Annotated in this window: 80 protein-coding genes, 6 tRNA genes and 1 pseudogene; 26 read left to right on the top strand and 61 right to left on the bottom strand. The window is 33.9% G+C overall.

Annotated elements, in window-relative coordinates; all coding sequences use genetic code 11:
• Window positions 1–179 precede the first annotated feature (179 nt).
• A pseudogene (locus DFR66_RS11490) lies at window positions 180–605 on the top strand (pyridoxamine 5'-phosphate oxidase family protein); the annotation flags it as partial.
• 62 nt (window positions 606–667) lie between these two features.
• On the opposite strand, the gene DFR66_RS11485 reads toward DFR66_RS11490, so the two are convergent.
• The 5 genes from DFR66_RS11485 to DFR66_RS11460 form a co-directional block, all read right to left on the bottom strand.
• Window positions 668–2,164: a peptidoglycan endopeptidase gene (locus tag DFR66_RS11485; protein ID WP_114754975.1), complete on the bottom strand. Its 1,497-nt coding sequence runs from the start codon at window positions 2,162–2,164 to the stop codon at window positions 668–670.
• 722 nt (window positions 2,165–2,886) lie between these two features.
• Window positions 2,887–5,154 (bottom strand): aconitate hydratase, encoded by a 2,268-nt coding sequence (locus DFR66_RS11475; protein ID WP_114754973.1) that lies wholly within the window; start codon window positions 5,152–5,154, stop codon window positions 2,887–2,889.
• 122 nt (window positions 5,155–5,276) lie between these two features.
• Window positions 5,277–8,048 carry a bifunctional aconitate hydratase 2/2-methylisocitrate dehydratase gene (locus DFR66_RS11470; protein ID WP_114754972.1) on the bottom strand — a complete coding sequence of 924 codons (2,772 nt, stop codon included), beginning with the start codon at window positions 8,046–8,048 and terminating at the stop codon, window positions 5,277–5,279.
• A gap of 397 nt (window positions 8,049–8,445) precedes the next feature.
• Entirely contained in the window at window positions 8,446–9,399 is a 954-nt protein-coding gene (locus DFR66_RS11465; RefSeq protein ID WP_114754971.1) for an AAA family ATPase, read from the bottom strand.
• Between the two features lie 119 nt (window positions 9,400–9,518).
• Window positions 9,519–10,949 (bottom strand): peptidylprolyl isomerase, encoded by a 1,431-nt coding sequence (locus DFR66_RS11460; RefSeq protein ID WP_114754970.1) that lies wholly within the window; start codon window positions 10,947–10,949, stop codon window positions 9,519–9,521.
• A 755-nt stretch (window positions 10,950–11,704) separates the two neighbouring features.
• Here DFR66_RS11460 and DFR66_RS11455 point away from each other — a divergent pair.
• A complete protein-coding gene (locus DFR66_RS11455; protein ID WP_114754969.1) occupies window positions 11,705–13,147 on the top strand; it encodes an alpha-amylase in 1,443 nt (480 codons plus the stop codon).
• 138 nt (window positions 13,148–13,285) lie between these two features.
• Entirely contained in the window at window positions 13,286–14,875 is a 1,590-nt protein-coding gene (locus DFR66_RS11450) for a peptide chain release factor 3 (protein WP_114754968.1), read from the top strand.
• Window positions 14,876–14,958: 83 nt separating this feature from the next.
• On the opposite strand, the gene DFR66_RS11445 is transcribed toward DFR66_RS11450, so the two are convergent.
• From DFR66_RS11445 to DFR66_RS11350, 20 genes are all read right to left on the bottom strand, one after another.
• Window positions 14,959–15,318: a hypothetical protein gene (locus DFR66_RS11445; RefSeq protein ID WP_114754967.1), complete on the bottom strand. Its 360-nt coding sequence runs from the start codon at window positions 15,316–15,318 to the stop codon at window positions 14,959–14,961.
• Window positions 15,319–15,667: 349 nt separating this feature from the next.
• Window positions 15,668–15,979 carry a DUF3467 domain-containing protein gene (locus DFR66_RS11440; protein WP_114754966.1) on the bottom strand — a complete coding sequence of 104 codons (312 nt, stop codon included), beginning with the start codon at window positions 15,977–15,979 and terminating at the stop codon, window positions 15,668–15,670.
• A gap of 3 nt (window positions 15,980–15,982) precedes the next feature.
• Complete coding sequence (gene rpoC / locus DFR66_RS11435; protein ID WP_114754965.1) at window positions 15,983–20,296, bottom strand: DNA-directed RNA polymerase subunit beta'; 4,314 nt, start codon at window positions 20,294–20,296, stop codon at window positions 15,983–15,985.
• A gap of 305 nt (window positions 20,297–20,601) precedes the next feature.
• Window positions 20,602–24,414, bottom strand: a complete 3,813-nt coding sequence (gene rpoB, locus DFR66_RS11430) for a DNA-directed RNA polymerase subunit beta (protein WP_114754964.1) — start codon at window positions 24,412–24,414, stop codon at window positions 20,602–20,604.
• 276 nt (window positions 24,415–24,690) lie between these two features.
• Entirely contained in the window at window positions 24,691–25,059 is a 369-nt protein-coding gene (gene rplL / locus DFR66_RS11425) for a 50S ribosomal protein L7/L12 (protein WP_114754963.1), read from the bottom strand.
• Window positions 25,060–25,149: 90 nt separating this feature from the next.
• The gene (gene rplJ, locus DFR66_RS11420; protein WP_114754962.1) at window positions 25,150–25,662 is read right to left on the bottom strand and encodes a 50S ribosomal protein L10; all 513 of its coding nucleotides are present in this window, start codon (window positions 25,660–25,662) and stop codon (window positions 25,150–25,152) included.
• A 22-nt stretch (window positions 25,663–25,684) separates the two neighbouring features.
• Window positions 25,685–26,374 carry a 50S ribosomal protein L1 gene (gene rplA, locus DFR66_RS11415; protein ID WP_039111376.1) on the bottom strand — a complete coding sequence of 230 codons (690 nt, stop codon included), beginning with the start codon at window positions 26,372–26,374 and terminating at the stop codon, window positions 25,685–25,687.
• A 13-nt stretch (window positions 26,375–26,387) separates the two neighbouring features.
• Window positions 26,388–26,825, bottom strand: coding sequence for a 50S ribosomal protein L11 (gene rplK, locus DFR66_RS11410; protein ID WP_035639405.1), 438 nt, complete (start codon window positions 26,823–26,825; stop codon window positions 26,388–26,390).
• 68 nt (window positions 26,826–26,893) lie between these two features.
• Complete coding sequence (nusG, locus tag DFR66_RS11405; RefSeq protein WP_114754961.1) at window positions 26,894–27,445, bottom strand: transcription termination/antitermination protein NusG; 552 nt, start codon at window positions 27,443–27,445, stop codon at window positions 26,894–26,896.
• A 10-nt stretch (window positions 27,446–27,455) separates the two neighbouring features.
• Window positions 27,456–27,653 (bottom strand): preprotein translocase subunit SecE, encoded by a 198-nt coding sequence (secE, locus tag DFR66_RS11400; protein WP_114754960.1) that lies wholly within the window; start codon window positions 27,651–27,653, stop codon window positions 27,456–27,458.
• Window positions 27,654–27,670: 17 nt separating this feature from the next.
• Window positions 27,671–27,741: transfer RNA gene (locus DFR66_RS11395), tRNA-Trp, on the bottom strand.
• 59 nt (window positions 27,742–27,800) lie between these two features.
• A complete protein-coding gene (tuf, locus tag DFR66_RS11390) occupies window positions 27,801–28,988 on the bottom strand; it encodes an elongation factor Tu (RefSeq protein WP_099714543.1) in 1,188 nt (395 codons plus the stop codon).
• A gap of 54 nt (window positions 28,989–29,042) precedes the next feature.
• Window positions 29,043–29,114 (bottom strand) — tRNA-Thr (locus DFR66_RS11385).
• Between the two features lie 79 nt (window positions 29,115–29,193).
• Window positions 29,194–29,274: transfer RNA gene (locus tag DFR66_RS11380), tRNA-Tyr, on the bottom strand.
• A 33-nt stretch (window positions 29,275–29,307) separates the two neighbouring features.
• Window positions 29,308–29,381 (bottom strand) — tRNA-Thr (locus DFR66_RS11375).
• Between the two features lie 91 nt (window positions 29,382–29,472).
• Window positions 29,473–29,775, bottom strand: a complete 303-nt coding sequence (gene hpf, locus DFR66_RS11370) for a ribosome hibernation-promoting factor, HPF/YfiA family (RefSeq protein ID WP_114754983.1) — start codon at window positions 29,773–29,775, stop codon at window positions 29,473–29,475.
• A gap of 35 nt (window positions 29,776–29,810) precedes the next feature.
• Window positions 29,811–30,707: a tyrosine-type recombinase/integrase gene (locus tag DFR66_RS11365; RefSeq protein WP_114754959.1), complete on the bottom strand. Its 897-nt coding sequence runs from the start codon at window positions 30,705–30,707 to the stop codon at window positions 29,811–29,813.
• A gap of 70 nt (window positions 30,708–30,777) precedes the next feature.
• Complete coding sequence (gene rpsU, locus DFR66_RS11360; RefSeq protein WP_035670421.1) at window positions 30,778–30,972, bottom strand: 30S ribosomal protein S21; 195 nt, start codon at window positions 30,970–30,972, stop codon at window positions 30,778–30,780.
• 275 nt (window positions 30,973–31,247) lie between these two features.
• Entirely contained in the window at window positions 31,248–32,417 is a 1,170-nt protein-coding gene (locus tag DFR66_RS11355; RefSeq protein WP_114754958.1) for an acyl-CoA dehydrogenase family protein, read from the bottom strand.
• 166 nt (window positions 32,418–32,583) lie between these two features.
• Window positions 32,584–33,471 carry a ComEA family DNA-binding protein gene (locus tag DFR66_RS11350; RefSeq protein WP_114754957.1) on the bottom strand — a complete coding sequence of 296 codons (888 nt, stop codon included), beginning with the start codon at window positions 33,469–33,471 and terminating at the stop codon, window positions 32,584–32,586.
• Window positions 33,472–33,753: 282 nt separating this feature from the next.
• Here DFR66_RS11350 and DFR66_RS11345 point away from each other — a divergent pair, with 282 nt between their 5' ends.
• Complete coding sequence (locus DFR66_RS11345) at window positions 33,754–35,220, top strand: APC family permease (RefSeq protein ID WP_114754956.1); 1,467 nt, start codon at window positions 33,754–33,756, stop codon at window positions 35,218–35,220.
• A gap of 36 nt (window positions 35,221–35,256) precedes the next feature.
• On the opposite strand, the gene DFR66_RS11340 is transcribed toward DFR66_RS11345, so the two are convergent.
• From DFR66_RS11340 to DFR66_RS11305, 8 genes are all read right to left on the bottom strand, one after another.
• On the bottom strand, window positions 35,257–35,484 hold the full coding sequence (locus tag DFR66_RS11340; RefSeq protein WP_086454432.1) for a PspC family transcriptional regulator: 228 nt from the start codon (window positions 35,482–35,484) through the stop codon (window positions 35,257–35,259).
• A gap of 57 nt (window positions 35,485–35,541) precedes the next feature.
• Entirely contained in the window at window positions 35,542–36,813 is a 1,272-nt protein-coding gene (locus DFR66_RS11335) for a DUF2851 family protein (RefSeq protein WP_114754955.1), read from the bottom strand.
• Between the two features lie 87 nt (window positions 36,814–36,900).
• Window positions 36,901–37,383, bottom strand: a complete 483-nt coding sequence (locus DFR66_RS11330) for a 3'-5' exonuclease (RefSeq protein ID WP_114754954.1) — start codon at window positions 37,381–37,383, stop codon at window positions 36,901–36,903.
• 170 nt (window positions 37,384–37,553) lie between these two features.
• Window positions 37,554–38,915, bottom strand: a complete 1,362-nt coding sequence (locus DFR66_RS11325; RefSeq protein ID WP_114754953.1) for a pyridoxal-phosphate dependent enzyme — start codon at window positions 38,913–38,915, stop codon at window positions 37,554–37,556.
• Window positions 38,916–39,121: 206 nt separating this feature from the next.
• On the bottom strand, window positions 39,122–41,077 hold the full coding sequence (locus tag DFR66_RS11320; RefSeq protein ID WP_114754952.1) for a putative porin: 1,956 nt from the start codon (window positions 41,075–41,077) through the stop codon (window positions 39,122–39,124).
• A 127-nt stretch (window positions 41,078–41,204) separates the two neighbouring features.
• Window positions 41,205–43,070, bottom strand: coding sequence for a S8 family serine peptidase (locus DFR66_RS11315; RefSeq protein WP_114754951.1), 1,866 nt, complete (start codon window positions 43,068–43,070; stop codon window positions 41,205–41,207).
• 117 nt (window positions 43,071–43,187) lie between these two features.
• A complete protein-coding gene (locus tag DFR66_RS11310; RefSeq protein ID WP_114754950.1) occupies window positions 43,188–44,621 on the bottom strand; it encodes a RagB/SusD family nutrient uptake outer membrane protein in 1,434 nt (477 codons plus the stop codon).
• An 11-nt stretch (window positions 44,622–44,632) separates the two neighbouring features.
• Complete coding sequence (locus DFR66_RS11305) at window positions 44,633–47,662, bottom strand: SusC/RagA family TonB-linked outer membrane protein (protein WP_114754949.1); 3,030 nt, start codon at window positions 47,660–47,662, stop codon at window positions 44,633–44,635.
• A 194-nt stretch (window positions 47,663–47,856) separates the two neighbouring features.
• Here DFR66_RS11305 and DFR66_RS11300 point away from each other — a divergent pair, with 194 nt between their 5' ends.
• The gene (locus DFR66_RS11300; protein ID WP_114754948.1) at window positions 47,857–48,516 is read left to right on the top strand and encodes a ribonuclease HII; all 660 of its coding nucleotides are present in this window, start codon (window positions 47,857–47,859) and stop codon (window positions 48,514–48,516) included.
• A gap of 40 nt (window positions 48,517–48,556) precedes the next feature.
• Here the strand turns inward: DFR66_RS11300 and lipB are convergent, their stop codons facing one another.
• Both lipB and DFR66_RS11290 read right to left on the bottom strand, forming a co-directional pair.
• Complete coding sequence (gene lipB / locus DFR66_RS11295) at window positions 48,557–49,261, bottom strand: lipoyl(octanoyl) transferase LipB (RefSeq protein ID WP_114754947.1); 705 nt, start codon at window positions 49,259–49,261, stop codon at window positions 48,557–48,559.
• Between the two features lie 81 nt (window positions 49,262–49,342).
• Window positions 49,343–50,125, bottom strand: a complete 783-nt coding sequence (locus tag DFR66_RS11290; protein WP_242008673.1) for a hypothetical protein — start codon at window positions 50,123–50,125, stop codon at window positions 49,343–49,345.
• Between the two features lie 193 nt (window positions 50,126–50,318).
• Between DFR66_RS11290 and lysS the strand changes: the two genes are divergently transcribed.
• A complete protein-coding gene (gene lysS, locus DFR66_RS11285; RefSeq protein ID WP_114754946.1) occupies window positions 50,319–52,028 on the top strand; it encodes a lysine--tRNA ligase in 1,710 nt (569 codons plus the stop codon).
• Window positions 52,029–52,206: 178 nt separating this feature from the next.
• On the opposite strand, the gene DFR66_RS11280 is transcribed toward lysS, so the two are convergent.
• From DFR66_RS11280 to DFR66_RS11255, 6 genes are all read right to left on the bottom strand, one after another.
• Entirely contained in the window at window positions 52,207–53,730 is a 1,524-nt protein-coding gene (locus DFR66_RS11280) for a DUF4394 domain-containing protein (protein ID WP_114754945.1), read from the bottom strand.
• Window positions 53,731–53,929: 199 nt separating this feature from the next.
• Entirely contained in the window at window positions 53,930–54,889 is a 960-nt protein-coding gene (locus tag DFR66_RS11275; protein ID WP_114754944.1) for a transporter family protein, read from the bottom strand.
• A gap of 160 nt (window positions 54,890–55,049) precedes the next feature.
• The gene (locus DFR66_RS11270; protein ID WP_114754981.1) at window positions 55,050–56,090 is read right to left on the bottom strand and encodes a cytochrome-c peroxidase; all 1,041 of its coding nucleotides are present in this window, start codon (window positions 56,088–56,090) and stop codon (window positions 55,050–55,052) included.
• A 60-nt stretch (window positions 56,091–56,150) separates the two neighbouring features.
• Complete coding sequence (locus DFR66_RS11265) at window positions 56,151–56,933, bottom strand: MbnP family protein (RefSeq protein ID WP_114754943.1); 783 nt, start codon at window positions 56,931–56,933, stop codon at window positions 56,151–56,153.
• 135 nt (window positions 56,934–57,068) lie between these two features.
• Window positions 57,069–57,443, bottom strand: coding sequence for a hypothetical protein (locus DFR66_RS11260; protein WP_242008672.1), 375 nt, complete (start codon window positions 57,441–57,443; stop codon window positions 57,069–57,071).
• 97 nt (window positions 57,444–57,540) lie between these two features.
• Complete coding sequence (locus DFR66_RS11255) at window positions 57,541–59,355, bottom strand: hypothetical protein (protein ID WP_114754942.1); 1,815 nt, start codon at window positions 59,353–59,355, stop codon at window positions 57,541–57,543.
• Between the two features lie 451 nt (window positions 59,356–59,806).
• On the opposite strand from DFR66_RS11255, the gene DFR66_RS11250 reads away from it, so the two are divergent.
• Window positions 59,807–60,271: a hypothetical protein gene (locus DFR66_RS11250; RefSeq protein WP_114754941.1), complete on the top strand. Its 465-nt coding sequence runs from the start codon at window positions 59,807–59,809 to the stop codon at window positions 60,269–60,271.
• Window positions 60,272–60,335: 64 nt separating this feature from the next.
• Here the strand turns inward: DFR66_RS11250 and hemL are convergent, their stop codons facing one another.
• The 5 genes from hemL to DFR66_RS11225 all read right to left on the bottom strand — a co-directional run bounded on the left by hemL (window position 60,336) and on the right by DFR66_RS11225 (window position 66,128).
• The gene (gene hemL, locus DFR66_RS11245) at window positions 60,336–61,622 is read right to left on the bottom strand and encodes a glutamate-1-semialdehyde 2,1-aminomutase (protein ID WP_114754940.1); all 1,287 of its coding nucleotides are present in this window, start codon (window positions 61,620–61,622) and stop codon (window positions 60,336–60,338) included.
• Between the two features lie 32 nt (window positions 61,623–61,654).
• The gene (locus tag DFR66_RS11240; RefSeq protein WP_114754939.1) at window positions 61,655–62,566 is read right to left on the bottom strand and encodes a glucosaminidase domain-containing protein; all 912 of its coding nucleotides are present in this window, start codon (window positions 62,564–62,566) and stop codon (window positions 61,655–61,657) included.
• Complete coding sequence (locus DFR66_RS11235; RefSeq protein ID WP_114754938.1) at window positions 62,559–63,455, bottom strand: 1-aminocyclopropane-1-carboxylate deaminase/D-cysteine desulfhydrase; 897 nt, start codon at window positions 63,453–63,455, stop codon at window positions 62,559–62,561. Before DFR66_RS11235 ends, DFR66_RS11240 begins: the two co-directional genes overlap by 8 nt.
• An 87-nt stretch (window positions 63,456–63,542) precedes the next feature.
• Window positions 63,543–65,378 (bottom strand): T9SS type A sorting domain-containing protein, encoded by a 1,836-nt coding sequence (locus DFR66_RS11230; protein ID WP_114754979.1) that lies wholly within the window; start codon window positions 65,376–65,378, stop codon window positions 63,543–63,545.
• A gap of 402 nt (window positions 65,379–65,780) precedes the next feature.
• A complete protein-coding gene (locus DFR66_RS11225; protein WP_114754937.1) occupies window positions 65,781–66,128 on the bottom strand; it encodes a hypothetical protein in 348 nt (115 codons plus the stop codon).
• Window positions 66,129–66,246: 118 nt separating this feature from the next.
• Here DFR66_RS11225 and DFR66_RS13930 point away from each other — a divergent pair, with 118 nt between their 5' ends.
• The 7 genes from DFR66_RS13930 to DFR66_RS11200 all read left to right on the top strand — a co-directional run bounded on the left by DFR66_RS13930 (window position 66,247) and on the right by DFR66_RS11200 (window position 72,910).
• Window positions 66,247–66,423: a DUF5522 domain-containing protein gene (locus tag DFR66_RS13930; protein WP_158634650.1), complete on the top strand. Its 177-nt coding sequence runs from the start codon at window positions 66,247–66,249 to the stop codon at window positions 66,421–66,423.
• 280 nt (window positions 66,424–66,703) lie between these two features.
• The gene (locus tag DFR66_RS11220; RefSeq protein WP_114754936.1) at window positions 66,704–68,686 is read left to right on the top strand and encodes a urocanate hydratase; all 1,983 of its coding nucleotides are present in this window, start codon (window positions 66,704–66,706) and stop codon (window positions 68,684–68,686) included.
• Window positions 68,687–68,734: 48 nt separating this feature from the next.
• Entirely contained in the window at window positions 68,735–69,271 is a 537-nt protein-coding gene (locus tag DFR66_RS11215; protein WP_114754935.1) for a DUF4136 domain-containing protein, read from the top strand.
• Window positions 69,272–69,331: 60 nt separating this feature from the next.
• Window positions 69,332–69,733 (top strand): group III truncated hemoglobin, encoded by a 402-nt coding sequence (locus DFR66_RS11210; RefSeq protein ID WP_114754934.1) that lies wholly within the window; start codon window positions 69,332–69,334, stop codon window positions 69,731–69,733.
• 63 nt (window positions 69,734–69,796) lie between these two features.
• Window positions 69,797–70,930: an esterase-like activity of phytase family protein gene (locus tag DFR66_RS11205; protein WP_114754933.1), complete on the top strand. Its 1,134-nt coding sequence runs from the start codon at window positions 69,797–69,799 to the stop codon at window positions 70,928–70,930.
• A 63-nt stretch (window positions 70,931–70,993) separates the two neighbouring features.
• The gene (locus DFR66_RS13925; protein ID WP_158634649.1) at window positions 70,994–71,134 is read left to right on the top strand and encodes a hypothetical protein; all 141 of its coding nucleotides are present in this window, start codon (window positions 70,994–70,996) and stop codon (window positions 71,132–71,134) included.
• 18 nt (window positions 71,135–71,152) lie between these two features.
• Window positions 71,153–72,910, top strand: coding sequence for an aromatic amino acid hydroxylase (locus tag DFR66_RS11200; RefSeq protein ID WP_114754932.1), 1,758 nt, complete (start codon window positions 71,153–71,155; stop codon window positions 72,908–72,910).
• Window positions 72,911–73,146: 236 nt separating this feature from the next.
• Here the strand turns inward: DFR66_RS11200 and DFR66_RS11195 are convergent, their stop codons facing one another.
• The 4 genes from DFR66_RS11195 to alaS form a co-directional block, all read right to left on the bottom strand.
• A complete protein-coding gene (locus DFR66_RS11195; RefSeq protein ID WP_114754931.1) occupies window positions 73,147–73,767 on the bottom strand; it encodes a DUF4230 domain-containing protein in 621 nt (206 codons plus the stop codon).
• 2 nt (window positions 73,768–73,769) lie between these two features.
• Complete coding sequence (locus tag DFR66_RS11190) at window positions 73,770–74,726, bottom strand: GSCFA domain-containing protein (protein WP_114754930.1); 957 nt, start codon at window positions 74,724–74,726, stop codon at window positions 73,770–73,772.
• 94 nt (window positions 74,727–74,820) lie between these two features.
• Window positions 74,821–75,588: a hypothetical protein gene (locus DFR66_RS11185; protein ID WP_114754929.1), complete on the bottom strand. Its 768-nt coding sequence runs from the start codon at window positions 75,586–75,588 to the stop codon at window positions 74,821–74,823.
• 116 nt (window positions 75,589–75,704) lie between these two features.
• Window positions 75,705–78,338, bottom strand: coding sequence for an alanine--tRNA ligase (gene alaS / locus DFR66_RS11180; protein ID WP_114754928.1), 2,634 nt, complete (start codon window positions 78,336–78,338; stop codon window positions 75,705–75,707).
• Between the two features lie 352 nt (window positions 78,339–78,690).
• On the opposite strand from alaS, the gene DFR66_RS11175 reads away from it, so the two are divergent.
• The 6 genes from DFR66_RS11175 (at window position 78,691) to DFR66_RS11150 (ending at window position 82,887) form a co-directional block, all read left to right on the top strand.
• On the top strand, window positions 78,691–79,668 hold the full coding sequence (locus DFR66_RS11175; RefSeq protein WP_114754927.1) for a M23 family metallopeptidase: 978 nt from the start codon (window positions 78,691–78,693) through the stop codon (window positions 79,666–79,668).
• 83 nt (window positions 79,669–79,751) lie between these two features.
• Window positions 79,752–80,084: a MerR family transcriptional regulator gene (locus DFR66_RS11170; protein WP_091165014.1), complete on the top strand. Its 333-nt coding sequence runs from the start codon at window positions 79,752–79,754 to the stop codon at window positions 80,082–80,084.
• 64 nt (window positions 80,085–80,148) lie between these two features.
• Window positions 80,149–80,730 carry a LemA family protein gene (locus DFR66_RS11165; protein ID WP_114754926.1) on the top strand — a complete coding sequence of 194 codons (582 nt, stop codon included), beginning with the start codon at window positions 80,149–80,151 and terminating at the stop codon, window positions 80,728–80,730.
• Between the two features lie 87 nt (window positions 80,731–80,817).
• A complete protein-coding gene (locus DFR66_RS11160) occupies window positions 80,818–81,255 on the top strand; it encodes a TPM domain-containing protein (protein WP_114754925.1) in 438 nt (145 codons plus the stop codon).
• Window positions 81,255–82,067 carry a TPM domain-containing protein gene (locus DFR66_RS11155; protein ID WP_114754924.1) on the top strand — a complete coding sequence of 271 codons (813 nt, stop codon included), beginning with the start codon at window positions 81,255–81,257 and terminating at the stop codon, window positions 82,065–82,067. Before DFR66_RS11160 ends, DFR66_RS11155 begins: the two co-directional genes overlap by 1 nt.
• A gap of 76 nt (window positions 82,068–82,143) precedes the next feature.
• A complete protein-coding gene (locus tag DFR66_RS11150) occupies window positions 82,144–82,887 on the top strand; it encodes a DUF2490 domain-containing protein (RefSeq protein ID WP_114754923.1) in 744 nt (247 codons plus the stop codon).
• A gap of 108 nt (window positions 82,888–82,995) precedes the next feature.
• Here DFR66_RS11150 and DFR66_RS11145 read toward each other — a convergent pair whose 3' ends face one another.
• The 6 genes from DFR66_RS11145 to era form a co-directional block, all read right to left on the bottom strand.
• Window positions 82,996–83,928, bottom strand: a complete 933-nt coding sequence (locus DFR66_RS11145) for a DUF5677 domain-containing protein (RefSeq protein WP_114754922.1) — start codon at window positions 83,926–83,928, stop codon at window positions 82,996–82,998.
• A gap of 142 nt (window positions 83,929–84,070) precedes the next feature.
• Window positions 84,071–85,081, bottom strand: coding sequence for a hypothetical protein (locus tag DFR66_RS11140; protein ID WP_114754921.1), 1,011 nt, complete (start codon window positions 85,079–85,081; stop codon window positions 84,071–84,073).
• A gap of 271 nt (window positions 85,082–85,352) precedes the next feature.
• A complete protein-coding gene (gene der, locus DFR66_RS11135; RefSeq protein ID WP_114754978.1) occupies window positions 85,353–86,663 on the bottom strand; it encodes a ribosome biogenesis GTPase Der in 1,311 nt (436 codons plus the stop codon).
• A 170-nt stretch (window positions 86,664–86,833) separates the two neighbouring features.
• Window positions 86,834–87,043 (bottom strand): helix-turn-helix domain-containing protein, encoded by a 210-nt coding sequence (locus DFR66_RS11130; RefSeq protein WP_086453359.1) that lies wholly within the window; start codon window positions 87,041–87,043, stop codon window positions 86,834–86,836.
• A 3-nt stretch (window positions 87,044–87,046) separates the two neighbouring features.
• Entirely contained in the window at window positions 87,047–87,595 is a 549-nt protein-coding gene (locus tag DFR66_RS11125) for a DUF2975 domain-containing protein (RefSeq protein ID WP_114754920.1), read from the bottom strand.
• Between the two features lie 368 nt (window positions 87,596–87,963).
• Window positions 87,964–88,845 (bottom strand): GTPase Era, encoded by an 882-nt coding sequence (era, locus tag DFR66_RS11120; RefSeq protein WP_114754919.1) that lies wholly within the window; start codon window positions 88,843–88,845, stop codon window positions 87,964–87,966.
• Window positions 88,846–88,962: 117 nt separating this feature from the next.
• Here era and DFR66_RS11115 point away from each other — a divergent pair.
• Window positions 88,963–89,035: transfer RNA gene (locus DFR66_RS11115), tRNA-Met, on the top strand.
• Window positions 89,036–89,070: 35 nt separating this feature from the next.
• A tRNA-Met gene (locus tag DFR66_RS11110) sits at window positions 89,071–89,143 on the top strand.
• 301 nt (window positions 89,144–89,444) lie between these two features.
• Here DFR66_RS11110 and DFR66_RS11105 read toward each other — a convergent pair.
• A complete protein-coding gene (locus DFR66_RS11105) occupies window positions 89,445–90,299 on the bottom strand; it encodes a leucine-rich repeat domain-containing protein (RefSeq protein ID WP_114754918.1) in 855 nt (284 codons plus the stop codon).
• Between the two features lie 181 nt (window positions 90,300–90,480).
• Here DFR66_RS11105 and DFR66_RS11100 point away from each other — a divergent pair, with 181 nt between their 5' ends.
• The gene (locus DFR66_RS11100) at window positions 90,481–90,963 is read left to right on the top strand and encodes a DUF1761 domain-containing protein (RefSeq protein WP_114754917.1); all 483 of its coding nucleotides are present in this window, start codon (window positions 90,481–90,483) and stop codon (window positions 90,961–90,963) included.
• Window positions 90,964–91,018: 55 nt separating this feature from the next.
• On the opposite strand, the gene DFR66_RS11095 is transcribed toward DFR66_RS11100, so the two are convergent.
• Window positions 91,019–91,297, bottom strand: coding sequence for a 4a-hydroxytetrahydrobiopterin dehydratase (locus tag DFR66_RS11095; protein ID WP_114754916.1), 279 nt, complete (start codon window positions 91,295–91,297; stop codon window positions 91,019–91,021).
• A 99-nt stretch (window positions 91,298–91,396) separates the two neighbouring features.
• Here DFR66_RS11095 and DFR66_RS11090 point away from each other — a divergent pair, with 99 nt between their 5' ends.
• Window positions 91,397–92,545, top strand: coding sequence for an 8-amino-7-oxononanoate synthase (locus tag DFR66_RS11090; protein ID WP_114754915.1), 1,149 nt, complete (start codon window positions 91,397–91,399; stop codon window positions 92,543–92,545).
• Window positions 92,546–92,551: 6 nt separating this feature from the next.
• On the opposite strand, the gene DFR66_RS11085 is transcribed toward DFR66_RS11090, so the two are convergent.
• On the bottom strand, window positions 92,552–93,430 hold the full coding sequence (locus tag DFR66_RS11085) for a diacylglycerol/lipid kinase family protein (RefSeq protein WP_114754977.1): 879 nt from the start codon (window positions 93,428–93,430) through the stop codon (window positions 92,552–92,554).
• Between the two features lie 64 nt (window positions 93,431–93,494).
• On the opposite strand from DFR66_RS11085, the gene DFR66_RS11080 reads away from it, so the two are divergent.
• A complete protein-coding gene (locus DFR66_RS11080) occupies window positions 93,495–94,463 on the top strand; it encodes an App1 family protein (RefSeq protein WP_114754914.1) in 969 nt (322 codons plus the stop codon).
• 34 nt (window positions 94,464–94,497) lie between these two features.
• On the opposite strand, the gene DFR66_RS11075 is transcribed toward DFR66_RS11080, so the two are convergent.
• Window positions 94,498–96,405 (bottom strand): ABC transporter ATP-binding protein, encoded by a 1,908-nt coding sequence (locus tag DFR66_RS11075; protein ID WP_114754913.1) that lies wholly within the window; start codon window positions 96,403–96,405, stop codon window positions 94,498–94,500.
• Window positions 96,406–96,477: 72 nt separating this feature from the next.
• Here DFR66_RS11075 and DFR66_RS11070 point away from each other — a divergent pair, with 72 nt between their 5' ends.
• Window positions 96,478–96,861 carry a DUF983 domain-containing protein gene (locus DFR66_RS11070; RefSeq protein ID WP_114754912.1) on the top strand — a complete coding sequence of 128 codons (384 nt, stop codon included), beginning with the start codon at window positions 96,478–96,480 and terminating at the stop codon, window positions 96,859–96,861.
• A 2-nt stretch (window positions 96,862–96,863) separates the two neighbouring features.
• On the opposite strand, the gene DFR66_RS11065 is transcribed toward DFR66_RS11070, so the two are convergent.
• Entirely contained in the window at window positions 96,864–97,916 is a 1,053-nt protein-coding gene (locus DFR66_RS11065) for an NAD(P)/FAD-dependent oxidoreductase (RefSeq protein WP_114754911.1), read from the bottom strand.
• Window positions 97,917–98,079: the final 163 nt, after the last annotated feature.

Genomic DNA, 98,079 nt, shown 5'->3' with positions numbered 1-98,079 from the left:
ATTAAATCATATAACGAAGAATACGGACTGAACTGAATTTTTTGTTGCTGAACTAACATCTAAAAAGCCTTATGGTTACAGTTAAAAATACGAAAAAAGGAGCAAAAAACTATAGTTTTCTACTCCTTTTTTATTATATAATTAATTCTTAAAAAGACTTTTTCAGTGCCCTCCTTTTTTGTACCAATCTAAAAACGAATGATGGAGCAACCACACGACCAATGGGAGCTGTAAAAGTATGCGACAAAGGTAATATTTGGTTTTTCAGTGAAAAAGATAGTATTAAAAACAAAGAAATAGAACAAGATTCAAGCGTTCAATTGTTTTTTGCACATCCCGGAAAAGGAAGTTATATGGTTGTAAATGGTGACGCAACAATAATTATGGATCGTGAAAAAATCGGAGAGCTTTGGTCTCCTGTTGTAAATATATGGTTCAAAGACGGTAAAAACGACCCCAATATTTCACTTATTAAAGTTGAACCAACAAGTGCTTATTTTTGGGACACGGACGGAAATCAAATGATTAATTTTTTGAAAATGGCTGCTTCTGTTGCAACAGGAACCAACTATATAAGTGGTGTTCAAGGAGAAATAAAAATCTAAAAAATCAGAAACGCTCCTGTAATAGGAGCGTTTTAAAACTAAACTGATATATTTTAGAAAAATTATTGTAGTACTCTGTTGATTTGGGAGAAATTTTTCTGATAATATTTTTCTTTGGTTGAAGAAATTATAACACCATTACTAACAGAGGAATGAATAAATTTAATTTCTCCATCACAAACTTCAACAACCATACCTACATGATTAATTTGGTTTCTACCGTTTGTTTTAAAGAAAATTAAATCTCCTTTTTGAGCTTCTTCTGTGTTAATTCTAGTACCAATACTTGATTGTTCGTGAGATGTTCTTGGCAATTTAATATCGAATGCACCAAAAGTAGTACACATTAAACCAGAACAGTCAAATCCTGATTTTGATGTTCCTCCAGTACGATATCTAGTTCCTATATTTTCAGCAGCACGTTCTATTAATTGATCTAGAAAATCATGACTAAAAGTAGGTTTTAATGAATTATTAAAATCAATTTTAGTGTTTTCAAAAGTTGTATTATTGCTCTCTGTACTAGCTATTACATTATTGTCTATAGGTGCATAATTAGCAAGAATATTCAATTTATCGCCTACACGAAGCCCGTTTTTAACTTCTGGATTTTGTTTTTCTAATTCCTGAACTGTAATTCCGTATTGTTTAGCAATTCCATATTTAGTCTCTTTTGGCAGAACTTCTCGAACAATAATATTTGTATTTTTATTCTCTAATTCAATTGGTTGAGAAATAGCTGTGGCTTCTGAATTTGATAAATCTATGTTTGGCTGAGAAACGACTGTTTCTTCTATTTTAGGCACAACTTTATCGGATACATTATTAACTACGGTGTTTTCAGCTAGCAATTCTTTGTTTTGTTGTGATACAACTGCAACTTCAGTTACTGATATTCCATTTCCTGGAATTATTATTTTTTGACCTACTCTAAGCGCTTTTGCACCTATAGTTGGATTGGCATTATCTAATTCTTTAACTGTAATTCCGTATTTTCTGGCGATAGAATATTTTGATTCTTTTGGAAGGACTTCTATTGTAGTTTGTTCCGTAGTGGATTTTTTAGTTTCGATTACTTGAGGAGTAACTACTAATTCCGGTTTTTGAGAAACCTTTTTGACTTGAGGGGCAACAGCTACTTCCGTTGAAGATGCGTTTGATGGAATTATAATTTTTTGACCTATTTTCAATCCTGTGGATTCTAATGTTGGATTGAGTTCATTTAATTCTTTTAGAGAAATCCCGTATTGTTTTGCAATTCCGTAAAGGGTTTCTTTAGCTAATACCTCATGTTCTTTTGCTGAGTAATTTGCTGCAACTTTGGATTTTGTATTTGTATTTTTTGAGGGTGCTACAGGAATTAATAAAATGGAATTGAGTTTTAGAAGATTTTTTGCGTTTGGATTTAATTTGAAAATAGCGCTTTGTTTTACATCATATTTCTCTGCAATACTAGAAATTGTTTCTCCTTTTACGATGGTGTGTTTTGTGGTTTTCTCTTGAGAAAAAAGAACGATACTATTTAATAAAAACAATGTTACAATTAATCTTAAACTCATATTCATTTATTTCAAATTACTTACCCCATTTTTATTCTACACAGCGATTTCGGGATATAATTATTAAATCTCGCTATGGTTTGCTTTTTTACTTTTTTTATTTAAAAAATTGTAAAAATAATCCTTATCTCTTTTATAAAAAGAGGGTCAGAATGTGTTCGTTTTAAATTATAGTTGATTTTTATTTCAATTGCAAAAGCAGCTGAAATAGTAACGCCGTACAATCCTAATGTATTGTTGCGCTGAAAATAAAAATTCTAAAGAAGGTTGATTTAAAAAACAATCAAAAAAGCTTCTTTAAAAATTTAATTTTTTTAAAAAGCTAATATAAGAGATTTAATCAAAAAACACCTCTTTTTTTTAAATTTTAACGTTCAAAAAATAAAATTTAACCTTGTTTTTTGAATTTTGTCTCTATTTTCGACTTAAGTCTCTTTTCTTTTTTCGAAAAAAATTTATCCCAAATTAATTCATAGTAATTGACATTCTGGTTTTTTGATTTGTAGCCCTGATGAGAGTGGAAAGCCTTTTGAAGCGAAATTGGAAATTTTTCCTGAGAAAAAAGAGCGACTATAAGAAGCTCCTTTTTTATCTTGGAAAAAAGCAATTGTGCGAAAAAGCTTGAAGCGGTCAGCAGGAAATTGCTCCAGAAATAAATTGAAATAGAAACAAAAAAACTCCCAAGCTTCCTTGAGAGTTTTAGAGGTAAAATATTCAAAGGCTTATGCTTTTCCAGCAGCAGCAATCAAGTTTAATGCTGAACCGGCAACGAACCAACCTATTTGTCCTTCGTTATAAGTGTGGTTTGCCAAAATAATATCTTTGGTTCCATCAGCATGAACAAATTCTAATGTTAATGGTTTTCCTGGAGCAAAATCAACTAAATCTGTAAAGTTGATGGTATCATCTTCTTGGATTTTGTCGTAATCTGCCTCAGTAGCAAATGTCAGTCCTAGAAGACCTTGTTTTTTAAGATTTGTTTCATGGATACGAGCAAATGATTTTACCAAAACAGCTTTAACACCTAAGAAACGAGGTTCCATTGCAGCATGCTCACGAGAAGATCCTTCCCCGTAATTGTGATCCCCAACAACAATTGAAGGAACGCCGGCTGCTTTGTAAGCACGCGCTACAGCAGGAACTGCATCGTAAGTACCGGTCAACTGATTTTTCACTGTATTAGGTTTTTGGTTGAATGCATTGATAGCACCAATCAACATATTATTAGAAATATTATCTAAATGTCCACGGAAACGCAACCATGGTCCCGCCATAGAGATGTGATCTGTTGTACATTTTCCGTAAGCTTTGATCAATAATTTAGCGCCTGTAATGTTTTTTCCATCCCAAGGTAAAAACGGAGCTAATAATTGTAATCTTTCTGAAGTTTCGCTTACAGAAACCTGAACACCTGAACCATCTTCGGCTGGTGCTTGAAAACCTGGGTCTTCGGCATCAAATCCGTTTTTCGGTAATTCGTCGCCTGTTGGCACTTCTAACATTACTTCTTCACCATCTTCGTTAATTAAAGTATCCGTCAACGGATTGAAACTTAAATCTCCAGCAATTGCCAAAGCCGTTACTAATTCCGGTGAACCTACAAAAGCCAAAGTGTTTGGATTTCCATCAGCACGTTTGGAGAAGTTACGGTTGAAAGAGTGAACGATTGTGTTGCGTTCTTCTTTTTCTGCCCCTTCTCTATCCCACATTCCGATACATGGTCCGCAGGCATTAGCAAATACCGTCGCACCAATCTTATCGAAAGTATCGATAAAACCGTCACGCTCGATTGTATAACGAACCACCTCAGAACCTGGAGTGATTGTGAATTTTGATTTTAATTTTAATTTTTTGTCGGTAACTTGTTTCGCTATTGAAGCTGCACGAGCAATATCCTCGTAAGAAGAGTTGGTACAAGAACCTATCAAACCTACTTCAATTTTCAAAGGCCAGTTGTTTTTGATGGCTTCCTCTTTCATTTTAGAAATCGGAGTCGCTAAATCCGGTGTAAAAGGACCGTTCAAATGTGGCTCTAATTCGTCTAAGTTGATTTCGATAACTTGGTCAAAATACAATTCTGGATTAGCATATACCTCAGCATCTCCTGTTAAGTAAGGAGCAATTTTATCAGCTGCATCTGCAACATCAGCTCTATTTGTAGAACGCAAATAACGACTCATGGAATCGTCATAACCAAATGTAGAAGTTGTAGCACCTATTTCGGCACCCATATTACAGATAGTTCCTTTTCCAGTGCATGACATGGAAGTTGCACCTTCGCCAAAATATTCAACTATAGCACCTGTTCCACCTTTTACAGTAAGAATTCCGGCTACTTTAAGAATAACATCTTTTGGAGCTGTCCAACCAGAAAGTTTTCCAGTTAATTTTACTCCAATTAACTTAGGAAATTTTAATTCCCAAGCCATTCCTGACATAACATCAACAGCATCAGCACCACCAACACCAATGGCTACCATTCCTAAACCACCTGCATTCACAGTGTGAGAATCAGTACCAATCATCATTCCACCTGGGAAAGCATAATTTTCAAGCACTACTTGGTGAATAATCCCTGCTCCTGGTTTCCAGAAACCAATCCCGTATTTATTAGATACCGAAGAAAGAAATTCAAATACTTCATTGCTTTGTGTTTTTGCTCTGGCCAAATCAGTTTTAGCGTCAACTTTAGCTTGAATCAAGTGATCACAGTGTACTGTTGTAGGAACTGCCACTTTCTTTTTACCGGCGTGCATGAATTGCAATAATGCCATTTGAGCAGTTGCATCTTGACAAGCAACTCTATCCGGGGCAAAATCTACATAATCAACACCTCTTCCAAAAGCCTTTGATGGCATTCCATCCCAAAGGTGGTTGTACAAAATTTTCTCCGTTAAAGTAAGTGGGCGACCAACTATCTCACGTGCTTTATCAACACGAGTTGTCATATTGTCGTACACTTTTTTAATCATTTCTATATCAAAAGCCATAAGATTTATATATAATTGTTACTATTTAATTTTAAACATACAAGATACAAAAAAATAGAGTACAAAAAAAGCCTGAGTCATTAGACTCAGGCTTTTAAACTATAATTAACTAATTATGTGAATTATTTAACTAATAACTTATGAGAAGGCGCAAACTTAGTCAGGTTAATACCATCTACTGCTGCAATATACTCTTCTATTGTTGGAGTTCTTCCAAGAATAGTTGATAAGACTACAACAGGTGTAGAAGAAAGCAATGACTCTCCCTTTTTACCTTCAGCATCTTCCACAACTCTTCCTTGAAAAAGACGAGTAGATGTTGCCATGACAGTATCTCCTTTAGCAGCTTTTTCTTGGTTACCCATACAAAGATTACATCCTGGACGCTCTAAATATAGCATATTTTCGTAGGAAGTACGCGCTGCAGCTTTAGGGACATTATCGTCAAATTCGAAACCCGAATATTTTTGTAAAATTTCCCAATCGCCTTCAGCTTTTAATTCATCAACAATATTATAAGTAGGAGGAGCTACAACTAATGGCGCTTTAAACTCTACTTTACCTTCTTGCTCGTCAATATTCTTTAGCATGTGAGCTAAAATTTTCATATCTCCCTTGTGAACCATACAAGAACCAATAAATCCAAGATCTACTTTTTTAACCCCTCCATAGAAAGAAAGAGGTCTGATGGTATCGTGTGTATATCGTTTAGAAACATCTGCATTATTAACATCTGGATCAGCAATCATTGGTTCAGCAATTTCATCTAAATCAACAACAACTTCAGCATAATACTTAGCGTTTGCATCTGGTCTTAGCGCAGGTTTCTCGCCTGATATAATCTCAGCGATTCTCTTATCAGCTATAGCTATCAATCCTTTCAGAACTTGGTTTTTATTATCCATTCCCTTATCAATCATGATCTGAATTCTACCTTTTGCCATCTCTAATGATTCGATCAAAGTATAATCTTCAGAAATACAGATAGAAGCTTTTGCTTTCATTTCTGCGGTCCAGTCTGTAAACGTAAAGGCTTGATCCGCATTCAGCGTTCCTAGGTGAACCTCAATAATTCTTCCTTGGAATACATTTTCTCCACCAAATGTTTTAAGCATTTGAGATTGCGTAGCATGTACTACATCACGGAAATCCATGTACCCTTTCATATCACCTTTGAATGTTACTTTCACAGATTCAGGAATTGGCATTGAAGCTTCACCTGTTGCTAGTGCAAGAGCAACAGTTCCTGAGTCAGCCCCAAAAGCAACACCTTTAGACATTCTAGTATGTGAGTCACCACCTATGATGATAGCCCATTCATTTACAGTAATATCGTTAAGAACTTTATGAATTACATCTGTCATTGAATGATAAACGCCTTTAGGGTCACGAGCCGTGATCAAACCAAAGTCGTTCATGAATTTCATTAATCTTGGAATATTTGCTTTCGATTTATTATCCCAAACAGAAGCTGTATGACAACCTGATTGGTACGCACCATCAACAATTGGAGAAATCACAGTAGCAGCCATAGACTCTAGTTCCTGAGAAGTCATCAAACCAGTTGTATCTTGTGAACCAACAATATTTACGGTAACACGAACATCAGAACCAGCGTGCAATACTTTTCCTGGAGTTGTTCCAACCGCATTTGCATTGAATATTTTTTCTACTGCCGTTAGACCTTGACCTTCAACAGACACCTCTTTTGACGGAGCATATACTGTTACAATAGGAATACCAAGAGTCTTTGATGCAAATGTTTGCAACTTTTTTCCAAAAACAATAGCATAAGATCCACCAGCTTTTATAAATTCGATTTTCTGTGGAGTAAATGCCTTAGAAATATCAATTAATTCTTTGTCTCCGTTATAAAGTTTCTTTGTTTTAGTGTTGATTGTAAGAACCGTACCTGTAGCAACAGAATACACTTCTTCAAGTATAGGGTCACCGCTTTCATTACGAACTACGTCCCCATTTTCATCCAATTTTTTTACCCAGTTTTTTAGGTCAAGACCAATACCACCAGTTACATCAACAGTTGTCAGGAAAATTGGAGAAATACCATTTGTTCCTGCAACGATTGGAGCAAAATTCACAAATGGAACATAAGGACTCGCTTGTCTACCTGTCCAAAGAGCCACGTTGTTTACACCTGACATTCTTGAAGAACCCACACCCATAGTACCTTTTTCAGCAATCAACATCACGCTTTTGTCTGGATGTAGTGCTTGAAGCGCCTTGATTTCGTCTTGCGCTTGAGGGGTAATCATACATTTACCGTGTAATTCACGATCTGAACGAGAATGCGCTTGATTTCCAGGAGAAAGTAAGTCAGTTGAAATATCTCCTTCACCTGCAATAAAAGTAACTACCTTAATTTCTTCTGCAATTTCAGGTAATTTGGTAAAGAACTCCGCCTTAGCGTAACTTTCAAGAATATCCTTAGCTATTGCGTTACCCTTTTGAAAAGCCTCACCTAAACGATCTGTATCTGCTTCATAAAGATAAACTTGTGTTTTCAAAACTTCAGCAGCTTGTTTAGCAATTGTAACATCATCACCTAAAGCTAAATCGAGTAAAACGGCTATAGAAGTTCCACCTTTCATATGTGATAATAACTCTAAAGCAAAAGCAGGCGTGATTTCAGCTACGACTGATTGACCTAAAACGATTTCTTTTAAAAAATTTGCTTTTAAATTAGCCGCAGGAGTAGTCCCAGGTACAACATTATAAATAAAGAAGTTAAGAGAGTCTGCTCTGTACTCGTTATTTAAATCTTTAATTTGCGTAATGATTTCGCTTAATAATTCAGCGCCATCAATTGGTTTAGGGTGGAGCCCTTGTCCTTTTCGCTCTTCAATCTCTTGAATATAATCTTTATAAGTGTTCATAATAAAAGTCTTTTCTTGGAATTTTAATTTTTCGTACGCAAATTTAGGAATTAAAGCCGAGAATTAAAAAAAATATAATAGATGTAGCTTTTTCAAAAATTATTATTACAAAATAAAGAGTTTCACTACTTTTTATTATCAATAATTTAATTTTAGATTAAAACAATGAATTATTAATAATTTAAAATCTTTTCATTGAGAAAGTTGAAATTTAACAATACTTAAAGAGTGATATTTTACACGGTTTTCAGCTAAGAACCTTTCTAAATTACCATTTACAACGTTATAGTTGCTCTTTTATAGGCTCTTTTTGGTCAAACTAACAAATTAAGTAAAACAAAAAAAACCAAACAGATTTTAGAAATTTGTTTGGTTTTTTTCTGAATATCAGGAATTCTTACATCAGTTTCTGAATGATAGCTTCTTCGGTAATTCCTTCAGCATCGGCTTTATAATTTTTGATAATTCTATGACGTAAAATTCCGGTAGCTACAGCTTTTACATCTTCAATATCTGGAGAAAATTTACCATTAAAAGCTGCATTCGCTTTGGCCGCCAAAATCAAATTTTGAGAAGCTCTAGGTCCAGCTCCCCAATCTAAGTAATTTTTTACAAACTCATTAGACATTGGATTATCAGGCCTTGTTTTGCTAACTAATGTTACTGCATACTCAATTACATTATCAGCAACAGGTATTCTTCGGATCAACTGCTGAAAATCAATAATTTCTTGAGCCGTAAACAATGGATTTATAGTGTTCTTTATATCTGAAGTGGTTTGTTTTACCACTTGTACTTCTTCTGCAAAAGATGGATACTCTAATTTAATAGCAAACATGAAACGATCCAACTGCGCTTCTGGTAAAGGATAAGTTCCTTCCTGCTCAATAGGGTTTTGTGTAGCCAAAACAAAATAAGGTAAATCTAATTTGTAGTTTTCACCAGCAATAGTAACAGAACGTTCCTGCATAGCTTCCAGCAAAGCAGCCTGAGTTTTGGGTGGCGTTCTGTTGATTTCATCAGCTAGAATAATATTAGAAAATATTGGTCCTTTTATAAATTTGAAATGACGGTTCTCATCAAGAATTTCACTTCCTAATATATCTGAAGGCATCAAATCAGGAGTAAACTGAATTCTTTTGAAATCAAGACCTAATGCTTGTGCAAGCGTATTTACCATCAATGTCTTAGCTAATCCCGGAACTCCAACCAGTAATGCATGACCTCCAGAAAATATACACAGCAAAATTTGATCTACTACATCATTTTGACCAACAATGATTTTTGCTATCTCCGTTTTTAGCTCATTCCTTTTTTGAACCAAGTTACTTATTGCTACTACGTCTGACATGTATTGAAAATTTAAAATTAAAAAGAGTTAGCTTTATGAAATCATAAAACTAACTCTTTTTATTTATTTATCGAAAAATTTTTATTCCTAATTATAATCAAAGAAATTAATTTAGGAGACTATTTCTTAAGCCAATTGTTTGTAAAATCACAATCTCTATATTCACCAATGATTTTGATGTACGTTTCTTTAATCTTTTCATCAAACCATTTCCCAATAGTTGTAATTTGTTTACTCGTTAAAGCCAAATCTTTTATTTTAATATAATCTTTTGCATAATCAGCCGCATGTTCATCTATTCTATTGGTAACAGTAATCAATTTATATGTTTTCTTTCCTTCATCACCTTGTTCTAGTATTGGAGCAGAAACTTCACCCTCTTTTAAATTAGAAACTTGACTGTAAAAAGTAGGGTCCATTTTAGTCAACTCAAAACGAGTGTCTTGTGTTTTTGGGTTAATTAAAGCACCACCATTGGCTCTAGTTTCCTTTTCATCAGATAAAGTTCTTGCTGCTTCCGCAAAAGTGATTTCTTTATCTTCTATCCTTTTTTTAATCAAAGTAATTTTCTCTTTGGCTTCGCTCAAAGCCTCTTCAGTTACTGTAGGTGTCAATAATATATGACGCAATTCTATTTCTTGACCTTTAATTTTTTCTACATAAATAATATGATAACCAAAATCTGTTTGAAAAGGAGCAGAAATCTCACCTTCAGCAAGACTAAAAGCTACATCTTTGAATTCTTTTACAAATGGTGTTTTACGGTTCATTTTATAAAAACCTCCATTAGACCTTGATCCAGGATCTTGAGAATACAAAACTGCTTTAGTAGAAAAACTAGAACCTTCTTCTATTTCCTTTTTAAAACTATTCAGCCTATCAATTACTTTTTGCTTGTCGGCATCAGAAACTTTAGGAACAACAACTATTTGAGCAACTTCTAATTCTACCCCAAAAAAAGGTAGATCAGAACTTGGTATTGTTTTAAAATAATTACGTACTTCTTCAGGAGTAATCTCAACACCATCAACAATTTTCTTTTGCATTTCAGAACTTAGCTTACCTTCTTTTAAAATGTCAGAAAAATATGTTCTAAATTCTTCTTCAGAATCTTTTTTATAATATTGCACTACTTTTTCCATAGAACCAATTTTCTCTAACAAAAAATTCAAACGTTCTTCTAACATACCTTTAACCTCGGAATCTGTCACTATAATACTATCTTGAACAGCTTGATGGGCATATAATTTATCCTCTAATAATTTTCCAAGCATTTGACATCTAGTTATATCTTTTATAGAACCACCTTGAGTTGAAATTTCTAGAAGCGACTTGTCAATATCTGAATCTAAAATAATATAGTCTCCTACAGTAGCAATCACACCGTCAATTTTTTGCTTTCCGGTAGATTGTACTTTTTTAACTGGAGCAATAACAGTATCCTTAATAATTTCTTGAGCACTTGCTACTACACTGGAAATTAGCAAAACAAAAAAAGTAAGTGCAATTCTATTATTAATGGATTTCATTTGTATTTTATTTATTGGCATTATTATAATATGTATTTAATGTATAAGATCCTTTACTCAACTGTTTTTAAATCTATCTATTTGAACCAGGAATTTTTTGGCAAATATACACTTTAAGAATCTAAAAGCGAATTGAATTTATATTACAATTCCTTACCATTCTTTAAATTTAAGCAAACAAAAATAACAATTCAATTACACTATACAAGTTTCCTACCTACTATTAACAAAAAATTATAAACACATTTATTTATCGGCTGATATCGTTTATATACTTTAAAAAAACTAAGGTTAGCAACAAAAAAATATAAATAAGGTTTGATTTCATATAAATAGACAGTAATTATTATCATCATCTCTATTTTTATTACTAACGTCTTCAATTAGCTTCAAATATTTACGATAATGCTTTTTTTACTATCAAAAATTTTTTGTACCGCTAAATTCTCATCATTTAGTTTACACAAAAAAATACAGACATAAAACACTCATTTTTAACCTACTATTTTAAAACTTATAAACACTACAACGTTTTCGTAATTTATAAAAAAAAATCCGATGTGTGTAGCGTAAGAATTTGTATAAATTAGCAAAAAAAAATGCTGCTTTACTATAAATAGCAGTTATAAAATATATTTAAATTATTTTTTTATACTTTTTATTTTGATTTTAATAATATATATATTTTAATTCTAGCCCAATAAAAAAAGAAATTAGTCATATCAATCTTAATTACTATTCTCAAAATCTATTAATTAACACTAACAAACTGTATTATGCAAAAACAAATTATGAAGGCATACCTACTAACTACGATACTTGTAGGTCTTTATTCATGTAATTCAAATGATGACTTTGTCACAAATTCAACAGAAGCTGCTGCGCAATTTAAGGTAGTTAATGTTACAAATCACGACGGACGTCCTTTTAGCACAGGAAAACTAACTAACATACCGTCTGGAAGATATGTTGAAAATCCAGGTGGAGGCGTAATGATGCAAGCCTTTTATTGGGACGTACCAGCTGGTGGAACATGGTGGAATGTAGTAAACTCAAAAATTACAGCTTGGTCAAACGTGGGAATTGGAGCCATCTGGTTACCACCAGTTTCAAAAGCTCAAAACGGACCGTTTTCAATGGGGTACGACCCTACTGACTATTTTGATTTTGGTAATTTTAATCAAAACGGAACAGTTGAAACACGTTTTGGATCAAAAACCGAATTAGAAAGTTTAATAACAAAAGTACACGCCGAAAACATGCAGATTTATGCTGATATGGTTCTCAATCATAACAGTGGCGGCCAATTAGAAAACAACCCTTTTACAGGAACACAAACCTACACTAATTTTACTGGTGTTGCATCAGGTAAATTTAAGCGAACAAGTGCTGATTTTTACAAAAATGCTTACGGGAATAATGACGAAGGTATTTTTGGTGGTTTTCCAGATCTTGCCCACGTAGCGCCTAATGTCCAAGATTGGCTATGGAAAAGAGCAGATGGTGTTGGAAAATTCTATAAAAATACCATGAAATTTGACGGCTGGAGATTTGATTACGTAAAAGGTTTTGGTGCTTGGGTTATTAAAGATTGGAATGCCAATGTAGGTGGATTCTCTGTAGGTGAACTTTGGGATTCTAACGTAAACATTCTGAATGATTGGGCAAATAACGCCAATAGCTCTGTGTTTGACTTTGCTTGCTACTATAAAATGAATGATGCTTTTGACGGAAACAATTTAAATGTTTTGAATGATGATATGATGTGGAAAAGAAATCCGTACAAAGCGGTTACATTTGTAGCTAATCATGACACTGATGAAATTTGGAAAAAAGAATTGGCATACGCTTACATTTTAACACACGAAGGATATCCTACTATTTTTTACCGAGATTATGAAGAATGGCTAAATAAAACTAAATTGAATAATCTAATTTGGATTCACAACAACAAAGCAACTGGAAACACTTCTATTTTATATACAGATAATGATGAATACATAGCAAGAAGAAACGGCTACAATGGTAATCCTGGATTGGTTGTTTACATTAACAACTCATCAACATGGCAAGAGCGCTGGATTCAAACTAACTGGGTCAATGCCCAAATAAAAGATTTTACAGGTAACTCTGGCTGGTACCCAAGAACACAAGCTGACAAATGGGTAAAAATACAATGTCCTCCTAATGGATATTCTGTTTGGTCCATTAACATGTAAAAAAACTCGCTTGAGGCTGCTTTTTACAGGCAGCCTTTTTATTTGTAAACGTTTACACAATACCAAAACACCTTTTAAAGAAATCAAATTTTCAAATAGCATATATAAATAGTACTTTTGCAAACTATTGATATATTTATGGGCTTTTTAGAAGAAATACAACGCAGAAGAACTTTCGGGATTATCTCACATCCTGATGCCGGAAAAACAACACTTACAGAGAAACTCCTCCTTTTTGGTGGTGCGATTCAAGAAGCTGGTGCGGTAAAAAATAATAAAATTAAAAAAGGTGCTACGAGTGACTTTATGGAAATTGAACGCCAGAGAGGAATCTCGGTTTCTACTTCGGTTTTAGCATTCAATTATAAAGACAAAAAAATTAATATTCTCGATACTCCGGGTCACAAGGATTTTGCCGAGGACACTTTTAGAACCTTAACTGCTGTTGACAGTGTTATAGTTGTTATTGACGTTGCCAAAGGTGTTGAAGAACAAACGGAAAAATTAGTAGCTGTTTGTAGAATGCGAAAAATTCCAATTATCGTATTTATCAATAAATTAGACCGAGAAGGAAAAGACGCCTTTGACTTGATGGACGAGGTAGAGCAAAAACTGGGTTTAACCGTAACACCATTAAGCTTTCCAATAGGAATGGGTTATGATTTTCAAGGAATTTATAATCTTTGGGAACAAAATATCAACTTGTTCAGCGGAGATAGCAGAAAAAATATTGAAGAAACAATTGCTTTTTCTGATGTACAAAATCCAGAACTAGAAAAAATTATTGGTCAAAAACCAGCCGATAAACTTAGAGAAGAGTTAGAATTAATTGACGAAGTATATCCAAAATTTGACAGACAAGATTATTTAGACGGCAAATTACAACCCGTTTTCTTTGGTTCTGCATTGAATAATTTTGGGGTTAGAGAATTGCTTGACTGCTTTGTAGAAATCGCTCCTTCCCCAAGAGCTAAAGATTCCGAGACACGACTCGTAGATCCTAAAGAACAAAAAATGTCTGGTTTCGTGTTTAAAATCCATGCCAATATGGATCCTAAACACCGAGACAGACTCGCATTTATTAAAATCGTTTCAGGAACTTTTGAAAGAAACAAACCATATTATCACGTAAGACAAAAGAAAAATTTAAAATTCTCTAGTCCAAATGCTTTTTTTGCTGAGAAAAAAGAAATTGTAGATATTTCGTATCCTGGAGATATAGTTGGTTTACACGATACTGGTAATTTTAAAATTGGTGATACACTTACCGAAGGAGAATTAATGAGCTTTAAAGGCATTCCAAGTTTTTCTCCTGAGCATTTTAGATACATTAACAACGCTGATCCTATGAAAGCCAAACAGCTAGACAAAGGAATTGATCAGTTAATGGATGAAGGAGTTGCGCAATTGTTTACACTTGAAATGAACAACAGAAAAATTATTGGAACAGTGGGAGCATTGCAATACGAGGTAATCCAATACCGTCTGGAGCATGAGTACGGAGCTAAATGTACCTATGAAAATTTCCCTGTACATAAAGCTTGTTGGGCTAAACCAAATGATCCAAAAAGTGAAGAATTTAAAGAGTTCAGAAGAATCAAACAAAAATTCTTGGCGCATGATAAATACGGACAATTAGTGTTTCTAGCCGATTCTGACTTTACAATCCAGATGACACAAAATAAATATCCAAATGTGAAATTATTCTTTACTTCTGAGTTCGAATAAGAAAAACGTTGCATCTAAAACAAAAAAAAACGCTAATTTAGAATTAGCGTTTTTTTTATATACCTTTTAAAATAAATCTCCAACTAAGAAACCATACTGTCAGTATCTACCGCTTTCTTTAAAAAAGCTTTGATTAACAAACGGTTTGGAGCAGAACCTGAAGTTATAACCTTTATTTTTGCACTTGAATTTTCTTTAGACATTGTACCATTTGGACCTTGTTTCGTACCCATAAACCACAATACAAAATTCATACTATTTGAAGAAGAAGCTGCTGAAACATTTTCTTTTTTAGAATTACTGTTAACTTCAATAGTACTAACATCAACTAGCTTTTGAGTAGATTGACCAAATACAGATACGTTTGACATTAATATAAAAACAAACATTATCAAGAGATTTGAAATCCCTTTAGTGTCAGCTTTTAAAGAAAAATATTTCATAACAATTCGTTTTTTTAAGATGGATGGGATTTAATTCCCTATCTCGAGAACGAAAGTATATCATTTATTTACCAGCAAAAAATATTTTCGATAAAGCACCTTAATAATCGTTTAAAACACAAACTTGTTATTAAGCTATTGAATTTAAAGGTTTCTTAACGTCATTTTATCAGTAAAAAAATACTGTTCATTTTATTTTAGAAATTAAAAATTTCAAGAACAAATAGTAGAGAAATATTAAAGTAGCACTATTATACATCTTAAATCAAATGCACAAGGTCAATAGGTACATTATAAAAGAAAGAATTAATTCATAAAAAAAGGCTCCATTTCTGGAGCCTTTGATATATTATGCTTGTCCTGCTGGACCAAAATTAAGCGGTATTGGTGCTTGTTCACTGTCTTTTATTTCGCCATGAGCGACTTCAAAACGGTGAATGTTTTCTCCTATTGCTTTCAACAATCTTTTAGCATGTTGTGGTGTCAAGACAATTCTTGATTTCACCTTAGCTTTAGGAATACCAGGCATGATACTTACAAAATCTAAAACAAACTCTGATGAAGAGTGATTTATTATTGCTAAGTTGGAATAAATTCCTTCAGCAATTTTTTCATCTAGCTCAATATTAATTTGCTCTTGTTGTTGATTAGAATTACTCATATTTTAGTAAATATATTCTTCTTTGTTAGCCATCATATCATTATAATCATCTTTTGAACCTACAATTGTATTGTCATATTCTCTCATACCTGTTCCGGCAGGGATTCTATGTCCTACAATTACATTCTCTTTCAATCCTTCTAAGTAATCGATTTTACCTGCAACAGCAGCTTCGTTCAATACTTTAGTAGTTTCTTGGAAAGATGCAGCAGAAATAAACGATTTAGTTTGAAGCGATGCTCTTGTAATACCTTGTAAAACTGGCGTTGCTGTTGCAGTAACAACATCACGAGCTACAACAAGATTTTTATCTGTACGTTTCAAAAGAGAGTTTTCATCACGCAACTCACGAGGCGTAATAATTTGTCCTTCTTTCAATGCACTAGAATCTCCAGCATCTTCAACTACTTTCATACCATACAATTTATCGTTTTGAACGATAAAATCTTTAGTGTGAATTAATTGGTCTTCTAAGAATAAAGTATCACCTGGATCTTGTACTCTTACTTTACGCATCATTTGACGTATAACTACCTCAAAGTGTTTGTCGTTAATTTTTACCCCTTGTAAACGGTATACTTCTTGAATTTCATTAACCAAATACTGCTGAACAGCTGCTGGCCCTTGAATTCTTAAAATATCATCCGGAGTAATTGCACCATCAGATAAAGGTACCCCTGCTCTTACGAAGTCATTTTCTTGAACTAGAATTTGGCTTGATAATTTAACCAAGTATTTTCTAACGTCCCCAAATTTAGATTCGATAACAATCTCACGGTTTCCTCTTTTGATTTTTCCAAAAGAAACAACACCATCAATCTCAGAAACTACAGCTGGGTTTGAAGGATTACGAGCTTCTAACAACTCTGTAATTCTAGGTAAACCTCCAGTAATATCTCCTGATTTAGAAGAACGACGTGGGATTTTTACCAATACTTTACCTGCTTTAATTTTCTCACCGTTTTCAACCATTAAGTGGGCTCCAACTGGTAAGTTATAAGAACGAATTAGTTCACCTTCTTTACCGTAAACCAATAAAGTTGGTATTAATTTTTTAGCTCTAGATTCAGAAATTACTTTTTCTTGGAAACCAGTTTGCTCATCAATTTCAACCATGAATGATTGACCTTGCTCTAAATCTTCGTAAGCAATTTTACCGGTAAACTCAGAAACAATAACTCCATTATATGGATCCCATTTACAAATCACATCTCCTTTAGAAACAGATTGACCGTCTTTAACGAAAATACTTGAACCGTAAGGAATATTATTTGTACTTAATAAGATGCCTGTTCTTTCATCAATTAATTTCAATTCAGTAGAACGAGAAACAACAATATCAACTGCATTACCTTCTCCATCTTCACCTTTAACCGTTTTTAAATCTTCGATTTCAAGTTTACCGTTGAATTTAGTAATGATACTTGATTCTTCAGAAATACCACCCGCAACCCCACCTACGTGGAATGTACGTAATGTTAACTGAGTACCAGGCTCTCCAATAGATTGTGCTGCAATAACACCAACTGCTTCTCCTCTTTGTGTCATTTTACCAGTAGCTAAATTTCTACCGTAACATTTTGCACAAATACCTTTTAACGCTTCACAAGTCAATGGTGAACGAACTTCCACTTTCTCGATTGGAGAAGCGTCGATCGTTTTCATAATAGCCTCAGTGATTTGTTGTCCTGATTGAATTAAAACTTCATTATTCAAAGGGTTAATTACATCTTGTAAAACAACACGTCCTAAAATTCTTTCTCCTAATGATTCAACAATTTCCTCATTTTTCTTCAATGCTGACACTTCTACACCTCTTAATGTACCACAATCTTCAATGTTAACAATAACATCTTGAGATACATCATGCAATCTTCTTGTTAAATATCCTGCATCGGCAGTTTTCAATGCCGTATCCGCAAGACCTTTACGCGCACCGTGAGTAGAAATAAAGTACTCAAGGATAGAAAGACCTTCTTTAAAGTTAGAAAGAATCGGGTTTTCAATAATTTCACCACCACCAGCAGTCGATTTTTTAGGCTTAGCCATCAAACCACGCATACCAGTTAACTGACGAATCTGTTCTTTGGAACCCCTTGCTCCAGAATCAAGCATCATATACACTGAGTTGAAACCTTGTTGGTCTTCTCTAATGTTTTTCATTGCTAACTCTGTCAATTGTGCATTTGCTGAAGTCCATACATCAATAACTTGGTTGTAACGCTCGTTATTTGTAATAAGACCCATGTTATAATTTGCAGAAATTCCACCTACTTGCTCTCTTGCGTCGGCAATTAATTGAGGTTTCTGATCTGGAATTCTAATATCTCCAAGAGAGAATGACAATCCCCCTTTGAAGGCAAATTTGTACCCCATGTCTTTCATGTTATCCAAGAAAGCGGCAGTTGTAGGCACATCAGTAGAACTCAAAACGTGACCGATAATATCTCTAAGGTTTTTCTTAGTCAATACATCATTGATATATCCAGCTGCTTCCGGTACTACTTCATTAAATAATACACGACCTGCAGTTGTTTGAATAATTTGGTATACTAATTCCCCAGCTTCATTAAAATCTTTTGCTCTAATTTTTACTCTAGCATTCAATTCTAATCTTCCTTCATTCAAAGCAATATTTACTTCTTCAGCTGAATAAAAAGTAATTCCTTCTCCTAAAATTTTAAGCTCTGGAGTAGATAAACGTTCTTTGGTCATATAGTATAGACCCAAAACCATATCCTGAGAAGGTACCGTAATTGGTGCTCCATTTGCAGGATTCAGAATATTATGAGAACCCAACATTAATAGTTGTGCTTCTAGAATAGCCTCTGGTCCTAATGGCAAGTGAACTGCCATTTGATCCCCATCAAAATCCGCATTAAATGCAGTACAAACTAAAGGGTGCAATTGGATTGCTTTTCCTTCAATTAATTTTGGTTGGAATGCTTGAATACCTAGTCTGTGCAAAGTAGGAGCACGATTCAGTAATATTGGGTGACCTTTGATTACATTTTCAAGGATATCCCAAACTACAGGCTCTTTCTTATCTATTATTTTTTTAGCTGATTTTACAGTTTTTACAATTCCTCTTTCTATCAATTTACGGATAACGAAAGGTTTGTATAACTCTGCTGCCATATCTTTTGGGATACCACATTCAGATAATTTCAATTCAGGTCCAACAACAATTACCGAACGAGCAGAGTAATCCACACGTTTTCCAAGTAAGTTTTGACGGAAACGTCCTTGCTTACCTTTTAACGAGTCAGAAAGTGATTTTAATGGTCTGTTAGATTCTGTTTTTACAGCAGATGCTTTACGTGTATTATCGAAAAGTGAATCTACTGATTCTTGCAACATACGCTTTTCGTTTCTCAAGATAACTTCTGGAGCTTTAATCTCCATTAATCTTTTCAAACGGTTGTTACGTATAATTACACGACGATATAAATCATTTAAATCTGAAGTTGCAAAACGACCTCCATCCAGTGGCACAAGCGGACGTAATTCTGGTGGAATAACTGGTACCACTTTCATAATCATCCATTCTGGACGATTTTCACGGTTCAAGTTAGACTCACGGAAAGATTCAACAACTTGTAATCTTTTTAAAGCTTCAGTTTTACGTTGTTTAGACGTTTCATTGTTAGCGTTATGTCTTAATTGGTAAGACAAAGCATCAAGATCAATTCTTGCTAATAAATCCATAATACACTCTGCTCCCATTTTGGCAACAAATTTATTTGGATCAAAATCATCAAGATACTGATTGTCAGCAGGAAGAGTGTCTAAAATATTTAAATATTCTTCTTCTGTCAAAAAGTCTAATCTTTGTAATGATTCTCCATCTGCATTTTTAGCAATACCAGCCTGAATAACTACGTATCTTTCGTAGTAGATAATCATATCTAATTTCTTAGATGGAAGACCAAGGATATAACCAATTTTGTTTGGAAGAGAACGGAAATACCAGATATGAGCAATTGGCACAACAAGATTGATGTGACCTACTCTGTCTCTACGTACTTTTTTCTCTGTAACTTCAACACCACAACGGTCACAGATGATTCCTTTGTAACGTATTCTTTTATATTTACCACAAGCACATTCAAAATCTTTTACGGGTCCGAAAATTCGTTCGCAAAAAAGACCATCACGCTCTGGTTTGTGCGTTCTGTAGTTGATAGTTTCCGGTTTCAACACTTCACCTCTTGATTCTTTCAAAATAGATTCAGGAGAAGCAAGTCCGATTGAGATTTTATTAAACCTTTTTACAGGGTTTTTATCCTTATTGTTATTATTTCTATTATTCATCATAGTTTTTACTATTGATTTATTTGCAATTAAAAAATTGATTCTTGTTTAAGTCGAAAGTTTGAAAGTCGAAAGTCGAAAGTCACACTAGACTTTAAAACTTTAAGACATTTGACTTTATGACTGTAACATTACCTCGAATTACTTCTCTAAACCTCAAGTCCTTGCTTGAAGTGCTAATTAATGAGCCGTACAACTCAATAAAAAATCGGAACGGTTTACGGGTATAAATCTTGAAAACTAATTTAAAAAGTAATCAGTGTTCAGTATTCAACATACATTGAACACTGACCACTTTTTACTGAATATTATTCTTCTAATCTGATATCTAAACCAAGACCTTTCAATTCATGCATTAACACATTGAATGATTCAGGTAATCCTGGTTCTGGCATAGATTCACCCTTTACGATTGCTTCGTAAGTTTTTGCTCTACCGATAACATCATCAGACTTAACAGTCAAGATTTCTCTAAGAGTACTTGATGCTCCATAAGCCTCAAGTGCCCAAACCTCCATCTCACCAAAACGTTGACCTCCAAATTGAGCTTTACCTCCAAGTGGTTGTTGTGTAATCAACGAGTATGGACCTATAGAACGTGCGTGCATTTTATCGTCAACCATGTGTCCAAGTTTCAACATGTAGATAACTCCTACTGTTGCAGCTTGATGGAAACGCTCTCCTGTACCACCATCATATAAATGTGTATGTCCAAAACGTGGTATTCCAGCTTCGTCAGTCAATTCATTAATTTGGTCTAAAGTTGCTCCGTCAAAAATTGGTGTAGCAAATTTTCTACCCAAGTTCATACCAGCCCAACCAAGCACTGTTTCATAAATCTGACCAATGTTCATACGTGAAGGTACACCTAATGGGTTCAACACAATATCAACTGGTGTTCCGTCTTCAAGGAAAGGCATATCTTCATGACGAACAATACGAGCAACAATACCCTTGTTACCGTGACGTCCTGCCATTTTATCCCCAACTTTCAACTTACGTTTTTTGGCAATATATACTTTCGCCAATTTCAAGATTCCTGCCGGCAATTCATCTCCAACAGTAATAGTGAATTTTTCTCTACGTAATGCACCTTGTAAATCGTTCAATTTGATTTTATAGTTATGAATTAAATCATTAACCATTTTATTAGTTGCATCATCAGCAACCCATTGACCTTTACTTAAGTGAGCAAAATCTTCAACAGCATAAAGCATTTTTTGAGTGTATTTTTTACCTTTTGGTAAAACTTCTTCGCCCAAATCATTCATTACACCTTGAGAGGTTTTTCCGTTTACGATCAAGAAAAGTTTTTCAACTAATTTGTCTTTTAATTCAACAAATTTAACTTCAAACTCCATTTCAAGTGCTCCTAAAGCATCTTTATCTTGAGTACGTTTACGTTTATCTTTTACTGCTCTTGCAAACAATTTTTTGTCTAAAACAACACCATGTAAAGAAGGAGATGCTTTTAATGAAGCATCTTTTACATCACCTGCTTTGTCCCCGAAGATTGCACGAAGCAATTTCTCTTCAGGAGTAGGATCTGATTCCCCTTTTGGAGTAATTTTTCCGATAAGAATGTCACCAGGTTTAACCTCGGCTCCAATTCTAATCATACCATTTTCATCTAAATCTTTTGTAGCTTCTTCAGAAACGTTCGGTATATCGTTCGTTAGTTCTTCGTTACCTAATTTAGTATCTCTAACCTCTAATGAATAATCATCAACGTGAATAGAGGTAAAAATATCGTCACGAACCACTTTTTCAGAAATTACAATCGCATCCTCGAAGTTGTACCCTTTCCATGGCATAAATGCAACTTTTAGGTTTCTTCCTAAAGCTAATTCACCATTTTGAGTCGCATATCCTTCAGATAATACTTGTCCAGGAACCACTCTATCCCCTTTTCTTACGATAGGTTTAAGGTTGATACTTGTACCTTGATTGGTTTTTCTAAATTTAATTAGATTGTATGTTTTCTCATCTGGCTCAAAACTTACCATTCTTTCTTCCTCAGAACGATCGTATTTGATAGTGATGATATTTGCATCTACATATTCAATAACTCCATCTCCTTCAGCATTTATCAATACTCTAGAGTCAGAAGCTACTTGACGCTCTAAACCAGTTCCAACAATAGGAGCTTCAGGACGAATTAATGGTACGGCCTGACGCATCATGTTAGATCCCATCAAAGCTCTATTCGCATCATCATGTTCCAAGAAAGGAATCAAAGATGCAGAAATCGAAGCAATTTGGTTAGGAGCAACATCAGTATAATCTACTTTAGAAGGTTCAATAACTGGAAAATCACCTTCTTGACGTGCAATAACGTCTTCGGCAGTTATTTTACCAGCAGCATCCATTTGAATGTTTGCCTGAGCAATTAACATTCCTTCCTCTTCTTCAGCACTTAAATACACTGGAGTAGCATTTAAATCAACAACTCCGTTAGTTACCTTACGGTATGGAGTTTCGATGAAACCCATTCCATTTACTTTAGCATAAACACCAAGAGATGAAATCAATCCAATGTTTGGTCCCTCAGGAGTTTCAATTGGACATAAACGTCCGTAATGCGTATAGTGAACGTCACGTACCTCAAAACCTGCTCTTTCTCTTGAAAGTCCACCTGGTCCTAGTGCTGATAATCTTCTCTTGTGCGTAATCTCGGCAAGTGGATTCGTTTGATCCATAAACTGAGACAACTGGTTTGTACCAAAGAAAGAGTTGATAACAGACGATAATGTTTTTGCATTAATCAAATCTATTGGTGTAAACACCTCGTTATCTCTAACGTTCATTCTCTCACGAATAGTTCTCGCCATACGTGCTAAACCAACACCGAATTGTTGAGACAATTGTTCGCCAACTGTTCTAACACGACGGTTTGATAAGTGATCAATATCATCAATCTCTGCTTTAGAGTTGATCAATTCGATCAAATATTTAACTATAGTAATGATATCCTCTTTGGTCAAGACTTGCTTTTCCATTGGAGTATCTAACCCTAATTTTTTATTAATTCTGTAACGACCTACTTCACCTAAGTTATAACGTTGGTCAGAAAAGAATAATTTATCAATAATACCACGTGCCGTTTCTTCATCAGGCGGTTCAGCATTACGTAATTGTCTGTAGATATGTTCAACAGCCTCTTTTTCAGAGTTTGTTGGATCTTTTTGTAACGTATTATGAATGATTGCATAATCACCTTGATTAGCATCTTCTTTATGTAACAAAATAGATTTAACGTTAGAATCAATGATTTCTTCTACATTATCTTTATCAATAATGGTATCTCTATCAAGGATTATTTCGTTACGTTCGATAGAAACTACTTCACCAGTGTCTTCATCTACGAAATCTTCATGCCATGTATTCAATACACGAGCCGCTAATTTTCTACCGATATATTTTTTTAAACCTGTTTTAGAAACTTTAATTTCTTCAGCAAGATCAAAAATCTCAAGGATATCCTTGTCTCTTTCGAATCCAATAGCACGGAATAAAGTAGTTACAGGTAATTTTTTCTTTCTGTCGATATAAGCATACATAACACTGTTTATATCTGTAGAGAATTCTATCCAAGAACCTTTAAAAGGAATTACTCTGGCAGAATACAATTTTGTACCATTTGCATGGAATGATTGACCAAAGAAAACACCAGGAGATCTGTGTAATTGAGAAACAACTACACGCTCAGCACCATTAATAACAAAGGTACCGCTTGGTGTCATATAAGGAATTGTACCAAGATAAACATCTTGTACAATAGTTTCAAAATCTTCATGTTCTGGATCCGTACAATATAGTTTTAACCTTGCTTTTAAAGGAACACTATAGGTTAGACCTCTTTCTATACATTCTTGAATGGTGTAACGAGGTGGATCAACAAAGTAATCAAGGAATTCCAATACAAAGTTATTTCTTGTATCAGTAATTGGGAAATTTTCCATGAAGGTATTGTAAAGCCCTTCGTCGCCTCTTTCGTCAGATTTAGTTTCTAATTGAAAAAAATCTTTAAACGATTTTACCTGAACATCTAGAAAATCTGGATAATCAGGAATATTTTTTGTAGAGGCAAAATTCAATCTTTCAGTCTGATTTGTTATCATCAATGGACAAAATTTTGATTAAAAAAGTAATTTTTTTGTACAAATAATATCTATTTATACTTATATTTTACGACCAATACATCTTTAAAAACCAATTTAAGATAACTACTTTCTTATTATCTGTTAATTTTTTTTCCTCGTAATGGGTAAAATGAATTTAATTTAAAAGACTAATCTGCAATTATACAAGCTAGACTTTTGTTATACGAAAAAATGGTTTAGGTCATTGGGTGATAAAACCCAAGACCTAAACCTTATTCTTTAAACTAAGTTTAACTATTTAAGTTCAACTACAGCTCCAGCTTCTTCTAAAGATTTTTTAAGCCCTTCAGCTTCTTCTTTAGTTACACCTTCTTTTACATTACTTGGTGCGCTATCAACTACATCTTTAGCTTCTTTCAAACCTAAACCTGTAAGTTCTTTAACTAATTTTACAACTGCTAATTTAGAAGCACCAGCCTCTTTTAATACAACTGTAAATTCTGTTTGTACTTCTTCAGCAGCAGCTTCTCCACCACCTGAAACTACTACAGCTGCAGCAGCTGGTTCGATTCCGTACTCATCTTTTAATATTGTTGCTAATTCGTTAACTTCTTTTACAGTAAGATTAACTAATTGTTCTGCGAATTGTTTCAAATCTGCCATTTTTTCTATCGTTTTAAAATGATTTGTAAAAATATAATTTATTTATTGTGCGCTTTTTAAAATAAAACTTAGACTATAAAGTCTGTTTTATTATGCTTCTACTTCTTCTGTAGCCTCTTCGCTTTTTGCGAATTGGTTTTGAAGAGCAGAAATAACTCTTTGAGCTGGTGATTGAAGCAATCCAATGATTTCGCCAATAAGCTCTTCTTTAGATTTAATAGTTGCTAATGCATCTAATTGGTCATCTCCAATATAAATTTCAGAATTAATATAAGCACCCTTTAGTACAGGTTTAGCTGATTTTTTTCTAAAATCTTTAATTATTTTTCCAGGTGCATTTGCAATATCTGAAATAAATATAGCGCTATTACCTGTTAATACAGATGGTAAATCACCATAATCATTATCAGAAGCTTCCATTGCTTTTGCAAGCAAAGTGTTTTTTACAACCTCTAATTTTATACCTGCTTTAAAACAAGCTCTTCTCAAGCTTGAAGTAGTCTCTGCGTTAAGTCCTGAAATATCAGATATATAAATGATATTTGTACCAGCTAACTGTGCAGTTAAATCTTCAATCGCGATTGATTTTTCTTCTCTAGTCATACTAAAAATTATTAACTACCAATTATACTGCTTTTGGATCCAATGCAATTGCAGGACTCATAGTGCTTGTAAGGTGAATACCTTTAATATAGGTACCTTTAGCAGCAGTTGGCTTAAGTTTGATTAATGTTTGAATAATTTCGTGTGCATTGTCATAAATTTGTTCAGCTCCAAAAGAAACTTTACCAATTCCTGCATGTACGATACCAGTTTTATCAACTTTGAAATCGATTTTACCAGCTTTAACTTCTTGAACAGCTTTTGCAACATCCATAGTTACAGTACCTGTCTTAGGGTTTGGCATTAAACCTCTAGGTCCTAAAATACGACCTAATGGACCTAATTTACCCATTACAGCAGGCATTGTGATGATAACATCTACATCTGTCCAACCGTCTTTAATTTTTTGAAGGTAATCGTCAAGACCTACATAGTCTGCACCAGCTGCTAAAGCTTCCGCTTCTTTATCTGGAGTAACTAATGCTAATACTTTAACATCCTTACCCGTTCCATGAGGTAATGTTACCACACCTCTAACCATTTGATTCGCTTTTCTTGGATCTACACCCAATCGAACTGCGATATCAACAGACTCATCAAATTTTGCAGAAGCAATTACTTTTATCAATGCAGCTGCATCTTTTAAAGAGTATAATTTGTTCTTTTCAATTTTTGAAGCAGCCTCTTTTTGCTTTTTTGTCAATTTTGCCATGTCTTTCTCTTAATTAAAAAGGAGAATCTCCTGATACAGTTATACCCATAGATCTAGCTGTTCCAGCAATCATGCTCATAGCAGATTCGATTGTGAATGCATTTAGATCTACCATTTTATCTTCAGCAATTGCCTTGATAACATCCCAAGTAACGCTAGCTACTTTTTTACGATTTGGTTCACCAGATCCTGACTTTAGCTTTGCAGCTTCCAATAATTGGACAGCCGCTGGAGGAGTTTTTACAACAAAATCAAATGATTTGTCTTTATACACAGTAATTTGTACTGGGCATATTTTGCCGGGTTTATCTTGAGTTCTAGCATTAAATTGCTTACAGAATTCCATGATGTTTACCCCAGCAGCTCCTAAAGCAGGTCCAACCGGTGGCGACGGGTTCGCAGCACCTCCCTTAACTTGTAGTTTAACTACCTTACTAATTTCTTTAGCCATTTTTTAAAAAATTTAACACAACAATCATTGGAAGCGATTGAAGCGGATATTATAGATGTAACAAAAAATTATACTTTTTCAACTTGCATAAAACTCAACTCTAATGGTGTTTTTCTTCCAAAGATCTTAACCATTACTTCCAGTTTACGCTTTTCTTCATTTATTTTTTCGACAGTACCATTAAAACCATTAAAAGGCCCATCAACAACCTTAATAGTCTCACCAATGTTAAATGGAATAGAACGGGTATCTGTATTTACAGCTAACTCATCTACCTTACCTAACATTCTGTTTACTTCCGAAATTCTTAATGGAACTGGTTCACCACCTTTAATTTCACCTAGAAAACCAATAACGCTTGTTATAGACTTAATAATATGAGGTATCTCTCCAATAAGATTTGCTTCAATCATAACATAACCAGGAAAATAAACCTTGTCTTTAACTAATTTCTTCCCCTCTTTTACCGTAACTACTTTTTCAGTAGGTACTAAAACTTGCGAAACATAATCACCCATTCCTAATCGCGCAATTTCAGTCTCAATATAAGCTTTTACTTTATTTTCTTGACCACTTACTGCTCTAACGACATACCACTTTTTAATATTATTATCTGCCATAACAAAAAAATTATGCTTTTATCCAATTAAAAAATCCAGCCAAAGCTTTTGCGAAAATTTCATCTACACCCCAAGTTGCCAAAGCAAATAATATTGAAAAAACAGCAACAACAATCGTTAGACGTTGAACCTCAGCCCAAGCTGGCCAAGTTACATTTGACTTTAATTCCTCAAATGCTTCTGATATGTAATTAACAACTTTTGTCATTATGATTTATTTTTTTGCACGGGCGGAGGGATTCGAACCCCCATCAACGGTTTTGGAGACCGCTATTCTACCCTTGAACTACGCCCGTAGAATAAAAAGTAGTGTCATCGTTAAACGACACTACTTTTTGAAATTATTAAAAGTAGATTATCCTACAATTTCAGTTACTTGACCAGCACCTACTGTTCTACCACCTTCACGGATAGCAAAACGTAAACCAACGCTCATTGCGATTGGGCTTAACAAAGCAACATTAATAGTTAAGTTATCTCCTGGCATTACCATCTCTACACCTTCTGGCAAAGTAATAACCCCTGTTACGTCAGTTGTACGTACGTAGAACTGCGGACGGTAGTTATTATGAAATGGTGTGTGACGACCACCTTCTTCTTTTTTCAAGATATAAACCTCAGCTTTGAAAGTAGCGTGTGGTTTAACTGATCCTGGCTTAATGATAACCATTCCTCTTTTGATAGATTCTTTATCAACACCACGTAACAATAAACCTACGTTATCTCCTGCTTCTCCTCTATCAAGGATTTTACGGAACATCTCAACTCCTGTAATAGTAGAAGTTAATTTTTCAGCTCCCATACCAATGATTTCAACAGCATCTCCTGTATTAGCAATACCAGTTTCGATACGACCTGTAGCAACAGTTCCACGACCAGTAATTGTAAATACATCCTCAACCGGCATCAAGAATGGTTTTTCTGTATCACGAACTGGCTCTTCAATCCAGCTATCAACAGCTTCCATCAATTCAATGATTTTTGGTACCCAAGCTGGATCATTATTCAATCCTCCAAGAGCAGACCCTTGAACAACTGGACAATTATCTCCATCATATTCATAGAAAGACAATAAGTCTCTAATTTCCATTTCAACAAGTTCTAACAACTCAGCATCATCAACCATATCCACTTTGTTCATGAATACTACCATTCTAGGAATACCAACTTGGCGACCTAAAAGGATGTGCTCACGTGTTTGTGGCATTGGTCCATCAGTTGCAGCTACAACAAGGATAGCACCATCCATTTGAGCAGCACCAGTAACCATGTTTTTTACGTAATCCGCGTGACCAGGACAGTCAACGTGTGCGTAGTGACGGTTAGCAGTTTCATACTCAACGTGTGATGTGTTAATTGTAATACCTCTTTCTTTTTCTTCAGGAGCATTATCAATTTGATCAAATGATTTTGCTTGACAGTAACCAGCATCAGATAACACTTTTGTGATTGCTGCTGTTAAAGTAGTTTTACCGTGATCTACGTGTCCGATCGTACCAATATTTAAGTGTGGTTTCGAACGGTTAAAGGTTTCTTTTGCCATTTTACTTAATTTTTAATCTAGTTTATATATTTATTTCAATTTCCTTCTTACTTGAGCCAACTACGGGAATTGAACCCGTGACCTCTTCCTTACCAAGGAAGCACTCTACCTCTGAGCTAAGTCGGCAGAACCCTTGATTAAAGAGCTTAGATTCCTAACTTTAGACTTTTCAATCTGAAATTTTCAATCCAACAATTAATTCTTGTGGGGAGAGCAGGATTCGAACCTGCGAAGTTCACACAGCAGATTTACAGTCTGCCCTCGTTGGCCGCTTGAGTATCTCCCCTACTTTTTCTATTGCCATCCCGTTACGGTCTTGAGCCGGCGGAGGGACTCGAACCCACGACCTGCTGATTACAAATCAGCTGCTCTAGCCAACTGAGCTACGCTGGCGAATCAATAAAAAAAGTCCGCTATTTCTAACGGACTGCAAATGTAGAGATTTTATCTCTCAATCAAAACATTTTTTTAAAAAAAAATCATATTAAATGTGTGAACTTATTTTTTCTTTCCTTTTTACTAACATTCTCTCTAAAGATTCTGCCGAAAGTTCAACTGCTTCTTCAAAAGTTTTACATTGCTTTTTTACTAAAAAATCATCTCCAGGAACATTGATTTTTACTTCGGCAATTTTATTTTCTTTATCGCTTGTATTTTCAACCTTCAAAAAAACATCTGCTGACACTACTTTGTCATAATACTTTTCCAACTTGTCCATTCTTTCTTGAACAAAATCTACTAGCTTTTTGTCAACAGTAAAGTTAACTGCATGAACACTTACCTTCATAATCATTTTTTTTAATTGTTAAACATTACTCAAAATTACTTGCGTCCCCGTGGATGAGCTTCTTTATAAACACTTTTTAGTTCTGATAAACTACTATGTGTATATATTTGCGTAGATGCCAAACTAGAATGCCCTAATAACTCCTTGACTGAATTTAAATCTGCTCCATTATTTAACAAATGCGTTGCAAAAGTATGTCTTAATATATGGGGGCTTTTTTTCACTTTTTCGGAGACAGTACTAAAGTAAGAATTTATTAATCGATACACAAAGGAATCATTTAATTTTAACCCTTTTTTTGTTAGAAATAAATAATCCTCATTCACAATAGACATCAAGGCTGATCGCTCTTTCAAGTATATATCGAATTGCTCTTTTATTATTGGCAAAACAGGCAGAATTCGCTCCTTATTTCTCTTTCCCAAAACTTTTATAGTACTGCTAGATAAATCAATATTTGAAGTTTTCAATCCTATCAGCTCCGCTCTACGCATTCCTGTAGCATAAAATAAATCCACAATAAGTTTGTTTCTAATTCCCTCAAAACCAGAAATATTTTGCATAAAATCCAAGACTTCAACAACCTCCTTTTCAGAAAAAGGAATCTGCAACAACTTTGGAGCCTTTAATGCATTGTGCTTCAATAACGGATTTACTTCTATTTGCTTAGTTTTCAATAGAAATTTATAAAACGCTTTTAAGGATGCGATTTTTCTGTTAACCGAGGTATTTGATATATTCCTATCAACAAGGGACACAACCCAACTTCTAACTTGACTGTAATTTACTTGCTCTATACTCTCTTGTTCAAAATATAAGGCATTATATGTTTCAAAAGAATCAACATCATTACAATACGCAGTAACGGTATGTGAAGAATACTTTTTCTCCAACAGCAAATAATTCCGAAATGCTTCTTTGTTAGTAATCATAAAAAAACCGTTAGCATCAAAGTTATAAAACTTTTAATGACTAACGGTAATTTATTTTAATAGATATTGACTAACTCTCTAAGTTATCTCTCATATTTTGGATATAAGCCGCTTTTTGAATTTTGATTCTATTGGTTACTGAAGGCTTAATAAAAGCAGTACGCGCTCTTAGTTGACGAACAGTTCCTGTTTTATCAAATTTTCTTTTGTAACGTTTTAACGCTCTATCGATATTTTCTCCGTCTTTAATTGGTATAATTAACATAATATAGACACCCCCTTTCTTTAAGTGTGCAAAAGTAGTCATTATTTTTACTTTATCGCTATTTATTGTTATTTATTTTAGGTGTGCCGGCTATGACGTGTTTTGATTCCTTGAACATAACTGCTTGCCGTCAGGCTATCCGCTACAATCTTTATTTACTGCTACGCATCCATAAAGGATTTCCACTTCTATCCTTCACACAAAAAAAAGAGTCTTGAAAAAACAAGACTCTTACTATTATTTACAATTCGTACCTTACACACAAGAGAACCAAACTATTTTACAGCAGGTTCATAATTTTGATTATCAATAATCATTTTTCCTAAAATTTCTTTTAAGATTTCAGATGTACCGCCACCAATAGGCCCAAGACGACTATCTCTAAACAAACGCGCTAATGGATATTCTTCCATGTAACCATAACCACCTAACATTTGCAAACAACTGTAAATAGCTTCATCAGCAACCTTAGTTGATTTTAATTTAGCCATAGTCGCCTCCTTAACTACATATTCTCCTTTGTCAAGTCGAGCTACAGCAGCATAATTAAAAATTTTGCAGTGCTCCACCTCTGTAGCATGCTCTACAAGAGTGTGCCTTAGTGCTTGAAACTTACTTATTTTTTTACCAAAAGCTTCACGCTGCGACATATAATCAATCGTATAATCAATTGCATACTCTCCTCTAGCGTGCGCATTAATAGCCATAATTAAACGCTCTAAAGCAAAATGCTGCATGATGTACGGAAATCCTTTTCCTTCTTCACCCATTAAGTTTTCGGCAGGAATTTCTACATTGTCAAATGCAATTTCAGCAGTATCTGAAGCTCTCCATCCTAATTTATCAAGTTTTGAAGCAGATATTCCCTTAAGACCTGTATCCATTAAGAAAATACTAATTCCTTTATTACCGAGTTCTGGATTTGTTTTTGCTGCTACAATGTAATAATCAGCATAAACACCGTTTGTTATAAATGTTTTGGAACCATTGATGATATATTTATCTCCTTTTTTCACAGCGTTAGTTCGCATTCCCGCAACATCACTACCTCCAAAAGGCTCTGAGATACACAATGCTCCTATTTTCTTTCCAGCAATACTTGGTACTAAATAGTCTTGCTTTATTCTTTCATCACCCTCTGCGTTTAAATGAGTCATAGCTAAATACCCATGTGCCCACATTGCAGCAGCAAAACCTGATGATTTTATTTTTTGTAATTCTTCAAGAAAAATAACAGTGTAAAATAAATCGAGATTTAAACCGCCATATGCCTCTGGATATGCAATACCAAAGTAACCCATCTCGCCAAATTTCTCCCATATGAAACGTTCTATAGTACCCGTTTTTTCCCATTTTTCAATATGCGGAACAACTTCTTTCTGCAAAAAATCTTTTAAACTTTCCCTAAATGCTTGGTGTTCTTCAGTAAAATAATTTGAATTCATATATTGTATTTTTTTTAACAAATAGTATTATTGAAACATAATAATAAAATAATGTTTCAGATTTATTTTTAAACAGTTAAAATAATTATTGAATAAAAAAAAGTAATTTATCTCTTTAAGAAAATGTGTTAAAACACACATTAACGTAGCTGAAAATTTGACACTTCTAATTAAAGTCCAAATATAAGCCAATTATTCTTGCTTTATCAACAGGAAATCCCTTAATTTTTGTTAAATCCTCAATATTATTTATATCCCCATTCATACTTCTGTAAGTAACTATTTCTTTTGCTAAAGCATATCTGAAATAATAAAACTGGGAAAGCTCTTTTAACGAAGCATTATTAACATCTATTTTTTTAATATTTGGAAGTGTCGAAACTTTGAAATGTAAATTCAAATTTTCAATAACTTCAGGTGACAATCCCCAAACATCATTCATTTGTTCCATGGAAACAAATCCTCCTAAAATTTCTTTTTGTTTTAAAATCCGCAAAGAAATGGCTTCGCCTATTCCGTAAATTTTAATTAAATCTTCCTTTGTTGCCTGATTAATATCGATTAAAACATTTTTTCCTTTTGTTGCGATTGCCTGATTTGGATATTTTGTAAATTCTTTAAATTCTTTCTTATTATTTACCCATTCAGGAAATTTAAAATAAGGAGACAGCACATTCAACAATGAATCCGAAATTTTGGTCACATTTTGAAACTCCTTTGGCGAATTAACATATTTATTTTCTTTTCTAAAACTCAATAAGCGATCTATTTCCTTTACAGACATTCCTAACTTGTATCCTTTATAATCAGTTATAAAATTAGGATTGAAGGGATATATTTTAGGCAAAGATTTAGAGGCTTCAATTTTCATAGAGTCCACTTCAGACTGGAGTGAAAGCCATTTTTGTTTATCTGAATATTCCTTGGTTGCATAACTAATGTCCGTAAAAAAATAAATCGTTTGGAAAAGAATTATAATTACGAACAAACCAAAGATACCCGTGCGTTGCTCTCGAGTAAAATTAAAGAAACTTCCTGGTGTTTTAAAATTCATTACAGGTATAAGGATTAGTGCTATAAATTTAACATTCCTAAATTTATAAATTAAATCAAGACCTAATCACTTTGAAGGAGAAAATATTTATAAGAAATAAATATTTTTCAAAAAAACACATTACACAACAAAACTCAACAATCAGAAAAAGTTATATCTAACACTCAACCCAAAAAAAAGACAGAAAAATAACTTTTTTACAACTTAAAATTCAATTATTATTTTTATTTTTTATAAAAAACAATACATTTGGAGCTTAATAACTTAAAACACCATACAACCATGTCAATTTGGAGAGTTAAACCAGTATCAGCTTTTGAAGCTGATATGAAAAAAAGTGAATTAAAACGAGTTTTAGGAAAGTGGAGCCTTACTGCTATTGGTATTGGAGCAATTATAGGTGGAGGTATTTTTGTACTTACCGGAACAGGAGCTTATTACCATGCTGGTCCAGCATTAGCCATTTCATTTATTATTGCAGGTATTGCCTGTGTATTTGCAGCATTATGTTATTCAGAATTTGCTTCCATTTTACCCGTTGAAGGTTCTGCGTACGCCTATGCTTATGGGACAATTGGGGAAGTTTTTGCATGGGTTATAGGATGGGGATTAATATTAGAATATGCTATGGGATCCATGACGGTTGCCGTTTCTTGGTCGGGATATTTTAACAAAATGCTCAAAATGTTTGGTATAAAACTCCCCGATTGGCTAACTTCAGATCCAGCTAGTTATACTGGAGAAGGTTTTTCAATGAACTTGCCAGCTTTTTTAATAGTACTATTTGTTATTTCCATACTTATCAAAGGAACTTCAAGCGCTGCTAAAGCAAATAACTTCATCGTAATTTTAAAAGTTTCTGCTGTAATTTTTGTAATTATTGCTGGTGCTTTTTTTATAAATGTAGATAATTGGACGCCTTTTATTCCAGAAGCAACCCAAATTGTTGATAAATCTGGAACACATCAAGCATATGGTGTGGGTGGTATTGTTTCTGGAGCTGCTGCAATTTTCTTTGCTTATGTAGGTTTTGATGCTGTTTCTACTCAAGCCGGTGAAGCTATCAATCCTAAAAAAGATGTGCCTTTTGCTATTATTGTATCTTTATTAGTATGTACAGTTCTTTATATTTTAGTATCACTAGTATTAACAGGTATGATGAGTTACCAAGATTTTAATCCACTAGGGAAATACCCAGAAGCTATTAAAGCTCCGGTAGCTTATGCATTTGATATTGCCGGACAAGCTTGGGCGGGTTATATTATCACTATTGCTGCAACTATTGGTTTAATTTCTGTATTGATGGTAATGATTATGGGACAATCTAGAATATTTTTAGGAATGTCTAAGGATGGATTAATTCCTGCCGTTTTCTCTAAAATCAATCCGTTATCTGGAACACCAAAAACTAATTTAATGATCTTAGGAGGGTTTATTGCAGTTGTTGCTGCCTTTACTCCTATTAACGAACTAGCAGATATGACCAGTTTTGGTACTTTATTTGCCTTTACTATGGTTTGTATTGCGGTTTGGATTTTAAGAATAAAACAACCAGGTTTAGAACGTACTTTTAAAGTCCCTGCTTTACCAGTAATTGCGGTTTGCGGTATTTTGATCAATACGTACTTAATGATTAATTTAAGTACAAAAGCTCAATTGTTTTCTTTAGGATGGTTACTATTTGGAATTTTAGTGTATTTCTTATACGGTAAACGAAATTCGAAATTAAACAATGACATCCAAGAATAAAACAAGAAAGGCTCCTTTTAACTAAGGAGCCTTTTTTTATAGATCAAAAACAGAAGTACGCTTGGCGCGAATAAGATCTTTTAATTTCATCCAAAATGCAAGTGTAAGATACACTGCAAACCACAATCCAACTGTTACAAAAGATAAGTATATAAAGAACAAACGAACACTACTAGCGCGCATTCCTAATGTGTCTGCTAACCTTGAAGACACATGAAACCCATGTTTCTCAAAAAAAAATTTTAGTTTTAGAATTGCTGACATAATACTTGAATATAGAAACACAAAAATACAATTATTATCATATGCACTGGCACATAATTATTTGTTTTTAAGTAGGTCAGTCCCTATACTACATTGTAAACACTTGCTTTGATTACAATATTCATTTTTCAATTGCAAAAGAGTTTGTGTATCAAAAGCATTTTTTGAGGTAATTCCAAAAGAACTAAACTTATCAATAATTGAATTCTTTTCGGGTGTGATTTCTTTGAGAAGATTAATAAAATCCTCCGAAACCTCTTTGCCTATACTTTTAAAATAAGTAAACTGTATGGGTATAATAGTATTTATGACAATCAAATCAATAAATGATTTAGAGAGCGATTTCTTCTTTTTAGGACTTACTTTATCAAACTGATAATGTGTGTTCCAATATTCTGAAGAAGTAATTTGGAATAAATCATAACAACTTTGTAAAGACTTTAAAACGCTAATATTTGAAAATAAGTTTTGTTGTGAATGATACAAATTTGCCAATTGAGAAAGTCTTATAGTAGGGAAATTATCCGGACGGTGTTTAAAAAACTGCACCGGCTCAATACTATATTTCTCTAATTGATATTTATGAAGCAGATAAAAATACCTGAATTTCATATCCTTAAAATAATTATCCTCTTTTTCTGTATCTAACAATCCAGCTGTTCCAAAAAGCAAAGCCTCTAGATTTTCAACTTCAAAACTTTCCTTTCTTACTGTAGCAAAAGGAATTGATTGTGCAATTTTAAAAAATATTTCTCCGTTTGTGTTTAGTCCAAAATTCTTGGCTAGGAGACAAAACAAAACCGCTTCCCAATCTTGATTGGTTTGCGTTAACAATTCAAAAATAGCTTTAGATTTGCGTTCTAATCGCTCAAAAAATAATCGCTCTTGCCAATTTTTTAAAACAAAATCATCGACTTGAGAAATTTGTTTTTCACAAAAAATCCATGATTTAGGAGCTATAAGAGATTGATAATTGTTAAGGATGGAGGTGTCAACCACATTTTTAAGCTCCAGAACAGGAATCTCTGTATTGTTTTTCCTGAAAATTTCGGTGTCATGTTCCCAAACAACATGTAATATTACACTGTCATAGGCATCATCTTTCTCGTGATGATGCGCATACCAATCTGAAGATTTTATATGAATTTCAACATTTCCCGCCCATTTTTGATTTTCAATCATTATTTGAGCATTAAAAAAGTCAGGACCCGAAAGTTCTAGATATTGACCCGCGTGAATAATAGTCAAAGACTCACCCTGCTGTGTTTTTAAATCGAGAATATTGAATTTCTTAAACTTCCAAATGTAATGAAGAAAATCTTCTTTCATACTTTTTATATTTCACTTCACACTAAAGTAGTGAAAATAATCTACTTACAAGTATAAAATAATAGCTACAAAAGTGAAATACATTTTTTATTTCATCAAATACAATTTTGCACAGGCACGAGCATCTGAAAGCGCTTCATGATGATTGAGCGCTATATTCATTTCGCGACAACAATCACTTAGTTTTGCTGGTCTAAGCCCTTTAGCTCTATAAATTTTTACTGTACACTCCCATCGATCTGCGATATTTAAATCAGCATAATCTAAATAATTATTAGCCATCGATTTTGCCAAAACATTCCTATCAAAGCTTTCATTATGAGCAACAACTACACGATTGTATAGCCGTTTGTGAATTTCAGGATATACTTCTGCAAAAGTTTTTTCGTATTCTGTATCGAAAGGATGTATGCCGTGAACTCTAATTGTAGCAGGAGAATAGTAATTATTAGGTGGCTGTATCAAGGTAACAAATTCATCAACAATTATTCCGTTTTCAACAGTTACAATACCTACTGAGCAAGGGTTATAACCTATTGCAGTCTCAAAATCTATAGCAGTAAAATTCAATTTGACAGTATATTAAAATTTATAAAACACAAAAATACGCTCAAAAAATCAAGTTGCTGTAACACATTTCATTTTTAACATCAAGAAAACGTATATGCATTAAAAAAACTCAAAAATAAAAGGCCTACAATATAAAAACACTGTAGGCCTTAATATATTATTTTAATTCGTTATTTTATAGAACCAATAATATCGTATTTAGTTATAATATGGTGATTCCCATTTGCAAGTTCTACTAAAACAGCTTCATTTTCTTTAGTAAATAATTTAGAAACTTCTTCAATAGGTGTTCCGTGTTTCACGACTGGGAAAGGCTTACCCATTATATCTTTAATCGGTTTATCGGCTACATCTTTATCAGCAACGTAACTTTGAAACAAATCACTTTCATCAACAGAACCTACAAAACCAGTGATATCAATTACGGGAATTTGCGAAATCTTGTATTTACGCATACGCTCAATAGCATGCGAAACTAATTCTTCTGTACGCACCACGATTAATGGTTTATCGATATGATCTTTGATTACATCCTCTGCTTTTGTGATTTCTTCTTCCAGAAAACCACGTTCGCGCATCCAATCATCATTGAACATTTTACCCACATAGCGACTTCCAGAATCATGGAAAAGCACAACTACAACATCTTCAGGTTTGAAATGTTCTTTAAGCTGTAACAATCCTTTTATAGCCGCTCCAGCTGAATTCCCTACAAATATTCCCTCTTCGAGCGCAATTTTTCTAGTGTAAACCGCAGCATCTTTATCCGTTACTTTTGTAAAACCGTCTATTAAAGAAAAATCAACATTTTTAGGAAGTATATCTTCTCCAATTCCTTCGGTGATGTAAGAATAAATTTCATTTTCATCAAAAATTCCAGTCTCGTGGTATTTTTTAAAAACAGAACCGTAAGTATCTATTCCCCAGATTTTAATGTTTGGGTTTTTCTCTTTCAAATATTTTGCTACTCCTGAAATTGTTCCTCCAGTTCCAACACCAACAACAAAATGAGTGATTTTACCTTCCGTTTGCTCCCAAATTTCAGGACCCGTTTGCTCGTAATGCGCTATCGCATTTGAAGGATTATCATACTGATTTACATACCAAGAATTAGGAGTTTCATCTGCTAATCGTTTAGAAACTGAATAATAAGAACGCGGATCAGTTGGCTCCACATCCGTAGGACAAACCACCACTTTGGCTCCAACGGCACGAAGAATATCCATTTTTTCTTTAGACTGTTTGTCTGAAATCACACAAATCAGTTTATACCCTTTTATGATAGCTACTAATGCTAATCCCATTCCGGTATTCCCCGAAGTACCCTCGATGATGGTTCCGCCTGGTTTCAAGCGCCCATCTGCCTCAGCATCTTCAATCATTTTTACGGCCATTCTGTCTTTTACGGAATTTCCAGGGTTGAATGTTTCGACTTTTGCAAGTACCAAAGCCTCTACTTCTGAAGTAACTTTGTTTAATTTCACTAATGGGGTATTACCTATCGTGCCTAATATATTTTCTGCGTAGCGCATTTTTGAATGAATTTAAGTTTGTGATTTGTTGTAAAAACTAGTACAAAGATAGTATTTTGTTATAAAATATTCTTGTTTACGGGATTTTGCGTTCGTGATAGAAGCGGCATCCTTTTCTTGCTTTCTTTAAGCAAGAAAAGATTTAGCGGATAGCACGATAAAACGCCCAAAAAAACGACTTGAAAATTAAAAATTCGAAAGTGAAATTAATTGAAGAAGTTCCAAATTAAACCAAATCTAATTGTAAAATCTCGCGATGGATTATTAGGTGAAGCATAAAAATTATTTCCCATAAGAGAAGAATTAAAATGTTCCGCTTTGAAATAAATTCTTGTTCTTTGAATTTTTGCATTGATGAAAAAATCAAGATTGGGATGATTTCCAATTTGCTTTTCATTTTGCACAAAAAACTCTCCTATTACGGGATTGTATTCATTAGCATAATAGGAAGAAAAGTAATTAAGTGAAATCCCGGTTTGCAGAAACAAGGCTTTTTTGAACAAATAATTAGAATAGTATATCGTATTTCTCGTCACAATTTCTGGAACATTCAAAATAGCATCTTGTTGCTCCGTTTTTTGATATAAAATTGTATTATCCAATGCAAAATTTCCGAACTTCAACTCTCTGCTTATTTTTAACGACAAATAATTTATGGTTCCGTTGTATTGGGCTGGTGCAACAATTTGTGTTTTAACATTTTTTTGTTCCGTAGTAGATGCGTCTGTAAAATATAGATGATCATTTAAAACCGAAAACTGCAGTTCCGCGTCAACCCAAGGAGAAATGGCATTTGCTTTGATTGTATTGATTTTTTCATTTTTGAAATCATTTGACCAATTGTACTGAACAAAGCTGCTTTGGTGCAAATTGTAATTGTTATTAGGCAATTTGTTAACATTCTGATACTGAAATGCTAATTGAATTTCATCATTTAAATCATATTGCACTTTAGCATCTAAATTTGAGAGCGATTGAGCAGTTACCGATCTTGAGTATAAAAACGTACCGTTCCACTTGTTGTGTCGATATTCATACTGACCACCTGCACTATTGATATCTTGACTGAAAGAACTTGGTATCGTACGGTCATCAAAAATAAGGATTTGATTGTAATAATAGTTTGTTCTAAAGTCATCTACAAAAAAATGAAACCTTCCTAGAGTTGTATTTTCATATGTTAATCCAAGTTTGTTATACATTTTATTATAACGAGTTTGGTCATTTATGCCACTATCTAAATAAGATTCTCCAAAACGGAAGACTATTTCAGAACCGACTGTTGATGGTACAGTTGCTTGATTGTATTCGAAAAACTTATTCTCGTAATTAAATTGATGTGCTACATACAAATTATTATCTCCCTTTTTAGGATTAATTCTAAAATTATGATCTAGAAAAATTCTTTTCCCTTTTAGAAATGATTTGGCATCATTAAAATAAACCTCAAATCGTTGACGGTTATTGTAGTTTGGATCTTCACTTTCAAAATTCTCGATAGTTGTAATTCCGCCATTTTCCTCATTCAAAATATCTTGAAAAGTATAATGCGCTTTTGCAAAATAGCGCTTGTTCTTAGTGTTATAATTTGTAGTAAATCTAAAATTACCTGTACTTGACAACTGATTGAGATATTCCCCTTCTGAACGCAATCCTTTGTATGCTATCGATAAATTAAGATTCTCAGAAGTATTTAATGTGACAAAAGCATCAACTGACTGCCCTTTTCTAACAGTAGTTTTAAAATATAATTCGGTTACAGGAGTAGCAACAGAATAATATCGTATTTGGTTTGCTTCTAAAAAGTTAAAATGTTTTGCTTTAAATCCAAATTCTGGATACGGTGAAAAATCAGTTAAACTGTACTGTAAGGTATTGTAAGTTTGTCCATCATTAGCAAAAGGAAGTAAACCAAAAATATCTTTTCGTAAATAATTGTGACTGTATTCTTTCTGAATAGTAAGAGAAGTATCTATATAAGTGGTATCGTTTTCTATGGTGACAACCTTATAAAGGTCGATAGTAGCTAATTTTTGAATCTCCTTTTTAGTAGCATCACCGCTAACATTCTGGCTGTCAGAAGTTGCAATCCTTTCTCTTTTTTGTTGAGAAAAAACTACAACTGGAAAGACTAAAAAACACAGATAAAATATTATTCTCATTTGAAAGGAATATAATTAGGCATTGATATCATTTTATAATGGCAAAGGTATATTATAAATGGCTATAAATAAAAAAACATCCAACGTACGTGGATGTTTTTTAAAGACTGCGATAATAACAGAATTTCTATTTCTTAATAAACTTATAGTTAAGGATATTGTCTTGACTAATAAACTTGACAATATATGCTCCTGATTTTAGGTCTCCTACCTTTACATTATTCTTTTCTTCATATTTAAAGCTTTTGATTAACTTTCCTGAGATATCATAAATTATAACTTCTGATGGAGAAAAAGACTCTGGTAAATCAAAAAATAAATTTTCTTGTACTGGATTAGGGTAAACTCTGATAGAATTATTTTTTTCGAAATCAACATTAGCTAAAGTCAAATCATCTAAGCCACTAGCAATTAGCGTAAAATCCTGAACACCCGCTAACAAGTTACCTTTATTACTAACCTGAATGGTATATTTCCCTGCTGCAGCATTTGCAATTGATACTTTTTCAATATTATCAACATTATTATCAGAATTTTGAGTTGCCGGAGTATTTACTAAAGTAGGATCTAATTTCCAAGGATAGTATACGGTACCTGCTTCATCTATAATTTTAAGGTCAAGATTATTCACTAGATTAGTAGTTCTATTATCTTCAACTATAGGAGTAACTACAGCACCCGCTTTAACTGGATCTGTCCAAGCTATCGAAACATTTAATGCTCTTGGTGACGAAATTGAAACTTGCTTCGTGTAAACTACCTGATCTGTTAAAGTCGTTTCTAAAACTAATGAAGTCTTTCCGTTTGAACTAATCAATTTAGCTGCCTCTTCTCCATTTGCCAAGCCCCAACCATATTCATAATCTGGACCTACAGCATTTCCTGCTTCATCAGCAGTATGGCATAGCAAACCACGAGTAGTTGCCGCTTTCATAAAGGTGGCATTCAAATTATTATAATGCTGTTGCAACAATACAATTAATCCAGTAATTGCTGGAGCTGCCATTGAAGTACCGCTTAATATCTCATACGTATTGTCATTAGGTCCATTGCAGGAATAAACAGACACACCCTTAGCACTAATGTCTGGCTTAATTCTTCCATCATCAGTAGGTCCATAATTACTAAACGTACTCATAGTCACACTAGATGGGCCAGTATAAGTTGGAACAGAATTAACAGCCGCAACAACAATAGTATTTTTTGAAACAGAACTTCCAGTAAGCATATCATAACCGCCTTTGTTATTTACTTGCGAATGCGAACTATTTCTAGAATTACCTGCAGCAACCACAATTTGATAATATGGGAACACTTCTGAAATTTTGTCAAAATCAGACGAAGTTTGATCATAGTAGCCAAATCTTGCATTAGAAAAAGAATTAGTAATACCATAACCGTATGAATGATTTGACATTAAAAAACCTTCGCTTGCGAAACTTGCCATTTCCTCAACATCGCTATCCCAAAAATATGTTTTAGCTTTTGCTTCATATGCGAATCCACGAGCTCTAGGCACCACTCCTAAACCCACAATAGTTCCAGTTACATGAGTAGAATGGGCACTGGGAGAAACTGCTCCATCACCAAAAGTGATCTTTGAACCCGCCAATTCCTGATGAGTATGACGAACTTTACCTCCATCCCAAACCCCCGCAGTTATACCAATACCAGTTAAATTAAGACCTAGAATACCATTTGGTTGCAAAGAATTTGCACGAATAGTAGCAATTGAAGCATCATTATCAATCGTGTAAAAAAAAGGCACTCCATCATAAATCCGTTGAAGGGAACTCCTTTCTGAATCTAATAACCTGTGTTGAAGTTTAAAATTTTGAACTTTCTTTTTTTGTTCCTTTTGTGCTTCAGCTAGCTCATTAACAAAATTATTGATTTTTTCAGCATCATAGGAATGAATAATCTTTTTTCGTTCTTGCAAGTTCTGCGCAGTTGAAAATTGAAAAATCAATAGGCAAAATAAAATTTTTTTCATTTATAAAAATTAAGAATTAATTTTTTTTGTAACAAACTAAATATACAAACATTTTAAACAAAAAAACCTCCCAAATGGTTAAAAAGGGAGGTTTTCTATTAAAATGTAAGCTATTAATTAATAACCAGGATTTTGTTGTAAATTACTATTCAAATCTATTTGAGATTGTGGAATAGGAAGTTGCCATTTGAAGCTACCTGCAGGAATTGTCAAAGCTGTAGTTTCAACTTTTGTACCAGCACCACTTGCATGGTCTCCTTCAACAGCGTTTCTTTCCATTGCTAAACCTAATCTCTTTAATGTAAAGAAACGGTCCATTTCAAAAGCAAGTTCTAATCTTCTCTCAAGCATAATAGCATTTAATAAAGCTGCTCCAGTCTCATTTCCTGAAACAAAAGAATCATATCTTTGTGATCTTACAGCATCTAAAAATGCTAAACCTCCACCATTGATTCTATATTGTGCCTCAGCCATGTTTAAATAAACTTCTTCAATACGCAATACTTTAATATCAACAATAGCTGGGTTACCAGTTAAACGACTTAGGTATTTAACAATGTGATTGTAAGGAACTCCATTGAACGGACTAGTAGAGATGTAAGCAGATTTTCTGATATCAGTAGTTTGAAACAAATCAGAGAAACTCTTTGGCACTACGTACTCAGAACGAACACCACTTGCAACTGTTTGATTGAAAACAACACCTGGTGTAACACCATCAACTTGATCAATTCTAAGTTTAAATAATACTCCAGAAGCATTAGCGTCTTTCCAAAGATTAACAAAATTAGCTCTAGGACAAACATTATTACCAGCTATCGCAAGGTTACCATATTGAATAACTTTAGGATCGTCACCTAAATAAAGATAAACACGAGATAATAATGCATAAACAGCAGCTTTTGATGCCTTTCCAGAAGCAATAGAATTAGTTGTACCAATTTTGTCAGCAGCGATTAACAAATCATCTATTACTTTCTTATAACTATCAGCAACAGTAGGTCTAGTTGGCTTAGAAAAAGGGTCAACTACATCTAAATAATACATCCCTAAAGAAGCATTAGCATCAGTAGATTGAGTTGGAATTTTAGAATAAATTCTAACCATATCAAAATTGTTCAATGCTCTAATGAAACGAGCCTGCCCTTCAATATTGTCTCTAACTGCATTCTGAGGAAGAACATTGATATTATCAATTACTCTAGTTGCTGTTTCAGCAGCTCTGTAAGCACTGATATAATAGTTAAAATGTGAACTATTAGGAACTGATAATAGTCTAAATCCATCAGCATTAGACTGACGTCCTTCTACTTTTAAAATTAAATTATCAGTCATCACTTCACTATCAATAACAAACTCAGAACCGTAACCTCCAGCCCCTCCATTTTTTATCATATAAGAATATGCACCTGTTAGCATATTTTCAAAATCAGCCGCATTACGTAAAACAATAGATTCACTGATTGCATTGTAAGGTGCGAAAGTGATATCTTCATCATCGCATGAATTTAATGCGAAAGATAAAGCAACAATGTAAATTATTTTTTTCATAATTATTTTAATTATAAATTAATTGATACTCCAAAAAGGAATGTTTGAACAGTAGGATAAGAATACAATGCAAATTGTCCAGGTACTAACAAACCTGTTTGACTCTCAGCACTACCTATTCCTACCTCTGGATCACCATTAAATTTAGTCCATGTAAACAAGTTTTGCATTTGAGTATATATTCTAATATCATCTACAGGTAAATTAGTGAACGCTTTCTTAGTAAATTTATATCCAATATTAAGGTTTCTAAATCTAATGTAACTTGCATCTTCTAAGAAACGATCTGATTCTAAATTTGAGTTAATCCCTGACAATTGTCTTGGAGCTGGCAACGATGCAGTTGTGTTAGTTGGAGTCCAGTAATCAAATGCTGCAACAGCCTGATTTCTATTTGGAGCAGAACCATCTGCAGTCATATTTTGCCACATGTAGTTATAAGTATAGTTTCCTTCTTTGAATACAAAATCAGTAGAGATATCAAATCCTTTGTATGCAAACTGCATACCAAAACCACCTTCATACTTTGCATAAGGAGTTTTTCCAGTAAATACTCTATCACCAGCACTATATACATCAGTAACAGTACCATCTAATTTAGTATACATTGCACGACCATTTGTAGGGTTTACTCCTGCATAAGGTACTAAGAAGAAATCATCAGGTGAACGACCTACTTTATTCCATGTTAATCCTCTTGAAAGCTGATTATTTGGATCACCAGGACGGTTTAACTCATTGATTTCTCTGTCAAAAGCAGCAGCATTAACATAAAAAGACAAAGTAGTGTTAGCATTTTTAATTGCAAATGCCTTTAACTCAACTTCGGCTCCTTTTGAAGTCCAGTCACCAGCGTTAATAAGCGCTGAAAAAGATGTACCAACAGTAGTATTATCACTATAAATAAAGTCATTTCTTCTATCTTGAAAAACAGAACCTGAGAAAGTTAACCAATTATTCAAAACTGCAGCTTCTATACCAATTTCGTATTTCTCTGCTTTTTCAAATTTTAGGTTATCATTTCCAACAGTACTTCCTGTTAATACCGTTCCGATACCTCCACCATATTGTGAAGTACTAAAAAGACTTTGTGCAGTATAACTTCCGATACCGTTTGTTGAATTTAATTCACCATAAGATGCTCTTAATTTCAAATTATTCAACCATTTTACATCACTCATGAAAGCTTCGCTAGTAACATTCCAACCTAAAGAGATTCCTTTAGCAAATTCGTATTTGTTGTTACTTCCCAATACTGATGAACCATCACGACGTCCGTATAAAGACACTAGATATTTACCATCAAAATCGTAATCGATGTTACCAAAAATAGAAACAGTAGCATTTTCAGTTCTTGTAGTGAACGGAACTCCAACTACAGCAGTACCTGCAGTAGGTAAATCACCGTTAACATATCCTTTTCTAGTTAAAGAGTGTGATCTAAAGTTTGATTTGAAATATTCATACAATACAGTAGATTCAAAATTGTGTTTACCATTGATACTATACTTGTAGTTCAAACTGTTAGTCAATTGATACTCTAATGAATCAAAACCGTTATCTGTTTTTTGACCTCTAGCAGTAGGATCTCCAACAATTAAATCCAAAAATGAAAATGGTTTTGTGAAAGACTCTCTTTGAAATCTTTCGTAGTTCATATTCATTTGAGTTTTGAAAGTCAAATCTTTAACTATTCCTAACTCAACGTATGGACGACCATACATTCTAAAGAAACGACGTTGCTCCACATTATTAATAATAGCCTCTTGAATTGGGAAACCAGCAAGTAAACTTGTATTGAAAACTGGTTTACCTAAAGCATCGTTTACAACATTTCCACTAGCATCTCTGGCAAAAAAAGGTTCGTAAGGATTGTAATCGTACATTGCTCTAATTGGACTTTGAACATTGTTACGATCTCTTGAATCATTAAATTTCTCATATGATCCACCAATATTAAAACCAAATTTTACTCTATCATTTGCTTTGTATTCACTATTATATCTAGCAGTAATTCTATTGAAACCTTTAAGTTTGTCAATAATTCCTGTATCTTCCGTATAACCTACAGACATAAAATTAGTAAATTGATCATTACCACCTGAGTAAGAAAAATTATTATTTTGTACAAATCCTTTTCTTAACAAGTCATCTTGCCAGTTGTGATCATAAGAACGTAATAATGCTAATTCAGCTGCAGATTTACCAACAGTAGAACCTTGACCAATCAATGCTTCATAACGAATTTTTTCGTCAGCATTCATCATATCAAATGGATCAGCAATTTTTTGCGTAAATCCAAGAGAGTTGTTGAACTGAAATTTACCTTTTGCGTTTTTACCTTTTTTAGTAGTAATAACAACAACTCCATTTCCACCACGTACTCCATAAATTGCAGCAGAAGCTCCATCTTTCAATATAGAAACAGATTCAATATCATTTGAACTTAAAGCAGAAGCTTCAGTCCCGCTTACAAATGCGCCATCAACTACATAAATAGCTTCAGCTGTACCACCTGTAATACTAACAGCTCCACGTACAGTTACATAAGCTGCAGCTCCAGGCTTTCCGTTTTGAGCAGTTACCTGCACCCCAGCTGCTTGTCCTTGTAATGCGTTTTGAATAGTTAGCGCAGGAGACTGCTTAGATATCTCATCTGCAGAAACAGTTGAAACAGAAGAAGACAATTTTCTTGAATCTCTTGAATAATAACCTAAATTAGTTTGAACAATAACTTCATTCAAACTTACTCCATCTTGCAATGTTGCATTTACTGTATTTGATGCCCCAACAGTTTTGGTAGCATCGGTCATTCCAACAAAAGAAAATACTAATACATCTCCTGTTTTTGCTTTGATGGAATACTTTCCGTCAAAATCAGTCTGAACTCCAGTTTTGGTACCTTTCACCACAACATTTACGCCAGGCAAAGGGCCTGATGAATCAGATACTACACCAGATACCGTTTTCTCTTGAGCAAACGATAACTGCATTGATAACGCTAAGAATAGCGTGATAATCCATTTGTACTTTGATCTCATATTAATTAATTAAATTAGTTATTCGACAAAAATCATAATAAATACTTAAAGAAACAAATTTTTAGAAAATTTAACATAATTAATTCACTAATAATTTGTCTTAAACAAAACACATAACTCAATCACACAACCAACAAACCCACTTATGTGAAATTATTTAGAAATATTATTATATTTTTGTCAAAATTAATTTAATGTTAAGCCCTTTTTTTTTAACACCCTATTTAGAAACTGGAACTGATGAAGCAGGTCGAGGTTGTCTTGCAGGTCCTGTTACTGCTGCAGCGGTAATACTATCTCCAGATTTTCAAAATAACACATTAAACGATAGCAAGCAACTTTCTGAAAAAGCTAGAGAAAAATTAAGACCTATTATAGAGCAAGAATGCATTTCATTTGCGGTAACGCATTTAGAACCTTTGATAATTGATGAAATTAACATCTTGAACGCCTCCATAAAAGCAATGCAGGAGAGCATTTTAAAATTAGACCCAAAACCCTTACATATTATAGTAGACGGAAACAGTCCATTCATTCCAAAAGGTGGAATAAAAAATCGTGGAGGGAAAATTTTTACCGATGCAGAGATTGAAATCCTAAATTCAATTCCAAATACCAGTATTATAAAAGGTGATTCAAAATTCATAAGTATTGCAGCCGCATCCGTATTAGCAAAAACCTATCGCGATGAGTATATGAATACGATTCATGAGGAATTCCCCATGTACAATTGGAAACAAAATAAAGGATATCCGACGAAAGAACATCGAGAAGCGATTCGGATTTATGGCGTTACTAAATACCACCGAATGACATTTCGATTATTGCCAGAACAATTAAAGTTGGAAATTTAGATTTTTAGATTACACTGAGAATTTAAGAAAACTAACACTCTCATTGTATAATAAACGAACATTCGAATAAATGGGAAAAATGTTTCAGTATTTTTTCTTTGACTTCTTCTTCATTAACTTTTTCAACACCAAGTTCAACGTTTAATGAAGTTACGGCTTTCCCGCGAATCCCACACGGAATAATATTGTCAAAATAACCCAAATCAGCATTTACGTTTAAAGCAAATCCGTGCATGGTTACCCAACGGGAAGCGCGCACGCCCATAGCACAAATTTTTCTTGCAAATGGCGTTCCTGCGCCTAACCAAACTCCGGTTTCGCCTTCGCTTCTACCACAAGCAATTCCATATTCATTGAGGGTGAGAATAATGGCTTCTTCCAGAAAACGCAAATACTTATGAATGTCAGTAAAAAAATTCTCCAAATCTATTATAGGATAACCTACGATTTGTCCAGGACCGTGATACGTGATATCTCCACCACGATTGATTTTGTAAAAAGTAGCTCCTTTAGCCTCCAATTGTTTTTCAGATAAAAGTAAATTACTCAAATCACCACTTTTGCCTAATGTATACACATGCGGATGTTCCACAAATAGTAAATAATTAGGAGTTTCCAGTTCGAGTTCTTCTCGGCGATTTCGAATTTTTAAGTCAACAATTCCTTTGAACAACTCTTCTTGGTATTCCCAAGTTTCCTTGTAATCTTTTGTTCCTAAATCTTGAAGTTGGATATTTTTATTCATTAATGAAAGATGCAACGGTTAAGAGCGGCAAAGGTACAAAGTTTTTAAGAAAACTTAATGAGTAGAAAAGAATCGAATGAATCACTCTAAAACAACTTCTAGATTCGTACTCTCCGGATTTACTAAACAATCCGCTATCAGAAATTGCAATTCCAGTGATTTCCCATCTTCGCTAATTTTAGCATTCAAATTTGAAACGGATTTTATTTCCCTTGGAAAATGATATTTTAGAACATACGATTGTGTGATTTTGAACTTAGAAACTTGCATTTTGTACCCTTCAATTTTATCCTGCTGTTTCTTTAATTCTACCGGATCAGTGATTTTTACTATCCTTTTAAAAACACTTCCGTCAAAATCATAGTTCACACTATAATAATGTTCTTCGGCAACCAATGCATAATTATTTTCTATATCATCTGCGTATTCTTCGGTTTTATATAGATCAGCAACTTGCTCTATTTTAGTAAAATTTTGCGTGATTGTTGTACGAAATTCTTTTTCATACGAGTTTTTCTTGACATGTACTTTTACGGCACCAAATTTTTGAAAAATGGCTTTTTCAAGTGCTGGTAATCTGGAAAACGTCTCGGAATGTTTCATTATCAAATCCTGAAAAACATAAGTAGTATCTCTAAAAACTTCTTCTTTGGAGTAGTTTTCACCCATTAATTGCATATAACTATGCTCGTCTCTCAACTCATTAATTTCAATTTTTCCGGTTCCATCTTGGTTTAAATGAATGGTTTCTGTGACTTGGCAACTGTTTAGAAATACTAATAGAAATAACGCAATATATTTTTTCATTGGGATTTTTGCAAAATGATTTGATTTCAAATATACATTATTTGTACTATTTTTCATATTTTTTTTAAAAATAAAAGTCCTAATATAGCCCCGATAGCAGCGGCATCCCACGCTTTTGGGCGTGGATACAGCGAATAGCGGGACAAATTGTCTTGTAAAAACAGAATAATATGCTTCAAAAAACGACACATTTTAAACTTTAAATTTTAAAACTTATATAGTATCTTTGCGCTCTTAAAATCAGCATAAAATGGCATTATCCGAACAAGAAATATTACGCAGAGAAGCACTTACAGAATTACGCAATTTAGGCATTGAGCCTTATCCGGCAGCCGAATTTATTACAACCGCTTATTCCAGCGAAATCCTAGCTGATTTCGAGAAGTACGAAGGAAAAGAGGTTGTTTTAGCAGGACGTTTGATGGGGAAACGTATCATGGGAAAGGCGTCATTTGCAGAATTGAAAGATGCTGAAGGACGTATTCAAGTGTATGTTTCGAGAGATGATATTTCGACGGATGAGGAGAAAACAATGTACAATGTGGTTTTCAAAAAACTATTGGATATTGGCGATTTTATTGGGGTTCGCGGAACGGTTTTTAAAACGCAAGTGGGAGAAATCTCGGTTCATGTTTATGGTTTGACAGTTTTGGCGAAAGCCTTAAAACCACTTCCTGTTGTAAAAACGGATGCTGATGGTAAAACACACGATGCTTTTGCTGATCCAGAACAAAGATACCGTCGCCGTTACGTAGATTTAACGGTAAACGACCATGTAAAAGAAACGTTTATCAAAAGAACTAAATTGTTCAATGCGATGCGTTCTTTCTTTAATGACAAAGGATATCTTGAGGTAGAAACGCCAGTTTTGCAACCGATTCCCGGTGGTGCTGCAGCAAGACCTTTTATCACGCACCACAACTCGCTTGACATGCCGTTATACATGCGTATTGCGAATGAATTGTATTTAAAAAGATTGATTGTTGGTGGTTTTGATGGTGTGTATGAGTTTTCGAAAAACTTCCGTAATGAAGGAATGGACCGAACGCACAACCCGGAATTTACTGCCATGGAAATATATGTAGCCTACAAAGACTACAATTGGATGATGAATTTCACCGAAAACCTATTAGAACATTGCGCTATTGGTGTGAATGGGACCAGTGAAGCGACTTTTGGAGAACATAAGGTGAACTTTAAGGCGCCTTATGCTAGAGTTACGATGACAGATTCTATTAAGCATTTTACTGGATTTGATATTTCAGGAAAAAATGAAGCAGAATTATTTGAAGCTGCACGAGGAATGGGAATTGACGTGGATAAAACCATGGGGAAAGGGAAATTAATTGATGAAATTTTTGGCGCTAAATGCGAAGGGAATTATATTCAACCTACTTTCATCACGGATTATCCAAAGGAAATGTCTCCACTTTGCAAGCAACACAGAGACAATCCAGAATTGACAGAACGTTTTGAATTGATGGTTTGCGGAAAAGAAGTAGCAAATGCATACTCAGAATTGAATGACCCAATTGATCAAAGAGAACGTTTTGAAGAGCAAATGCGCTTGTCCGAAAAAGGAGATGATGAAGCAACCGGAATTATCGATGAGGATTTCTTGAGAGCGTTAGAATATGGAATGCCTCCAACTTCTGGATTAGGTATTGGAATGGACCGTTTGATGATGTTCCTGACCAATAATTCATCTATCCAAGAAGTATTGTTGTTTCCACAAATGAGACCAGAGAAAAAACAAGTGAAAATTGAATTGGAAGAAGACGAAAAGCTAATTGTAACACTTTTACAAGTAAATAATAAACAAATGGAGTTTGGTTTATTGAAAATCCAATCTCAATTGAGTGGAAAAAAATGGGACAAAGCTATGAAAAACCTTTCGTCATTAGGAATGACCGAAGTTGTAGTTGATGGTGATGTAAAAGCATGTCGATTGAAAGAGTAAATATTTCAGTTCTATTTGCAAAAAAAAATCACAAAAGCAATGCCCCAAATAGTTATAACTATTTGGGGCATTTTTCTATGATAAAAGATTATGATAGCTTGGATTATGTAAGTAATAAAAACAAGTAAGCCAACCCTTCCCAGAGTTGGCTTACTAATGCAAAAAAACAATCTAACTACTAAAAACCTAAACCAACAGCCATTGCTGTGGCTTGAATATTTATATCAGAAACCTTAGTAGCTGCACCAGTTACCAAGTTTATACTGTACACTGATGTAACATTATTTACTTTCAATAAAGCAAATGCAGCAGCACTATTACCACCAATATCAAATCCGCTATCAGCATCAACATTTACTCCTAAATTCCCAATAGCAACTAGTGTACCGTTATTTGGTGGGTCTTGACGATATAACATGTCTGTTTGTGAGTCAATTACTAATAATGAAGTTGTAGTGGCTCCAGCAATATTATTAGTATATGCAGCTCCAGTTACAAATGGTGTTCCAGGATTTAGATTGCCATCAACTGCTACTACTGTACCTAAATCTGGGTGTAAACGTAAATTTTGACCTGTATTACTTACCAGCCTGATTCTATCTACGGTTGGATTAAAATCAAAACCAAAAGAAGTACCTGACAATGCTGTTAACAAAGGCGATCCAATTACTGTCAATGCTCCGCTAGCTGTATTCACAGAAAACATTCTGCTTTGATTTGAAATAGCATATAAACCTCCGTTTGCTGGTCTAAAATCTAAACCTACAATACTTTCGTTTGCAGCTAAACCAGTTAATGCAACAGAATTATTGCTTCCACTTGTTGGATTAAAACGAACCAGCATATTGCTAGAAGTTGTAGCATAGGCGATTGGATTAGTTTTGAATGCTATGCTTATCACTGGAGCAGTGAATTTACCCACATCAACAGCTTTTCCAGTAGTCAAATCGATTGTGTATAAAGTAGACACATTAGCATTGTTTGTTACCGCAAGAGCAGTTGAATTATCTGCTAAAATATCCATATCACCTACACCTTGAAAGTTTACACCTAAGTCACCCACAAGTTGAAGTCCACCATCATTAGGTGGTGTTTGAACATACAATTTATCTTGTTCGAAATCTATATCAAATAACATTGTTGTTGTTGCGCCTGCCATACTATTTGTATAAGCTACTGCACCAATTTTAGGATTTGTACCCCCATTAATAACTCCATCAGTTGCTACAACAGTTCCAAGTTCCGGGTGTAATCTAAGATTTTGACCAGATTCTGTTACCAAACGAATTCTATCTACTGTAGGATTAAAATCTAATGAAGCATTAGCACCCGCAACAACAGGAGAAAACGATCCAGCGCTTAATGCTGTTGCAGCTCCACTTTTCTCATTAATAAAATAGAGACGACTAGAAGAACCTAAGGCATACAACTGTCCTGTTGCAGGTCTGTAATCAATACTCACAATACTCTCTGATGCTGGTAAACCTACAATAGGAGTGGTTGAAGTTGGAGTAGCTAAATTTCTTGCATTGAATGTAAGAATGGTATTGTTACTGGCTAAGGCAGTAAAGTTAACGTCAGGCGCCGCAACTGGCATCATCATTTCATTGTTATCATCATCATTACATGAAATTGCAGTTAAAGATAACAGTGCTAATCCTAGAATAGATGCAAATCCTAAATTTTGTTGTTTGTTTTTCATCGTTTATTTATTTAGTTATGTTATTACATACGAAGTGTACTTCATTATGGTTTTTAAATTTTTAAAAAAAATAAAAAAACACCCAATTGCAGCGTATGATTAGAGAATAAAACCTCTTCAACTCACTCATAAAAGCATGTTAACACCATTTTGAGAACATAATAACGATAACTAAAAACTTCAATGATTTCCTATGCCTTTACAAACTATAATTCAAATTTACACTCCAACGATAATTAGCTTCTACATTGCCGCCGGTAAGATTTTGATTGATGGGTAACATGGCATTAGCTCCAAAAGAAAGTCTGTCTTTACCAACCTCAAAACCAACTTTCCCAAAAAGAATATCTCCGTTTGTATTTCGTAATTTTTGATTGTACTGGTAATTACTTTCATAAACTTCACCAGCAAAACCCAGTTGTGGGACAATAGAAAAACTATTTTTCTCGTACAAATAGAAAAAGGTACCTGCGTAATTCAATTGATTCCCAAAACGGTAACTCTTTTGGTTTTCCGTTTTTATAACATAATTCAGCATCGAGTTTAAACCAAATTGTTTTCTTTTAACCACATATTCAGTTGCCAAAAGATAATCCCAACTTCCCGTTCCTACCTGAAAACTTGGATTTATACTACCGGAATTTGCTTCATTAAACTTTCCAGTTGGCGCTTTGAATCCACCTCCCAATTGTAATGTATGTACCAAAAACGTACTGTCTTTATGGGTTTGATACAAACGATACATCGCCAAAACGGTGATGTCGCCAATTCCGTTGATGCTTTTGTTGCCAGTTGCGGTTTCTCTTTCATGAAAATGATACGGCAATAATGTCGAAACCTGAACCTTTTCACTAACCGGGATTCGGCCCCAAACCTGAACGGTGTTGAAATTTTCTTTATACCAAGGCGAATTGCTGTACAAGCCATCCATGGATTTGTATTGTTGATTGAAATACCGAATCCCAACGAAATTAGAGTTCAACATCGAGGCGAATCCCATGCTTCCGCCACTGGCAGAGCAACCGCAGGCATCGCAAAAATCTTCTTCTTCAAGGAAGGAATGGTATTTTGTAAATGGATTTACGGTATTTAAACTGTCTTTTTCGGCGGCGTTTGCCAATTGAAAAAGAAGTACTAAAAGCAATGTGTATTTTTTCATGTTTGTTGTTTTTAGCCCTGATGGCAACGGAAAGCCCGGAGCGGAAAAAGCTTGTTTTTCTTGTCCTGAAAAAGCGACCGGAGGAAGCTCTTTTCAGGACATAGAAAAACGGCTTTTGTAGCGAGGACTTGCAGTGTACAGCAGGAAATAGCTTCTAAAATTAATATTCAGAAAAGCGCTTGTCTGTTAGGTATTGCGTGTCTGTCAATGTTTTTAGAAAAGCAATAATTTTTGATTTTTCTGTCGCTGTCAAAGGGATTCCGAGTGACCCGTTTTTATTCAAAATTGGGTCTAAAGTAGCTGAATTCACTATACCGGAATTGTAATGATCCATAACGGCTTCTAATGTAAATAAGCGTCCATCGTGCATGTAAGGCGCTGTTTTTTCTATGTTTCTTAGACTAGGCACCTTGAATTTGTACTTATCCTGAGGCAACTCAGTCACGCGAAAACGACCGATATCATTGTACGCGGGATCAATTGGCAAGCCATTGTTTCTAAAAGAATTGTCCGTAAACAAATCCGTGGCGTGACAACTGGAACATTTTTGGTTAAAAATGGCATAACCGTCCTTCTCGTCTTGCGTGAGCGTTCCGCCAGATTCATTGCGGCGGTACTTGTCAAAACGGGAATTCGAGGACGTAACCATAACCATAAATTGTCCCAAGGCCTTGAGCATGTTTTCGGAATTGATTTTTCCATCCGTAAAAGCAATTTTGAATAGGTTTTGATAGGCTGAATCGCCTTTCATCATAGCAATCGCTTTTGCAAAATCGCCATTCATTTCTATAGGACTTGTGAACGGAATAATAGACTGTAAATCCAAATGCGATGCTGCACCATCATACATAAAAGTGGTTTGATAGGCTAAATTCTGTATTGGTGGCGTGTTTCGGGTTCCAATAGCGTCATCTACTCCGTGACTCAAGGTATGTCCGTGATGCGTAAATGCATCTTCCTGAATGTGACAAAATCCGCAGGAAACAATCCCATCCGAAGCCAATCGACCGTCGTAGAAAAGTTTTTTCCCAAGTTCAAATCCTTTTTCGGTGGGTGGATTATTCGCTAGATTGTATGCCAAAGGCGGGAAATTTGCCGGAACCTGAAAGTTCAGAGGAACGTCCTGATAGTCTTCGCTTTCATCAGCAGAACAAGACCACAGCAACGGAAAAATGAGCAATATGATATATTTTGCTTTCATTTTATATTTTTTTAAAAAAGCGGTCGGAGATTTAATTTCCAACCGCTTTTTGATTAAAAATTAATCGTTGTGAACGTGGTCTATTTTGAACATAGAAGAAACGTTAGTAGTAACCAAAGCCAGTTTAGCGCCACCCATAACGGTTGCCGCTTCCGTAAGATTGATTTTATTAGTTCCATCTATAACTTGAGACAAGTCAGTCATGATGTGTACTTGTGGCGTAATTGTAGTTCGTACCAAAGCATTTTCAGGGAAACTCAAAGTAACTTCAGCATAATTATAATCGGTTCCGGTTTGTCCGGTATGCACCATAAATTCTTTTGCCGTTGTTACCGTAGGAGCTGTAAAAGTACCTTCGAAAGCCACAAATTTATAACCTGCACTCCAAGACCACATCATTCCGGCAGTTTGGGCTGTTGCCAAGAAATCTCCTTGACCCGTTGCTCCTGATTCCCACTGGGTTTTATCGACTCCAATTCCGTATTTTACTTTAGTGTAATTTCCAGCAGGAATGTTTGAAAGATTCAATACTAATGTTGCAGGCGTAGCTTCATCTACAATAAAATAGCTTTGACTTTTTGGGTACGTAAAGGTAGTTCCATCCTCTTTTGTCAAGACAATATTACTCACGATGTACTTCACTTTTGAAACCGCTATAACCTCAGCATTCGAATTGGTATAGTTCGTATTGAAAGCAAAATTAGCCGATTTGTACACGTTGTCAAATTCTAATTTTAAATTTCCATTTCCGGTAATCATTTCATTATCATCGTCATTAGAGCAAGAAAACAATGTAACAGAGATAGCCATAACAGCTAGTATATTTTTTAATTGAAATTTCATTTCTTAAAGTTTTTATTTTGAATATAAGTACTGTTTCGCATGCCATTTTTGGATTATTATTTCCAAAAAAAGCAAACAAATTTTCTTCCGTTGTTTAGAACGGAAGAAATAAAGCATACTACATGCTTAAAAAAATTATGAAATGAAAGTGGGTGGGTGAAAAACAGAAGCACTATTCAAGCGAGCATATAAATTAGAATAATGCGGGTTTATTTTTTCTTTGGTATCAAAAAAAACTGTTGCAATTTCGAAAGATTTGATTTCCTCAAAAATGATCACATCAAGTATAGGAGCGTTTCCTTTTTTATCGGAAGAAAGTGGTTTTTCAGCCTCAGAAGCTTTGGCTAATTCTTTCATCAAATGACATTTTCCGTTACATTGCATTTTAGGTTTGTCCTTATTAATACAAAGTACTTTTGAAATGTACTCATAATTCACGACATACTCTAAAACCGGAAGAACTGGCTTGATAAGCATGATCAATACAACTATAAATATGATTTTTTTCACCGTGCAAAATTACTAAATGATTGTTTGATAAAAAATAGTTTTGAATAGAATAATCATAAATAAAATCACTCTATTCAAAACCAAACACTTGAATGCTCTATGCCAATTTTAATTCGGGGATTTCAATCTCGTTTAATTCCGTTTTGTAGTAATCAAATTGACTAAAAATGTTGTTTTTACTGCTTTCGAAAAAAGAAGTTGTTGCGAATAAATCTTCATAAAATCCTATTCCTGCGAGCAAATTTTTTTTGAACGAATTCCATTTTTTTATTTGTCCCAAAGTTATTTCTTCAGTAACCGCTGAAATTTCATTTTTCAGATAATCTAAATACATTTTTAACTCCTTCACAAATAGATTTGGGCGATCCGTAACTGTTAATACAGATGTATTTCCATAAATGTGCTGCACCATTTTAGAAAGTGAAACTTCTTTATCAAAATATGCCATGTTGGGCCCTGGACAAATGATTACTCCCTGCGCCTGCCCTTTTATCTTAATATCATTTTCAAGATACGAAGCATTGGCTAAGCCCACACAAAGACAGGCTTTCTCGGTAATACTATTTTTCTTTTTTTCGAAAACCTCCGGAGTTAAAATATCTTTTATAAGCAGTAATTCTTCCAGTTTTAAGTCTTGGTATTTCTTGGAAGATGTACAAATTCCTTTAGCATCGTATTCTTTGCTTAGCGCTAAAAATCGTTTCGGACATGAACTTCCCGCTTTGCTTTCCTCAATACGTTTCAATTTCAATTTTTCATTCGTCGTTCCTCGTAACGTATTGAAAGGTATTCCCAAAGGCGAAATATGACTTAAATATAAATCATCTTCTTTGGCTCCAGCCAATAAATCTCTGGTGTGTTTATCTACAGATGTAGCTTCAGGAACCAATAAAAACGGCGAACCCCAACCCACAGAATCCACTTGATAATGATCCATTAGAAAATCATGCTCCTCCGCAGTTCCTACGCCGCCTTGAACCGTGATTTTTAAATCCAAAGGCTGTTCTGGAACATGCATTTCTTTTTGTGATAATGCTTTCACCATCAACTCGTGTGCGGATTGAATCAATTGCTCTTTTTTCTCTTTGAATTCTTCTAGAATTGGTCCTAATAAATAGCCCTCGGTAGCAAAAGCATGACCTCCACAATTTAGTCCAGATTCGATTCGATATTCAGAAACCCAAAGTCCTTTTTTGGCTAAAAAATTCCCTTGAATCATCGCAGAACGAAAGTCACTTACTTTCAGCGTGATTTTCTTTTTCAATGCATTATTCGCATCCGGAAAGAAAGCCGAAAAACTTTCAAAATAGCTGTATAATCTTGGATTCATCCCTGCCGATAAAACGACTGAAGATTCTAATGTACTGTTCACAAACCCACGAAGCGCAGCATGCGCGTCATTAAAAATGATAGGTAATTGTTCCTCTTTGATAAAATTATCCTTATCGAGTTTAGTCATAATATTAACATCAATATCGCCCGGGAAAAGATTTTTCTCCAGATAATTCTTGATATTTTCTTTGAAAGCAAAACCGTCTTCCATCAAGTTTTGTAAACCCGATTTAATCTCTGATTTGTTGGGCAGCATGGCGATGTAGTTTTCCAAAGCTGATTTACTCTCTGATAATTCCGCTTTGAAATTTTCGAATTTTTCCTTAACGATTTTGTCTACCAAATTCAAATAAGAAGTAATGCGTTCTGCGCGATAATCATGTATTTTTTGGGTAATTTCTTGATACGGGGTATCGAATTTCTTGCTATAAAAAGCATTCATTTTTTCGATAAGTTCATCATCCATAATTGAAATCACGGATGAAATTCCATACTTCGCCACCCGTATCGGACTATCAATTGTATAAGCAAGTCCCATAACTGGGATATGAAATGTATGTAGTGGTTTAAGTGTTGTCATACTAAATGATTTAAATAAATAAAACACAAAAATCGATAAACAAAACTGTAAAAAAACTGATAAATATCATGCTTACACAGCTATAAACAGTATCTATTTTGTGCCTTTTTATAGAAAAAAAACAACTTCAAACCCGTTGGGTGTAATTAATAAAAATTTCAATTAGTCTTAAATAAAAAAAATGAACCACATAGAAACATAGAAAAAAGAGTCGGATAGACCAATTCTTGGGTTCACATAGCTATGGGTTTCTCTAAAAAAGTGAAACACCCTCCAAAATTTAAATATCTATGTTTCTATGTGGTTAAAAAATTAAACAAATTGAATTACACCCAACGGGTTAACTTCAACTTTACATTTAATCCTAAAAACAAAACGATAAACTTTTGTTAACGATTAAACTTTTAAGATCCATTCCTATCTTATAACTATAAAACTTAAAACAATACAAATGAAAAATTTATTTATCGCTGCATTATTAGTTGTCGGAATGACAAGCTTTGCACAAGAAAGAAAAGCAAGACCTGAAAGAGCTCAAATGGAACAAATGACTCCCGAGCAAAGAAATCAATTGTACTTGAAAAAGATGACTCTAGAATTAGATTTGAATGCTTCACAACAAAAGGAAATGAGTAAAGTTATTGCTGAACAAAGTAATAAAAGAGAAGCTAGAATGGCGGAAAGAAAAGCAACTAAAGATTCATCTAAAAAACAACTTACCGCTGATGAACGTTTTGCTAAGAAAAATCAAATGTTAGACGAGCAAATTGTGATGAAAGAGAGAATGAAAAAAATTCTTTCAGCAGACCAATATAAAAAATGGGATGACATGAAAGGAAAAAGACACAATGGAATGAAAAAAAGGATGGCATACCATCAGAATAGAAAACCAGCACAAATGGGTGATAGAAAATAATCCATTTACTTGAAATACTTCATCTTATTTCATAAAATAGCCCCAATTCTGGGGCTATTTTTATTTAAAAGGTTTTTGAAACTTTATCTATCGCTCGAATGGTAAAATCGAGATCCTCATACGTTAAGGCATCAGTAATAAACCATGTTTCATAAGCGGATGGCGCTATATAAATTCCTTCCTGCAACAATCCGTGAAAGAACTTCTTGAATGTTTCGTTATCGCCATTTGCAGCGGTTTTAAAATCAACAACCGGGGCTGCATCAAAATGAACTGAAATCATCGAACCGATGGTATTGATTGTAAATGTGATATTATTAGCTTTTAACACTTTGTCAATTCCTGCTGCCAAATATGCTGTTTTTTCTGCTAATCTTTTAAAAATAGCACGATCGCTATCTAAGGCTTGTAACATTGCTAATCCAGCTGCCATTGCCAAAGGATTCCCTGATAATGTACCAGCTTGATAAACGGGACCTAACGGAGCCAGATAATTCATGATTTCTTCGCGAGCGGCAAAAGCACCAACAGGTAATCCTCCACCTATTACTTTCCCAAAACAAACGATATCTGCCTTTATGTTAAGCAATTCCTGAACACCTCCAGCAGCAAGCCTGAAACCAGTCATTACCTCATCAAAAATCAATAGAATTCCATTATCGGTACACAATTGGCGTAAGCCTTCTAGAAAGCCTTTATTGGGCGGAATACAACCCATATTCCCTGCAACAGGCTCTACAATTATGGCAGCAATTTCATTTTTATTGGCTTCAATTAAAGTGGCTACGTTTTCTAAATCATTATAGCGTGCCAGCAAAGTATCCTTAGCCGTTCCTGCAGTAACTCCGGGACTGTTTGGGGAACCAAAAGTGATTGCTCCACTTCCCGCTTGGATTAAAAACGAATCAGAATGACCGTGGTAACAACCTGCAAATTTTATTATTTTATCTCTTTTAGTAAATCCACGAGCCAGTCTTACAGCGCTCATACAAGCTTCAGTACCGGAATTTACAAATCTAATTTTATCGATATTTGGGACCATCGCAACGGCTAAAGCTGCAATTTGAGTCTCTAATTCTGTTGGCATTCCAAACGAGGTTCCTAATTTTGCTTTCTCAATCACGGCTTGTACTACCGGTTCGTAAGCGTGTCCTAAAATCATTGGTCCCCAAGAATTGATATAGTCAATTAAACGGTTTCCGTCCTCATCATACAAATAAGCGCCTTTAGCACTTTTGACAAAAATTGGAGTTCCACCCACTGCTTTAAAAGCTCTTACTGGCGAATTTACACCTCCTGGAATTACTTTTTCTGCTTCAGCAAAAAGCTGACTGCTTCTTTTATACAACATTTATAAGTTAGGAATTATAGTTATTTAATCAATTATTTTACCATTAATTTCTGTCCAATAGAAAGTGTATTGTCAGAAAGATTATTTTTTTGCTTTAAATCATCAACCTTTAAATCGAATTTTTTTGAAATGGAATAAAGGGTATCTCCTTTTTGAACAACATATGAAAATAAGTCATGATCAATTGTATTTCTGGAATCTATCCTTAATTCCTCCACCATTTGTTTTTCGTTTGACACATAATTGATATCTAAAACTTGATTATCATATTGATACAAATTGTAGCGCTCAATATAAGAAATCAACTTATCTGGATATTTAGGATCTGTAGCGTAACCCGCAGCTCTAAGTCCTTTTGCCCAAGCTTTATAATCGCCTTTTGAAAACCCAAACAGTTTAGCATACCTACTTCTTCCTGTTAAAAACAAAGCGTGATCTTTAAATGATTCAGATGGATTATCATATTTTCTAAAGCATTCCTGATCAGAATCATCATCGTGTTTAACACTTTCGCCTGTCCATCCTACGTGACATTTTATTCCAAAATGGTTATTGGCCCTAATGGCTAAGTCACCTCTTCCAGCACCCGATTCTAAAATTCCCTGAGCTAAAATAATACTTGCTGGAATCCCAAAATTCTTCATATTACCCATCGCAATTTCTTTATATTTAGAAATATACGTTACGATTACATCATTAGTAACCACCGTTTTTGAAGTTGAAACAATTGTTTCTGTTTCATTTCTTTTAGATTCTGATTTTGCTGGTTTAGGATTAGTATTTACTATTTTGGTAGGACTTATTGGATTCGTTTTTTTAACCGCATTTACGACTTGTGTTTTTGATTTTAAAGATTCTTTTTTTGTCGTTACTATAACTGGCTTTGTGGAATTACACCCTATCAAAGTTAGTATGGTAAAAATTACTAGGATTTTTTTAAACATTGATATCTATTGTTGGTAATTGTTTGTTTTTTAGTTTCATATTCATTCCCTGAATTCCCTGAATCCCGCCTGTATGAATTAGTAAAATTTTTGAATCGGCAGGGAAATAATTATTTTGAATCAAGTCTATAACGCCAAAAACCATCTTTCCCGTATAAATAGGGTCTAAAGGAATTTGATTTTCAACATAAAACTTATTGATAAACTGGATTAGTGCTTCATTTACTTTCCCGTACCCCCCAAAATGATAGTCCGTAATTAGTTCCCAATTTTTATTTTTTACAAAATTACAAATTTCTTCTTTCAAAAAATCCCCTTTTAGAGCAGGAAATCCTAAAACTTTTTGGTGCGGTAAAGCACTGTTAATGATTCCCGAAATCGTACCGCCTGTTCCAATTGAACAACAAATATAATCAAATTCAGCATCTTCTGGAGTCAGAATTTCTTGACATCCTATGATTGCTAATGCATTTGTCCCACCTTCTGGAATTATATAAAATTCGCCAAATTGCTGTTTTAACTTAGCTAAAAACAAACTCTCATTTTTTAAACGGTATTCTTCTCTTGAAATAAACACTAGCTGCATGCCACAATTATGAGCAAATGAAAGAGTAGGATTCTCAGAGATTTTACTTTCTAATTCGTCACCACGAATAATTCCGATAGTTTTAAATCCATTTTCTTTTCCTGCAAATGCAACTGCTGCAATGTGATTTGAAAAAGCGCCACCAAAAGTAAGAAGCGTTTCGAAATCCTCTGCTTTCGCTTGTAGCAAATTGTATTTTAACTTTCTGAATTTATTTCCTGAAACAAATGGATGAATCAAATCTTCCCGTTTGATGGCTACTGAAATAGAATTTAAAAACGAAGTTGTTAGGTATTGATTCAAGCGAAGTTATTTTGTTACAAAGGTAAAATTATATATAACAAAAATGCAACCTATGAAGATTGCATTTTTTTTCAATACTATCGACTCTTATCTTCTGATGATTATTTTCTGGCCAACTTCAATTTTATCTTTAGTTGCTATTTTAACAATATAAATTCCATCACTAAGTCCCGAAGTAGAGAAGTCATAAGACGAATTTGTTCCTAAATCTTTTTTGTTAAAAATTAATTTTCCGGCTACATCATACAAATTGCAAGTTGCAAGATCTAATAATAATGGATTACTAATGGTTAAGTTTTTAGTAGAATTATTTTGATACACCACAAAACTCTCACGTACAGTTTCATCAACTCCTAAAGTAGTATTCTTTTTAAAAGTAATTTCAAACTGTGTGTTATTCACTCCTCCAGGCAATGTTAAATCATAGAAATCATTTTTGATGTCATGATACAAATCAGTTTTTTTATCGTGCAAATAAACTGCATTTGCACCTGTAAAATTCTCCATCCCTTTTACTGTAATCTTAAAATTAGCTTGACTTTTGTTTTTAAAGCCAATAGGAATTTTTTTATCCATATCAAAACTCACTACGTTTATTAGATACTCATCATTATCTATCACAAAGTAAATATCTGCCGGACTATCATCACTAGAAGATATTGCATCCATTGCACGATCAACACCATCTGTTGCTCCAGGAGCAAATGCCAGAACAATTTGACGAACGCCTTGATTATTCAATAAGGTATTAAATCGGATTTGCGGTGTTGAAACTAGACTTACAGTTTTATAATCAAATCCGGAAACTGATTGAATATCTGACATATGTGTAGCGGTTGTCTTAGACTTATTTGAATTTACATTTCTTTCAAATTCAGAAAAATTCAATGCACCTTCTTTGACAAAAACCCTGTAACTGTTCTTCATCTCCACAGTTCCGTCAACTAATCCATCAATCATAAAACCTTGACCAATTGGAGAAAAACGTCTTCCATAGTTTCCTCCTGAACCAGAGGCCGATCCTTCATTTCCAGCACCATCATAAGAAAAAAAAGTGGCTGGTACATATATCCCTGTACTTCCAATAGTACCGGGAGAAAAAGCTCCATATCCACCTTTATAATCCGCAATAAAATGGGAATCAACTGTTTTATCCTGCTGCCAGAAATAAGCAATTCCAGTACAATTTGTTTGTTCAATTAAAAAAGCAGACAAATCTATTGCCGATGGATAAGGATTTCCTGTCAACGTAAATTGCTCAAATGCAACTGGAATAGAAATTGTACCATCATTAGGCTTGCCCCTAAAATCGTAGCGCTGTTTTCCTCCTGGATTGTTTTGAACTCCATTTACAGTTGTTAAATTTATCCCTGAAGTTCCTTTCATTGTAAATCCTTCACCTGCATTTATATTTGAAGTTGCTCCTACTTGAACCCAATCTGAATAGTTAGACGCAGAAGTTAACTTAAAAATCCAATAAGGGGCAATTGCAAGTGGGCTTGCTGTACCATCATAATTATTCATTGCCAATGGCGTTGAATTAATACTATTAGTTACATCTACAACATCTTTTAGTTGCGTGATTCCAAAAGCAGAATTCCCTACCAATGCATTACTGCCTCCCACAGGAGAACACCAATAATCAAATTGATAATTATTCGTTGTTCCTTCTTGAAAAACGGACAAACTTCCAAGACCTCTATTAGTACTTCCTGATGTTGAACCTTGAATCAACTGGGCATCAGTCCTTAGATAGAAATTACTACTAGCAGCATTTAACTCCAATTGCTGTTTTACAAAAACCACTTGGTTATTTGCAAAAACATAACTATTAGGACTTACATACATCTGGGCGTTTACATTGTTCTGGATAAATAATCCAGTAAAAATCAATAGTCTTTGTTTGAGTAATTTTGAGTCCATAAGCCAGCTTTTAATAAATTTGTACGATATATTATATTTTTTTAAAGACATTAACATTAAAATAATGTCGCAAAATTTTTAAAAAATGAACTCTTCTAAAGTCAAAAAAAGGTTTTCTGAAGAAGAATTTCAGCTCATAAATGCTGTTTTTAATAATTTTATATAAAGTTACAAAAAAACAAGATAGGAATCAGTAAAAAAGACGATGAAAAGTATAAATAATCGATAAAATACATCTTTTTAAATTTTATATGTTTAAATTCTTACAATTTAAATAAAGCCATAATAATTTATTATTTGTATAATTTCTAACATGTAAAGATTTAACTTACTGTTCGTTAATACAGTGAAATTAATTTAACTAAAAAAAAGGAGGAGAACATATTCAACAAAAAAAACTCTCTAAATGGAATTATTTTTTAAGAATAAATATCTTAAGAATCGAAAGAAGTGTCTGTTTTTTAAGTACCCTAAATTTGATTCATTTTCATAAGCTTCTCTTTCGAAACTAATGTTTCTATAAGCTAGATTTGCATTTTTATATTGATACAATCGAAAACAATATTCTAAGAGGTACCACATAAAAAAGGGAAGTATTAATAATTCAGCTTGTTGACGAAGATGAATTTTCTCGTGATTTACAAAAACTCGATTTCCTTTATCCATTTCATATTTAACAAATACAAAAGGATATACAGTCAATCCACGGTATCCCTTAGGAATTAAATATTTAGCAACAATCTGAAACATTCGCCATAAATTTATAAATTTGTAATGATACACTAGTTCTATTTAATGAAAAACTCAACCTATTGACTTAGATGAATTCGTAATTCAAAAAACTTACACCATAGAATAATCCCAAAATATGATTGACCAAAGTAATGAAAATAAATTGATAGAAGGGGAAGATTTCTATTACACACCTGAAGGTTACAAATGTTTTACTGAAAAACACCATTTGAAACGTGGTTATTGTTGTAAAAGCGGTTGTCGTCATTGCCCGTATGGTTTTGATAAAAAAACAGGCACAAATAAAAAGTAAACAATTTTTAAATAGCAGAAATCAATCAAAAAATTAAGTAACCCAAAATATGGATAATCAATCATTAAAGTTTAGGATTAAAATATACAAATCCTACCATAGATCGGATATCCGTTATCCATAGTCGTTTTTTTATTAGCTGCATTCTTCAACTAAAAAGAAGGACAAAATGCAAATCGAGTATAAATTCAATTCGAAAATGAATTAATTTAAAAACATAAAAATGTAAAACATTACTATTTTTTAAATTTTTCAAGATTAAATTTTTCAATAAAAAAACATGACATTTCAAGAACAAATACAACAAGGAATTCCTTCAGTTTTACCAAAACAAAAACCATACGAAACAGATATCAATCACGCACCTAAGCGTAAAGAAATCCTTTCGAATGAAGAAAAAAAACTGGCATTACGCAATGCCTTACGTTATTTTGAACCTCATCATCACGCTGAATTAATCAAAGAATTTTCAGAAGAACTAGAAACCTACGGACGAATCTATATGTACCGATTGCGTCCCGATTATGAAATGCGTGCGCGACCAATTGATGAATATCCAGGCAAAAGCGAACAGGCAAAAGCAATTATGCTGATGATTCAAAACAACTTGGATTATGCCGTTGCACAACATCCACATGAATTGATTACTTACGGAGGAAATGGAGCTGTTTTTCAAAATTGGGCACAGTATTTATTAACGATGCAGTACTTGTCAGAAATGACAGATGAGCAAACCCTGACAATGTATTCTGGCCATCCAATGGGATTATTTCCTTCGCACAAAGAAGCTCCACGAGTTGTAGTGACTAACGGAATGGTTATCCCTAATTATTCTAAACCTGACGATTGGGAAAAAATGAATGCGCTAGGCGTATCTCAATACGGACAAATGACCGCAGGAAGCTACATGTATATTGGTCCACAGGGAATTGTACACGGGACAACTATAACGGTTTTGAATGGTTTTCGCAAAATAAAACGCAAACCAAAAGGGGGATTATTTGTCACATCCGGTTTAGGCGGAATGTCTGGCGCTCAACCCAAAGCTGGAAATATTGCCGGTTGTATCACCGTATGCGCAGAGGTTAACCCGAAAATAACACATATTCGTCATAGTCAAGGATGGATCAATGAAGTCATTGCAAATGTAGATGAATTAGTACAAAGAGTCCTTTTGGCACAAGCTAATAATGAAATTGTTTCCATCGGTTATCTAGGAAATGTAGTTGATGTTTGGGAAAAATTTGATCAAGAAAATATTCATATCGATTTAGGTTCTGACCAAACTTCGCTTCATAATCCTTGGGCGGGAGGCTATTATCCTGCAGATATTTCCTTTGAAGAAGCCAATGAAATGATGGCTAATAATCCCGATTTATTCAAAATAAAAGTTCAAGAAACATTATGCCGTCATACGACTGCGATTAATAAACATACCGCCAAAGGAACGTATTTCTTTGATTATGGAAATGCTTTTTTATTGGAAGCATCCCGCGCCGGTGCTGATGTTATGGCAGAAAACCACATCGATTTCAGGTATCCTAGTTACGTACAAGATATAATGGGCCCTATGTGTTTTGATTATGGTTTTGGTCCTTTTCGTTGGGTATGTGCTTCGGGAAAACCGGAAGATTTAGCAAAAACGGATGTAATTGCTTGCCAAGTTCTAGAAGAAATGGCAAAAACTGCTCCCGAAGAAATTCAGCAACAAATGCAGGATAATATTCTTTGGATAAAAGGCGCTCAAGAAAACAAATTGGTTGTAGGTTCTCAAGCACGAATTCTTTATGCTGATGCTGAGGGTCGCGTAAAAATTGCTGAAGCTTTTAATCAGGCTATTGCCAAAGGCGAAATAGGAACTATCGTTTTAGGTCGCGATCACCATGATGTTTCCGGCACTGATTCTCCGTACAGAGAAACTTCAAATATTTATGACGGCTCAAGATTTACAGCCGATATGGCAATACAAAACGTCATTGGAGACAGCTTTAGAGGTGCTACTTGGATTTCTATTCACAATGGAGGAGGCGTAGGCTGGGGAGAGGTAATTAACGGTGGTTTTGGTATGGTTCTTGATGGTTCAAAAGAAGCATCAAAACGGTTAGCATCAATGCTTTTCTGGGATGTCAACAACGGAATTTCTAGAAGGAGTTGGGCTAGAAATGAAGGCGCAATATTTGCCATAAAAAGAGCAATGGAAACGCAACCTTTATTAAAAGTCACCATTCCTAATGTAGTAGCCGAAAATTTGTTAGAATTTTAAAAAATTTGAACATATATTTAATAACTTAAGTAATCTAATAATTAAGCCATGAAAGCATTTAAACTTTTACCAGTACTTTTACTTTTCGTAGTTGCGTCTTGCAGTTCCGTAAGAGTATATTCCGATTATGATAATAATGTAGATTTTAGCAAATATAAAACGTATACATTTCATAAAAAAGGTATCGATAAAGTTGAGATTTCAGATTTAGATAAGAAAAGAATTCTTAATGCTATAGATCGTGAATTAATCAGTAAAGGAATGGTTAAAAGCGAAAATCCCGATTTGTTGATTAACATCATGACCAAAGAAAGAGAACGAATCGATGTAAATCAGTTCAATGCTGGATGGGGTTATGGCTGGGGATGGGGATGGAATCCATTTATGTGGGGAGGAAACAATACTTTTGTATCATCTTCCACTGAAGGCACCTTGTTCATTGACTTAATAGATGCTGAGAAAAAAGAATTAGTTTGGCAAGGAGAAGGTCTTGGTTATTTGAATCAAAACCGAAATGATAAAGAAAAACGAATCAACGAATTTGTGGCTAAAATTTTAGAACAATTTCCGCCTAAAGCAAAATAGTTACCCATCAGATTCAAACATAAAAGCCTACCTTTGCGTAGGCTTTTTTTATACCTAATTATGACACCACAAACCGACATTACAACATTTGACGATATCAAATTACTAGTTGATACTTTTTATTCTAAAGTTCAAAAAGATGAATTTATTGGGCCTATTTTCAATGAAAAAATAGGCAATCGATGGCCGGAACATCTGGAAAAAATGTACCGTTTTTGGCAAACTATTTTGCTCGAAGTACACTCTTATTCTGGAAGTCCCTTTCCGCCGCACAAACAACTGCCTGTTGCCAAAGAACATTTTGACCGCTGGATGGAAATTTTTACGCAAACTACAGACAGTTTATTTGCCGGTCCATTAGCCGATGAAGCAAAATACCGCGCTAAAAACATGGCAGAAATGTTCAACTACAAAATTGACTATTTCCGCAATCTTGAAAAAAACCAAACGAACAATTCATAGTTTATAAAATGTTTTTTTTAATTTATAATCTGTTTCTTTTTGCAAATAGCAACACATTACTTTATGCGTAAATTATTATTTCTTGCAGTATTTCCAGCTTTTCTATTTTCTTGTTCCAATTTAAAACAAATTACCGAAAACAAAGCAACGCCGAGCTTGAAGCTAATCAGTTCGATTGAAATTCCATTTGAAGAAACCTTTCAGAATACAAAAGTTGGCGGCTTATCCGGAATAGATTATGATGCAAAAAATGATTTGTATTATCTAATATGTGACGATAGATCTGTCTTTAACGATTCCAGATTTTATACCGCTAAGATCAATTTGTCTGAAGACAAGATAAAAAATATTGCTTTTCAAAACGTAACGTATTTGAAAAATGAAACTGGAGCAGTATACGGCAATTGGAACACAGCACCAACTACCTCGGCAGACCCGGAGGACATCCGATTCAATCCAAAAACAAATACTTTGGTTTGGAGCAGCGAAGGCGCGAGAGTGGTCACTACCGATAAAACAGTTTTACAAAATCCATCGATAAATCACATGGATTTAAAAGGTAATTTCCTAGACAATGTTACCGTACCAGAAAATTTAAAAATGCAGCAACTGGAAAAAGGTCCGAGAAACAACGGGACTTTAGAAGGAATTACTTTTGACAAAAAGTATAAAAACATCTACACCAACATTGAAGAACCTTTATTTGAAGATGGCGACCAAGCCAATACCAGCAAAGGAGGTTTAATCCGATTGTATCAATTTGATGCTAAAACAAAAAAGAACACCGCTCAGTACGGCTATCAACTGGAACCAATTGCATTAGAACCAAATCCTAAAGGAGCTTTTGCAGTAAATGGCGTTTCGGCAATTCAGTATTATGGTAAAAATCAGTTGTTGGTAGTAGAACGTTCTTACTCGACCGGAACACAAGCCTGCACGGTAAAAGTATTTTTGTGTGATTTGAAAAAGGCAACTAATGTAAAAAATTATCCTTCCTTACAAAACCAAAAATTAGAATTGGCTTCTAAAAGACTAATTCTGAACATGGATGATTTGGGGATTTTTATTGATAATATAGAAGGACTTACTTTTGGCCCAAAATTGGCTAATGGTAATCCATCGATCATTTTTGTTTCGGATAATAATTTTTCTGATAAACAAAAAACACAGGTTTTGGTGTTTGAATTAGTGAAGTAGTAAATCCAAAGAACATCTTTCAACCCCAACTCCCCAAGCCCCGAGTGAAATGAAAAGCTTTTTGTGAAAGCCGTTTTGGTTTTTCTTGTTGCTGCAGAGCGACCGGAGGAAGCTCCTGATGGAACTTTAGAAAAACAAACGGGTTTGCAAAAACTTGCAATGAAAAACGGGAAATCGCTCCTGAAATTCGTACTTTTGCAGTAGAACTACAACGTTTTCGATATGAACTCAACAATAGAAAGCAATCCGTTATTAGACCGATTGCCAAAGCACTTAAAACAATTCATTAAGCCTCAGGATTATAGCGATTACACGCCCATAAACCAAGCGGTTTGGCGTTATGTGATGCGCAAAAATGTAGATTACTTATCAAAAGTAGCACATAGTTCCTACTTGGAAGGATTGAAAAAAACCGGAATCGAAATTGACAACATTCCGAGTATGTACGGGATGAACCGTATTCTGACTGAAATAGGTTGGGCAGCCGTTGCGGTGGATGGATTTATTCCGCCTAACGCTTTTATGGAATTTCAGGCCTATAACGTGCTTGTAATTGCATCTGACATTCGACAACTCGAGCATATCGAATATACACCTGCACCAGACATTATTCACGAAGGTGCTGGTCATGCTCCCATTATTGCAAATCCCGAATATGCGGAATATTTGCGACGTTTTGGTGAAATAGGCTGCAAAGCGATTTCTTCAGATAAGGATTATCAAATGTACGAAGCCATCCGTTTGCTTTCGATAGTGAAAGAAGCTGAGGATACTCCCCAAGCCACTATTGATGCTGCCGAAAAAGCGGTGGAAGATTTGCAAAATAACATGGGCGAATTATCAGAAATGGCACAAATCAGAAACTTACATTGGTGGACTGTCGAGTACGGATTGATTGGAACTGTAGAAAATCCAAAAATATATGGTGCCGGTTTGTTATCATCAATAGGCGAAAGTGCGCATTGCATGACCAATAAGGTCCAAAAAATCCCTTATGATATATCAGCAGCCAATCAGAGTTTTGACATTACGAAACTGCAACCACAACTATACGTAACTCCAGATTTTGCTTACTTAAGCTTGGTTTTAGAAGAGTTTGCCAATAAAATGGCACTTAGAACAGGTGGTTTATCGGGAATAGAAAAATTAATTGATTCGAATGCGCTTGGTACAATTGAATTGAGTACTGGTTTACAAATTTCGGGGGTTTTCAGTTCTGTAATTCAACATGAAGGCAAGCCAATTTACATACAAACTACCGGAAAAACGGCTTTAGCATATAGAGAAAAAGAATTAGTAGGTCACGGAACTTTGACACATCCTGATGGTTTTGGAAGTCCAATAGGAAAACTGGAAGGCATTAATCTGGCTATTGAAGACATGAGTCCAAAAGACCTAAATGCTTATGATATTTTAGAGTCTAAAACAGTTAAACTGGAATTTGAAGGCGGCATTACTGTAGAAGGAGAAATCATAACAGGTTCCAGAAACTTACAGGGAGAAATTATTCTGATTCGCTTTAAGAACTGTACTGTAACGCATGGAGAAACGATTTTGTTTCAACCTGAATGGGGAATTTATGATATGGCTGTGGGTAAAAAAGTAATTTCGGCTTTTTCAGGTCCTGCTGATGTAAATAGTTTTGATTTGATTTCTCATCTTCCGTCCAGCAAAACCATCAAGGCGAAACATACAGCAGAACGTGATGATTTAGAGGTTTTATACCAAACCGTTCGAAACATAAGAGAAACCAAGGATATGCAAACATCTCTTGCTCCAATCTTTGAAAATTTACGAAACAATCATCCAAATGACTGGTTATTAACAGTCGAAATTACAGAGCTTTTGAAAAACCGAAACGAACCGCAATTATTGCAGGAAATAATGGTTTATCTTGATCAATTGAAACAAAAAAGGCCCGAAGTAGCGCATTTGATTGCTGGTGGTTTAGATTTAATTTTTGACAAAGAAACAGCTTAATTAAAACACGGACTGAAAGTCTGCACGGTCAAAATTTCACCACAAATTCTACAAATTTTCACATATTAATTTTTGAAAATTTGAGGAATTTGTGGTAAAAAATAGTTGTAGAAGCTAAAGCGAAATACACTAAAATGCATGTTTTCTATTATTAGTTTAACCAATAAAAATCAACCGCAGATTCACAGATTTTTAGAATTATTTAAAATCTGTGAATCTGCGGTTGAGTTTTTGAATTACAATTTTATTTGCTTACCAAAATCTTTTTCAGTCTCAATTACTTGTCCGTCATATTTAAGAGTCCAACCCAATTGACTTGTGGTAATTAATAACTTGGATAACTCGCTAATCAATCGGTTTTGAGCATTCGTTTTTAATGATGATTTTTCTATTTTCTTGGCCAAATTGGCTTTTACGGACTTGTTGATTTTATTGTAATCATCACCGGTAAACGGATTCAATTTGCTCTGTTCTACATCATAAAACTGAATGTCAGGACTGATTTTTATTTCTTCTTTTGGAATACTTACAATCGTGATCGTTTTATCAGCCTCATTTATATCATATTTAATTTTGCGTAAATCATACGCAACAGTGACATCAGCATTAACAACAACCAAAGCTTTTTTCTCGAAAGAAAGCATGTCCATCAAATATTTTTGTTGATTTTTATAGGTTATCACTTCCGAGAAATGACCTTCGGTAACGACCAATTTTCCAACGTTTAGAATTTGTTGTTGAATAAGATTTGTGTTATACGTGATATCCTCATCATCGTTTTTCTTAAAATCGCAGTATTTGAATAATAAAAATATTCCACCGATAACCACTATTGCAATAAGTATTCTTCTAAGCATAATTAAAATTTCATAAATGAATATTGATTTTCCAATTTAGTGATTTTTTCTCTGACTTTAGACTCAAATTTCAAATGACTTTCAGAATTTGGGTTAAAAGGCTTGTGCGAAAGACTTTTTTGGACATTCTCTACTTCATCCATTGTATTAAAAGCAGCTTCAGAAATCGTAGTTTCCTTGAAACGTTTCCAAATATAATCTATTGCCACTTGATTAGGATGCAACATATCTTCAGCATAAAAACGGTAATCCCGAAGTTCATCCATCATGATTTCGTAGCTGGGAAAGTATTCAGTGTTCATTTTGCTGTGTTCATTTTTCAAAACACTGTGAATAGCCGAAAATAGGTTGGCCTTGCTCCATTGATTTTCGACAAAACCGTCTTTGATGTGCCTCACTGGCGAAACTGTGAAAACAACAGTGCAATTAGGATTTACAGCATGAATTAATTTCAGCGTATTTGCTATACTTTTTTCTATTTCTTCAACAGAAAGTAATTCTTTCTTGAACTGTTTTTGTGGCACTTTATGGCAATTTGCCACTATAGAATCGCTTTCTATATTACGATAGACCCACGAGGTTCCATAGGTGATAATGAAATGTGTTGATTCGGTTATTTGTTGATTAGTTGATTTGATTAGGGCGTTTAATGATGCTAATAATTCTTCTTTGTTTGAATTACTCAAATCTGAATGTACATCAAAACAATGCCAGCGTTCATTGTAAAAAAAAATGTCATTTTCTGTAAATTTCTTTTGGGAAACAGCAAAATCAATCAATTTTTCAATCGCCAACGGATGGAATAAAATACCAACTGGATTACAGCTATTTTGAAATTTAAAATAGTCTAGTTTCTCCGCCATATTTACTGCAAAACAGGAACCTATTGACATGACTTTCGAGCTGTAATCTATAGGAAATTCATTCTTATCAATCGGAATTGGAGTGGTAAACTGCATAGAAAAAAATTTAAACTTGTATTGCTTTTGTATTTAGGGTACAAAAAAAGCCCTTTTCTAATGAATCGAAAAGGGCTTTTTTAAAAATTTTATCTTAATAAAAATAGGTCGCTTTTACGTATCCTCGACCATCTGGAGCATCTTCAAAAATTTGTTCAATAAGATAATTGTCGTCATCATATTTCATAGTACAACGGTACATTTTAGCGGAAGATGTAACACTTTCATCAGCAAAAAGAGTCGAGTTTTCAACAACCATCATAATTCCGTTGTTTGCAGAAATAATCGAAGTATGATCTAACAAATTAGTAAATCCTGCAATAGCGTTCCAAGGATTTTTTGCTTGGTCATAATCGTATGAAATAGATGTAGTGGATTTCCCTCCGTTTTCATCAACAACAAAATTTTTCTTGTCAGTGAGAACATTTGATGTTTTCACAGTTAGGACTCCTGCATACAAACGTTTTTCCTTTTGATCTTCAAGATGAAAGCCTTCATAGGCAATTGTCCCATCAGAATTATGTTTGTAGCGCACTATCAGTCTGTCAGACGATTCAACGAGAGATAGTTTACCTTTTACGTAGGTATATTTAAATACCGTAATTTTATTAGTTTTCTTATCCGTTTTTTTAATTTGCGAAATCAAACTATCATCATAGGTATAATCAACTCGTATCAACTCACTGTTAGTACTGACCAAGTGATCTCCCTTATAAGAAAAAGCAGTGGTAACTGTCTTACCGCCAGCATTTGTCTCAACAATTTTACTTACAAGCTTTGTACTTGTATTTTTATCTTGACTACAAGAGGCAAAAAGTAACACCAAAAAACCAATAACGGGTACTATTTTTATTTTTTTCATTATCTATAAAAGTTGCGGCTGCAGGTAAATAATTAATTAACTACTTTAGATACAGCACTACATGATGACAAAGTTACGCAAAATAGCTCACATTCTAAAAATTTTATCTCTTTGCCTTATTGTACGAAGGCAATCGCTTGTTCTAAAGCCTGTTGAATTCCAGCAGGGTTTTTCCCTTTTCCAGAAGCGAAAAACGGCTGTCCTCCACCATTTCCATCTATTAGTTTTCCTAATTCTCTAATTACAGTTCCAGCATTCAAGCCTTTTTCAACAACCAATTCCTTAGCAATAGAACAATGAATGTTAGGCAAACCATCTTCAATGGAAGCTAAGAACACGAATGAATTAGGCTTTGTAGCACCAACAGCTTGTGCCAAATCTTTAGTAGAACTCATTGATAAATCAACTTGCTTTGCCAAAAAGTTAATACCGTTTACCTCTTGAAAATCAGCAACCAAAACATTCTTTAATCCGTCAATTTTCTCTTTTAATAATTGCTCGATTTGTTTTTTCAGCTTTGCATTATCATCTTGCAATGAAGCTACTGATTTCAATAAATCTTGTGGATTTTTCAAGGTTTCTTTGATCTCTGCCAAAGTATTTTCTTGATTTTGGTAGAAATTTTTCACCGCATCACCTGTTATAGCCTCAATACGACGAATTCCCGCAGCAACTGCGCCTTCCGAAATAATCTTGAAATGCCAGATTTCAGCGGTGTTTTTTACATGAATTCCACCACACAATTCTTTGCTTTCGCCAAATTCAATCATTCGAACTGAATCGCCATATTTTTCTCCAAACAGAGCCATTGCGCCCTTGTCTAATGCTTCTTGAATTGGAATATTTCTGTGTTCTACCAATCGTAATTGGGCACTAATTTGAGCGTTAACACTTGTTTCTACTTGACGTAATTCTTCATCTGAAACTTTAGAGAAGTGCGAAAAGTCAAAACGCAAATAATTTGGATTTACTAACGAACCTTTTTGCTCTACGTGGGTTCCCAAAATACTTCTCAATGCCAAATGCATCAAGTGTGTAGCCGAGTGGTTTTTAGAAATTGAACTTCTTAAATCTGTATTTACTTTTGCTACAAATCCAGCTTTAATATTTTCTGGAAGTTGTTTTGCAAAATGTAATATTAAATTATTTTCTTTCTTAGTATCGATAATATCAATCGTTTCGTTAGCAGAAACCAATGTTCCTTTATCGCCAACTTGTCCTCCACCTTCTGGATAAAATGGTGTATTGTCTAAAACGATCTGATATAAAACACCATCTTTTTTAGAATCTACTTTACGAATACGAGTGATTTTTACTTCGTTTTCTATTTGATCGTAACCCACAAATGTTTCCACATTTCCAGGAATCAATACAGACCAGTCTTCAGTAGAAACTTCTGATGCAGCACGGGAACGATTTTTTTGTTCTTGCATGGAAGCATCAAATTCAGCTTCGTTGAAAGACATTCCTTTTTCTTTTAAAATCAGAGCCGTTAAGTCTTTTGGAAAACCGAACGTATCGTACAATTCAAAAGCTTTTGCTCCTGAAACTTCATTTCCTGATGTTTCAGCAACCACTTTATCTAACAATTGTAGCCCTTGATCTAAAGTTCGCAAAAACGAAGATTCTTCCTCGCGAATTACATTGGTAACCAATTGTTGTTGTGCTTTAATCTCTGGGAAAAACTCTCCCATCTGATCAGCCAAAACAGCAACTAATTTATTGATAAAAGGTTCTTTAGTATCTAAAAATGTAAATCCGTAACGAATAGCACGACGCAAAATTCTACGAATTACATAACCTGCGCCAGTGTTTGATGGTAATTGTCCGTCAGCAATAGCAAAAGCTACGGCACGAACGTGATCAACAATAACACGAATAGCGATATTAGTTTTCTCCTCGTCTGCGCTCGAAGTGACAGCATTGTCTACATATTTAAATCCTGTAATTTGCTCTACTTTTTCAATAAGAGGCGTAAAAACATCGGTGTCATAATTAGATGTTTTTCCTTGTAATGCCATACACAAACGCTCAAATCCCATTCCGGTATCCACGTGTTTTGCAGGCAATTTTTCTAAAGAACCATCTGCTTTACGGTTGAATTCCATAAATACATTATTCCAAATTTCCACAACTTGCGGATGGTCATTATTTACCAAACTTTTTCCTGAAACTAAAGCTTTTTCTTCTGCAGAACGAATGTCAACATGAATTTCCGAACACGGTCCGCAAGGTCCTTGGTCGCCCATTTCCCAGAAGTTGTCTTTCTTGTTTCCAAGAATGATGCGATCTTCGTCAATTAGTTCTTTCCAAATATCCCATGCTTCCTGATCGAACGGTACGTTTTCATCCGGATTCCCCTCGAAAACGGAAACGTATAGGTTTTCTTTGGGGATTTTATAGACTTCTGTCAAAAGCTCCCAAGCCCAGTTGATGGCTTCTTTTTTGAAATAATCTCCAAATGACCAGTTTCCCAACATTTCAAACATGGTATGATGATAAGTATCAAAACCTACATCTTCTAGGTCATTATGTTTTCCTGAAACACGAAGACATTTTTGTGTATCGGCAATTCTGTTGCTTTTAGGAGTTCCGTTCCCCAGAAAATATTCTTTGAACTGTGCCATTCCTGAGTTGTTGAACATCAGTGTGGGATCGTCCTTAAGAACAATGGGGGCCGATGGAACGATTAAGTGTCCTTTTGATGCGAAAAAATCCAGAAATTGTTTACGTACGTCTTGTGATGTCATTTTTTTAATTTAAAAATTTAAAGATTTAAAAATTTAAAGATTATTTAGAATTGAATTTTTCAATCTTTTAATCACTAAATCTTTTTATTCCTTTTGCCCCAGATAAAAGTGAAAAGCTTCGAGATTTATACATCTATTTTTTTCTTGAAGTGGCAGAGCGACTCCCAAAGTCTCGGGATAAGCTCCTGCTAGCTCAGTAGAAAAAAAGATGTGTAAACGAGAACTTGCAACGAATAGCTGGAATAGGCACATTATTATATTTATTCCTGAAAAAAGGGTGTAACAAATGAAACATTTCTTAAATTTGTTCGTCTAACCTTTTACAGTGTGCAAAAATAGGGTATTTTAAAATATGTCGAAAGTAAAATATTATTACGATTCCGAAAATCTAGCCTATAGAAAGATAAAAACACAAAAAAGAAGAAAACTTGGTGTTATTATCCTGTTTTTATTGGCATCAGCCTTGTTTGGTTTTTTGAGTTTTGTAGTTTTATTGAATACTCCTTATTTTGAAACACCAAAAGACCGTTTGCAAACGCGCGAAATTGAAAATTTGAGATTGAATTATGCGGTGTTGAATAAAAAAATGGATCAGGTAAATAGTGTTATTGAAGCTATTGAAGATAGAGATAATAATTTGTATCGGGTGTATTTTAATAAATCAGCAATTCCAAATTCTATTAGAAAATCAGTATTACCAGGAATTAATAGGTACAAAACGTTAGAAGGTTATAACAACTCGCAGTTAGTTATCAATACTACAAAAAGGATTGATGTCCTGAGTAAGGAATTAGTTGTTCAGTCAAAATCACTAGATGCGATTTTGAAATTGGCAGAAGCCAAAAGTGATTTTTTGTCAGCCATTCCTGCCATTCAGCCAGTACGAAATGAAAATTTAAAACAAATGGCTTCTGGTTTTGGATACCGCACAGATCCTTTTACAAAAGCAAGGAAAATGCATGAAGGAATGGATTTTACAGCTAAAACAGGATCTCCCATTTATGCTACTGGTGACGGAGTTGTAGCTAAAGCAGACAATACCGCTTCTGGCTATGGAAATCATATTGTTATTCGGCATGGATTTGGATACGAAACTTTATACGCACATTTGAGCAAATATAAAGCACGAGCTGGACAAAGCGTAAAACGAGGTGACGTTATAGGTTATGTAGGAAGCACAGGAAGGTCCGAAGCGCCTCACTTGCATTATGAAGTTCACAAGGACAAAAAAGTGGTAAACCCACTTAATTTTTATTACGGAAATATTTCGGCTGTAGAGTATGTTGTCATAGCGCAATTGGCGAACCAAGAGAACCAATCTTTAGATTAATGTTCAAAAAAGAGTGGTCGGTGATCAGGTGTAGCAGAAAAAAAGTAAACAGGTTGCAGAATTAAAAGTCAAATAAAAGAAACATGCATATTGAGCTTTCTAAAGATAAAAGATATTACAGCATTGGCGAAGTAGCCAAAGCATTTGATGTAAATGCATCGCTAATTCGCTTTTGGGACAATGAATTTGATATTCTGAAACCAAAAAAGAATGCTAAAGGCAATCGCATGTTTACTCCGGAGGACATTACTAATCTACAACTGATTTACCATTTAGTAAAAGAAAGAGGCTTTACGCTGGAAGGTGCCAAAACCCATTTGAAAGAAGGACAAAAGAAGACTTTGGATAAGTTTGAAATTATTCGGAAATTAGAAACAATACGCACACAATTAACAAATATTAAAAACGAATTGTAGCCGTCACGACTACAACCAAATTAAACTTTAAACAATTAAATAATAAACACTAAATTAAGTAAACATGAGAAGATTTTTGCCTTGGATTATCATTGGAGGATTAGTTCTAGTAGCTATTATGTACTACATCAATGTAACTAACGGAGCTGTTGTAGTAGATCAAGCGGTTAAAAAAGAATGGGGTAACGTAGAAACTTCGTACCAAAGACGAAATGATTTAATTGGCAACCTGGTAAACACAGTAAAAGGAGCAGCTGATTTTGAAAAAGAAACTTTAACAGCGGTTATTGAAGCACGTGCTAAAGCAACTGCTGTAACAATTGACCCAACTAACGTGAGCCCAGAACAATTAGCGGCTTTTAACTCGGCGCAAAGTGGCGTGAGCAGTTCTTTATCTAGATTATTAGTTTCTGTAGAACGCTACCCTGAATTGAAAGCAAATGCTAACTTCTTGAAATTACAAGATGAACTAGCTAGTACCGAAAATCAAATTTTAACTGCTAGAACCCGTTTTAACGAATCAGTGGAAGTGTACAATAACTATGTCTTGAAGAATCCTAGAAAATTGTTTCTATCTGATTACAAAGAAAAAGCTGCCTTTAAAGCTGTTGCAGGAGCTGAAAAGCCTGTTGAAGTAAAATTCTAAGTAATACATCTTTACAAAAAATAACGATTTTTAATTATGGGCTTACCCCAAATTGAAAGTCGTTATTTGTAATTTTAAATCAAACACATGTCAAAAGTAGAAGATTTTTTAACCAAAGAAGAAGAACAAGAGATTGTTGAAGCTATTCGTATGGCTGAAAAAAACACTTCTGGCGAGATTAGAGTTCATATAGAAAAAACAACTTCCATGGATGCGTATGATCGCGCCATGGAAGTTTTTCATGAACTAAAAATGGATGAAACTGCGCTTCAAAATGGTGTTTTGATTTACTTAGCGGTAGAAGATAGACATTTTGTTATTTGTGGTGACAAAGGCATTAATGACGTCGTGCAAGATGATTTTTGGAATTGTACCCGAGACATTATGGTGGCTGAATTCAAAAAAGGAGATTTCAAGCAAGGTCTTATTGATGGAATTACAAGAGCAGGAGAACAGTTACAAAAATATTTTCCTTGGCTTGAAGGCGACATTAATGAATTATCAAACGAAATATCTAGAGGATAATGTTATTACAAAAGAAGAATTCCCTAATTTTCCTAAAACTGTTTGTTTGTTTGTTATTCACTCAAATTGGTTTTGCGCAATTTACCATTCCTGAAAAACCAACTTTACAGACTTCAGTTTATGATTATGCGAATGTTTTAAGCGCAACAGAAAAAGCACAATTAGAAGAAAAACTGATTAAATATTCTGATTCTACAACCACTCAAATTGTGGTGATTACTATAGAAACTCTTAAAGGAGAAGACATAGGTATCCTAACTCCAAAATGGGGACATGCCTGGGGAATTGGAGGAACTGCAAAAAATGACAATGGCGTTATTATTTTATTGGCTAAAGCCGAAAAAAAAATATGGATCTCAGCAGGTTATGGCCTGGAAGACCGATTGACTGCAGGTATTGGTGGAGAAATTACCCGCAACATTATTATCCCTGAATTTAAAGCGGGAAGTTATTACAATGGACTTGATAAAGGAACAGCTGCTTTATTTGATGTTTTCAAAGGAAAATACAAAGGAGAACGAGTTAAGAAAACCAAAGATAAAGGATTTTCCATTTTACCCTTAATCGTTATTGTCATCATTATACTGGTGCTAATATCCAGAAACAAAGGCGGTGGTGGAAATTCTGGTAACAGAGGTGGCGGCATAGGCCCAAGTCTATTAGACGTCATTATTCTGAGCAGCCTTGGAAGAAACAGTGGCGGAGGTGGTTTCGGCGGAGGTTCATCTGGTGGTGGATTTGGCGGAGGCGGTTTCGGCGGTGGATTTGGAGGCGGAGGTTTCTCTGGCGGTGGATCTGGTGGAGACTGGTAATCTAAAGTTTTTAAAAATATGAATACCCTATCAAATTGATAGGGTATTTTTTTTATATTTGGCACAAAATTAAAAAATGAATAATCGCGCATTTTTACTGCTTTTTTTGCTTCTCACCACTCTTGCTATGGCACAAGCACCTAAAAAGATAGACCACCAAAGTATTCTATGGACGCGCTATTACAACCAATTGCTGTTGAGTGAAAAATGGTCTTTACATTCTGAAATTGACAATAGAGTTTTCACAAAACCCATTCAGCAAAATGTTTATGTGTTGCGCGTACAAGGACGTTATAGAATAAACAGCCATCTGGAAACTGGTGCTGGTTTTGCTCATTTTTCGGTTACTACACAAATACCTGAAATCAATCCCGACTTTAGAATTCCTGAATACCGCGGGCAACAAGACTTGACTTGGAGAATCAGCGGCAAAAAACTAGTACTCAATCAGCGTTTTCAAGTAGAGGAACGCTTTATTAACAATGCTAACTCCTCAGGATTACTAGTAGGAAGTACTTTTTCATGGCGTTTAAGATACCGCCTACAGGGCGATTTTACGTTTTGGAAAAAAGAAAACCAAGCTATAAAAGCAATTCTCTCTGATGAAATCATGTTCAATGCTGGAAAATCTAACCGTAAAAACACCTTTGACCAAAATAGAATTTATGCAGCGATACATTTTCAAGCCAGCAACCATTTTTCGTATGAGTTAGGCTACCTCAACAGTTATCAAAGACGCTCTAGCGGTGTTGACTTTTTTGATAGAGATATTATCCGTTTGAGCGTATTTCATCGTTTGAATTGGAAAAATAAATCCTAAAAAAAAATCCCGAATTTCGTCGGGGACTGTGGTTTTGCGGATACAACGGATTAGCCAAATCTTCCAAATACAAGACCAATTTCACATTAAGCTTAATGCCCAAATCCGTTATAGCGCCTGTTGGTGAAAGTACCTTTCTGTAGCAATATGATTCCAAAATTCTATTTTCTCTTTCGTAGATTCTTCCAAATTATTAAATGTTTTCAGAGTGCATTCAAATTTATTTTTTAATTCAATAATTGAAACACAGTTTATCATATTAATAATCCTTAAAGCATTTTTTAAGTGCATTTTATTATCATTTGAATTTTTATGTAACGTGTCAGAACCATTAAGTTGAATTAATGAAATAAATTCTGAATGTGCATAATTTGAATATAATTTATAAGGAATTAGAAACATCTCGTTTTTTAATATACTATTATTTAGTAAAGTGTTCCAACTTTCTAAGCGAGGAACTCCATATTTATCAAGTTTAAATAAATGATTTTTGTCTAAACCTTTGAAGTATTTCGATTTTTTTGCTTCTCTCAATAATTCATTTATTTCATTAATTTCAGTATCTAATTTCTCCTGAATTTCATTCCTTATTAAATCTTTATCTTTTTCTGCAAAAAAATTTTGTCTTGATTTATAACCCGAAATCCGCCATATTAAAAAACGAAAATATTTCTCTTCGTCAGATAAATTATTATAGAAAAGATATTCCATAGTTAGGAAACTTTCTATTATTGCTCTAGTTAAGATATTTATCGAAGAAAAATCTAAAAATTGAATTGGACTTATTTTTCGTTCTGTTTCTAAAGTATAGCCTTTAGCAAGTTCAATGATACTTTTTGTAGTAATTAAAATTTTCACAGATAATGTTTCAATAAAAACTTCCCCTTCTTTCAACTTTGGTATATCATTATATATGGCTTCTATAACTTCTGTATACGCCTTAATTATTTGGTTTAATGAGTTAGTATTTTCCTTTTCATCTTCAAGATTGAATAATTCTTTTAAACCTAATTCTAATGGGAAGTCTTTCTTTTTCATCATTTTTTTTTGGCATTATCACTAACTTCTGGCGCTACACGAGGTTTAGGATTAAAGAAGCAAGATTTTTCGATTAAACACAAATTTCCTAAGTACAAAACCAACTTTAAATTCAACCTAATGCCCAAATCTCATGTAACGGCTGTTAGCCGACGTTTCTTTTTATAAAATCTTTGAATTTCGTTTTAAAATCTTTCTCAAACATATTCACATCAAATACTTTTCTACCAATTCCATTCTTAGTAGCAAAAATCATTGATTTATGAAATTCACTATCAAGACCTTCAACTTTTTCTTCATAAAATTTTGTAGAGCATACCCAAGTTTCAACATAAAATGCAAACATGTTTGTTAACCTTCTAAATGTTCGCTTTTCATTTTCCTTGAAGAATGTATTGACATATGGTTTAGCTAATTTAACATCATCTTTATGATAACCCATTAGAAGTTTAGACTTTCCTAAATAAGGAAAAAAGGAAATAAAGATAGCAGTTAATCTGTCCATGTCTTTTCGATGTTCCAATTGGTAATTATAAATCTCTTCAGGTGTCTCATAATTTATTATTGCATTAAGACATATTTCTTGCAGAGCGAATTCGCGCTGTTGAAATACAAACGATTCAGTATTATTTTTTAAATCTAACCACATTGCATCTTTAGAAAATTCCATATCTTTAATTCCAAGCTTATTTTGCTTAATTGTTGATTCCAGTATATTTCTATCAATGATTATATCTGTGTTTTTCAAAATACATTCGTGAAGTTTTATAACCACTTGTTTACGCCAAATTTCATTATGTAATGTTCTTAAAGCAAACAGTAAACAGGAAGTGTAATCATCAAAATCAATTTCTCCTTCAGTTTCTATTTTCTTAAAAACAGATGTATCATGTTCATTGCAAAATCCTAAAAATGTATATATTTTATTAATTCCATTTTTTTTAAATACAATATACTCTTTTTGAAAGTTGTCAATTTTTAATTCCCACAAATGTTTGTCTTCTGCAATCGAAGATAATATTCCGTTCTTTTGCATGATGTGAGAATTAATAGATTTATCAGTACATCCAGGATACATGCAGATATTTGTTTCAGATTTTGCTTTTTGGATACAATCTGTAAATATTTTTGCTATTTCGGGATTATCTGTTTTCAATATGGTTTTTTTTTGAAATATTGGCTAACTATTATATATGCACCATGAAACAAATCCAATCTATCCAATTATAGGCAGCTTCATGCCAATACAATAGTTCTTATTTTTACGAATATAACTACAATAATTATAGTAAAAAAGAAAATCCCTCAAACAATAAATAAATCTGTTATATGGTTTAAAAGGCAAAAAAAATAGCCCAAAGCAGTGTCCTTGGGCTTTTACAATAAACAATAAAAAAACCACTTCGTTACAAAGTGGTTTTCTATTCTTATTTCTCTCTAATATAAATATCGATTGGCACTCCTGAAAAATCCCAATTTTCTCTAATTTTATTTTCAAGGTAACGTTTGTACGGTTCCTTAACATATTGCGGCATATTGGCAAAGAATACAAACTGAGGCGTTTGTGTAGGCAACTGCATGCAATATTTAATTTTCACATATTTACCTTTGGTAGCTGGTGGCGGATAGGCCTCAATTACCTTAAGCATGAATTCGTTAAATTTAGATGTCGCAATACGTTGTTGTCTGTTTTCGTACACTTTTACCGTAGCTTCTAATGCTTTTAGCAAACGTTGTTTTGTTAATGCAGAAACAAAAAGAATAGGCACATCCGTAAATGGCATTAATTCTTCTCTGATTTTAGCTTCATAATCACGAGTTGACATCGTTTCTTTTTCAACTAAATCCCATTTATTAACTAAGATTACAACTCCTTTTCTATTCTTTTCTGCTAACCAAAAAATACTTTGATCCTGACCTTCAAAACCACGTGTGGCATCAATAATCAAAATACAAATATCAGCATGCTCAATAGCACGCACAGAACGCATTACTGAGTAAAATTCTAAATCTTCTTTTACCTTAGCTTTACGACGGATTCCCGCAGTGTCTACCAAGTTAAATTCAAACCCAAAACGGTCAAATTTAGTATCAATAGCATCACGCGTTGTACCCGCAATGTCCGTTACCATAAAACGTTCTTTACCAATCAAGGCATTGATAAAACTTGATTTACCAGCATTTGGTCGCCCAACTACTGCAAAACGTGGCAATACCACTTCCTCTTGAACCGGTTCTGGTTTTACCGGGAAAGCATCAATTAAAGCATCCAATAAATCTCCTGTTCCACTACCAGATATACTGGCAAACGTATAGTATTCACCTAAACCTAAGTTGTAAAACTCTAAGGCATCTTTCTCACGCATGGCGTTGTCAACCTTATTTACCGCTAGCAAAACTGGCTTAGTCACTTTACGCAACAAGCGCGCCACAACATCATCCATAGGCGTAATGCCTTCCTCAACATCAACCACAAAAATGATTACATCGGCCTCATCAATAGCCAGTTCAACTTGCTTGCGGATCTCGCCCTCAAACACGTCATCAGAACCTTTTATGTATCCTCCAGTATCAATTACAGAAAATTCTTTTCCGTTCCACTCGCTTTTACCATAGTTTCTATCGCGGGTCACCCCAGATACTGAATCTACAATAGCTTCTCTTCTTTGTATCAGCCTATTAAAAAGGGTCGATTTCCCTACATTAGGTCTTCCTACTATCGCAACAATGTTATTCATAATATAATTTGAAAATTCGTTTTTCCGAAACCTTATTTTTCCGTTTCGGGTGGCAAAGGTAGTGTTTAAAAGCGTGATTATCAATTTTTTTCGAATATTAGCCACATTAGCAAAACCTAACCACCTCATCTTCAAAACAAAACTCACAACCTTACCACTATCCTTTGTATTTATTCGTTCTTCGAATATTCTAAAATATCGCCAGGCTGGCAATCTAAGGCTTTACAAATAGCTTCCAAAGTACTAAACCGAACCGCCTTAGCCTTTCCTGTTTTCAATATGGATAAATTAGACAAGGTCAAATCTACCTTCTCCGAAAGCTCGTTCAATGACATCTTACGCTTGGCCATCATCACATCTAGGTTTACAATTATTGCCATAACTTAAATGGTTAGTTCGTTTTCTTGCTGCATTTCGATTCCCTTTTTTATAATTTGCCCAATTACCAATAAAATTACACTCATAAACCACCACACATCACCACCACCAAAACTTAAATCAGCAACATGAGGCATTTGTAGTCCGTCTTGAATCAAATTCTTAGTAAAGCCTGCTCCCCACAATGAAAAAAGACCAATTCCAAAAGAAATAGTAGCGACCAAATCAATAAATTTTCTCAAAAATTGATTAAAAGGCTGTGCCAAATCAATTTTTTTACTGTGAAAAACGAGTACTATATGGTAAAACAATACTGCTTTCAACACCACAACAATGCACATCAAAACTGTCAAAGTCACATAATGCGACTGGTTTAAATGATACAAAGCTGCCAAATCAACTTCTGTCCAAAACTTACTTGCCCCAGCTGGATTAAGCAGTAGCGTAAAAACAGTGTTAAAAATAAAGCCACCCGCCTGGATGCAAAGCCCCACAAAAATAATCCAAGATACCACTTGCACTACTTTAAAAACAAAATTGGTTTTTCTAGACATGATACAAAGTATTTAAAATTAAAATACAAATATATTAATGTTTATTGATAAACAATGAAAATACATCATTTTTCAAAATATATTTATTGCTTTTAAAATCACCAGGGACTATTCCTGCTCTCCATTGCAACTCCTCGTTCGAAAAGCTTTTTTTCTAATGCATTTTCTTGGGCTTCCTTTGGTCGCTCTGAAAACGCAAGAAAAAACAGCATTCTTACTACGGGGTTTTCATTACGATCAGGGCTAAAAAAAAATCAGTAATAAAGACGAACTCTATTACTGATTTCAATTATTGTGTGTGAATAAAAACCGAAAAAATACATTCACTGCTCACTTCCCACTTCCCACTTCTCACTATTCACTTCTCACTATTGATTATATCCAAAACGCTTCAACATATTCGCGTTACTTCTCCAGTTTTTGTTCACTTTTACGTAAAGCTCAATGTGAATTTGTTTTCCAAAAAATTTCTCTAAATCTTCACGCGCTTCTGTTCCTACCTTTTTTAAGGCGGCACCTTTGTGACCAATCACAATTCCTTTTTGAGTTTCACGTTCCACCATAATCAAAGAACGAATGCGAATGATATTGTCATCTTCAAAAAATTCTTCAGTAACAATTTCAACTGCGTACGGAATCTCTTTGCTGTAATTCAACAAGATTTTTTCACGAATGGTTTCATTTACAAAAAAACGCTCCGGCTTATCCGTCAGCTGATCCTTTGGATAATACGCTGGCGACTCCGGCAAAAGCGAAATAATTCTTTGAAAAACCTCAGGAACATTAAAATTTTGCAAAGCTGATATTGGATATATTTCAGCATTCGGAACTTTCTCTGTCCAAAAAGCCACTTGTTGCTCTAATTGTTCTTGATTCGAATTGTCAATTTTGTTCAATAAAAGCAGAACCGGAATTTTCGAGTGGATGATTTTATTAAAAAACGCTTCATCCTTAAGTTCCTGCTCTCCTATTTCGACCATATAAATCAATATATCAGCGTCTTCAAAAGCGGATTTAACAAAATTCATCATAGACGCCTGCATTTCGTAGGCTGGCTTAATAATTCCTGGCGTATCCGATAAAATTAATTGAAAATCTTCTCCGTTTACAATACCTAGAATTCTATGACGTGTTGTTTGTGCTTTAGAAGTAATAATTGATAACCGTTCTCCAACAAAGGCATTCATTAATGTTGATTTCCCAACATTTGGATTTCCTATGATGTTTACAAAACCTGCTTTATGTGACATTTCTATTATAATTTATTGTGCAAAGGTAGACATATCAAGTCAATAGACGAAATAAAACATTTTTAAAAAATTTTATTGGAAATACGGAAATTCGTTGTACATTTGCACCCGAAACAACGCGGGATAGAGCAGTAGGCAGCTCGTCGGGCTCATAACCCGAAGGTCACAGGTTCGAGTCCTGTTCCCGCTACTAAGGTAGCCTTATTGAGATTACAAAACGCACATCGCGGGATAGAGCAGTAGGCAGCTCGTCGGGCTCATAACCCGAAGGTCACAGGTTCGAGTCCTGTTCCCGCTACTAGAAAGCTTCAGAGAAATCTGGAGCTTTTTCTATTTAAAAATCTTAAGCAATTATAAATTTGTTTTCAGCATTATATATTCTTGAAAAGAATTCAAACTTAAGTAATAAAAAAAGTACTTCCGTTATACTTCCAAGAGCATTAAATCAATCTTAAAAGATATTTTTTTTAATTCTAAACTCTAATGTAATTTAACAAAAAAACCTGAGAAGCAAGCTTCACAGGTTCAGACAAACTAAGTTTATTAAACAACTAAATATTTAATATCAAATAATAGTCAAACTCTTTGATATTTGCATGCTAATCTTCAGAGGCAATAGCAGTATTTTTAATAGTATTTACTTCTAACAAAACCGCAACTCCTTTATTATTTATCATTGTCATATTCAACGTATCTAATACCGCTAAATCTCTAGTTATAAAACCATCAAACATATTATAGGAAATATTCATTTCTTTCAATTTATCTAATTTCTCAAGCTCTAAAGGAACTTGACCATTCATTTTATTATCGAATAAACTAAGGTTTTCAAGAGACGTCATATTTTCTATTTCAGAACTTAATTCTCCTACAAGTTTATTACTGTTAAGAAGTAATGTTTTTATTGTTTTAATATCATAAAGCGAATTCGGTATTTCACCTACAATTTCATTATTGAACAATGATAAAATCTCTAATTGCTTCAAAGCTCCTATTTGCATAGGTAACTCCCCTGAAATTGCATTCATATACAATTCTAAATTTTTCAAATTACTCATTTCACAAATTGAAGCTGGAATTGTTCCTGACAATTTATTAAAAGAAAGATTCAGTTCTTTCATTTCTTTTAATTTTCCTATAGCCGAAGGTATAGTTCCTGAAATTTTATTTTTGTGCAAATCCAATTTTTGTAAACTTACTAAGTTTAAAATTTCTTCAGGAATTTCACCAACCAAATTGTTATTATCTAAATTAAGGGAAATTACTTTATTGTCTTGTAATTTAACACCATGCCATGTAGAAATTGGTGATTCTAAATCCCATTTTACTTTCCACTGACCTCCATTTGTAGATTGATACAGTTTTACTAACGCTTCTTTCTCTGATTGAGACACATCAGCTAACATTTGAAATGAGAACAAAAGTGTTAAAAATAAAGTAGTAATATTTCTCATAGTCGTTGGTTTTTTTTCTTTATCAATTATAAAATTAAATAAAAGTTAGTTTGTTGACAAATATAATCGACGAAATACACTAATTTATATTTTTTATAGAGCAATATCTTACAATAAATCTCATTTTCTTAATATCACATAAATTAACTAAATTTGATTACTAATCTTTAAACCCAATTATATGGAAATCAATTTTCTAGCGCTTTTTGTCGCTGCTTTATCAACACTTGTAGTAGGATTTGTTTGGTACAATCCAAAAGTTTTTGGAACAATTTGGATGAAAGAATCCGGCTTGACGGAAGAAAATATGAAAGCAGGAAATATGCTCCTGATATTTGGATTGTCATTATTTTATGCATTTTTCATTAGTTTAATCCTTCAAATGTTAACAATACATCAATTTGGAGCTCTAGGAATGGTTGGCGGAGATCTTACTATCGCAAAACCTTCTTACGATGCATTCATGGCTGACTATGGATTAGCATTTAGATCCTTCAAGCACGGAGCTTTGCATGGCTTTATGACTGGGCTGTTTTTAGCATTACCTCTTATAGGAACTAATGCGCTATATGAAAGAAGAAGCTTCAAATACACACTTGTTACTGGTGGTTTCTGGATTGTATGCTTTATGATTATGGGAGGAATTATTTGTGCTTGGAAATAATTTTTCAAAAAAAAATAAATTTCGTCTAAGAATATTTCAAGACGAAATTTGTTTTTTAAGGTATTGCCTCAATGGCTTCGGCTAAATCTAAATCTTTATCTGTAACACCATTTGCATCATGTGTAGTAAGTCTAATTGTTACCTTATTATAAACATTAAATAATTCTGGATGGTGATTTCTTTTTTCGGCCATACATCCTACTTGAACTATAAAACCTAATGCTTGAGTAAAATCTGAAAAAACAAACTTTTTCTCTATTCCATCTGCTTCAAACTGCCAGTCTTTTAGCTCTTTTAACTTTGATTGAATTGTATCTGTTGAATAGGTTTTCATAATATATTTTTATAGTTTAAATAAAGATAGTTAATTAGGAGCCATTGAGAAATACTTTAACTTTATTAACTAATTTTGAAAAAAAATTTCTCTTCAATCTTGACAACACATTATTCTTTTAGAATTTATAATGCTACAGCACAACTTCCTTCTAACTGGGATGACTTAGCTGTTTCAACCGTTTTTTTATCCAAAAAGTATCTAGAAATCTTAGAAAAATCACCTCCAGAAAATATGGTATGCCATTTCATTGGATTATTTGAAAATGAAACTTTAGTTGGTATTGCACTTTCTCAATTTTTAGATTTAAATCTACTGAAATCTTTTGGAGACAGAGACAAATGCATTAAAACTATTGTTCGAAATTTAGTTTTCAGGAATTTTGGGTCTCATGTTCTTGTAATTGGAAACAACATGCTAACAGGGCAAAATTCTTTTGCTTTTTCTGAATCTATTGATAAAAAGAAAGCTATACTTGCCTTGAGATCAGCTGCATCAGCATTGGAAAAGATTTTTCAATCCAAAGGAAAAAAAATTCATATTACCACTTATAAAGATTTCCACAAAGAAGATATTGCGAATTTTGATATTCCTGAATTTAAAAATGACTATCAGTTTTCGACACAACCTAATATGGTTTTCAAAATTGATAAGAACTGGAAATCAGAACAAGATTACATAGACTCACTTTCAAAAAAATACAGGGACCAATACAAGCGAGCCCGAAAAAAAGCCACCGTTATTGAGAAAAAGAAAATGCATTTAGAGGATATTATTGCACTAGAAGATACAATTTATGATTTGTACCTTCATGTTGCCCAAAATGCTCCTTTCAATACTTTTTTCCTACCCAAAAACCACTTTAGAGTTTTCAAAGAAATATTTAAAGACAAATTTCTTTTTTATGGCTATTTTATTGATGAAAAATTAATCGGATTTAATACTTTAATAAAAAACGGTCTTGTTATGGATACCTATTTTCTTGGGTATGATGAAAGTATTCAACGCGAAAAAATGTTGTATTTAAATATGTTGTATGATATGATAGCATATTCCATAAATAAAGGCTTTAAGGAAATCATATTTGCAAGAACTGCATTGGAAATTAAAAGCTCGGTAGGTGCTAAGCCTGTAAAAATGTATGGATTTATTGCCCATAGCAATCAAATAGTCAATTTGTACATGTCAAAAATATTTAGATATTTAGAACCCGAAACCAATTGGCAAGAACGAAACCCATTTAAATAGTACCAACTATTTAATTTTGGAAACCGCTACTTTCATTTGTTTTGGTAAAATGTGGATATCCAATTTTGTTTCTTTTCCACAATATTCACCGTCAATCTGAAAACTAACGGGAATGTTGGTAGTGACAACCGCTTTATTAGTAGAAATTATTTCAACATCAATGTTGTCCACAGGCATATTTCCGGTAATGATTTTACCCAATACAAGTAAATCCATATTTTTTAAGATAACCAATTCAAATTTACCATCGTCCATTACGCCATTTGGATTTATGGAAACTCCAGTTCCATATTTTTGCGAATTGGCAATGACAATCATTCTTGCCTCACATTCAATAGTAGGGAAATCTCCGGTGATGGTTGCAATAAACGGGTCATCTAAATCAATCAAGGTTGATACTGTTTGCAAAGCATAACCCCATTTGCCTCTTATGCTACCGCTTTCATAATTCTTAATCAATTCTGCATTTACACCCAAATCACTTAAATGAATACTTTTTTTACCATTAATGGAAATCATATCAATTTCCATATAATCATTTAAGAAAGCTATTTCTAAGTTTTCTTCGGTTGTGGTTGGTAAATTTAAATCTACAGCTAAACCATTTGCAGACCCAGCCGGTAAAATTCCAATAACAACATCATGCGTTTCCATGGCTTCAGCAACCATTTTTATTGTTCCGTCACCACCAGCGACTATAATTCGTTCCGGGAGATAGGTATTATATAATGCTTTTATATTTTCAATATCTGATGTCCCGGAAGTATTATAAATTACAAGATTTAAATTTTGGTTTCCTGCAAAAATTGTTGTTGCATCAATTAACTCTAATTTGTCAACATCGCCAGAGATAGGATTTACAACCAGCAAAATATTCTTTTTCAAACTTTTTCTTCTTTTATTGATTAAAAACAATTAATTTCAACAACATTCAAAAGTACTACAATAAATGAAACCAATTTTAAAATTATATCGAGGCTATGCTAATGAACAGGAATTGATTGTGATGGGACATGTTTTTAAACCAACAACAATTCAAGAATATAATTTTCAGAAAAAAAACCTAAAAAATGCTACTTCGGTAATTAAAATGTTTCAAATAAAAACACAGGCCAACGCCGATGTTTACTTAGAACACAACAATGCCAAAATTCATACCAAAACATTAGTAGATGGTTATTTTAAATTTTGTATTCCATTAGATCAAAACACTAATTATGGATGGATTGATTATGAAGTAAGTATTGTTTACAAAAATGAATCCATAACAACCCGAGACAGCTACATCCGTCCTCACAAAGGAAATTTAGGAATCATATCTGACATTGACGATACTTTTTTAGTTTCGCACACGATGAATCCATTAAAAAAATTATATGTTTTATTATTTAAAAATGTAAACAAAAGAAAAATCTATGAAGATGTTGTGACACACTATCAGGCTTTAAGTACTGCCGGAAGGGAAAATAAAGAGGAATTCAATGCTTTTTTCTATGTTTCCAGCAGCGAATGGAACCTATATCGTTTTATAACAAAATTCACCGAAATTCATAAACTTCCAAAAGCAGTATTATTATTAAAGGATATTAAAACAAGTCTCACTGATTTTTTCTTGACTGGCAGAGGCAATCACAATCATAAGTTTTACAAAATAAAACACATTTTAGAATTTTATCCCAATTTAGAATATGTACTTCTTGGTGACGATTCGCAACACGATCCATTTCTATACGAGGCAATTTGCAAAATTTTTCCAGTAACTGTAAAAGCTGTTTACATTCGACAAACTGGAAAAACTAAAAAAGTGAAAGTAACTGCGATTTTAAAAAATTTAGAAACCTTGAACGTTTCTGTTTGCTATTTTCAAAATAGTAGCGAAGCCATAGAGCATTCAAAAATGATTCGAATTATTGTATAAAAAAAGAGTTCCAAAAAAAATGGAACTCTCGTTTTTACAAATTATCTATTTCTTCCTGAACAACTTCCCAATCTAATAGCAATTTGTCCAACTCTGCTTTTTTCTTGTTGTATGCTGTAAAAAATTTAGCATCCTCAATATGTTTGTCATAATTAGAAGTCAGCATCTTATCATCGTTCTGAATGTCTTTTTCTAATTGCTTGATTTGGCTCTCTACTTTACTCAATTTATTTTGTAAAGCTTTACCTTTTTTCTGATCTTCATAAGAAGCCTTGTTACTTTCTTTGGGTGCAATCGCTTTTTGAGCATCTTTTTTCTCTACTTCACGCATATTTTCCATATTGCGTTGCTCCAAGAAATAGTTGATATCTCCTAAATATTCTTTTATTTTTTGATCTTTAAATTCATACACTAAATTTGACATTCCCTGCAAGAAATCCCTATCGTGAGAAACCAACAATAAAGTTCCACCAAACTTTTGAAGTGCGGCTTTCAAAACATTCTTAGATTTGATGTCCAAGTGATTCGTAGGCTCATCCATCAACAGCACATTAATGGGCTGCAAAAGTAATTTACATAACGCCAAACGGTTTCTTTCACCTCCAGAAAGGACTTTTACCTTTTTCTCTACATCATCGCCTCGAAACAAGAAAGACCCCAGCATATCACGTACTTTCATTCTGTTTGTATCCGCTGCAGCATCTTCCATGGTTTGCAACAAAGTGATTTCGCCGTCCAGATACTCTGCCTGATTTTGAGCAAAATAACCCAACTGTACATTGTGTCCTAACTTAATATTTCCTTTATATTCGAATTCGTCAACAATAGCTTTAATAAAAGTCGATTTTCCTTGACCATTTTGTCCCACGAAAGCAATTTTGCTTCCACGTTCCACTAACAAATTGATATCTTTCAAAATCGTTTTATCACCGTAGCTTTTAGTTACATTTTCAGCTTCTATAACTACTCTTCCCGGTTCTTTTGAAACTGGAAAAGTAATATTCATCACTGAATTGTCATCTTCATCAACTTCGATACGTTCAACTTTATCTAATTTTTTGATTAATGATTGTGCCATTGATGCTTTAGAAGCTTTAGCACGGAATTTTTCAATTAATTTTTCCGTTTCTTCAATCTTTTTAGCTTGGTTTTTTTGCGTTGCCAATTGCTTCTCACGAATTTCATGACGCAATTCTAAATATTGAGAATATGGCTTATTGAAATCATAAGCCTTGCCAAGAGATATTTCGATCGTCCTGTTGGTCACATTATCTAAAAACATTTTATCATGCGAAACAATTACCACTACTCCAGGATAATTTCTCAAGAAACTTTCTAACCAAATGATACTTTCTATATCCAAGTGATTCGTAGGCTCATCCAGCAACAAAACATCATTGGCTTGTAATAATAATTTTGCTAATTCGATACGCATCCTCCACCCTCCTGAAAATGTCTCAGTCTGATTATCGAATACGTCTCTTTTAAATCCTAAACCCAAAAGAATTTTCTCGGTATCACCCACATAGTTATAACCACCTAACAATTCAAAACGGTGTGTATATTCGGACAGGTCTTCTATTATTTGGCTGTATTCATCACTTTCATAATCCGTTCTAGTAACTAACAAATGATTGATTTCCTCGAGCTTTTTCTCAACAATTTTTATTTCTGTAAAAGCTTCATAAGCCTCTTCCAAAACCGTTCTTCCTTGTTCAAAATCAATGTCCTGACGTAAAAATCCCATACGGAGATCTTTCTCCTGAGAGATAACACCTGAATCAGGTGCAAAATCTCTCGCCAACATTTTAAGCATGGTAGATTTTCCCGCTCCGTTCTTCCCAACAAGACCAACACGGTCTCCGGCCCCCAAACGAAAGGTAACTTCTTCAAATAAATAAGTACCACCAAACGAAACGGATAAATTGTGTATATTAAGCATGTATTGTTATTTTAATCCTTTTCGAATGCGTAATTTTGTAACTCTAAAAAGGAAAATTTAAATTTTTTGCAAATGTTAAAAAAAGGATCCAAATTATATAGCATTTTAACAGGAACTTGTCCTAAATGTCAGAATGAGAGTATGTATTTGGAAAAAAATCCATTTCATTTCAATAAAATCCTGAAAATGCATGAAAATTGCAGCCATTGTAATTTAAAATATCAAATTGAACCTTCTTTTTTTTATGGAGCAATGTATGTCAGTTACGGATTGAATGTTGCTATTGGTACAGCTACCTTTGTAATCTCATTTGTAATCTTTGAGTCTAGCCTAAAAGTGGCTTTTATTGCTATAATTGCATCACTTATTGTCTTGTTCCCATTTGTCTTGCGGTGGTCAAGAAATATTTACATCAACATGTTTGTTTCTTATGACCCAAAAACAAACCAAAAATGATACTACTGCTGTTTTTTGGGCTGAAATCTTTTAATATCAATTTCTTTATTTAGCGGGAATTGATTTTCAATGTTTTCAAATAATGCTTTTGCCATTGCAGGTCCCAGCATTACACCTCTTGTTCCCAAACCGTTTAGTATATGTATTGATTCATAATTTTGATGCGTTCCTACTAATGGTCTTCTATCTTTGACCGTAGGTCTAACGCCTGCAAAATGCTCAATAATATCAAAATCACAACTAATAATTTCTTTTATTCTATCTACTAATTCCGTTTTTCCTTCCTCTGTAGGTAAGTCAGTTTTATCTTTCCAGTTATATGTTGCCCCAACCTTAAATAAATCATTCCCAAGTGGTAAAATAAAAACACTCGTGTTAATTATTACATCTAAATTCAGTTTAGGTGCTTTAATAATAAAAAGCTCCCCTTTTGTTCCGTCCAGAGGCAAACTATTAAAATAAGGGTTGGCATGCATACCAAAACCTTCTGCAAAAATGATATGTTTAGCGTGAATATCTTTATATCGAATACCGTTACTTTCAATTTGCAAAGCATCATAATCAAATGCTTCATCTCGAAATAAATTGTCTTGTTTTAGATACTCAACATAATTATTTAAAAGCAAAGCAGTATCAACATAACCTGTTTGTAAAACTTCGCCATATCCGTAGGGAGAATCTATTCCAATATACTTTATATTAATTAACTCTGTTGATAAAAAAGGAGCAAGCGCTATTTTATCCGAAGCAGCAAACCAATTATTCTGTTCTTCGACAGAAAAAAATTTTCTTAAAATGGGACTTTTGAAATCAATTTTACAATTTAGTTTTTGTTCCAAAAAATTATAAAATTCATTCATAATCTCTAATTGCTCTTGAGCTTGCCAAACCTCACTAAAACGCTTTAGAATAACAGGATTATACAAACCTCCAGCAATTTTAGATGAATTCTGGGAATTGTTATCCAGTACCAGAATAGATTTATCATTACGCAAAGCAATCTCTGAAAATGAAATACCCGCTAAACCAGAACCTATAATTAAGTAATCAATCATTTGAAATTTTGCCTTTAAAATAAATGCAAAGTAAAGACATTAAAACAAAAAAACCCTTACCATTACAGGAGGGCACTGAAAAACTTCGCTTATTTTGATTAGAGTCGTTTTTTAGACAATAAAGAAACGCTTATAACAGGATTTTAAACATCCGTTATAAGCG

The sequence above is a fragment of the Flavobacterium glaciei genome (genome assembly GCF_003350545.1).
In the GTDB taxonomy this organism is placed as follows: Bacteria; Bacteroidota; Bacteroidia; order Flavobacteriales; family Flavobacteriaceae; genus Flavobacterium; species Flavobacterium glaciei.
This window is presented reverse-complemented; position numbering and strand designations above follow the sequence as displayed.

Bases quoted from the DNA above. Each gene is read 5' to 3' on its own strand.
- DFR66_RS11485 (WP_114754975.1), bottom strand. From the start codon at position 2,164: ATGAGTTTAAGATTAATTGTAACATTGTTTTTATTAAATAGTATCGTT.
- DFR66_RS11475 (WP_114754973.1), bottom strand. From the start codon at position 5,154: ATGGCTTTTGATATAGAAATGATTAAAAAAGTGTACGACAATATGACA.
- DFR66_RS11470 (WP_114754972.1), bottom strand. From the start codon at position 8,048: ATGAACACTTATAAAGATTATATTCAAGAGATTGAAGAGCGAAAAGGA.
- DFR66_RS11465 (WP_114754971.1), bottom strand. From the start codon at position 9,399: ATGTCAGACGTAGTAGCAATAAGTAACTTGGTTCAAAAAAGGAATGAG.
- DFR66_RS11460 (WP_114754970.1), bottom strand. From the start codon at position 10,949: ATGCCAATAAATAAAATACAAATGAAATCCATTAATAATAGAATTGCA.
- DFR66_RS11455 (WP_114754969.1), top strand. From the start codon at position 11,705: ATGCAAAAACAAATTATGAAGGCATACCTACTAACTACGATACTTGTA.
- DFR66_RS11450 (WP_114754968.1), top strand. From the start codon at position 13,286: ATGGGCTTTTTAGAAGAAATACAACGCAGAAGAACTTTCGGGATTATC.
- DFR66_RS11445 (WP_114754967.1), bottom strand. From the start codon at position 15,318: ATGAAATATTTTTCTTTAAAAGCTGACACTAAAGGGATTTCAAATCTC.
- DFR66_RS11440 (WP_114754966.1), bottom strand. From the start codon at position 15,979: ATGAGTAATTCTAATCAACAACAAGAGCAAATTAATATTGAGCTAGAT.
- rpoC (WP_114754965.1), bottom strand. From the start codon at position 20,296: ATGATGAATAATAGAAATAATAACAATAAGGATAAAAACCCTGTAAAA.
- rpoB (WP_114754964.1), bottom strand. From the start codon at position 24,414: ATGATAACAAATCAGACTGAAAGATTGAATTTTGCCTCTACAAAAAAT.
- rplL (WP_114754963.1), bottom strand. From the start codon at position 25,059: ATGGCAGATTTGAAACAATTCGCAGAACAATTAGTTAATCTTACTGTA.
- rplJ (WP_114754962.1), bottom strand. From the start codon at position 25,662: ATGACTAGAGAAGAAAAATCAATCGCGATTGAAGATTTAACTGCACAG.
- rplA (WP_039111376.1), bottom strand. From the start codon at position 26,374: ATGGCAAAATTGACAAAAAAGCAAAAAGAGGCTGCTTCAAAAATTGAA.
- rplK (WP_035639405.1), bottom strand. From the start codon at position 26,825: ATGGCTAAAGAAATTAGTAAGGTAGTTAAACTACAAGTTAAGGGAGGT.
- nusG (WP_114754961.1), bottom strand. From the start codon at position 27,445: ATGGCAGATAATAATATTAAAAAGTGGTATGTCGTTAGAGCAGTAAGT.
- secE (WP_114754960.1), bottom strand. From the start codon at position 27,653: ATGACAAAAGTTGTTAATTACATATCAGAAGCATTTGAGGAATTAAAG.
- tuf (WP_099714543.1), bottom strand. From the start codon at position 28,988: ATGGCAAAAGAAACCTTTAACCGTTCGAAACCACACTTAAATATTGGT.
- hpf (WP_114754983.1), bottom strand. From the start codon at position 29,775: ATGAAGGTAAGTGTTCATGCAGTTAACTTTACTGTTGACAAAAAGCTA.
- DFR66_RS11365 (WP_114754959.1), bottom strand. From the start codon at position 30,707: ATGATTACTAACAAAGAAGCATTTCGGAATTATTTGCTGTTGGAGAAA.
- rpsU (WP_035670421.1), bottom strand. From the start codon at position 30,972: ATGTTAATTATACCAATTAAAGACGGAGAAAATATCGATAGAGCGTTA.
- DFR66_RS11355 (WP_114754958.1), bottom strand. From the start codon at position 32,417: ATGAATTCAAATTATTTTACTGAAGAACACCAAGCATTTAGGGAAAGT.
- DFR66_RS11350 (WP_114754957.1), bottom strand. From the start codon at position 33,471: ATGAATTTTAAAACACCAGGAAGTTTCTTTAATTTTACTCGAGAGCAA.
- DFR66_RS11345 (WP_114754956.1), top strand. From the start codon at position 33,754: ATGTCAATTTGGAGAGTTAAACCAGTATCAGCTTTTGAAGCTGATATG.
- DFR66_RS11340 (WP_086454432.1), bottom strand. From the start codon at position 35,484: ATGTCAGCAATTCTAAAACTAAAATTTTTTTTTGAGAAACATGGGTTT.
- DFR66_RS11335 (WP_114754955.1), bottom strand. From the start codon at position 36,813: ATGAAAGAAGATTTTCTTCATTACATTTGGAAGTTTAAGAAATTCAAT.
- DFR66_RS11325 (WP_114754953.1), bottom strand. From the start codon at position 38,915: ATGCGCTACGCAGAAAATATATTAGGCACGATAGGTAATACCCCATTA.
- DFR66_RS11320 (WP_114754952.1), bottom strand. From the start codon at position 41,077: ATGAGAATAATATTTTATCTGTGTTTTTTAGTCTTTCCAGTTGTAGTT.
- DFR66_RS11315 (WP_114754951.1), bottom strand. From the start codon at position 43,070: ATGAAAAAAATTTTATTTTGCCTATTGATTTTTCAATTTTCAACTGCG.
- DFR66_RS11310 (WP_114754950.1), bottom strand. From the start codon at position 44,621: ATGAAAAAAATAATTTACATTGTTGCTTTATCTTTCGCATTAAATTCA.
- DFR66_RS11305 (WP_114754949.1), bottom strand. From the start codon at position 47,662: ATGAGATCAAAGTACAAATGGATTATCACGCTATTCTTAGCGTTATCA.
- DFR66_RS11300 (WP_114754948.1), top strand. From the start codon at position 47,857: ATGTTAAGCCCTTTTTTTTTAACACCCTATTTAGAAACTGGAACTGAT.
- lipB (WP_114754947.1), bottom strand. From the start codon at position 49,261: ATGAATAAAAATATCCAACTTCAAGATTTAGGAACAAAAGATTACAAG.
- DFR66_RS11290 (WP_242008673.1), bottom strand. From the start codon at position 50,125: ATGAAAAATAGTACAAATAATGTATATTTGAAATCAAATCATTTTGCA.
- lysS (WP_114754946.1), top strand. From the start codon at position 50,319: ATGGCATTATCCGAACAAGAAATATTACGCAGAGAAGCACTTACAGAA.
- DFR66_RS11280 (WP_114754945.1), bottom strand. From the start codon at position 53,730: ATGAAAAACAAACAACAAAATTTAGGATTTGCATCTATTCTAGGATTA.
- DFR66_RS11275 (WP_114754944.1), bottom strand. From the start codon at position 54,889: ATGAAAAAATACACATTGCTTTTAGTACTTCTTTTTCAATTGGCAAAC.
- DFR66_RS11270 (WP_114754981.1), bottom strand. From the start codon at position 56,090: ATGAAAGCAAAATATATCATATTGCTCATTTTTCCGTTGCTGTGGTCT.
- DFR66_RS11265 (WP_114754943.1), bottom strand. From the start codon at position 56,933: ATGAAATTTCAATTAAAAAATATACTAGCTGTTATGGCTATCTCTGTT.
- DFR66_RS11255 (WP_114754942.1), bottom strand. From the start codon at position 59,355: ATGACAACACTTAAACCACTACATACATTTCATATCCCAGTTATGGGA.
- DFR66_RS11250 (WP_114754941.1), top strand. From the start codon at position 59,807: ATGAAAAATTTATTTATCGCTGCATTATTAGTTGTCGGAATGACAAGC.
- hemL (WP_114754940.1), bottom strand. From the start codon at position 61,622: ATGTTGTATAAAAGAAGCAGTCAGCTTTTTGCTGAAGCAGAAAAAGTA.
- DFR66_RS11240 (WP_114754939.1), bottom strand. From the start codon at position 62,566: ATGTTTAAAAAAATCCTAGTAATTTTTACCATACTAACTTTGATAGGG.
- DFR66_RS11230 (WP_114754979.1), bottom strand. From the start codon at position 65,378: ATGGACTCAAAATTACTCAAACAAAGACTATTGATTTTTACTGGATTA.
- DFR66_RS11225 (WP_114754937.1), bottom strand. From the start codon at position 66,128: ATGTTTCAGATTGTTGCTAAATATTTAATTCCTAAGGGATACCGTGGA.
- DFR66_RS13930 (WP_158634650.1), top strand. From the start codon at position 66,247: ATGATTGACCAAAGTAATGAAAATAAATTGATAGAAGGGGAAGATTTC.
- DFR66_RS11220 (WP_114754936.1), top strand. From the start codon at position 66,704: ATGACATTTCAAGAACAAATACAACAAGGAATTCCTTCAGTTTTACCA.
- DFR66_RS11215 (WP_114754935.1), top strand. From the start codon at position 68,735: ATGAAAGCATTTAAACTTTTACCAGTACTTTTACTTTTCGTAGTTGCG.
- DFR66_RS11210 (WP_114754934.1), top strand. From the start codon at position 69,332: ATGACACCACAAACCGACATTACAACATTTGACGATATCAAATTACTA.
- DFR66_RS11205 (WP_114754933.1), top strand. From the start codon at position 69,797: ATGCGTAAATTATTATTTCTTGCAGTATTTCCAGCTTTTCTATTTTCT.
- DFR66_RS11200 (WP_114754932.1), top strand. From the start codon at position 71,153: ATGAACTCAACAATAGAAAGCAATCCGTTATTAGACCGATTGCCAAAG.
- DFR66_RS11195 (WP_114754931.1), bottom strand. From the start codon at position 73,767: ATGCTTAGAAGAATACTTATTGCAATAGTGGTTATCGGTGGAATATTT.
- DFR66_RS11190 (WP_114754930.1), bottom strand. From the start codon at position 74,726: ATGCAGTTTACCACTCCAATTCCGATTGATAAGAATGAATTTCCTATA.
- DFR66_RS11185 (WP_114754929.1), bottom strand. From the start codon at position 75,588: ATGAAAAAAATAAAAATAGTACCCGTTATTGGTTTTTTGGTGTTACTT.
- alaS (WP_114754928.1), bottom strand. From the start codon at position 78,338: ATGACATCACAAGACGTACGTAAACAATTTCTGGATTTTTTCGCATCA.
- DFR66_RS11175 (WP_114754927.1), top strand. From the start codon at position 78,691: ATGTCGAAAGTAAAATATTATTACGATTCCGAAAATCTAGCCTATAGA.
- DFR66_RS11170 (WP_091165014.1), top strand. From the start codon at position 79,752: ATGCATATTGAGCTTTCTAAAGATAAAAGATATTACAGCATTGGCGAA.
- DFR66_RS11165 (WP_114754926.1), top strand. From the start codon at position 80,149: ATGAGAAGATTTTTGCCTTGGATTATCATTGGAGGATTAGTTCTAGTA.
- DFR66_RS11160 (WP_114754925.1), top strand. From the start codon at position 80,818: ATGTCAAAAGTAGAAGATTTTTTAACCAAAGAAGAAGAACAAGAGATT.
- DFR66_RS11155 (WP_114754924.1), top strand. From the start codon at position 81,255: ATGTTATTACAAAAGAAGAATTCCCTAATTTTCCTAAAACTGTTTGTT.
- DFR66_RS11150 (WP_114754923.1), top strand. From the start codon at position 82,144: ATGAATAATCGCGCATTTTTACTGCTTTTTTTGCTTCTCACCACTCTT.
- DFR66_RS11145 (WP_114754922.1), bottom strand. From the start codon at position 83,928: ATGATGAAAAAGAAAGACTTCCCATTAGAATTAGGTTTAAAAGAATTA.
- der (WP_114754978.1), bottom strand. From the start codon at position 86,663: ATGAATAACATTGTTGCGATAGTAGGAAGACCTAATGTAGGGAAATCG.
- DFR66_RS11130 (WP_086453359.1), bottom strand. From the start codon at position 87,043: ATGGCAATAATTGTAAACCTAGATGTGATGATGGCCAAGCGTAAGATG.
- DFR66_RS11125 (WP_114754920.1), bottom strand. From the start codon at position 87,595: ATGTCTAGAAAAACCAATTTTGTTTTTAAAGTAGTGCAAGTGGTATCT.
- era (WP_114754919.1), bottom strand. From the start codon at position 88,845: ATGTCACATAAAGCAGGTTTTGTAAACATCATAGGAAATCCAAATGTT.
- DFR66_RS11105 (WP_114754918.1), bottom strand. From the start codon at position 90,299: ATGAGAAATATTACTACTTTATTTTTAACACTTTTGTTCTCATTTCAA.
- DFR66_RS11100 (WP_114754917.1), top strand. From the start codon at position 90,481: ATGGAAATCAATTTTCTAGCGCTTTTTGTCGCTGCTTTATCAACACTT.
- DFR66_RS11095 (WP_114754916.1), bottom strand. From the start codon at position 91,297: ATGAAAACCTATTCAACAGATACAATTCAATCAAAGTTAAAAGAGCTA.
- DFR66_RS11080 (WP_114754914.1), top strand. From the start codon at position 93,495: ATGAAACCAATTTTAAAATTATATCGAGGCTATGCTAATGAACAGGAA.
- DFR66_RS11075 (WP_114754913.1), bottom strand. From the start codon at position 96,405: ATGCTTAATATACACAATTTATCCGTTTCGTTTGGTGGTACTTATTTA.
- DFR66_RS11070 (WP_114754912.1), top strand. From the start codon at position 96,478: ATGTTAAAAAAAGGATCCAAATTATATAGCATTTTAACAGGAACTTGT.
- DFR66_RS11065 (WP_114754911.1), bottom strand. From the start codon at position 97,916: ATGATTGATTACTTAATTATAGGTTCTGGTTTAGCGGGTATTTCATTT.